Origin of the sequence: Flavobacterium sp. CF108 (genome assembly GCF_900129795.1) — a bacterium.
Taxonomy (GTDB): domain Bacteria; phylum Bacteroidota; class Bacteroidia; order Flavobacteriales; family Flavobacteriaceae; genus Flavobacterium.
This window is the reverse complement of record NZ_FQWW01000010.1, coordinates 57672-152410: the sequence shown is the minus strand read 5'-3', so window position 1 is coordinate 152410 and position 94739 is coordinate 57672. Positions and strand designations below refer to the sequence as shown.

The following is a 94739-nucleotide window of genomic DNA, read 5'->3' as shown; positions in this document are numbered from 1 at the left end:
TATTCAACAATCGCTTGTCTTTTAAATTTTCAAAATATCTAGTCTGCACTTTTTATCAAATATAATCAAAAACATATTTGTGTCCAGACGGTAGCTCTTTTCAGAGTCTTTTTAGTTTGTTCTTAGTCAAATTTTGATTTTTGTTCAACTTTTGGCCATGAATTATTTGTTACATCGATATCAGCCGTAAGTAATTTTGGATCGATCTGAATGCTTTTTACAGCTTTTGTAGTTGCATAAACTTTTTTAGCTGTATCATTACTTTTTCTCCAAATTTGTGCCGGATATTGGTAATTATTTTTTGTACCATCTTCATAAGTAATTTCAACAAGAATTGGCATAATCATTCCGCCTGGTTTGTTGAATTCAACTTCATAAAAATATTTCGGTGATTTGATGCTTGCTTTTTCCTCTGCAGTAAAAGTCTGGTCAACATAATCAGCCAATGGTTTTACATCTTCTAATTTTAATGCTTTTTTGCTTGAAGCGCTAACTTCTGGATTATCTCCTGAAACTAAGTAAACAAAAGGGCCTTTTTCAAATCCAAAACGGCCTTTTCTCACTTTTACATCTTTAATATCAGCAGTTGGAGTTTCAGAAACATAATATTGTTTTACCTCTTTAATTCCGATATCTACAAAATCAGTTGAGTAAAACCATCCTCTAAAAAACCAATCTAAATCTACCGCAGATGCATCTTCCATTGTTCTAAAGAAATCCTCTGGAGTTGGATGCTTAAATTTCCATCTGTTTGCATATGTTTTAAATGCATAGTCAAACAATTCTTTCCCCATAACTACTTCTCTTAAAATATTAAGACCCGTAGCCGGTTTTCCGTAAGCATTATTTCCAAATTGGTGAATCGTTTCAGAGTTAGACATAATTGGCTCTAAAAACTTTTGATCACCACTCATATAAGGAACAATATTTTTTGCAGGCCCGCGTCTTGAAGGGAAAGTTGGATCTAATTCCTGCTCAGCTAAATATTCTAAAAATGAATTTAAACCTTCATCCATCCAAGTCCATTGACGTTCGTCAGAGTTTACAATCATTGGGAAGAACGTATGTCCAACTTCGTGAATAATAACACCAATCATTCCGTTTTTAACCTCTTTAGTCGTAACACCGTTTTCATCCGGACGACCAAAATTCCAGCAAATCATTGGATATTCCATTCCCTGATCTTCTGCAGAAACAGAAACCGCTTTTGGATAAGGATAATCAAAAGTATGAGATGAATAGCTTTTTAAAGTATGTGCAACTGTAAGTGTAGAAGTTTCTCCCCAAAGCGGGTTTGCTTCTTTTGGATAAACAGATTCTGCCATAACAGTTTTGTTTCCAATTTTTACAGCCATTGCATCGTAAATGAATTTTCTAGAAGAAGCAATTCCGAAATCACGGACATTTTTAGCGCTGAATTTCCAAGTTTTTTTCTTTTCAGAAAAACCTTTTTCAGCCGCTTCAGCTTCAGCCTGAGTTACAACAACAACAGGTTTATCAAATGATTTTTGAGCCTGTTCGTAACGTTTAACTTGTTCTGCTGTAAAAACTTCACTCCTATTTGTTAATTCTCCTGTTGCATCAATTACGTGATCTGCAGGAACTGTAATACTTACATCAAAGTTTCCGAAAGGAAGAGCAAACTCTCCGCTTCCCCAGAACTGCATATTCTGCCATCCTTCAACATCGTTGTAAACTGCCATTCTAGGATAGAATTGTGCAATTACATATAATTTATTACCGTCTTTTTCGAAAAATTCATAACCCGAACGTCCGCCTTCTTTTCTGTAATTATTGATGTTATACCACCATTTTACCGAAAACGAGATTTTTTCTCCCGGTTTTAAAGGCGAAGCCAAATTGATACGCATCATCGTTTCGTTGATCGTATAAGACATTGGAGTTCCTTTTGCGTCTTTTACCTGCTCGATATTAAAACCACGTTCTAAATCTTTTTTCAAATATTTAGATGAAAAACCATCAAGGGCTAAAACCTGATTGATTTTTTCTCCTTCTGCTAAAGAAGTCTGTCCATTTGCTTTGGCTTGATTTTGATCTAACTGAACCCATAAATACTCTAAAGTATCTGGTGAATTGTTAGAATAGGTGATCGTTTCAGCACCCGTTAATTTTGAATTTTTATCGTCTAATTCAACATCAATTTTATAATCTGCCTGTTGTTGGTAATAAGCAGGTCCCGGCGCTCCAGACGCTGTACGAAACATGTTTGGTGTTGCCAGCAAATCGTACATCTGGCTGAATTTATTAGTGTCGTATTTGCCTTGCTGTTTAGGTGTCGCAGCTTTTTCCTGAGCAACTAACATTGCAGGAAAAATTAATAATAATGAAAGCTTTTTCATAAAAGTCTAATGGTAATTTTTGTCAGGGTGTGAAAATAACAATTAAAACATTAATTTAACATATTAATTAATACTTTAACAATTCTTTCCTTGAAGATTCTGTAAAGAGGACACTTCTTTTAGTGCCAAATGCTGAAATATGTGTAATATTCTGTTGTTCAGAACTCCAGTCCACCAATATAGTATTTGAAATTTCGATCAATTTAAATTTTTCGATATCTTTTATTCGCGAATAACAGATTAAAACATCGTCACTTTCCACTTCTTTTGACAAAAAAGTAATTGGCTTTGATTGCCCGTTTATCTTAATCGTGAAATTTTCAGCAAGATATTTTTTAAACAAATCAAGATCTGCGGGAGTTTCCTTTTCGGTTCCAACGAAAGTTTTTTTATGATATTTTTTCTCCAATGCATTATTCAAATCATCCACAAAAATGCGGGATGTAATTTGAATCATTTTTTTCTCTGTCGCATATTCAACCTGAAAAACACCCACATAAAATTTATGAAATGCAAAGGACGAAAGCGACAGAAACAATATCCCAATAAAAGGATAAATCAATATTTTTTTCATTATTGAGAGGCATTCACTTTTTTAAATTCAGCATTTTTGTTGATTAAAAAATCAATCAACTCAAATTTTTGATCTTCATTAAGATGTCTTTTAGATTCCGGATCATTAGAGCAGAACATCAAAAACAAATCGACTTCGTCTTTTTTCAAACCTAATGTTTTAGTGAAAAAATCAGGTTTAAAATTAGCCTTAGAATATTCTACAAAGGCAATATCTGTGATTTCTTCTTCTTTTACTTCATCATTTTTAGAAAGAAGTTTTTTAACATCTTTAAAAATTCGAACAAAGTCCATTCCGTATTTAATGGTTTGATCAGAATACATTACCGTGTTTTTTGCAGTTGATTGTTTATCATCTTCAAACTGCATATCAACATATTGCTGTGTATTACTGTCTAATGATTTCACTTTTAAATCTTTACGAACCACAACTTCTTTTAATTCATTGCTTACCAAATCTAAAGGCACAGAAAAAAGTATCTGCGCGCAGTCTTTCTCTGTTAAAACAATTTTTTTAGACTGAAAAGCCAAACCGGTAAAAACTAAAGTATCTTTTGGCTGTGCCAAAATATCAAACAATCCGCCCGGACCTATAAAAGTTCTGGATTTTGCATTAATATTCATAACATATCCACTTTCTATAGCAAGTGATTTGTTTGTAATCTGACCGTGCAGCGACCTTCTTGATCCATTTTGCCCAAGCATTATTTGACAAAATAAGCAAACAACGAATACTCCTAGTTTATTTTTCATTTTCGAGAATTATTAGATATTTTCGAGCTAACTCTGTTATTAAAAACATACTCATTGTTTTATTCTTTGTATTCAAAGATACGGCAAATTCGGCATCATCCACACAATATAATTGAAATCCTTTGATATCATCTGCCGGAATTTTTAATCTTTCGGTATAATAATTTTCATCAAAAAGATACTCAATTTTTCTGAAAAGCATCTCCTTTTTCTCCACTTTTACCTCTTTTTTTAACATTGCCGTACGCCCTGAAATTTTATTGAGGATTTTATCTATAGAAGTCGAAGTTGCGGTATAGACTTTTCTTTCTGCAGGTGTATATGTTTTTTGCCCATGCGGAACAATTCCCAAATTTTCAGTCGTAATTCCGTAATTATCATTTACCTTAACTTCTTTCAATTCAATTTCTTTTGCCGTCATTTTAATCACGAGCAGACTTACAGTTAAATCTTCAGCCGAAATTCTGCGTTTATAAGGCTCTAAATTTACTGCTGAAAAAACCAAAACATCGCCTTCCTTAGCCGCAATAGAAAATCTCCCGTCGGCATCAGAAATAGTCGAAACTTGTGTAGTGTTATTAATAATATTCACTCCGTCAACCGAAGTAGTTTTTTCGAAGATTTGTCCTAAAATTTCTTTAGAAGGTGCATTTTGCCCAAAACTAATTTGAACAAAAAATAGAATTAAAATTATATGTAGGGTATTATTTAACTTCACTCGCAATTATTTGTTTATACTTTTCCGCTAATTCACCTAGCAAAAATTCGGTCGAAGTTTTATTTTTAGAGTTTAAAATATTCGTAAACTGTTTATTTTCGACAGCATAATATTCAAAACCTTTTACATATTCAGCCGGAATTTTTAAGCGTTCTACAAAATGCTCCAGCGTAAACATTTTCTCTAAAAGTCTCATAAAAAATTCTTTCTGCTCTACTTCCACTTCTTTTTTCAACATAGCGGTTCGGCCCGAAAAAAAGTTCAGCAAAGGATCTGCAGAAATTGATCCGCCTACCATCCCTGTAGCACTTGCTGTGGCATCTAAAGCTGTAGCGGTACGTAATTTTCTTTCGGCTTCTGTATATGTTTTTTGTCCCGCCGGAATAATTCCTAAAGCAACTGCATTTATATTATCATATCTTTTAACAATAACTTCCTGTAATTGATGCACCACTAAATTCATTCTTACGATAAAATTCAAATCGGTAAAATTTTCGCAGGCAAGAGAAACCCTATTTTCTTTAAACTGAATTGAAGAAAAAATCAGCACATCATCTGGTTTTGCCAAAATAGAAAAGGCTCCGGATGCATCTGTAGTCGTCATAACTTCTGTTTGAGAATTGACAACATATACCCCTTCCAAATCATTTGTATTTGCCGTAATTTTCCCGTTTATAATCGTACGTTCCTGATTTTGAGACCAGGAATTCTGACTTATAACTGCAACTAAAAAAAATACAATATTCTTTGTCAAAATAAAAATATTAGGGAATTATTAAAAAGGTAAAAATATCCTAATGTCTTCCAAATTTAGTATTAATGAGTTGGTAAAAATATGTTAATTAAACTCCAATATCTCAATTATACTAGACAGACTTTTTTTAATATCTTTATCAAATAGAATTTGAGTTTAGAATTATGAAAAGCATTATCATCGCCAGCACATCTACCCTGCACGGCGGCAGTTATTTAGATTATTTACTACCTACGTTACAATTACATTTTAAAAACTGTACCACTATTTTATTTATCCCGTACGCACGTCCTGGCGGAATATCTCACGAGGAATACACCAAAAAAGCCGCAGAAGTTTTTGCTTCTATAAATATCAAACTTCAGGGAATTCATGAATTTGAAAGTCCTGAAAAAGCCATACAAAATGCTGAAGGCTTTTTTACGGGCGGCGGAAACACTTTTTTGCTTGTTGCACAGCTATATAAAAACAACATTATGCAATTACTTGCAGAAAAAGTTAAAAGCGGAACTCCTTATTTAGGAACCAGTGCGGGAAGTAATATTTGCGGTTTATCAATGCAGACCACGAACGATATGCCGATTATTTATCCGCCGAGTTTTCAAACTTTAGGATTAATTCCATTCAACTTAAATCCGCATTATTTAGATCCTGATACAAATTCGCAGCATATGGGTGAAACACGCGAAACCAGAATTAAAGAATTTCATGCTTTTAATTCAATTCCGGTTTTAGGTTTAAGAGAAGGAAGCTGGCTAGAAGTAAAAGGAGATAAAGTAACTTTGAAAGGTTCTCTAAAAGCAAGACTTTTTAAACAAAACCAAACTCCGGAAGAACTAGAACCAGAAAGCGATTTGAGTGACTTAAAATAAAGTTTTTTTACCATTAAGATATTAAGAAAATAAAGAACTGGACTTAATTCTCTTATTATAAAAAACAGTTAAGACATATTCAAACTTAACTTTCTTAATATCTTAATGGTAAAACAACAAAAAAGCCTCAAACAATGTTTGAGGCTTTTGAAGAGCGAAAGACGAGGCTCGAACTCGCGACAACCAGCTTGGAAGGCTGGAGCTCTACCAACTGAGCTACTTTCGCATTAACAGGGTGCAAATATAAATAATTAATTCATTTTAAAAAACAAAAATCAAAAATTATTTAAGTTTGATAAAAAAACCGAAACGATTAAATTTCGGTTTTTTAGAGCGAAAGACGAGGCTCGAACTCGCGACAACCAGCTTGGAAGGCTGGAGCTCTACCAACTGAGCTACTTTCGCATTGCTGGTGCAAATATAAAAATAAAGTTAAGTTCAAAACAAGCTTTTTGGCAAAAAAAATTAATTAAAACCAACATTTTCTTATAACCTATTTAAAATTAAAAAGTTATAAAATCAATTATTTTTAAAAAATCATGAATATTATTAAAGAAATCCCATCAAAAGAAACTTATATCGTTCGCCAGCCTGTTCTAAGAGAAGGCAAACCTATCGAAAGCTGCATCTTTGAGGGAGACGATCTTGACACGACACATCATTTTGGTTTATTTAATAATGAAGATTTAATAGGAATTATTTCGTTATTCAATAAAATCAATCCTATATTTGCCGAAAAAAGTCAAGCTCAAATTCGAGGGATGGCAGTTTTAGAAACGCATCAGAAAAAAGGATTGGGAGAAGCTTTAGTTAAGCATTGCGAAACCTACTGCAATGAAAACAAAGTCGATTTGATTTGGTTTAATGCTAGAACCGCCGCAGTTGGCTTTTACAGAAAAATGGGATACCAGCCCCTAGGTGAACCATTTGATATTAAAGATGTTGGCGAACATTATTTAATGTTTAAAATTTTATAAAATGAAGAAATTTTACTTTCTTTTATTGGTATTAAGCTTAATTAGCTGTAAAAAAGATGCTCCTAAACCAGCTCCTGCTGCAGTAAAAAAAGCACCGCCAATTATACTTACTGATGAACGAAAAGTAGAAGTTGATACGGCACTTTTAAGCACTTTTAAAAGTGAAACCCTAACGCAATTTTATACTTCATCTGAAAATAAAACCGTTTGGGGGAATCTAAAAAAGAGACAATATGTATTATCTCAATTAGAAAAATCGGAAGAATTAGGACTTAATCCCGAAGATTATAAAGCTACAAGATTAGAACAACTAGAAAAACGCATTGGCAAACTAAACGATGCTGATTTAGCAACGTATGATATTTTACTGACTTATAATTTTGAGAAATATCTAGAACATTTATATAAAGGAAAACTTGATCCTAAAAAATTGTATACAGATTGGGATTTAGACGAAAAAACTTTTGATGTAAACAGTGTTTTGATTAATGCTTTTAATAAAAACAAACTAGACAGCATTGTCGAAAATGTTCAGCCAAAATCTATCGTATACAAAGAATTATTGAAATCACTTGAAATTATTAATTCGTTTCCTGATGAAGATATTGCTACTATTGAATCTTTAAAGAAAATCACTTTAAATGATACAAACAATGCGGTAATCAACATTAAAAAGAAACTTTTATTCTGGAAAGACATGACTGGAAAAGATAGTCTTACGGATAAATATGATCAAAAAACTTTCGAATCAATTAAAAAATTTCAGGCAAGACATGGTTTAGCCGATGACGGCGTTATTGGTCCGGGAACTATCAGTGCTTTAAACTATTCTAAAGAAAAAAGAAAACAGCAGATTATTGCCAATTTAGAGCGCTGGAGATGGTATCCTGCCGAATTTGCCGAAAATTATTTTCTTATCAATATTCCGGATTACAGCTTAAATGTTGTTGAAAATCAGGATACAACTTTGGTACGAAATATTGTGGTGGGAACAAGTAAAAGAAAAACACCTATTATTACGTCTGTTTTAAAAACGGTTGTTTTTAATCCTACATGGACCGTTCCGCCGACAATTTTAAAAGAAGATGTTGTTCCGGCAATGAAACGCAACCGAAATTATTTAGCGAAGAAAAACATAACCATTTACGACACATCAGGAAATGTTGTTGAACCGCATGCCTGGAACGAAAACAAACCTAATAATTACAGATATGTTCAAAGTCCGGGTTATAATAATTCACTGGGATTAATGAAAATTTTGTTTCCAAATCACCACAGTGTTTATCTGCATGATACCAACCACAGAAATTATTTTGAACGTAATAATCGTTCACTAAGTTCTGGCTGTGTTCGTGTTGAAAATCCGCTGGAATTGGCTGAGCATATTTTGGATGATCCTGAAAGGTTTTCAAAAGAAAAAATTGATACCATAATTGCTTCTAAAAAAACCATGAGTTTTAAAATCACCAAAAAATATGCTCTATATCAATGGTATTGGACGGCTTGGAGCAAAAAAAATCAGCTCATTTTCAGAGCTGATATTTATAATCTTGATTCAGATTTGTATGCTAAACTAAGAGATTAGCTTCTCTTCCATCGTAAAGCTTCTTGACGGATGGTAGATATACAAACATGATTTGTTTTTAATAGTTTCGATTATTTCATCTGTCAATTCAACAGGAACAGCAGGACAGCCTTGGCTTCTGCCTAATCTTTTGTGGTCTCTGATAAATGATTCAGATACATAATCAGCTCCATGCATAACAACCCCTCTTTCACGGGCGTTGTCGTTTAAACCTCTTTCAAGACCGTCTAAACGTAATGAAGCACCATGTTTTCCTTGATAGATTTCACCTGTTGCATAAAAACCTAAACTACTTTTAAAAGAAGAATTTAAGTTTGAAAATGCTGAGGCAAATTCTTCTCCTGTATTTCTTCCGTGGGCTACCAAAGAATTAAATAACACCGTATTTGTAGTCATATCAATTACCCAAAGACGTTTGGTGTTTGACGAAAGACTAAAATCAATTACTGTTAGAATGTTTTTTTGAACAATTCCTCTTTCTTTCAAAAGATAAAATCCTTTCATTGCTTCAGTAAAAGTTCTAAGCTCAGGAAGTTTACAATTGTTTGAATTTAATGTATTATAAACATTTTCAATTCTTGCTTCAACAGAAAGGTTTGTTTCAACTTTTGCAATACTTTTTGTTGTTACAGATTTCAATTCGGGAGTGTTTTTTGAATCTTTACCAAAAGATAACAGAAAAAACACCATCAGCGGATAAATTTTGTAAATCATTGAATTTCTTTAGGTTAATAATAAATTTGGGTAAGGCAAAAGTAGAAATTTTTGAAAATACTCAAAATAAAACCCTGTAAATCAGGCTTTTTTTGTTGAAAATTTAACATTATTAACACAAATAAGATCTTTCTGTAAGATTTTTTCTCATGCAAAAAATCATAACATTTTAGCTGGTTTTCTTAAAAAAAGCTGAAAAAAGTGGAAATTTTGAAACTTAAACTGTAACAAGTGAAACAAAATGAAGTCTATTATTCTTAAATTAAAGTACTTTTACAATCATTTTTCGCTCAAATTTTCATGAAAAAACTTGTTTTTCTAACGTTTCTTTTATCTACTTTTTTGTGTTTCAGTCAAAAAAAAGCATTGCAGGCGAAGTCTATTTCGCAAAACATTTCTATTGACGGAAAACTAGAAGAAAGCGCATGGGAAAATGCTGCAATTGCCTCAGACTTTATCACATTAGAACCTGATAACGGAAAAGCTGCTCCGGAAAACAAAAAAACTACTATCAAGGTTTTATATGATAATGACGCCATTTATATTGGCGCTATGATGTATGATGATGAACCTGATAAAATTTTAAAAGAGATTTCGCAGCGTGATAATTTTGGAACTGCAGATATCTTTGGTGTCTTTATAAATGGTTTTAATGACGGTCAGCAGGATTTTATGTTTTACGTTTCTGCGGCTGATGTTCAGGCAGATTGTATTATGACAGATGCAAATGGCGAAGATTATTCGTGGGATGCCGTTTGGATCAGCAAAGCTTCGATTACCGAAAATGGATGGGTTGTTGAAATAAAAATTCCTTACTCTGCCTTACGTTTTTCACAAGAAAACAAACAAACCTGGGGAATTAATTTTTTCAGAGAAGTAAAACGTACACGTTATAAATATACTTGGAACTTTGTCGATAAAAAAATTGGAACTTTTACGCAGCAAGCCGGAACTTTAGAAGGAATTGAAAATATAAAACCTCCTACCCGATTATTTTTTATGCCTTATGCATCTTATTATTTGAATGCTGGAGAAGGACAAAAAACATACGGAACTGTAAAAGGCGGAATGGACATAAAATACGGAATCACAGATGCTTTTACTGTTGATGCTATTTTAATTCCCGATTTTGGACAGACTAAATACGACGATCAGATTTTGAATTTAGGTCCGTTTGAACAGCAGTTCAATGAAAACCGAGCTTTTTTTACCGAAGGAACTGATTTATTCAATAAAGGAAATATGTTTTATTCGAGAAGAATTGGCGGTAAACCTTCTGTTGAACCAGATTTAAAAGACAATGAAGAAGTTATTGAAACCGTACAGAACGTTAACCTTATTAATGCTTTAAAACTTTCCGGAAGAACTAAAAACGGTTTGGGAGTTGGAATTTTAAATGCGGTGACCGAAAAAACTTTTGCCACTATAAAAGATACTATTTCTGGCGAAACCAGACGTGAGGTTGTAGAACCGCTCACAAACTATAATGTTTTGGTACTGGATCAACGTTTTAGAAAAAATTCATCGGTTACTTTTATAAACACAAATGTTACCAGAAACGGTCATTATAAAGATGCGAATGTAACGGGTTTAGCATGGGATTTAAATACTAAAGCTAACACTTACAGCTTGTTTGGAAATGTAAAATATAGTACTATAAATGATACTGAAGACACAAACGGCATTTTCTCAACTGTGAGTTTTGCAGAAACAAGCGGTAAATATCGCTATAGTTTAGGTACTGATTTTGTTTCTAAAGATTTTGACCCGAATGATCTGGGAATTAATTTCTATACCAATTATTACAATATTTACGGAAATGCCAATTACAGGATTCTAAACCCAACAAAGCTTTTTAATAGTTTTAGAATTGACTATGAAATGTATTCTGAATTCAATAAAGATTCCGGAAAAGTTCAGGCAAACCGAATTGAGGCAGAAGTAAATTTAAGCACCGTAAAAAACAATTATTACGGAGCGGGACTCTCTGTTTCACCATTAGAATCCCATGATTATTACGAACCAAGAGCAGACAACAAGTATGTTATAATTCCGAGAAAATTTGATTTTTGGGGAAGTATTTCAACAAATTACAATCATAAATTTGCTATCGATATAAATCCGTCATTATCTGTTGCTGATGAACCCGGAAGAGCAGCTTACGGCACAGACATTAGTCCTAGATATCGCTTTAGTGATAAACTTTTACTGGTTTATACTTTTAGTTTTCTTAAAAGAAACAATAACAAAGGTTATATCGACGGCTACGATGACGATGATAATGAAAGTACTCCCGAAACGGTTGTTTTTGCTAATCGTGACGTTATTACATATGCCAATACCATATCGGGAAAATATGCTATTAACAGCACTATGACACTTAATTTAGCCGTTCGCCAATATTGGTCTTCGGCAGAAAATAAAGATATTTTAAAGCTTGAAGCAGATGGAACTTTAGACCCGTATCCGCAATATACCGAAAACAAAAACTCAAGTTTTTATTCCTGGAATGCAGATTTATCGTATTCATGGTGGTTTGCGCCCGGAAGTCAGCTTTCGGCTTTATACAGGAACAACGCTTCTAATTTTGAACGTATTATTGATAAGAATTTCAAAAACAACGTAACAAGCTTGTTGACAAACGATGCCCTAAAACATATTTTTTCTGTTAGTGTAAAATATTTTATAGACTATAACGCTGTCAAAAATAAGGTTAGAAAAAGAGCTTAGCGTGAATTAATTTTAAAAAATAAAGAGTTCTATAATTAATTTAGTATTTTTTGTTACACTTCATTTTATTAAACATAAATGTAATGAAGCTCTCTCTTCAAATTTTAGAAATGGCTTATCTTTGTAAAAAACAAAAATGTAATGAACAAAAAAGTTATCCTTATGATTTTAGACGGTTGGGGAAAATCTCCCGACCCTAAAGTATCTGCAATAGACAATGCAAATGTTCCATTTATAAATAGTCTTTACAAAAATTACCCAAGCGCACAATTGCGTACTGACGGATTAAACGTTGGTTTACCTGAAGGTCAAATGGGAAATAGTGAAGTTGGGCACATGAACCTTGGTGCCGGAAGAATTGTATATCAGGATTTAGCAAAAATTAATTTAGCCGTAGCGCACAAAACACTTGCTAAAGAACAAGTTTTAATTGACGCTTTTACTTATGCTAAAGACAACAATAAAAAAGTACACTTTTTAGGATTAGTTTCTGATGGAGGTGTTCACTCTCATACTTCTCACTTACGCGGATTAATCGACGCTTCGCAAGAGTATGGTTTAGATCAGGTTTATATTCACGCTTTTACAGACGGACGTGACGTTGACCCAAAATCTGGAGCAAAATACATTCATGATTTAGATGAATATATTAAAGATACTCCGGTAAAAATTGCTTCTATCGTGGGTCGTTATTATGCAATGGACCGTGATAAACGTTGGGAACGTGTAAAACTGGCTTACGATTTAGTAGTGAACGGAGTTGGAACTCCATCTACTAATGCTGTAGCAAGTGTTCTTGACAGTTATGCACACGATGTAACTGACGAATTTATCGAGCCGGTTGTAATCGTAAATGAAGAACAAAAACCTTTAGCAACAATTATTGAAGGCGATGTTGTTATCTTCTTTAACTTTAGAACAGACAGAGGACGCGAACTTACTGAAGCGCTTTCTCAGCATGATTTCCACGAGCAAAATATGCACAAGTTAAACTTGTATTATGTAACGCTTACCAACTACGACGAAACGTACCAAAACGTAAAAGTGGTTTACAATAAAGATAATATTACCGAAACTCTTGGTGAAGTTTTAGAAAAAGCGGGTAAAAAACAAATTCGTATTGCTGAAACGGAGAAATATCCACACGTAACTTTCTTCTTTTCAGGCGGTAGAGAAACTCCTTTTGAAGGTGAATCAAGAATTTTGAGAAATTCTCCAAAAGTAGCAACTTACGATTTACAGCCAGAAATGAGTGCTTACGAACTTGCCGATGCTCTTGTTCCTGAATTGAACAAAGGTGAAGTAGATTTCGTTTGTTTAAACTTTGCAAACGGAGACATGGTTGGACATACGGGAATCATGAGTGCCGCTATTCAAGCTTGTGAAGCTGTTGACGCTTGCGCGAAAAAAGTAATCGATGCTGCCCTTGCAAACGACTATACTACAATCGTAATTGCTGATCACGGAAACTGCGAAACAATGATCAATCCTGACGGAAGTCCAAATACTGCGCACACAACAAACCCAGTGCCGATTATTTTAGTTGACAAACAATTGAAAAATATTCAAGATGGTGTTCTTGGTGACATCGCTCCTACTATTTTAGAATTAATGGGAGTGCAGCAGCCAAATGCAATGACTTGTCATTCACTTTTGTAAAAAACACTTAAATTATTTTTAAACCATATAAGTGATATAAGTTCATTTAATTGAAGCGCTAAAGCTTTATTAGACTTATATTTCTTATATGGTTTTTAATTTTATATACCCGTTTTGTCACCCTGAGCGAAGTCGAAGGCTTATGGAACCAAAAAGGGCTTCGACTTCGCTCAGCCTGACATTCTTGTTTTTATCAGATAATAAAATAATGATACAATTGTTCAACACCATAAATCACAAGTCCGATTATACCGCCGACTAAAGTTCCGTTGATTCTGATGTATTGAAGATCTTTTCCTATTTCTAGTTCCAGTTTTTCAGAAACCTCTTTTCCGTCCCAGGTTTTTACGGTTGATGAAATTAAATCTCCAATTACTTTTTTATTGTTTAAAAGAACCGATAATAAATCATTTTTGATGAAATTATTGATTTTGTCGATCATAATCGTGTCTTCTTTAATACCATTCCCAAAAGTTTGAATTAAACCCGAAATACTATTTTTAATAGACGATTCGTCGCCTTTGTTTAAATCATTAGTTATTGAAAGTTTTATTTCGTCCCAAATTCCGTTGATGTAATCCTGAACTTCTTTTTTTCCGGCAAAACTTAAAATCATATCGTTGATTTTAATTCGCATTTCTTCGGAGTTTTTTACTTTTTCGAGAAAGTTATAAACGTATTCATCTATTTTAATTCTAATCTCACTTTCCGGTTTTTTAGCTTCGTTTAAAAAATCTTGCAAACCATTAAAAACACCTTCTGTAATACTTTTATCAGCCAAACCAAAACTCAAAAAAGGTGTTGAAGCTTTTACTTTTTTCCGAATCAAATCTTTGTTATTCGTCAATTCAGAACTTATAACTTCCAGAAGATTGGTCAGCAATTGATCTTTTACATTTCCTTTTTGTAAAGGTTCCAAAGCCAAAGCAACCCAGTCTCCAAAGTTTATTCCTTCCAGTTTTTCTTTAAATTGAACCTGAATAAATCTTCTGACATCTTCGTCCTTAATCGTTTTTAAAATTCCGGGAATAATATTTACTGCAACTGCATTGGCAATTTTATCGGCATTTTCTTCCTGCGAAAGCCATTCTGAAGCTTTTGTCGCAAAGTTGAATTCATCCAATTTAATTTCCAGTTTTTCCCGATTCAGGAATTCTTCCGAAACAAAATTTCCAAGGTTTTCTCCAATTTCATTTTTCTTCGTCGGAATAATAGCCGTATGCCAAATCGGAATACCAAGCGGATGACGAAACAAGGCTACAACCGCAAACCAATCGGCAATTCCGCCCACCATTGCAGCTTCGCTAAAAGCCTGCAGCATTGGAATTTTAAAATAAATAGCAATTATAAAAAGAAGCACCGCAAAACCTAAAAGCGCCAAAGCACTTCGCTGCATTCTTCGTAAAGCTTTTATTTTAACTATATCCTGATCTGTATCCATTTCCATGATTATCACATTTTACTACTAATTTATGGCTTTTTTCTGAGATATTAAATTAAAAGCACAGCTCATCGCAATGAAAGGGGTTGCCACGAATTACACAAATTTTCACGAATTACTTTGTCTTTAAAAATTATTCCAAATTTAGAATTCGTGCTAATTCGTGAAATTCGTGGCGAAAAAACCTAATTCGTGGCAAAAAAAATTACTCAAAAAATAATATTAAAAATTGTACTTTTGCGAACTGAAAATCTGAAAAATATGATTATCCAAAAAACGAGAGAGGAAATCGAATTAATGCGCGAAAGTGCTTTGATCGTATCGAAAACATTAGGAATGATTGCTTCTGAAATTAAAGAAGGAGTTACTACATTATATCTGGACAAATTAGCCGAAGAATTCATTCGTGATCACGGTGCAGTTCCTAGCTTTTTAGGATTGTACGGTTTCCCGAATTCGCTTTGTATGAGTCCGAATTCTCAGGTTGTACACGGAATTCCGAATAATACACCTTTACAAAGTGGTGATGTAATTTCTGTAGACTGCGGTGCGTTCAAAAATGGATATCATGGAGATCACGCTTATAGTTTCGAAATTGGGGAAGTTGCACCAGAAGTTAAAAAACTTTTGCAGATAACTAAAGAATCTCTTTACGTTGGAATTAGAGAATTTAAAGCCGGAAATCGCGTAGAAGATGTTGGAAATGCGATTCAAAAATATACAGAATCTCACGGTTACGGTGTGGTTCGTGAATTGGTTGGACATGGTTTAGGGCAAAAAATGCACGAAGAACCTGAAATGCCAAATTACGGAAAACGCGGCCGCGGAAAACTTTTCGTTGAAGGAATGGTGGTCGCCATTGAACCTATGATTAACATGGGAACAAGAAACATCAAACAACATAAAGACGGCTGGACAATCACAACTGCAGACGGAAAAGCAAGTGCGCATTTCGAACACGATGTGGCATTAATTGATGGTAAACCAGAATTATTATCGACTTTCCAATACATCTACAAAGCTTTAGGAATCGAAAGCAATGAAGAAGACGAATTCAGAAAAGTGCCGTTAGTTTTATAGTTATACCACAGAGATTCACAAAGATATACGCCAAGATTCACAAAAATTATTTATAAGCCTTTTAAAAATGTATTCTCAAAGTTTAGTTACTCAAGATGAACTAGATGCTATTTCATATAAAATTATTGGTTTAGCAATCGAAGTTTACAGACAATTAGGTCCGGGTTTATTAGAATCTGCTTATCAAGAATGTTTGTATTATGAAATTATGAATTCTGGTTTAATTGTTGAAAAACAAAAAGCTTTGCCCATAATTTATAAAGACATAAAATTAGATCACGGTTATAGAATTGATTTGTTGATTGAAAACAAGATTGTTATCGAATTAAAAACTGTTGAAGCTTTTACAGATGTCCATTTTGCACAAATACTAACATATCTGAAACTTGGAAATTATCCATTAGGATTACTCATTAATTTTGATTCAAAAATATTAAAAAACAACATAAAAAGATTTATAAACACTTTGTGAAACTCTGTGTCTCCTTTGTGTAACTCTGCGAAACTGCCCCATGAAGAAACTTTTTAAATTAGTACTTAACACAATCCCGCGTCCATTATTAATTCGTTTGAGTTATGTCGCGCGCCCAATTCTAGCTTTATCATTAAGAGGAAATAGATTTACTGATCCTATTGATGGGAAAAGTTTTAGATCTTTTCTACCTTACGGATACGGAAAACAACGTAATAATGTACTTTCGCCAAGTACGCTTTCTTTAGAAAGACACCGTTTACTTTGGCTGTATTTAAACGATCAGACTGATTTTTTTACAGCGCCGAAAAAAGTACTTCATTTTGCTCCGGAACAAGCTTTTTATAAAAGATTTCGCAAGCAGAAAAACCTGGATTACACGACAACCGATTTATTTTCGCCTTTAGCAGATGTAAAAGCGGATATCTGTAATTTGCCTTTTAAAGACAACGAATATGATGTGATTTTATGTAATCACGTTTTAGAACATATTCCGGATGATACAAAAGCAATGCAGGAATTATTCCGTGTTTTAAAACCGGGCGGAATGGCGATTTTGCAGATCCCACAGGATTTAAACCGTGAAGTTACTTTCGCAGATGATTCAATAACAGATCAAAAAGAACGTGCTAAAATATTTGGTCAATATGATCACGTTCGTATTTACGGACGCGATTATTTCGACAAATTAAGAAGCATTGGCTTTATTGTAATTGAAGAAGATTACACCAACAAAATTTCACCAGAATTAGTAGAAAAATACTGTTTGGCAAAAGGCGAGATTATTCCGCTTTGCTTTAAACAGGAAAACTAATTTTTTTTCACCATATAAGTGATACAAGTTCATTTTAAAAGAGTTTTCAAATTATTGATATTTTGAAAACTCTTTATTTTTTTGCCCAATAACTAATTTATAAGCCAACCAAATCCCTAAACCTTGGAACCTACAAAATCATTTCAGTTCTGTTTTGACATCAGTTTTGAAAAAAATCTGAATGTTTATATTCCAACATCCTACATCGTTGAGAATACCGATGAAATCAAATATCTGGATAAAAAAGCAACCGCCGGAATAATTCAAAGTTTCGGAATTATTTTTGACGATTTAGATTCGAATACAAAAAAAATACTGACTGCCTGCGAGTCTTTAAAACCTGAATTTATATTCAAAAAATTCAGTGCTAAAATCAAATCGGCAAAAACCATTGCTGATTTACAAAAAGATTCTAAAATTGAGTTTGCCATTCGTCAGCATTTAAAATTAAATCTGTCTTCTTTTTACAGTTTAATTGTTGAAGGACAATTTCCGTTGTCCATAAACATTGGCCCTGAAAAAGATTTTTATCGTTCGAGAGTTGATATCAGTCCGCTTTATTTTGAACCTCAAATTCAATTTGACAAACACGCGGAAGGAATTACGTATACGCTTTGTTTAAAAGAAAATGAAACGGCTTTTTCACCAATGGAAAGCAATGTTGATATCCTTTTGGATGAACCGGGCTGGTTAATTATCAATAAAAAATTAGGTCAGTTAACAGCCCTTAATGCTAAAAAATTGATGCCTTTTTTAAAGAAAAAATCAATTGAAATACCTTCAAAATTAGTTGATGATTATTTTAAGAATTTCATTCCCGAAATAGCTAAAAAAATTGATATCGAGGCAACAGGTTTTGAAATCGAACAGCGTGATGAAATCACTTCCTGCACGATTCAGCCGGTTTACGATTTCTTTAAAAACTGTTATTACCTCAACCTTTATTTTGATTATAACGGATATTCATTTGATGCCAGCAAAACAAAGAAAACACATTCGTTTGTAGATTTCAGTGTTGCAAATGAACCTAAAATAATTCAGTTTAAACGAAATGCTGATGAAAATTTGTATGTCGATAAATTAACCGAAATTGGTTTAATAAAAATCAAAAACGAGTTATTTGGATTGAATTCTGATGCTGAAACTTCTGATCCTTATATCAACATTCAATTGATAATTGACAATAAAGAAAAGCTGGAAAGTTTAGGTTTTAATATTCAAAATTTAAAGCTCGAAAGCAAAGAAATTATTACATCAAACCATACGGTTATTACGTCAAAAGACACAAATGGAGATTGGTTTGACATCAAAATTATCATTACAATTGGGCCGTATACGATTAATTTCAGCGAAATTATTCCAAATATAAAAAGTAAAGAAAGACTCTTTCCTCTGCCTGACGGAAATTATTTCCTGATTCCGTTAGAATGGTTCAGCAAATACAGTTCGCTGGCAAAACTCGGAAAAATAGAAAGCGGAACTTTACTTTTACGTAAAAGTAATTTTACAGCTCTTGATGCTATTGCCGAAATCAAAGACGATGTAACTTATAAAGCTGAATATGTGGCTTCTGATTTATTGAAAGCAACTTTAAGACCGTACCAAATTGACGGTGTAAAATGGCTTTTAGGGCATTTTAATTCGAATTTGGGCGCTTGTCTTGCCGATGATATGGGACTTGGAAAAACATTACAGACTTTAGCCGTTCTTGTTGCCGTTCAGGAACAATTAGGATTTACAACTAAAACTACCAATTTTGATTTATTCGCAAACGAAACTACTGTAGAAAGAGAACCGCTTAAAACTTTGATTGTTTTACCTTCTTCATTGGTTTTTAACTGGTACAACGAATCTGCAAAATTTACACCGCATTTTTCAAAAATGCAATATGTGGGTAACGACAGAAAGCAATTAGCCGCAAGGTTAGCAACAACTGATTTAATTTTTACCAGTTACAGCATTATTCATCGTGATATTTCAATTTTAGAAAAATATGATTTCCGCTATTTGATTTTGGACGAAAGTCAGTACATTAAAAATAAAAATTCTAAGATTTTTAAAGCCATAAACAAAATAAGTACAGGTCATAAAATAGCGTTGAGTGGTACGCCTATCGAAAACTCGCTGGACGATTTATGGTCGCAAATGCAGTTTATAAATCCGGATATTTTGGGAACTTATAATTTCTTTGCTGAGAATTTTAAAGTTCCGATTGAGAAAAAGCAGAATGAAGATGTTTTATCAGAATTAAAAAATCTGGTTCAGCCTTATATTTTGCGACGAACAAAAGAACAGGTTTTAAAAGATTTACCCGAATTATCAGAGCAGATTTATTATTGCGAAATGGATCCTGAACAGGAAAAATTATATGAGCAGGAAAAATCAAAAGCGCGTAACTTTTTATTAAAAATGGATGGTTCAAGTCCTGACAAAATCAGCATTATCAATACGTTGATGAAGTTACGACAATTGAGTAATCACCCGAAAATGGTAGATCAGGAATCTGAAATTGATTCCGGAAAATATATTGCCGTTACCAATTATCTGGAAAATTTGGTAAAAGCAAAACAGAAAGTAATCATTTTCAGTTCGTTTGTTACCAATTTGAATTTCTATACGGATTGGTGCAAAGAAAACAAAATAGCCTATTGTGAAATTACTGGTGAAACGCCTGCCAGCAAAAGAGAACAACAGGTAAAACTGTTTCAGGAAAAAGAAGAACCTTTATTATTTTTTATTTCGCTAAAAGCAGGAGGCGTTGGTTTAAATATTACAAAAGCTTCTTATGTTTTATTTTTAGATCCGTGGTGGAATCCTTTTGCAGAAAAACAAGGAGTTGGAAGAGCGCACCGAATTGGACAGTTGATTAAAGTCAACGTTATTCGTTTTATTTCGAAAAACACAGTCGAAGAAAAAATCATCAAACTGCAGGAAAATAAAAAGCTTTTATCTGATTCACTTTTAGAGGAAAGCTACATAAATGATGAGATCGAAGCTAATTTAGAATACATTTTAAATTCTTAATAAATCGCTCCGTCCAATAAATGGCATCTTATTACGTTTAATAAAATTCTTATATTTACAATCTTACAACGTAATAAGATGCCAAAATTTTTATATCAAAGTTTGCTTTTGTTTTTTGTTTTTACTTTCGCGAAAGCTCAGGAAATACAAACTGAAGTAGTTCCTCCATACAATATCAAAACCGTTACTTTTGTTCAGAATGGCAATAATGTTGTTCCGATATTTGAATTGAATTCTACTTTTGAATTTCAGTTTGATGACTTATTTGGCAACGAAGCCAATTATTATTTTGAAATCACACATTGCGATTATAACTGGAAACCAACTGATATTCCGAAAACAGATTATTTAAGAGGTTTTGACGGTCAGAGAATTACAGATTATTCGAACTCATTTAATACGCTTCAGGTTTATTCGCATTACCGACTGGCATTTCCAAATCAATTTACAACCCAGATACGCTTATCAGGAAATTATATCCTGAAAATTTTAAATGAAGATAAAGAAGTTGTTTTCTCCCGAAAATTCATTTTATATGAAGATCATTGTACGGTTGCAGCACAGGTAAAACGAACCCGAAACCTCAGCAATATTGATTACAAACAGAATTTAGATTTCTCGATTGTTTCTAACGATATTACTTTTCAAACTCCAATTCAAAATGTAAAAGTTCTTTTATTACAAAACGGAAATTTCAATACGGCTATTAAAAACATTCCACCACAATACACCATTGGTAATCAATTGGTTTATAAGTACGATGCTGAAACGCAATTTTGGGGCGGAAACGAATTTTTATATTTTGAAAATAAAGATATTCGTGCAGCAAATAATAACGTTGGTAAAGTGGGCGCTAACAGCGATATTTACAACGCCTATTTGTATACCAATGCTGCAAGAGGAAATCAAATTTATACCAATTATCAGGATGTAAACGGTAATTTTGTTGTGAAGAACATAAACGGATCAGACAACAGCATTGAAGCTGATTATGCCTGGGTTTACTTTTCACTTTCGGCCCCGGCTTTCAGGCTTAACAAAGACATTTATGTTACTGGAATGTTCAATAATTACAGCCTTTCACCAGAATATAAACTGGATTATAATACTGATAAAGCCGTTTTTGAAAAAGCTGTAATGATCAAACAGGGTTTTACGAATTTTCAATACACCGTTGCCGATAAAAAAGGCAATATAGATAATGAAAATGCCGTTGATGGTAATTTTTATCAAACAGAAAATGAATATACTATATTAGTTTATTACAGAGAAAGTACAGATCGTTATCAAAGAGTTATAGGAAAAGGTAATGCAAACTCGATAAATATCGTTAATTAAAACATTGTTAAGGTTTTAGGTTTCCTGTTTTTTTTTCGTAGCTTTGTACCTATAACTCACACAGATTTACTAGGTTAATATGGTTTCTCAAATTACACGAGGCATAAAAATATCGGTTCTAACTAGTTTTGAAGGTACTTACTTCAAGAACTACAAGATTCACTTTGCTTTTAGTTACGTGGTTACAATCGAAAATCACAGTAAAGATTCTGTTCAGTTAACTTCTCGCCACTGGGAAATCCACGATTCACTAAATGATTTAGATATTGTTGATGGTGAGGGCGTTATAGGCAAAAAACCTGTTTTAAAACCAGGTGAAAATCACACTTACAGTTCTGGTTGTTTATTATCATCTCCTTACGGTGCTATGAAAGGTCATTTTAATATGATCAATTTCACTACAACTAAAACGTTCAAAGTAATTGTGCCTACTTTTAGAATGTGTGCTCCTTTTGCATTGAATTAATCCAAGCTTTTTTTTAGAAAAAACTCAAACTTAAACATTTACATAGATAGATGTTTTACAATTTACCCCAATTAGTTTATTAAATTACAACTTTTTAATATTGTATTGTGATTTAATCAAATTATCATTTGTACTTTTGTAGAAAATTAAACAATTCGTAAATTTTAAAACAATTTATCCCATGTTAAAAGGATTCTTTCATGTACCAAAAGCGGTAAACGAACCTGTAAAAGGTTACGCACCGAACTCACCAGAAAAAGCAGCTGTTCAGGCAGCTTACACTACAATGTGGAACTCTCAAATCGATGTTCCTTTATATATTGGAAGCGAAGAAATCAAAACTGGAAACACAAGAAATATTACAGCTCCTCATGATCACAAACACATCGTTGGAAAGTATCATTTAGCTGAAAAACAACATATCGAAAAAGCGATTGCAAATGCACTTGAATCAAGAAAAGCATGGGCAAACATGGCATGGGAACAACGTGCTGCTATTTTCTTAAAAGCTGCTGAATTAATTGCTGGTCCTTACAGAGCACGTATTAATGCTGCAACTATGATTGGTCAATCTAAAAATATTCACCAGGCAGAAATTGATGCTTCTTGTGAATTAATTGACTTTTTACGTTACAATGTTGAGTTTATGACTCAAATCTACAACGATCAGCCAAAATCAGATTCTACTGTTTGGAACCGTTTAGAATACAGACCTCTTGAAGGTTTTATTTACGCTATTACTCCTTTTAACTTTACTGCTATTGCTGCAAATCTTCCTGCAAGTGCTGCTATGATGGGTAACGTTGTGGTTTGGAAACCAAGTGACAGCCAAGTATTTTCTGCAAAAGTTATTATCGATGTTTTCAAAGAAGCCGGAGTTCCAGACGGTGTTATCAACGTTGTTTTTGGAGATGCTTTAATGATTACAGATACTGTTTTAGCTAGCCGTGATTTTGCTGGTGTTCACTTTACAGGTTCAACTCACGTATTTAAAGATATCTGGGCTAAAATTGGAGCAAACATTCACCATTATAAAACGTATCCAAGAATTGTTGGAGAAACTGGTGGTAAAGATTTTATCATTGCACACCCAAGCGCAAACGTAAAACAAGTTGTTACGGGTATTACTCGTGGAGCTTTTGAATTTCAAGGTCAAAAATGTTCTGCAGCTTCAAGAGCTTATATTCCGCAAAGTTTATGGCCAGCTGTAAAAGAACAATTAATTACTGATGTAAAATCTATGAAAATGGGTTCTCCGGAAGATTTCGGAAACTTTATTACAGCAGTTATTCACGAAGGTTCTTTTGATAAATTAGCTAGCTATATCGACCAGGCTAAAAAAGATGCTGATGCTGAAATCATTATTGGAGGAAATTACGATAAATCTAAAGGTTACTTTATTGAGCCAACAGTTATTGTAACTACAAACCCAAAATATACTACAATGGAAACCGAATTATTCGGGCCAGTAATCACGATTTATGTTTACGAAGATGCTAAATGGGAAGAAGCTTTAGAATTAGTTGACACTACTTCTGAATATGCTTTAACCGGAGCAGTTTTCAGCCAGGATCGTTACGCTATTGAAGTAGCTACAACGAAACTGCAAAATGCTGCCGGTAACTTCTATATTAATGACAAACCAACCGGAGCAGTAGTTGGAATGCAGCCTTTTGGCGGAGCAAGAGCTTCTGGAACTAATGATAAAGCAGGTTCTGCATTGAACTTATTACGTTGGGCCTCTCCAAGAACTATTAAAGAAACTTTTGTAACTCCAGAAGATTACAGATACCCTTTCTTAGGTTAATTTTTTGTTTCAAGTTATAGGTTTCAAGTTTTGAGACCTGTCCTCATAAAAAGCCGAATCTTTTTCAAGATTCGGCTTTTGTTTTTTATCCCTTAGATATTAGAAGATGCTTCTGATAATAATAAAAATTAAGTTTCAAGTCTTTGTGAGTCTTACAGATAGGACAAGCTTTAAAAATGTAGTATTTTTCTTATTTAATTAAAAATCAACGAGTTAACCATCTAAAAAACCGTATTTTATTATTTTAAAAACTTCTTGTTCCGTTCTAAAAAAATACATGATTTTAAATTTGTCCTTGTAAAAAAATCACAATTTATACAAGATAAACAACTAAAGAAATATGAGAAATTTAAACAATGTACCTGCTGTAATTTCAGAAGCAAAAAGTATTGGACATCCAATTAATTTTAAATGGACGAAAAAGAAAATAGATCAGCTTTTAGATCCAATTGAAGGTAATGATGCATTAGAAAGTGTATTAATGCAAATTAATCACAAAGCTTCTGTTGGTTTAACAGCTGCTTTATTAGAATGGGTTTACTGGCGTTTTACAGGTTATACACAATTTACAGCAGATACACAAAAACGTATTGAAGCACTTTGGTGCTCAATAAACGATCGCGAGCAAACAAATCCTTTATTATTTGATTGTAATCTTGACATACCTGCTAATGGTTTAGTAAACGGGGCTTTATGGATTGCTTTAATGAATGTGAGAATGGTCGATGTAAAATACAGAAAAGGATCTTACCTGCTTCAAAGCGAGCTTGTAGGTCTAACATTACTAGCACGACACGTAACTCCAAAAAAGAAAACATTTGATAAATGGTTCGAAAAAACAATTGCCGAATTAATTCGTTTATATCCTTGTCAATACAGCTATGATAACCTTGATGAATCAGATGAAGCAATTTACGACTCATCAAACGAGCCGGTTTTATGCAGAGAATTATTTTTTGATGCTGAGTTTAAATACTCTGTTGAAGCGTCAGAAAATGCCATTCATAACTTTATTGATAATTTAGACATAAAAGCAAATCCTTTTCTGGATTTTTCCAGGAGAGCATCTTAGTAGTAGAAACTATTAATTCAAAAAATAACCCGGAAAGAAATTCTTTACGGGTTATTTACTTTTATCTATCACTTAAGGTTTAAATTTTAAAGGAAGATGAACCACTTTTTTAGTTTCAAAAAATTCATCATCAAATATTGCTGCTAAATCATACAAAGTCGCATTTGGAAAATCTTTTAATTCTTCGGCCAGGTCGCCGCCTTTTAAATATAAAATTCCATTTTTTAAAGTATGCTTATGCTGTTTTTTAATTTTATCATTTATCCACGAAACAAAATCCGGCATATTGGTTACGGCACGGCTTACGATAAAATCGAAATCGCCTTTTACCAATTCAGCACGTTTTTGTTCGGCTTTTACGTTCTTTAATTCTAATGCATCAACAACACCCTGAACTACTTTTATTTTTTTAGCAATAACATCAATTAAATAAAAACGGGTTTCCGGAAAAAGAATCGCCAGCGGAATACCGGGAAAACCGCCTCCGGTTCCAACATCCAGAACTGTGGCTCCGGGTTCGAACTTCATAATTTTAGCAATTCCTAAAGAATGCAAAATGTGTTTTGTATATAAGGAATCAATGTCTTTACGCGAAATCACATTGATTTTTTCATTCCAATCGTGGTATAAAAAGTCTAATTTTTGAAATTGTTCTATTTGAAGATCGGTCAAATCAGGAAAATATTTCAATATCTCATCCATTGCAGTAAATTTTTAACAAAAGTACTACTTTACGATTGAAATATTTAACTCAATTTTGCAAATTGAGAATTTATAATAATTACCTTTGAAAACTATTTAAAACAATTATGAATAACACTGCTCCAACTTTTGCAAGGCAAGACAATCTGAAGTTTTTCAGAACACTTAACTCACGGGTAAACAATTACTTTAAGGAGAACAACATTCAAAAAACAGGAAACTGGAAGTTACACTTAAAAGCCGTTATTCTATTCGCAGTTTTTTTAACTCCATATTTTTTAATCCTTACCTTAAATATGCCTTTTTGGGTAATGCTGCTTTTATCAATCGTCATTGGCGTTGGAATGGCAGGCGTTGGAATGAACGTAATGCACGATGGTAATCACGGTTCATACTCAAATAAAAGCTGGATTAATAAATTTATGGGCGGAACCATTTATGTTCTTGCCGGAAACGTTTACAACTGGCAGGTTCAGCACAATGTGCTTCACCATACTTATACCAATATTCCGGGACACGACGAAGATTTAGATGCCGGAAGAATTATCCGTTTTACAGAACATGCAGAATGGCATAGTTTTCACCGTTTTCAACATTATTACTCTGTTTTCTTATACGGATTATTGACTTTCAATTGGGCTATTACTACTGATTTTAAGCAAATGAGAAATTATCTTAAAAGAAAATTATCTTACGGAGAACCAAAAAGCCCAAAAATTCTTTGGACAACTTTAATTATTACAAAAGTAATCTACATTTCAATCTGGATTGTTTTACCAATACTTATTGGAATTACCTGGTGGAAAGTGCTTCTAGGATTTTTCGTAATGCACTATACAGCCGGATTGATCTTAAGTGTTGTATTTCAATTAGCACACGTTGTAGATCATACTACAAATCCGTCTCCAAATGAATTAGGAGAAATGGACAATACATGGGCAGTTCACCAATTGTATACTACAACTAATTTTGCACCAAAAAATGCAATTGTAAACTGGTACACTGGCGGATTGAATCACCAAATCGAACATCATATTTTTCCAAATATCAGTCACATTCACTATGGTAAAATTGCAAAAATCGTAAAGGAAACTGCAAAAGAATGTAATTTACCCTATTATGAATACAAAACAATGAGAAGTGCTATCGTAGCTCACTTCAAACATTTACGTGACTTAGGAATGAAACCTGAATTATCTGTTTAAACTAAAAAAAATCTATTAATAATTAACCATCCTTAGTTTAGCGCAGCAAATTAAGGACATTCAAAATTTTTATAATGAACCATATTCTTTCGGACAGAATCAACAACTTAGCAACATCACAAACTTTAGCAATGGCTGCTTTAGCACGCGAGCTAAAAGCACAAGGAAAAGACATTATCAGTTTAAGTTTAGGTGAACCAGACTTTAATACACCAGACTTTATTAAAGAAGCTGCAAAAAAAGCAATTGACGATAATTACAGCACATATTCTCCTGTTGATGGATACCAGGATTTAAAAGAAGCTATCTGCAGAAAATTCAAAAGAGACAATGATTTGGAGTACAAACCATCTCAAATCGTAGTTTCTACAGGAGCAAAACAATCTTTATACAACATTGCACAAGTAATGTTAAATGATGGTGACGAAGTTATTTTACCAGCACCATACTGGGTTTCTTATTTCGAAATCGTAAAACTTTCTGGCGGAGTTCCGGTTGAAGTTCCAACTTCTGTTGAAACAGATTTTAAAATTACTCCAGAACAATTAGAAGCTGCAATCACGCCAAAAACAAAAATGATGTGGTTCTCTTCTCCTTGTAACCCTTCTGGATCTGTTTACAGCAGAGAAGAATTAACAGCGCTTGCAAAAGTTTTAGAAAAACACCCAAATATTTACGTAGTTGCCGATGAGATTTATGAGCACATCAATTTCTCTGGAACTTTCTGCAGTATCGGTTCAATTCCGGGAATGTTAGAAAAAACAATCACTGTAAATGGAGTTGCAAAAGCATTTGCAATGACAGGATACAGAATTGGATATATTGGAGCTCCTGAATTTATCGCAAAAGCGTGTACAAAAATTCAAGGACAAGTAACATCTGGAGCAAACTCTGTAGCACAAAGAGCTACAATTACCGCAGTAGATGCTGACCCAAAAGTATTAAATGAAATGGTTCAGGCCTTCCACGGTCGCAGAGATTTAGTTGTTGGATTACTAAAAGAAATCCCAGGAGTAAAAATCAACGTTCCAGAAGGTGCATTTTATGTATTCCCAGACGTTTCTTCTTTCTTCGGAAAAACATTAAAAGGAACTGAAATCAAAGATGCAAACGACGTTTCGATGTATCTTTTGGCAGAAGCAAATGTTGCAACAGTAACCGGAGACGCTTTCGGAAATCCAAACTGTATTCGTTTCTCTTACGCAACAAGCAACGATATTTTAAAAGAAGCATTACGCAGAATCAAAGAAGCTTTGACTGTATAACAATATTCTAAGTTTTTATAAAAACGGCTTAAGGTTCAAAAGTTTCATCACTTTTATATTTTAAGCTGTTTTTTTATGGGCGTGTCCCTTCGGGTCGGGCTTTCGGCTATATCTTTTATTCCGCTCCGCTCCATAAAAGGATACCGCCTCAATCCCTCACGCAAACCGTAAACGAGAAAATTAATTTTCAAAAGAAATAAAAACAACATTTAGTTTAATTACCTCCAGCTTTAGCTGGAGGTTAAGATAAGCTTCCATACTGGCTTTAGCCAAACTACACATTTGGCTAAAGCCCAATCCTAATCCATTTAACTTCCTCCAGCTAAAGCTGGAGGCAATTAAATCTGAATAAAACAAATCAATATTTTCAAAATTCCCATTCCATAATATTATAAAATCCTAGTTATAATCCTGTAAAACATAACACTTTAGAAATTGCCAACTTTGTAATGTATTAATTTAAAAACTATTAGTCATGATACATACAGATGAAACCACAAAAGAAACAGTAAAAACTTTAGAAGGATTAATTTCAATTCTTGAAGATGGGAAACTAGGATATACAAATGCTGCAGAACATGTTGAGAATTTAGCCATTAAAGCTGATTTTCTGGAATATGCCCGCGAAAGAGCTTTATTTATTGTAAAATTACAAGACGAAATCAACAAACTTGGAAAATCAACAGACACTTCCGGCGGCGGACCATTAGGAGCTTTACACCGTACATGGATTGATATCAAATCATCTTTCACTGGCGGAGACACCGAAGCCATTATAAATGCCTGCATTACCGGAGAAGAAGCCGCTATCGAAAAGTACAAAAAAGCACTCGAAGACAATGAATTAGAACACAGTCAGGTTTTCATTGTTTCAAAACAATTAAACAGTATTCAAAATACTTTATCGCAAATTAAAATGAAAGCGAACTAATTATTATTGACACTTTTATTTTAGGAAAACTATCTGGTTTAAATAATCAGGTAGTTTTTTTGTTTTTATATATTTGACATGAATGAGCGGATTAAAATCCGCCCCTGCAATATGTTCCGAGCTTACAGCTCTTCTTAATAAAGTTCCGAAGGAACGATTCATTTTACAGCAACGGATTTTAATCCGTTGATAAGAAAATAACATTAACTCATTCCATATTAAGTTAACAATTTCAAAAAAATCCCTTCATCATTAGCAAACTCAAATAATTTATAAGACCTTTGCACACTTTTTTTCGGGAATACCACAAAAGTCTAAAGTTTTAGAAATGAAGAAGAAAATCGAAATATTAGCTCCTGCTAAAGATTTAATTGGAGGAATGGCCGCCATAAACAGTGGTGCCGATGCTGTATATATTGGTGCACCGCAATTTGGTGCACGATCTAACGCCAACAACTCTATTGAAGATGTTGCCGCTCTAGTACAATATGCGCATTTATTTAATGCTCAGGTTTTTGTTGTTATGAATACCATTTTGTACGACAACGAACTTGAAACTTGTCGTTCGATGATCTGGGAGTTATACGAGATTGGTGTCGATGCCCTGATTATTCAAGATATGGCGATTATGGAAATGGAGCTTCCTCCTATCGTACTTCACGCCAGCACACAAGCCAATAATCGTGACGCCGATAAAATTAAATTCCTTAAAGATGCCGGAATTAAACGTGTCGTTTTAGCACGTGAATTAAACCTGCATCAAATTAAAACGATTTACGACCACGCAGATGTTGAATTAGAATTTTTCGTAACTGGAGCTTTATGCGTTTCTTTTAGCGGAAACTGTTATATGAGTGTGGCAAATGGAGAACGCAGCGCTAACCGTGGTTCTTGCGCACAAAACTGCCGTTTACCCTATAACTTAATCGACGGAAACGGAGAAACTTTAATAAAAAACAGCCACTTACTTTCGATAAAAGATTTAGATATTTCAGAGCAAATTCCGAATTTAATCGAAGCCGGAATCGTTTCTTTTAAAATTGAAGGACGTTTAAAAGATGTAGTTTACGTTAAAAACAACGTGTCTTATTTACGTCAAAAACTAGACAGTTATTTAGAAGGCGAAGGAAGCGAAAAATACATGAAAGCTTCTTCCGGAACTTGTACTTATACTTTTGATTCTTCTTTAAGCAGAACTTTCAATCGTGGTTATACAGACTATTTTGTAAACGAAAGACACAGCTCGATTGGTTCTTGGGAAAGCCCAAAATCCAAAGGACAATATATTGGTAAATTAATCCGAACTGTTGGAAATGCTTACGAAATCGAAAACGGTGAGTTACTAAACAACGGTGACGGACTTTGTTTCATTAACGAAAACAACGAAGCCGACGGAATTTACGTAAACAAAGCCGAAAACGGTAAAATTTATCCGAATGTTCTAAAAGAAGTAAAAGACGGAACTTTCATCTACAGAAATAACGACGCTGCTTTCATCAAAATTGTAGAAAGAGAAGACAGTGCTGTTCGTAAATTAAGCACCACTTTATTGCTTACTGAAACTGAAAATGGTTTTGAATTAATCGCAACTGACGAAGACGGAAATGTAAGTATCGTAAATTTAGAACATGCAAAAGAGCAGACTAAAACCGGCGAATCAATCGAAGAAAACATCAAAACACAATTAGCAAAAACAGGTTTCACTCCTTATACTGCTAATGAAATCAACATTATGTTTTCTCAAAACTGGTTTCTTCCTATTTCAAAAATCAACGAAATGCGAAGAACTGTTTACGACCAGTTGACTGAAATTCGTTTAGCAAACTATAAACGTGAAGAACACCAAATGGTAAAAACGTCACATCCGTATCCTGAAACCAAATTAGATTTCATGTACAACGTTTCGAACAAAACGGCTCGTAAATTCTACGAACGCCATGGTGTAACCGAAATCGAAAAAGCATTCGAATTACAATGGGATCCAGGAAAATCTCGTGTAATGACAACGAAATATTGCATCAAATACGAATTAAAAAAATGCCCGATACACCAAAAAGACATAGTAGGTGTCAAGGTAAAAGAACCATTAGTATTGAAACAGGGAGAATTAGAATACAAACTAAAATTCAACTGCAAACCCTGCGAAATGGAAATTTGGGAAAAAGATGCCGAATTTGAAATTGAAGAAGATCATTTTCATTAGGATTTAACTACAAAGTTTTTTTTACCGCAAAGAGCGCAAAGGAATACGCAAGGTTCGCAAAGATTTTAAAATAATCTTTGTGAACCTTTTCATTTACTAAAAAAACAAATACTTTGTGTGCTTTGCGTAATCTTTGTGAACTTTGTGGTTAAATTAAAATCTCCCGAATCTCCAAAATCTGCGTGAGAATAAATTCCATTTTTTATCTTTACTCTTCAAACTAAATTTAAATGGAATCCAAAAATAACATTCAAAAACATGCAATTATTACTGGAATTTTTATTACCTCTTTTTTTCCATTATTAATATTTTCGGATAGTTATTTCATCGATTTATGTATTCAAATATGCGATTTCGGTATTTTTTGGAATCCAATTTTCTGGGGAATCTTATTTCCAATATTCATTATTTTTCTTTTTTGGAATACCGCTAAAAAATTAAGATATTCATTAAACCAAATAACATATTTCCAAGCTTGTTCTCAATTTTCTTTTGGAGTAAGTTCTAAACTTATTCTATCCCTTTTTACAATTTATATAATTGGGAAATTGATTAACGGAATCTCTTATGCATTAAGATCTCAACTTCCAGATATAATTTTATTTTCAATGCTAATGATCTTATTTCTATCATTTGTATTAATTGTTTTAGCTTTTATCGCCAGTTTAATAATTGTAAAACTAAACCAGAATACCCAATCTTGAATTGAATTGCCTTCAGCTTTAGCTGGAGGTCAAAAAGGAATCTCTCTATTAGGCTTTAGCCAAAAAACAAGAATTTTGGCTAAAGCCTCTCTTTTAATCTATTAACTTCCTCCAGCTAAAGCCGGAGGCAATTTATCCTAAAAAAAATTAAATCTGCCGAATCTGCAAGATCTGCGTGAGATACTTTGCGAACCTTCGCCTTCTTCCTTAACATCAATACTGTGCGTTCTTTGTGTAATTCTTTGCGAACTTTACGGTTAAACCTAGATTACGTAGACGCACTGCAGTGCGTCTCTACACCAATCCATGCGAATAGGCTTTGCGGTTAAAAACATTTTTCGCTACTTTTACTACTCCATTATTTACAAAATTCCAAAATGAAAATACTACTCCTAGGTTCAGGTGAATTAGGCAAAGAATTTGTCATTGCCGCCCAACGAATCGGACAAACCATAATTGCAGTTGATAGTTACGAAAATGCCCCAGCCATGCAGGTAGCACACGGCTTTGAAGTCATCAATATGCTCGACGGCGAAGCTTTAGACCGAATCGTAGCCAAACACAAACCAGATTTTATAGTCCCTGAAATAGAAGCCATTCGCACCGAACGTTTTTACGATTACGAAAAACAAGGAATTACCGTTGTTCCTTCTGCGAAAGCGGCAAACTTTACCATGAACCGTAAAGCCATTCGTGATTTAGCTTCAAAAGAATTAGGTCTAAAAACAGCCAAATATCAATATGCCACTTCAACAGAAGAACTGCAAAAAGCGGTTCAGGAAGTTGGAATTCCGTGCGTAGTGAAACCTTTAATGTCTTCATCAGGAAAAGGGCAATCAACAATCAAAACAGAAAATGATATCGAAAAAGCATGGCAATATGCCGTTGCAGGTTCTCGTGGCGATGTTATCGAAGTGATTGTAGAAGCCTTTGTCGATTTCGATTCAGAAATTACACTTTTAACGATTACCCAAAATAACAACCCGACTTTGTTTTGCGCACCAATTGGCCACAGACAAGAACGCGGCGATTATCAGGAAAGCTGGCAGCCGGCACAAGTTTCTGAAGCAGATTTATACGAAGCACAGGATATGGCCGAAAAAATTACCGAAGCACTTGGCGGAGCTGGACTTTTTGGCGTTGAATTTTTCTTAACTAAAGAAGGTGTTTATTTCTCTGAACTATCTCCACGTCCGCACGATACCGGAATGGTAACTTTAGCCGGAACTCAGAATTTTAACGAATTTGAATTGCACTTAAGAGCGATTTTAAGTCTCCCTATTTTTGAAATTACTTTAGAAAAAGCCGGAGCAAGTGCCGTAATTTTAGCATCAAAGGACTCTACAAACCCAACTTTTACCGGAATCGAAAAAGTAGCAGCTTTACCAAAAACTGATTTCAGACTTTTTGGTAAACCAACTTCAAGACCGTATCGCCGAATGGGAGTTGTTTTAGCTCAAGATTCTTTATCAACTCCAATCGAAAAAGTAACCGAACGTGCCAAAGAAACGGCAAAATTAATAACTGTAAATTCTTAAAAAATGAAAAAACTTATATTCCTGCTTTTCCTGTTTATCGGAATTGCTGCTCAGGCACAATCTAAAAAAGTAATTGACAAACCAACAATCGTTGAAGCTTCATGCGGAGAATGTCAATTTGGAATGAAAGGTAAAAGCTGTGATTTAGCCGTTCGTATTGACGGAAAAACGTATTTCGTTGACGGAACTACGATTCACGATCACGGTGACGCACATTCAGAAAAAGGTTTTTGCAATGCAATCAGCAAAGCTTTAGTTACTGGAGAAATCGTAAACAATAGATTTAAAGCGACTTCATTCACTTTAGTAAACGAAAAATAATGGCATTAATTCTTGAAAATATTGCCAAACATGTTTCTTTGACACCAGAGGAACAAGCACTTTTTTTATCTAAATTAGAAACGAATACTTACAAAGCCAAAACAATTTTATTAAACGCTGGCGAAGTATGTAAACATTCCTATTTCGTAAACTCTGGAATTTTAAGAAGTTTCAACATCAACGATAATATTGTCGAACATGTTTTATCTTTTGCCTGCGAAGGCTGGTGGATGAGTGATATGTACAGTTATTTTTCGCAAAAACCGGGACAGCTTTTTATTGAAGTTCTGGAAGAAGCCGAAGTGGTTTCTTTATCCAAAGAAAATCAGGATCAATTGTTTATTGAGATTCCAAAGCTGGAACGTTTCTTTAGAATTTTAATTGAAAATTCATTAGTAGCTAATCAACAACGATTAATGGACAATTTAAGTTTACCTGCCGAAGAACGTTTTGAAAAATTCACTAAAAAATATGGAACATTAGTTCACAAAGTTCCTCAAAAACAAATCGCTTCTTTCATTGGCGTAACACCAGAATTTTTCAGTAAAATGAAAGCTAGGCTTTTAAAGAAATAGTTTTTTTGCCACAGATTTCACAGATTAAAAGGATTAAAAAATGTTGCCACGAATTACACAAATTTCCACGAATTAATTAATTTAAAAATTAAAATAAAATTCGTGGAAATTTGTGTAATTCGTGGCTAAAAAAAATCACTTTAATCTGTGAAATCTGTGGCAAAAAACAAAACACGGCTCAAAACTGAACCGTGTTTTTTGAATTAAAATTGCTCAACCTCAGTAGAATGTTTCATTGCTGTAATTGAAGATCTTCCTATCATAACCGTATTTTGAACTGCATCAAAATAAGAAGTCCCTACAAAAGCCTGATGTTTTACCGCTCTGAATCCGTTTTTCTGTAAAGCAAATTCGCGTTCCTGCAATTCAGAGTAACCCGCCATTCCGCGTTCTTTATACGCTTTAGACAATTCAAACATACTTGTATTCAAAGCATGGAATCCTGCCAAAGTGATGAACTGGAATTTATATCCCATTGCTGCTAAATCTTCTCTAAACGTTTCCATTTCGGCAACTGTTAATTTTGCTGCCCAATTAAAAGATGGAGAACAATTGTAAGCCAGCATTTTATCCGGGAATTCTTTTTTCATAGCCGTTGCAAACTTTCTCGCAAACTCTAAATCCGGATTGCTTGTTTCCATCCAAATTAAATCAGCATAAGGCGCATAGCTCAAACCTCTTGCAATTCCCTGCTCGATTCCGTTTTTAACGTAGAAAAAGCCTTCGTCCGTTTTTTCTCCGGTTAAGAATTTCCTATCTCTTGGATCTGCGTCACTCGTTAATAAATTAGCTGCCTCCGCATCTGTTCTGGCAACGATTAAAGTTGAAACGCCCATAACATCTGCTGCCAAACGCGCTGCAATTAATTTATTGATTGCTTCCTGAGTTGGAACCAAAACCTTTCCGCCTAAGTGTCCGCACTTTTTAGCAGAACTTAATTGATCTTCAAAATGAACTCCAGAAGCTCCGGCTTCAATCATCGATTTCATTAATTCGAAAGCATTTAAGTTTCCTCCAAAACCCGCTTCAGCGTCAGCTACAATTGGAACCAAATAATCTTTTTTATCTTCAATTTTATTTACAGTTTGAATCTGATCAGCACGCAATAAAGCGTTATTGATCTTTTTTACCACCATCGGAACGCTGTTTACAGGATAAAGCGATTGATCAGGATACATTTCTCCAGCTAGGTTTGCATCAGCAGCAACCTGCCATCCGCTCAAATAAATCGCCTCTAAACCCGCATCGACTTCCTGAATTGCCTGATTTCCAGTCAACGCTCCCAAACCAGCTACATAATCCTGACTTTTTAACTTTTTCCATAATTTTTGCGCTCCCATTTTGGCAATAGAATGCTCAATATGATAAGAACCTTGAAGTTCAACTACTTCACTCGCAGTGTAAGGGCGTTCAACACCTTTCCATCTTGGGTTCGTTATCCAATCGTTAATCAATTCCTGAATTCTGTCTTCTGTTGTTTTCATAAGTATAGTTTAAGTGGTTAGTAAGTAATAGGTGTTTTTAATTTCCTGCAAGGTCTTTTTTTGACCTTGTAGGTATTTGTAATTACGATCATGATACCTACAAGGTTTTGAAAACCTTGCAGGAATTCTAATCAATTCTTTTACAAATATTTGTAACACGGAATAGTCAAAAAGTCAACGAAATCAGTATTTACTACTAATCTTTCCAGTACTTTTTCAGCCAATGGAAATTGTTGTTTTTCGTGATTTTCTTCTCCCAGTTCTTCTTTTATTTTTCTGAATTCGTCTAAAGCCAATTCATGATAATACGCCAAATCTAATTTTCGTCCATTATCCAAAAGCACTTTATTCTGAAGCCATTGCCACAATTGCGATCTCGAAATTTCGGCTGTTGCCGCATCTTCCATTAAATTATGCAATGCTGCGGCGCCTTGTCCGTTTAGCCATGAAGCCAGATATAAAACCCCAACATTGATATTTTTTCGAACACCATTTTCAGTAATGATTCCAATTGGTGGTTCAATTAAATCAGCTTCTGTAATTTTTCGATGTTCTCTTTTAATATGAATTTGATTTGGAGTCGGCATTCCTTTATCAAAAATTTCTTTTGCCAGCGCAACTAAATCAGGATGCGCAACCCAGGTTCCGTCGTGTCCATTTTTTACTTCTCGCTCTTTATCGGTTTTTACTTTTGCGAAAGCGACAGCATTGGCTTCTTCATTATTTCGAATCGGAATCTGCGCCGCCATTCCGCCAATCGCATGAATTCCTCTTTTATGACATCTCTGAATAACTAAATTTGAATACGCATTCATAAAAGGTGAAGTCATATTTACCTGATCACGATCCGGAACAATGAATTTTGGATTTTTTCTAAACTTTTTGATATAAGAGAAAATATAATCCCAACGTCCGCAATTCAAACCAACGATATGTTCTTTCAATTCGTAAATAATTTCATCCAGCTGAAAACTTGCCGTTATCGTTTCAATTAAAACCGTCACTTTTATCGTTCCTCTTTTCATTTTCAAATAGTCCTCGGTAAAATCAATAACATTATTCCACCAGCGCGCTTCCAGATAATGTTCCAATTTCGGAATGTAGAAATATGGCCCAGAATTGTTTTCTAAAAGTCGTTTATGATTATGAAAAACATACAAGCCAAAATCTACCAAAGAACCCGAAACTTCATTTCCTTCAATTAAAAGATGCTTTTCTGGCAAATGCAAACCTCTCGGGCGTACAATTAGCGTTGCAATTTTTTCATTTAAATGATAGGACTTTTGCTTCACCAAATCGGTATACGTAATTGTTTTGTTAACCGCGTCGATTAAATTCAGCTGACCTTCCATTAAATTTTGCCACGTTGGCGAAGTGCTGTCTTCAAAATCGGCCATAAAAGTTTTCGCTCCTGAGTTCAATGCATTGATAATCATTTTGCGATCAACCGGACCTGTAATCTCTACTCTTCTGTCCAATAAATCTTTTGGAGTTTCGGCAGCTGTCCAATTACCTTCTCTGATATTCTTCGTTTCCGGAATAAAAGTCGGCATGATTCCCTGATCAAAAGTGACTTGTTTTTGGTCACGCTGTAAAAGCAATAGTTTTCGCTGTGATTCGAATTTTCTATGCAATTCAGTTATAAAAACAATCGCTTCTTCTGTCCAGATCTTTGGATAACGAAGCTTCATTTCGGCTAAAAATTCCATTGCCGTTTCGGTAATTTCTAATTGGTTTTTCATAGCTGTGGTTTTTAATTTTCATTAGTAACAATTGAATCGTTTATATGTTTTTCAAAACACTAAACCATAACAATCTGATATCTAATAATTTCTACACCACAATATTAGAAAAAAGTTTTTTACAAAACAAGCGAACGTTCGCTAAATATTAAAAATAATTTTTTGGCGATTATTTTTAGAATAACTATATTTGATTCATGGATATCGAAAAAGACTATATAAAGCTGATCTTCGGACTAAAATTGAAGCAAGTCAGAACGCAAAAAAATCTGTCACTTTTTGGCCTAGCCAAATTGACAAATCTTTCAAAATCGTATTTAAACGAGATTGAAAAGGGAAAAAAATATCCAAAAACAGATAAAATTTTATTGCTCTGCGAACATTTGGACGTGACTTACGACCAAATGGTATCTTTAAAACTCGACAACAACCTCGCTCCAATTGGCGAAATCTTAAAATCTGGAATTCTAAAAGAGATTCCGCTAGAGCTTTTTGGAATTCAGGAAGCTGATTTAATTGATATTATTGCCAATGCTCCTGCAAAAGTCAATGCGTTTATTAGTACGATTATCGAAATTGCACAGCATTATAATTTAAGCCGTGAAAGCTTCTTTTTGGCCGCTTTACGCTCGTATCAGGAAGCACACAGTAATTATTTTGAAGATTTAGAAGAAAAAGTAATTGAGTTTTCGAAGTCATTTCAAATTAATCTGAATTCTAAAATAAGTACAGAAGAATTAGAAGATATTCTAAAAGAAGAATACGAATACAATATAAAAGAAATCGCTTTTACAGATCAGGAAGCTTTAGACGATTTACGTTCGATTTATGTTCCGAAAAGCAAAACGTTATTACTTTCTACAGAACTTGATGCTCCCCAGAAAGCTTTTATTTTAGCAAAAGAAATTGCTTATAATTACTTAAAAATTTCAGATCGATTATTGACTTTCAGCTGGATTAAGTTTGAAAATTTCGATCAGGTTTTGCACAACTTCTACGCTTCTTATTTTGCCGGTGCTTTATTATTGCCGAGAAAATCATTGGTAGATAGAATCAATTCCTTTTTGGAAAATGAAAACCCAAAACCGGAAGAATTTGTAGCGTTAATAGAAAGTTTTGAAGTTTCGCCCGAATCTTTTTATCAGCGATTAACCAATTTATTACCGAAAGATTTTCAGCTTAAAAACTTATTCTTTTTAAGATTATCTCACCGTGTTGGTTCGGATGTTTACCAAATCAATAAAGAATTACATATTACACATCAGCAGGAACCACACGCCAATGAAACCAATGAGCATTATTGCAGAAGATGGGTTTCGGTTAAAACGATTGACGAAGCCATCAAACAAAATAAATCTCATTTTTTTGACGCACAAATATCCAGTTACGCTAATAGCGGAAATGAATATTTAGTTTTTTCATCGGCTACAAAAGATCCTTTTGCAGAAAATTATATTAGAAGTATTTCTGTCGGCATTTTAATTAATCCGACTATGAAAAAGAAATTCAAATTCATTGAAGGAAAGCCTTTAGTGAAACGAATTGTTGGTGTTACGTGCGAAACTTGTGCTGTAAAAGATTGTCAGGAAAGATCCGCTCCTCCGATTGTTTTAGAAAGAAAGAAACGTCATGAGAATACTGACATTGTAGTACAGCAGTTTATAAATCAATTTAGTTAGAATCCTATGAAATATTTCGCTTTAATAATAATATTCCTTTCTATTAACTTCAATCAGAAAACAGATAAACTTAACGGTCGTTACAATTATTTATTAGAAGATGACAATTCCTATATTCAAAAAGATAAAATTACTTTTAAGGATAGTGTTTTCATTTTTGATAACAAGTACATGCCAAAAGGAAAAATCTCTTATGGCAATGTAATACTGTTGGATAATTTCATTAATACTGATTTAATTATAAGTATTTCAAAAGATCAAATTGAAAGAGATACTATTTCTTTTTACATGCATAATAAAAAACATCCTGCCATGAATTATCTTGATGTAGTGGTTGGAAAAGGGAAATTGATTAGAATTAAATAATTCTTTTTTTAAGGCTTAGCCACAATTTTGTCATCTCGACGAAGGAGAGATCTTCGCAAGTAGCTCGACAAAACAAAATCCACAACTAAAAATGATAAAATTATTCAATCCCATTTTACTCTTACTTTTAATGACATTTTCAAGTTGTTTCAGCCAAGTTGAATCAGACAAAGAGAAAACCAATAGTTTTAAACCGAAAGCTAATATTGAACAATTAGAAATGGAAGTAAATAATGGCGGATTTAATCAATACTTTTTAAATTGTGGTCAAAATTGTTTTGAAACATTAAAAGCATTAAAGAAAAACAACAAACCAAAAACTGCAAAAATCCTTGAATCAGCAATTTCCTTAATTAATCCAAAGAAATTATCAAATAAGATTTTAATTGAAAAATTACGAAATCAAGAAGTTGAAGAACTTTACAATGAAGAAATAAGTGCAAGCTTGAACAAATTAGATCTTGAATTTTACAAATATCCTGATGGCAATTTAACCAATAATTCCGAACATTAGAAACTCCTAACAATATTGCCAATCTTTGTAGAGTTACTTGCGAAGATTTCTCCTTCGTCGAAATGACAAACTACAAGGCTATACTTTGCGTACAAAACACAACTTCTAAAAACTAAAACTTCTAGTATAGCCCCGATAGAAGTGAAAATCCTTTTGTACCGGGGTTCGGTACAAAAGATTGAAACGGATAACGGGACGTCAGGTCTTTTGAAAACTAAAATTCCTGCTCCAAGAAAAAACCTTTGAACCTCTGCAACTCTGAACCTTTGAACCTCTCAAAAAAACTTCTTAATCTAGGTTAAGTGCGTTTCCTTGACCTCGGCAGTATCTTTGTACTATAAAATTACAAAACATACAAGATCATGGAAAATATAGTATTACATAAAGCAGAAACAAGAGGAAATGCAAATCACGGATGGCTTAATGCTTATCATAGTTTTAGTTTTGCGAGCTGGTACAACCCAGACAGAATTCAGTTTGGAGCGCTTCGTGTTTTAAACGATGATACAATTGCTGCGGGAATGGGATTTGGAACGCATCCTCACGATAATATGGAAATTATTACAATTCCGTTAGAAGGAGATTTGGCACACAAAGACAGTATGGGAAATACTGAAATTATCAAAAATGGTGATATTCAGGTAATGAGTGCCGGAACTGGAGTTCAGCATAGTGAGTTTAATCCGAATGCAGATCAACAGACTAAATTGTTACAAATTTGGTTGTTTCCAAATAAAAGAAACGTTACACCGCGTTACCAGCAAATTACTTTAGATGTTGCTGACAGACATAATAAATTGTCTCTAATTTTATCTCCAAATGCTGATGACGAGGGAGTTTGGATTCACCAAGATGCTTGGTTTCAAATGGGAAATTTTGACTCAGGTGTAACGACTGAATATAAAATTAAAAAAGAAGGAAACGGAGTTTATACTTTCGTTTTAAAAGGAAATATTACAATCAACGGCCAGGAATTAAACACTCGTGATGCGGTTGGAATTTCAGGAACTAAAATCTTAAATATAAAAGCAAATACAGATGCTGAATTTTTATTGATGGACGTTCCGATGAACTATTAATTCAATAGCAATTTTTCAAACAATAAAAACAAAACAAACTAGGAATCAAAGATTTATTTCGTCTTCATTTCTTAATCTAGGTTAAGTGCCAAATGAAGACAGCCGAAGTAACTTTGTCCTATCAAAATGAAATTAATTATTTAAAAAATAAAATTATGGCAGCTACAAAATGGTCAATTGACCCAACACATTCAGAAATTGGTTTTAAAGTTAAACACATGATGTTTACAAATGTTTCAGGTAAATTTGGAACTTACGATGCAACAATCACTACACAAGGAGATGACTTCGAAAATGCTGCAATCGAATTTTCTGGCGATATCGCTTCTATCGATACTGCAAATGCAGACAGAGACGGGCATTTAAGAAGTGCAGACTTTTTTGATGTAGAAAACAATCCGAAATTAGCTTTTAAAGCTTCTTCTTTCAAAAAAATTGATGCTGGAGATTATCAATTAACTGGAGATTTAACGATCAAAGGAATTTCAAAAGAGGTAAAATTCCCAGTAGAATATAGCGGAATCTTAACTGATCCTTGGGGAAATACAAAAGTAGGTTTAAGCATTGAAGGAAAAATCAATCGTAAAGATTGGGGTTTAAACTGGAACTCAGCTCTTGAAACTGGAGGTGTTTTAGTTGGTGAAGAAGTAAAATTAAACATTGAGTTACAATTTGTAAAACAAGCTTAATACTTTATAATTAGGTTTTAATTTGGTTGGTTAAGAAGCCTGCACCTTTTCTCGGGAGTGCAGGCTTTTTTTTTGAGGGTTTGCCACGAATTACACTAATTTTCACGAATTTTTTTCTTTCAAACTGGAAATTTTTTTTTTGCCACAGATTAAAAAGATTAAAAAAGATTTTTTTCTGTATTGTGAGAATAAATAATCTGTGAAAATCCTTTTAATCTGTGGCAAAAAATAATTCGTGGAAATTAGTGTAATTCGTGGCAAACTTAAAACTTATCGCGCTGTATTTCGAAATTCTGTTGGTGATAATCCTGTTTGTTTTTTGAAGAATCGGGAGAAATACGAGTAATCTTCGTAGCCGACTTTAAAGGCTACTTCGTTTACGGCTAATTGTTTGTCGATTAACATTCGTTTTATCTCTAGGATTACACGATCTGTGATAACTTCTGTGGCTGTTTTTTGTAGAATTTCATTGCAGATTCGGTTTAAATGTTTTAGCGTGATATTTAGTTTTTCCGCGTAGAAAGACGGTAGTTTTTCAGTTCTGAAATATTCCTCTAAAAGCGATTCAAACTTGTTGATTTTAATATTGTACGAATGCGTTTGATGCGAATACGTTTCGCCATATTTACGGGAAATTTCGATGTGAATGGAATCTAATAAATTCAGCATTTTGTCCAGCTGATATTTATTATTTTGATTGTTTTCCTGAATTAATAAATCAAAATAAGGGAGGATTTTTGGGATTTCTTTTTCTTCGAAAACCAATTCCGGTCGGTTATGAATGGAATGATAGAAATTATAATCATTGATATTTTTTTGTCCGAAATATAAATTATACAATTCCTGCGAAAAGATAATTACAAAACCTTCAACATCTTTAGACAAACTCCAATGATGCATTTGTCCGGGCTGCAGTACAAACAGACTTCCTCTTTTTATTTCGAATTGGTCAAAATCGACTTCGTGCTGTCCGGAACCTTTTGTAAAAAACACCATTAAATAGGAATCATGACGATGCGGTTCTTCCACAAAACTGTGGCTTTTTAAATGCTCTGTAAAAGTATTAACGTAAAAATCGCGATGAATATCATTGCAGCTAAAATTCTGAACGCTGTAAACAGGGTACTTTTTCATAAATAAAATATTGGTGTGCCAACTATATCGCGTTTGCCTACTGATTAAAATGAGAATCGCACGCAGATGACGCAGATTTATACCGATTCAAACTGATTTGTTTATTTGCTATTTGTAAATCTGCTTAATCCGTGTCATCTGTGCGCCATTTATAGCAGGTTTTACACAAGTCTAAAAAACAAAACGGAACAAATGTCTTTATTGTGCTATAATAAGCGAAGATACTAAAAAGACTTTTATCCTGCTCTGAATTACCTTTGTATAAATAAAAAACATCAAAGTCATGTCAAATTCATTAACTCATATTTTAAGCAACGAATGTCCTGTTTGTCATAAAGGGAAAGTATTTACAGACAGAAATATTTTTTTATCTTTCGGTCTTCCAAAAATGAACGAATACTGCAGTCATTGCAATTACAAGTTCCAAAAAGAGCCTGGTTATTTCTTTGGCGCGATGTATGTAAACTACGGATTAACAGTCGCTCAGGGAATCGCGACGTATTGTGTTGCTCAGTTTTTCTTTGAGACAAATTTCGATTTAAGAATTATTCCAATCATAGCTGTAGTTATTACTTTACTTACTTCTTTCAATCTTAGATTTTCAAGATTAGCATGGATTTACATGTTTAAGGATTATACGAAATAAAAAAATAGTACTTTTGCCTTCCAATTGAAACTAATTTTCAATTTTAAAAAAAGTAAAAATTAAATTAGACAAATGAAAGCATACGTATTTCCAGGTCAGGGCGCACAGTTTACAGGAATGGGCAAAGATCTATATGAAAACTCGGCTTTAGCCAAAGAATTATTCGAAAAAGCCAATGAAATTTTAGGTTTTAGAATTACAGATATTATGTTCGAAGGCACTGCCGAAGAGCTAAAAGAGACTAAAGTTACACAGCCGGCAGTATTTTTACATTCTGTTATTTTAGCTAAAACTTTAGGCGAAGATTTTAAACCAGAAATGGTTGCGGGACATTCTTTAGGAGAATTCTCTGCACTGGTTGCTAACGGAACTTTATCTTTTGAAGATGGTCTTAAATTAGTTTCTCAACGTGCTTTGGCAATGCAAAAAGCTTGTGAAATCACGCCATCGACAATGGCTGCGGTTTTAGGTTTAGCAGATAATATTGTGGAAGAAGTTTGTGCTTCTATCGACGGAATTGTGGTTGCAGCAAATTACAACTGCCCAGGACAATTAGTGATTTCAGGAGAAACTACTGCTGTTGAAAAAGCTTGTGAAGCAATGAAAGCTGCGGGAGCAAAACGTGCTTTAATTTTACCTGTTGGTGGTGCATTTCATTCACCAATGATGGAACCTGCAAGAGAAGAATTAGCGGCTGCAATTGAAGCAACTACATTCTCTACTCCTATTTGCCCAGTATATCAAAACGTAACTGCAAATGCAGTTTCTGATGCAAACGAGATTAAAAAGAACTTAATCATTCAATTGACTGCTCCTGTAAAATGGACGCAATCTGTACAGCAAATGATCGCTGACGGCGCTACTTTATTTACTGAAGTTGGCCCAGGAAAAGTTTTAGCTGGTTTGATTAATAAAATTGATAAAGAAGCGGTTACTGCGAATGCATAATCGTAGAGGCGCACTGCAGTGCGTCTTTCGTATCGAATATCATATAAAAAATCCTCATAAATAACATCTTATTTATGAGGATTTTATTTTTTAATTTATTTCTAAAGTTATTTTTTCCAAGGATAAGCTTTTATTCTTTTAGACATTTCAGCTTTAAACTCCTCCGGTGTTAATCCTTTTGCAAACTCAGCATCAAAATCAAAAGTTTCAGGATCTATTCCTTTAAATTTAGGCTTTTGAATTTCGTATTCTATTCTTGGCTCTTCAACCTTATCATTCTTTTTATTTTCTTTTTTTGAGCCCATAATTCCTACAATTTTATCTTACAAAATTACAAAATAAATTCAATTAAAATAAAAATCCCAAACAATCTAAAATGATTATTTGGGATTTCTTTACATACGTTAGACGCACTGCAGTGCGTCTCTACGGAATATCTTTGTGTATTTTATTTACGAACGAACCTTCTGTTCCCATTTCCAGGCACTTGCCATTGCTTCGTCTAAACTTAATTCTGCTTTCCAGCCTAAAACGTTGTTTGCTTTATCTGTGTTTGCATAAGCTTCCGTGATATCACCTTCACGGCGCGGTTTAATTACGTATGGTAATTTTTTATCACTTACTTTTTCAAAACTATGAATTACTTCTAAAACTGAACTTCCTTTTCCAGTTCCTAAATTAAACGTTTCCACTTTTTGTAAATTCTTTTTGTTCAATAAACGTTGTAAAGCAATTACGTGTGCTTTTGCTAAATCTACAACGTGAATATAATCACGAACTGCAGTTCCGTCTGGCGTTGGATAATCATTTCCGAAAACTGATAATTCCTGACGTAATCCTACTCCTGTCTGCGTAATAAAAGGAACTAAATTTTGAGGAACTCCTAATGGTAATTCTCCAATTTCAGTTGAAGGATGCGCTCCAACCGGATTAAAATAACGTAATAAAATTGCGCTGATGTTCGTTACTTTTGCTGTATCTGCAATTATTTCTTCTCCAATTTGTTTCGTGTTTCCATAAGGAGACATTGCTGTTTGAACCGGGGCATCTTCTGTAATTGGCATTTTTTCGGCTTGACCGTAAACTGTACAAGATGAACTAAAAATAAAACTTGCCTCAGGTTTTTGCTGTAATTCTTGTAAAAGATAAACCAAACTGCTAATGTTGTTTTCGTAATACAACAAAGGCTGTTCAACACTTTCACCAACTGCTTTTGAAGCAGCAAAATGAATTACCCCAGTAACATCATTATGTTTTTTAAAGAAATCCCGAACGGCACTTTTTTCTCTTAAATCAATTTTCTCGAATAAAGGCGTTTTTCCCGTTATAGCTGTAATTCCTTTTAAAACATCTTCTGAAGAATTTGAAAGGTTATCAATTATCACAACTTCAAAGCCTTCATTTTGCAATTCGACTACCGTGTGAGAACCTATAAATCCTAATCCTCCTGTTACTAATACTTTCATTTATTTGGTTGTTTATGTGGTTATTTTGGCTGTTACTTATTTATTCAAAAATTCTAAAACTGAATCTGTTATAAATTTGATTTGTTCGTCGTCAAGTTCTGTATGCATTGGCAAAGCAATTACTTCCTGCACTAATTGATTTGTAACTGGAAATTGCTCTTCTTTATAACGAGGATCTAAATATGCTTTTTGAGAGTGCAATGGAATTGGGTAATAAATTGCACATGGAATTCCTTTATCTAATAAATGCTGCATTAAAGCATTTCTATCAGCATCTAAAATTCTTAAAACATATTGATGAAAAACGTGATCGTTTTCATTTGCATCAAATTCTGGCGTAACAATATGTTTATTTCCAGCAAAAGCTGCATTGTATTTTGTTGCCGCTAAACGACGTGCTTTATTATATTCATCTAACAAAGGTAGTTTTGCATTTAAAACTCCCGCTTGGATACTATCTAAACGTGAATTTACTCCCACAACATCGTGATGGTAACGCTCGTACATTCCGTGATTTACGATTCCGCGGATAACGTGAGCCAATTTATCATCATTTGTGAAAATTGCCCCGCCGTCTCCGTAGCAGCCTAAATTTTTAGAAGGAAAAAATGAAGTTGCCGCAACGTGACCAATAACACCAACTTTGCTTTTTGTTCCAGATTTTGAAATATAATCAGCACCTATTGCTTGTGCGTTATCTTCAATTACATATAAATTATGTTCTGCCGCAATTTCCATGATGGCATCCATATTAGCAGCGCGACCGAATAAATGTACCGGAACAATTGCTTTAGTTTTTGGCGTAATTGCTTTTTTTACTGCATCAATATCGATGTTCATATTATGCAAATCAACATCAACTAAAACCGGAGTTAATTGTAGCAATGCAATAACCTCAACTGTTGCTGCAAAAGTAAAATCGGCAGTGATAACTTCATCTCCTGGTTTTAAATCCAACCCCATCATTGCAATTTGCAAAGCGTCGGTTCCATTTGCACAAGGAATCACGTGTTTTGCTCCTAAATAGTCTTCAAGATTTTTTTGAAACTGATGAACTAAAGGTCCGTTAATGTAAGTATTTGTGTCTAAAACCTCTTGAATTGAAGCATCTACAGTCGTTTTTATTTTTTCATATTGACTTTTTAAGTCAACCATTTGTATTTTTTTCATTTTCGATATTTTATTTAAAAAAGCCTTTCTACTAAACCAGAATGTCAGAAAGAAGGAACAAAAATAGTTATTAATACCTTCAAACCAATGAAAATAAACGAAAGAAATGTAATTTAGCTGCAAAAATTACTACATGCTTTTTTTATACAATTTAGCTGTTTCTTTAGCAGCGTTTTTTCTTAAAATAGTCGCACTTTTTAGTCCGAAAATTAAGCTTTTTGTTGAAGGTCGGAAAAATGTATTTTCTATTTTAGAAGAAAAAATAAAAGCCGAAGACAAAACGATTTGGTTTCACGCTGCTTCGCTTGGTGAATACGAGCAAGGACTTCCTGTAATCGAAAAAATCAAAGAAAAACATCCTTCACATAAAATTATTATAACCTTTTTTTCCCCTTCAGGATACGAAGTGCGTAAAAACAACATGGTTGCCAATGTTACCATTTATCTTCCTTTGGACACAAAAAGCAACGCCAAAAGATTTTTAAAATTGGTTCATCCTGAATTTGCTTTTTTCATTAAATATGAATTTTGGTTAAACTATTTAAAGGAATTAGAAAAAAGTAAAACTCCAACTTATTTGATTTCCGGAATTTTTAGAGACAGCCAGATGTTTTTTAAATGGTACGGCGGTTTTTACAGAAAAGCGCTAAAAGCTTTCACTTATTTCTTTGTGCAGAATGAAAGTTCTAAACAGAAAATTGAAGCAATTGGTTTTAAAAATGTAATTGTATCCGGCGATACGCGTTTTGATCGAGTTTCTGCGATTTTAGAAAGAGACAATACGCTTGATTACATCGAAAATTTCAAAAATAATCAGCAAACCATAGTTATTGGAAGTTCATGGCCAAAAGATGAAGTTTTAATTGCTGAATACATCAATCAGGCTCCTGAAAATGTAAAATTCATTATCGCGCCACATAATATAAAAACGGATCAAATCTCAAATCTTAAATCCCAAATTACAAAATCGACAGTTTTATTTTCTGAAAAAGAGAACAAAGATTTATCAAGTTATAATGTATTTATAATTGACACCATCGGGATTTTAACCAAAATATATAGCTACGGAACGGTCGCTTACGTTGGCGGCGGATTTGGAAACCCGGGAATTCATAATATTTTGGAACCAGCGACATTTGGAATCCCAATTGTAATTGGGACTAATTATTCTAATTTTGCCGAAGCGGTTTCTTTAGTTGAACTTGGCGGGTGCATGCCAATTTCTAACGTTTCTGAACTAAAAGAAATTTTAGACCGTTTACTGACTGATCCAACATTTCTTAAAGAAAAAAGTCAAATTTGCGAATCTTTTATTCAGGATAACAAAGGAGCTACAAATGCGATTATGAAAGTTGTTTCGGAGTAAGACAGGATTCAAATTAAATTTTGGGAGCGATTATTTTAAAGAAACGATTTAAAAGCAGGTAATTTTCATTATTTAAGATCAGGTAATAATTCTTAAAAAGCAATATAAACTGCAAATAAGAGAAATGAAATAGCCAATTCGACCATAGAATTTTCAACGAAAAATTATTTATACAAAATATTAGATAATTTAAGAAAATTTTATAGTTTTGGCATATTCTTTGATAAATAAGATAAACGTGAGCTAGGAAAATATTTTAAAAAAAAAGTGAAAAAATATTTTACATATTAAAAAATTTATATCTTTGCCACGAATTAATAATTAACCTTTTATAATAAAGTAAGATGAAAAAAGTATTTTTAAGTTTAGCTGTTGTTGCTGTTTTAACTGTTGTATCTTGTAAAAAAGCTGACGCTGCAGCTACTGAAACTGTAGATTCTACTGCTGTTGCTGTTGATTCTGCTGCTGCTGTAGTTGATTCTGCTGCTGCAACTGTTGACTCAGCTGCTACTAAAGTTGATTCTGCTGCTGCTAAAGTAGAAGAAGCTGCTAAAGAAGTAAAAAAATAATTAGAACCTAAATTCTAAAGATTTTAAAACCATCGAAATCGATGGTTTTTTTTTGCTCAAAAATTAACAAAGCAAAATCCCAATATTTCCTACTTAATCTTCCACTTCTTCTTCAACAGAAACCTCTTCATCTTCAAAAATCGATTCACTCGACGAGAAATCCAAAATTTCCGCTTTTGAAGCATAAGTTACAATTTCTTTTATTCCTTTTTGCAAAAGCAATTCTGTGGTGTATTTTCGACTTGTTGCAAAGTGAACACCATCTAACATCAATTTGAAAAAATACTTTCCTCCAGAGCCTTTAAATTTTAAAAATTTAGAAAGCTCAATTGTTCTTCTAAATCTTTCAATATCTTCTTCACATTCAAACCTCAATTCATAACTCAAACTTGTAAAAATCACTTTCCCTTTTCTGGAAGTAAACACAAACTTATATTCATCATTAAATCGCCTGCTAATTACAAAAGCACCCATATTTGAATTTTAGATTTTAGATTGTTGATTTTAGATTCTCCGAACCTTAGAATTTCAGCACGTTAGCACCTTTAAAGAATTCACACAATAAAAAAAGCCTCTTCAAAAGAAGAGGCTTTAGTACTCAGAGCGGGACTTGAACCCGCACGAACATTGCTGTTCACTGGATTTTAAGTCCAGCGTGTCTACCAATTTCACCATCCGAGCATTATATGGTTTTGAGCGAAAAACGGGGCTCGAACCCGCGACCTCGACCTTGGCAAGGTCGCGCTCTACCAACTGAGCTATTTTCGCGTTTCAAATTCTAGTAAAGAACTACAATACTTGACTTGTTTCGTATTGCGAGTGCAAATTTAGGACATTTATTCAATTACACAAGCCTTTTTTCAAAAAAATATTTACTTATTTTATAACTTTCTGATAACCTAAACTTTAAACTTGAAAAATTTTTTCGATTTATTTCTTAACCAGCATTCTTTTTATTTCATTCAGCTTCATCAAGGCTTCAACGGGTGTGATCGCATTAATATCGAGACTTAAGATCTCTTCTTTGATTTCTTCCAATAAAGGATCATCCAGATTAAAGAAACTCATCTGCATTTCATCATTAGCAGATTTCACTCCGTTTAAAGCATCGCTTGAATGATTTTTTTCTAATTTCTTTAAAAGTTTCTGTGCTTTCAAAATTACAATCTGCGGCATTCCGGCCATTTTTGCTACGTGAATTCCAAAACTATGTTCACTTCCGCCTTTTACAAGCTTTCTAACAAAAAGAACGGTGTCTTTTAATTCTTTTACCGCAACATTATAATTTTGAATTCTCGAAAGCGATTCTGTCATTTCATTCAATTCATGATAATGCGTCGCAAACAACGTTTTTGGTTTTGACGGATGTTCGTGCAAAAATTCAGCAATAGCCCACGCAATTGAAATTCCATCATACGTACTCGTCCCTCTTCCAATTTCATCCAGAAGCACTAAACTGCGATCTGAAATATTATTCAAAATCGAAGCCGTTTCATTCATCTCAACCATAAAAGTCGATTCTCCCATCGAGATATTATCAGAAGCTCCTACCCTTGTGAAAATTTTATCTACAACTCCCATTCTTACGCTGTCAGCCGGGACAAAACTTCCCATTTGAGCCAAAAGCACAATTAAAGCCGTTTGCCTTAAAATTGCCGACTTACCCGACATGTTGGGTCCGGTAATCATTATAATCTGCTGTGTTTCTCTATCCAGAAAAACATCGTTTGCTATATATGGAGTTCCAACTGGTAATTGTTTTTCAATTACAGGGTGTCTTCCGTTTTTAATATCCAATTCAAAAGTTTCATCAATTTCAGGGCATACATATTGGTTTTCAACCGCCATTTGTGTAAACGAACATAAACAGTCTAATTGTGCCACCAGATAAGCATTCATTTGAACTGGCTTGATATAAGTTGCAATCCAGGCAACTAATTGTTCAAAAAGCTCCGATTCAATTTTATGGATTTTTTCTTCGGCACCTAAAATTTTGGTTTCGTATTCCTTTAATTCTTCGGTAATATAACGTTCTGCATTTACTAAAGTTTGTTTACGAATCCATTCTTCCGGAACTTTATCTTTATGCGTGTTTCGAACTTCAATATAGTAACCAAAAACATTATTGAATGATATTTTTAAAGATGAAATTCCTGTGCGTTCTGATTCTCTTCTTTCTATTCCTTCTAAAAATTCTTTTCCAGATGTAGAAATTGCTCTCAATTCATCTAATTCTTCATTAATTCCTGTTGCGATTGCATTTCCTTTTGAAATAGCAACCGGCGCATCCTGATTTAATGTAGTTTTAATTTTCTCACGCAATAAATCACACGAATGCAAACTGTCTCCAATAACTTTTACTGCTTCCTGCGGACTTTCTAGTGCTAATGTTTTTATCGGAATAATAGCATCCAGAGATTCTTTCAAATAAACAATTTCGCGAGGAGAAACTTTTCCTGCCGCAATTTTAGAAATCAAACGCTCTAAATCTGAAATTTGTTTAATTTGATATTGAATATTTTGTAAAACATCCTGATTGGATTCCAAATAGGCAACCACATCATGACGACCTTTTATTTTATTACCGTCTTTTAGCGGAAGCGCCAGCCAGCGTTTCAACAAACGTCCGCCCATTGGCGAAAGCGTTTTGTCAATTACATCTAAAAGCGTTACTGCATTTGGATTATAGCTGTGATACAATTCTAAGTTTCTAATCGTAAAGCGGTCCATCCACACATAAGCATCTTCGGCAATTCGCTGAATCGCTGTAATATGCTGCACTCTGTTATGCTGCGTTTCTGATAAATAATAAAGGATTGCTCCCGCAGAAATAATTCCTTCTTTTAATTCTTCTACACCAAAACCTTTTAATGAATTGGTTTGAAAATGTTTCGTCAACGTTTCTAAAGCATAATCTTCTTTATAAATCCAGTCTTCCAGATAAAAACTATGAAAATCTTCTCCAAAAGCGTTTTTAAAATCACTTTTGCAGTTTTTAGGAACAAGAACTTCACTCGGATTAAAATTCTGCAATAATTTATCTATGTATTCTGCATTTCCCTGAGCGGTAAGAAATTCTCCTGTCGAAACATCTAAAAATGAAATCCCAATATTTTTGTTAGCAAAATAAACAGATGCTAAAAAGTTGTTTGTTTTTGATTGTAAAACTTCATCGTTTAAAGAAACTCCCGGAGTTACCAATTCTGTAACACCTCGTTTTACAATTGTTTTAGTCATTTTAGGATCTTCAAGCTGATCGCAGATTGCAACACGAAGTCCGGCTTTAACCAATTTTGGTAAATAGGTATTGATAGAATGGTGCGGAAAGCCCGCAAGAGCAGTCTCTGTATCAGATCCTGCGCCTCTTTTTGTTAAGGTAATCCCAAGAATTTTAGAAGCTCTGATGGCATCTTCTCCAAAAGTTTCATAAAAATCCCCTACTCTGAAAAGCAGACAGGCATCAGGATATTTTCTCTTGATCTCGTTGTACTGTTTCATTAAAGGTGTTTCCTTCACCACTTTCTCTTTAGCTGCCAAAATTGATATGTTTTTAAATGAAAATTAAGACAGCGAATTTATAATTTTTTAGCGGCATATCAGGCACTTCAAAAATTAAAATATTTTAAGAATTTTTTATGTTCAGATATAAGAATTTTATATAGCTTTGTTCATCATTAAAAAAGACCCTTAAAAATGAAAAAAATAATTTTATTCGCTATGTTAGCTGTAGCTGGTATTACGGCTGCTAATGCACAAACAACTAAAAAAGCTAAAGCTGCTAAGGTTGCAAAAGTTGAAGGAGCTGGAATGCTTTTCGAAACAGAAACTATTGATTACGGAACTATCGCTCACAATGCTGATGGTAAACGTGAATTCGTTTTTGTTAACAACGGAACAAAACCATTAATCATTACAAACACTCAAGGTTCTTGTGGTTGTACAGTGCCTACAACACCAAAAGAGCCAATCGCTCCGGGTGCTAAAGGTATTATTGGTGTAAAATATGCTACTGACAGAGTTGGTGCTTTTACAAAAACTGTAACTGTTACTTCAAATGCTGAAGGACAACCAACAAAAGTACTTACAATTAAAGGTACTGTTTTACCAGATCCAGTAAAAAGCTAATCTGAGAAACAACAAAATAATTGAAAAAGCTTCCTTATCTTTGGAAGCTTTTTTTATGACCTGAATTTAAACCAATGAGAAAACTCGAAAATAGCGAATTAGACAGAAAATCAATCGAAGATTTTAAAAAATCAGACAAAACTCCTTTAATATTGGTTTTGGATGATATTCGCAGTTTGCACAATATTGGGTCTGTTTTTAGAACTGCCGATGCTTTTTTAATCGAAAAAATAATTCTTTGCGGTATTACAGCAACTCCTCCCAATAAAGAAATTCATAAAACTGCTCTTGGCGCTACAGAAACTGTTGCGTGGGAACATCACGAAAATGTATTGGAAGTGATCGAAAACCTGAAAAAAGAAAATGTGTTGACGCTTGCCATTGAGCAGGTTGAAAGCGCCATTTTTCTTCAGGATTTTAAGGTGGAGAAAAACCAAAAATATGCTTTAGTTTTTGGAAATGAAGTTTATGGTGTATCTCAGGAAGCAGTTGCTATTTGCGACGGCTGTATTGAAATTCCGCAGTTAGGAACAAAACATTCTTTAAACATTTCTGTAAGTGCCGGAATTGTAGTTTGGGATTTATTTCAAAAATTAAACTGGCCGAACTAACAATTAAAGAATATTTTTACCAAAAAAATGTGATTTTTAAATTAGTTTAAGCTTTTAAATGTTAGAAATATAAATATATTTTTTTATTATTAAGAAATTGATACTTTTATAAAATGAAAACTATCAATTTCCTAAAACCACTACGTTTATTCTTTTTATTGCTATTTCCTTTTGCAGGATTTGCACAATATACATCTATTCCAGATGCTAATTTCGAAAGAGTACTCATTACCTTGGGAATTGACAATGGCGCTATTGATGGTCAGGTTTTAACAGCAAATATAAATAGCATTAAAAGTTTAGAAATTCGGTTCGAAAATGTTTCTAGTTTATCTGGTATTGAGGATTTTTCGAACTTAGAAACTTTGATATGCAATAACAATAATTTAACGGCATTAGATATTTCTAAAAACACAAAATTAACCTATTTAGACTGTCATGAAAATCACCTAACAAGTCTGGATGTTTCAATGAATTACAATTTAAAAGATTTCAGTTGTAATCAAAATAATTTAACCGTTTTAGATATTTCTAAAAATCTGGCTTTAGAAAATTTGGGTTGTAGTTACAACCAATTACAAAACTTAGATATTTCTAAAAATGCAGCCTTAAAAACATTTTATTGTACCAATAATCAAATAACAAATTTAGACACTTCTAATAATGTAAATTTAAACTTGTTTGTTTGCTATAATAATCAATTGACTAGCTTAGATATTTCAAAAAATCTAAACATAAATATGTTTTCGTGCAGCAATAACAAATTAACCAGTTTAGATATATCTGCAAATAAAAGTTTAAATTCATTTCAATGTGCCAACAACGATCTGACAACATTAAACTTAAAAAACGGAATTAATAATTTTATGCTTGTTGTAGATGCTACTTCCAACCCTAATTTAAAGTGCATAGAAGTAGATAATGCCGTTTATTCTAATGCAAACTGGTTATCGTTCAAAGATGCGACAGCTAATTTTTCTAATAATTGTAATAAACCTGCAGCAACAACCGCCCCTATTGTTAAAGCTACCGGAGATCAATTATACTGCCCACAAAATACAATAAAAATTGTAACAAGTTTTACCATTACGCACGATCCTGCAGAAACAGCAACTGAAGGTGTTTATATTCAAATTTCATCTGGTTATTCAAGCGGTTTAGATCAGCTTGCGCTTTCAAATCCGGCAGCACACCCTAATGTAACAACAAGCTGGGATGCAACAGCAGGAAAATTAAGCATAACAAGCCCAACAGGTGCAAATGTTTTATATTCTGACTTAGTTGACGCTGTAAAAGATGTTGTTTACTCAAATTCTTCTGCTTCAGCTTCTGGAACAAGAACTTTTTCAATAACAATTGGTAATGCCAATTATTTACCTTCAACACAGCACTTTTATTTATTTGTTCCAAGTATTGGTATTACATGGACAAGTGCCAAAGCCGCTGCAGAAGCAAGTACATATTACGGACTTAAAGGATATTTAGCTACCATTTTATCTGCAGATGAAGCCCAATTAATTGGTGAACAAGCCTCAGGAACCGGATGGATTGGCGGAAGCGATGCTGAAACCGAAGGCTTATGGAAATGGGTTACCGGCCCTGAAACAGGAACCATAATGAATTATACTTTCTGGAACTCTGGAGAACCGAATAATTTAGGCGAAGAAGATTATGCTCATATTACACAGCCCGGAATTGGAATTAGAGGTTCGTGGAACGATCTTTCTAATACCGGATCGTTAACGTCCGGCGACCCTTATCAGCCAAAAGGTTATGTTGTCGAATATGGCGGAATGCCGGGAGAAGCTCCGCTTGAAATTGCGGCAAGTACTAAAATTACAATTCCGGTTGCAACACCTTCAGCAAATCCAAATCCGGTTTGTGATTCAGGAAGTTTTACTTTTACTGCGACAGCAACTGCCGGAGCAACAATTAGCTGGTATGATGCCGCTGTGGGAGGAAATTTATTAGGAACAGGAAACACGTATACTACTCCAACAATAAATACAACAACAACTTATTATGTAGATGCCGGCTGTGAATCAAACAGAAAATCGGTTACGGCTACGGTAAACATGACTCCAACAACTCCTGTTGCGGGTCAGCCTTCTTATTCAAACTGCGGGCCAGGATCTGTAACTATTTCTGCTGCTTCAAATATTGGAACTATTAATTGGTTTACAACCTCAGTTGGAGGAACAAGTGTTTTTAACGGAAGCAGTTTCACAACACCAATAATTTCAGCAAATACAACCTATTATGCAGAGGCTTCAAATTCCAGCTGTATTAACCCAACTCGTACGCCTGTAAATATTGAAATTTACACGCCACCCGTTGTTCATGACGAAAGCTTTCCGTTATGTCAATCTCAAACTATAATACTAGATGCGGGAGTTTCGGGAATGGGTTATGCATGGTCAAATGGAGATTCAACACAAACAACACCCGTTTCAAAAGGCGGTACTTATACTGTAATTGTAACAAGTCCGGAAGGTTGCCCAAGTACAAAAACAATAATAGTTGAAGAGCGTCCGGTTCCAGAAATAGACCGAATTGATGTAAGCGGAACAAGAGTTGTAATTTACATTAAAAAGCAGGCTCCGTATTTTGAGTTTTCTGTAGATGGTGTTAACTTTCAGGATTCGAATGTTTTTTATGATGTTCCGGGCGGATTGCAAACGGCGTATGTTCGCGAGAAAAGCGGCTGCGGCGGAGATACGCAAAACTTTGTTGTTCTTGTTTTTCCAGCATTTTTCACTCCAAATGGTGATACTCATAATGATTTATGGGAAGTAACCGGAATGGAAAATTATCCACAGGCAGAAGTCACTATTTTTGACCGTTACGGCAAACTCATAGCACAGCTAAACGCTTCAAATATGAGTTGGGACGGAACTTTTGAGAGAACACCGCTTCCATCATCAGATTATTGGTATGCTTTAAAAATAGACAATACAAAACCTATTTTACGAGGACACTTTTCATTAATGAGATAATTTCTTAATTAGAGAATGTGTCAATTAGAAAATGAGATAATTAAAAAACATCTTAAATAAAATTATCTAATTGACACATTCCCTAATTATCTAATTAATTCAGCTTTTTCTGAATTTCACTTAAAACAAAAAGATAATCTTCCTGTTTTTTCACAAAATCACGATCAGAAACGTCGATAATTAAAACATTCAAATCGGTTTGCGATTTAATATATTCCAAATAACCGTTGTTGATTTTATCTAAATAATCAGCCTGAATGTTTTGTTCGTAAGTACGTCCGCGTTTTTTTATGTTTTGAAGAAGACGTTCTGTATTTTGATACAAATAAATATACAAATCCGGTTTTGGCATTTCTTTGTAAATGATGTCGAATAAATTTCGGTACAAACGATATTCATCTTCCTGAAGCGTAATTTTAGCAAAAATCAACGATTTAAAAATATGATAATCGGCTACGATAGAATCTTTAAATAAATCAAACTGTGCCAAATCATCAGATAATTGCTGATAACGATCGGCCAAAAAAGACATTTCAAGCGGAAAAGCATATCGGTTTTGATCTTTGTAAAACTTAGGCAGAAACGGATTATCTGCAAAACGTTCTAAAACCGTTTTGGCATTAAAATCGTCTGCAAATTTGTGAACCAAAGTAGTTTTTCCAGCACCAATATTTCCTTCAAAAGCAATATAATTATATTTCTCTAACAGAATTTCACTCAGCGGACATTTCAAATCCTGAACAACAGTACAAACGCTGTCATCTGGAGAAATGGCAATTAATTCTGAAATAGATTTCTGCAAAACAGGATGTTTCCAGTTTAACTTTAAATCCTGCATGGGCAATAAAACAAAATTTCGATTTTGCATTAAAAGATGCGGAATATGAAGTTTTTCGGTCTCAATAATTTCATCATCAAAAACAATTACATCAACATCAATAATTCGGGATTGGTATCCTTCCTGATTTAATCTGATTCTTCCTAACTGTTTTTCGACTTTTAAAACCTGATTTAATATTTTTTGTGCCGATGAAGTAGTGTGTAAAAGTAACGCGCAATTATAAAATGCATCACTCTCAAAACCCCAGGCAGGCGTTTCATAAAGCTTAGAAACCCTAATTACAGTTCCCACTTCCTGATGTATTAAAGCGATACAGCTTTCAATGTTTTCTAACCTGTTTCCCTGGTTGCTGCCTATAGATAAAACGACTTGGTGCTGTGATTTCATAATTAATGCAAATTAACTAAAACTATTTTAGAATTAACCAATATATTTGTGAAACGGCACATTGAAACCGATTAAAATTTATGTGCGAAATTTGTAACAAATAGCCCTTTATCGCTACTTATTAAAAAAAATATACTTATGAAGTTTTTAGGAAATGTAATTGCCACAGTTATTGGTATTTTTGTATTCATTATGCTCTTCTTTTTTGGAGTGATCCTAATTGGGGCCATTTTTGGCGGAGAAGACAAAGTTTCGGTTAAAAATGATTCAGTTATCGAATTAGATTTAAAGCAGATCAATAATGATTATGCCGGAAAATATAAAGATCCGTGGGTAACTGTTTTTTCAGATAAAAAAAGTGTTGGTTTAACAGATGTTATCAATGCAATTGAAGCGGCAGAAACAGACGATAATATTAAAGGAATTTCGATCTTAAACGATGAGTCTTCTTTAGGGCTTGCGCAATACAAAGATTTGAGAAACGCACTTGAAAATTTCAAAAAATCAGGGAAATTTGTCTGGGCTTACGCCAATACATATTCACAGAAAGAATATTATTTAAATTCTGTTGCCAACGTTGTGTATTTGAATCCGGCTGGAGATTTAGATTTTAAAGGACTTTCGTCAGAAGTGATGTTCTTTAAAGATTTTCAGGAAAAATCAGGAATTCACATGGAAGTGATTCGTCACGGAAAATACAAAAGTGCCGTTGAGCCATTTTTAGAAAACAAAATGAGCGATGCCAACAGAGAACAAGTTACAGCACTTTTAAATTCGATTTGGTCAACAGTTTGCAGCGATATCTCAAAAAGCCGAAATATTCCGGTTGATAAATTAAATGAAATTGCAAACGGATTATTAGCCAGAACTCCACAAATGGCAAAAACACAGCATTTAGTTGATATTGTAGCTTATGAAGATGTTTATCACAATGCCATTAAGAAAGCGTTGAAAGTTAAAGACGATGAAGATTATAATAAAATCTCAATTTTAGATTATACTCAAAATAATGTAACAACAGCATTAACCAATGTTGCTAATGATCAAATTGCGATTATTTACGCTCAAGGCGAAATTGCCGGCGGCGAAGGCGACGTAAATGTTATTGGCGAAGGTTCAATGCGTCGTTCGCTGCAGGAAGCCAGAAAAAATGAAGATGTAAAAGCGATCGTTTTAAGAATTGACAGCCCAGGCGGAAGCGCACTGACTTCTGATTTAATCTGGAGAGAAATTGAAGTAACTAAAAAAGTAAAACCGGTAATTGTTTCAATGGGAAATTATGCCGCTTCCGGAGGTTATTATATTGCTTGTAATGCCAATAAAATTTTTGCAGAAAGCAACACCATTACAGGTTCTATCGGGGTTTTTGGAGTATTACCAAACTTTACTCCGCTTGCCAACAAATTAGGAATTAATACCGAACAGGTAAAAACACACGAAAACTCAGCAAATTACAGTCCGTTTGTGCCAGTTGATGAAAAATTCAAAGCCTTTACACTTGAAGGCGTTGAACAGATTTACAAAACTTTTGTAACGCATGTTGCCGAAGGAAGAAAAATGACTTTTGCACAAGTAGATTCTATTGCACAAGGAAGAGTTTGGTCTGGATCTGAAGCCGTAAAAATTGGATTAGTTGACAAAATTGGAGGTTTGAACGATGCCATTGCAGAAGCTGCAAAAATTGCTAAAATCAAAGATTACGGCACGCAAAACTATCCTGAATACGAAAAAACATTTGGCGATTTAATGGCTAATTTACCTTTTGCTCAATCTAAAGAAGCTTTTATAAAAGAAGAAATTGGGGAAGAAAACTATATGCTTATTGAGCAGGTAAAAAGGTTTCAGAGACAAAAAGGAGTTCAGGCCATGATGCCTTTCGGAATAAACATTAAATAATTCCACTTAAAGATGAAAAACATAATTCTGTTTTTAACCGTTTTGTTTCTAACATACGTAAATGCACAAAGCCCGAAACAAGATACTTTTAAAGAAACACCCGCAATTTTAAAAATCAATAATGATCAGATTTTTGGTACGCTTACCGTTCCCGACGGAGTAAAAAAATGTCCGGTTGCGTTGATTATTGCTGGTTCTGGCCCAACAGACCGAGACGGAAATAATTCGATGATGAAAAACAATTCCCTGAAAATGCTGGCTGAAGAATTAGCCAAAAACGGAATTGCCTCTTTACGTTTTGATAAACGCGGCATTGGCGAAAGCAAAAAATCGGCAGTAGCAGAATCTAGCTTGGTTTTTGAAAATTATACCGAAGATGTAAAAAGCTGGATTAACTATTTGAAACAAGACAAACGTTTTACACAACTAACAGTTATTGGTCACAGCGAAGGTTCTTTAATAGGAATGATTGCGAGTGCAAAAGCTAATAAATTTGTTTCGATTGCCGGAGCCGGAGAATCTGCCGATAAATTGATAAAGACGCAAATTGCTTCTAAATCAAACAAGCAGATAGAAGATATGACGTTTCCTATTATTGATAGTTTAAAAGCTGGCAATAAAGTAAACAAAGTCGATCCGCTTTTAAATTCGCTTTTCAGGGCAAGTATTCAGCCGTATTTGATTTCGTGGTTTAAATACGATCCGCAGGCAGAAATTAAAAAACTGACGATTCCTGTTTTAATCATTCAGGGAAATAATGATTTACAAATTTCGGTTAAAGATGCTGAAAACTTATCGAAGGCTAAACCGAATTCAGAATTGGTAATTGTAGATAAAATGAACCATATCATGAAAATAATCGACGGTGACCAAAAGGCGAATATCGAAAGTTATAATAATGAAACTCTTCCCATTTCTGAAACCCTGGTTCATAAAATTGTTTCCTTTATTAAAAAATAATTACAATAATAAAAAAGCAAAATCCGTTTGAAAAGTATCAAGCGGATTTTTTTTATTTAATACTAACATAATTTTCTTACGTTATTAAGAAAATTTTATCGCCGTACTTGAATAAAAAAACTATTTTTGCAAGAGTCAATTTTCAAAAATAAACCTCAAATCTATAAATATGTTAAAGAAAATTTTAAAAGTAACTGCCATTGTTCTAGTGGTTTTTGTGGCCGCCCTATTTGCCATTCCGTATTTCTTTAAAGACCAGATCAAAGCAAAAATTGCCGAAGCCATCAACGAAAGTGTTGATGCAAAAGTCAGCTTTGCCGATGCTGATTTAAGCTTGTTTAAGAATTTCCCGAATGCTGCAGTAGGAATCGAAAAATTGGTGATTATCAACAAAGCGCCTTTTGAAGGAGATACTTTGGTATCATTAGGAGAATTAAATCTTAAAATGAGTATTAAAGAGCTTTTTAAAGGAAAAGACGAACCTTTAAACATTCAGGGAATTACATCTGAAAACGGTTTAATCAACATTATCTTCAATAAAGATGGCGTTGGGAATTTTGATATTGCTTTAAAAGACAAAAAAGAAGAGAAAACAGATGAAAAAAGCAGTCCGCTTTCTTTAAAAATTCAAAACTATAAAATCGAGAACTTTACCTTTAGATATATCGATCAGGGTTCAAAAATTAAAATGGTTATTGATAGTTTAAATCACGAAGGAACTGGGGATTTTACCAATTCAAAACTAGATTTAAATACAAAAACTACAGCAAACGTATCTTTAGATATGGATAAAGTTAATTATATGAAAAATATAAAATTGACTTTAGATGCTGTTTTAGGAATTGATTTAGAACAAAGTAAATACACTTTTAAAGAAAATAAAGCTTTAATTAACCAATTGCCGTTAGAATTTGACGGATTTATTCAAATGGTTAAAGAAGGTCAGATTTATGACTTGAAATTTAAAACGCCAACTTCGTCGTTTACCAATTTCTTAGGATTAATTCCTTCTGCTTATGCATCAAGTCTTGATGGTGTAAAAACAACCGGAGATTTTACTGTTGTTGGTTTTGCAAAAGGAAAATTAACAGACACAACAGTTCCTGCATTTAACATTGCCATTGCTTCAAACAATGCTTCGTTTCAATATCCGAACTTACCAAAATCAGTTCAGAATATTGTAATTGATACTAAAATTATCAACGAAACCGGAATTTTAAACGATACTTATGTAAACTTAGATAAACTGTCTTTCAGAATCGATCAGGATGTTTTTAGCGCTAAAGCAAATGTTAGAAACATTACCGTTAATCCGCTTGTAAATGCGGCTTTAAAAGGAACTATCAATTTAGCTAATCTTTCAAAAGCATATCCAATTAAAATGGATAAACCGCTTGCAGGTATTTTAAAAGCTGATGTTACTACAAATTTTGATATGGCATCTGTAGAGAAAAGCCAATATCAAAACATTAAGAATGCCGGAACTATGAGTTTATCAGGATTTAAATATACTGATGAAAACAATAAATCAATGAATATCAGCACGGCTTTGGTTGAATTTAATCCAAGCACAATCAACTTGAAACAGTTTAATGCTACAACCGGAAAAAGTGATATTGCTATAAACGGAGTTTTAGAAAATTTCTACGGTTTTATGTTTAAGAAACAAGAACTTAAAGGAAACTTCAACATGAGTTCAAATCAACTGGCTGTTGATGATTTTATGACTTCTGGAGAACCTGCAAAAACAGAAGAAAAAACGCCTGCTAAACCAGCTGAAGCAATGAAAATTCCAGCGTTCTTAAACTGTACTTTGAATGCAAAAGCTACGACTGTTTTATATGACAATTTAAAACTAAAAGATGTTTCTGGAAAATTGATTATCAAAGATGAAAAAGCACTTTTAGAAAACTTTAAAACGTCAATTTTTGGAGGAACAATTGGTTTGACAGGATCAGTTTCGACAAAAGCAAAAGTGCCAACGTTTGATGTGAATTTAGGTTTCAATCAGGTTGATATTGCGCAGACTTTTACGCAGTTAGACATGATGAAAAAAATTGCACCAATTGCCGGAATTATCAATGGTAAATTGAATTCGACTATTAAATTAAACGGAAATTTAGATGATAAGAAATTAACTCCTGATTTAAAATCTATTTCTGGAGATTTAATTGGCCAATTACTTTCTACAACTATAAATGCTAAAAATTCTACGGTATTAAATTCTTTAACTTCAAACATTAAATTCCTTGATATGAATAAAGTGAATTTGAATGATATTAAAGCTGCCTTGACTTTTGAAAACGGAAAAGTAAACGTAAAACCTTTCGATATTAAATATCAGGATATTAAAGTAACGGTTGGCGGAACGCACGGTTTTGACCAAACGATGAATTACAATTTAAAATTTGATGTTCCTGCTAAATATTTAGGAAGCGAAGCAAATGCTTTTCTTTCTAAATTGTCTCCGGCAGATGCTGCGAAACTGGAAAACATTCCAATCAATGCTGTTATTGGAGGAAACTTTTCAAATCCAAAAGTTACTACGGATATGAAAAGTGCTGTTACTAGTTTAGCATCGCAAGTGGCAAATCAGCAAAAAGAAAAACTGACTCAAAAAGGCGCTTCTGCTTTGACTGATTTACTTAATAAAAACACAAAAGCAAAAGATACAACACAGGCTGCAAAAACGGAGAAAGAACAAAAAACTCAGGAAACTACTAAAAAAGCAACGGACTTAATCAACGGGCTTTTCAAAAAGAAGAAATAAGTTTTAGTCAAAATAAAAAACTGCTCTCGAAAGTAATTTCGGGAGCAGTTTCTTTTTATAGCAATCTGATTTGAATTTATTTATTCAATATCTTATTTATGGCATTAATATAATCCGGAATCGCTAATTGATTGGTATCAATTCCTACGCTGTTATTTCCGTATGGCTGATATTTTTTTAGAATTGAAATTGAAAATAAACCAACAGTTGGCGCTTTTGAAGCACTTGACAAATGCATAATTCCACTGTCTGCACCAATAAAAACATCTACATTTGCTAATACAGATCCTATTTCGCGAATATCCTTGCTGTAGAATGAAGGCGCCTGAAAATCAATTTGAGATACATTTTCAACAGGCAAAACTTCGAAGATATTATAATTATAATCCGGATATTCCTTTTTTAAAGCTGTATAGAACTCTTCCCACCACGAAACGCAATAACATTTTTCTCCTGTTGCAAACGTAAAAATTGCGATTGTTCTTTTCTGCTCGTCAACAATATTGTGGAGAATTTCTTTTCCTTTTGATATTTCTTCCTGAGTTAATTTTAAATCAAGAAGCGGAACTGGTTCTTTTTTATCTTCTATACCCAATTGGCTTAGAAAATATCTTAAATTATAAACAGGATATTTTGCAATATGTTCATGATCTTCATAATTGGACTGCACGTTTTCAGGAAGGTCTCCAAAAAATTTATATTTTGCACTTGAGAATTGAACGGCTAATCTGCCCGAAGAAGAATTTTGATCAACATTAATTACAAGATCGTAATTCTGTTTTTTTATTAAAGTCCAGACTTTAAAATATTTGACTAAATCTTTGAAAGGTTTTTTAGGGAGATCGATTATTTTATCGACATTATCATACTTTTCAAAAACAATTGGAGCCAGAGTTCCTTTTACAAACAAATCGATTTTTACACCCGGAAATACAGCAGAGACTTCCTGAATAAGTGGTGTAACTAAAAGCATATTTCCGAGTCTGCCGTTGGGTCTGCAGATTAGTACTTTCTTAATTTTGCTTTTATCAATCGTTCCGCCTTTACTAATGTTCGCATTACCAATATTCTTGGTTAAAATACGCATTAGGTTACGCCTGACTTTGTTAATGCTAACTTTTTTTAAGCTACTCATTGTGGTATTTATTTCGAGATTATTTTGGGGAACAACAAAAACATTTTAGCTAAAAAATAAAGCCTAAATTATTTAAAACACACTTTTTTAAATGTTTCCAAATTTAGCCTCTTTTTTTGCTCAAAAATAAATTCTAATAATAAGCAATTATTACAAAATTGTAATAAAATCAATAATTATTCACATTTTTGTGCCTTCCAATGAAATAAAATTACAACAATTAACAAAACAAATGACAAAGAATAGACCATTTGTCGTTAAGAATCGACAGAGAATAGAAAATACTAGACGTTGATATTTACGACATAACCTTCTGAACCACGGATATTAAATACTGTCCCATTTTCAAAAATTAAATACTGGCCTTTGATTCCTACAAGTTTTCCCTGAAAAATTGGCGTTTTATCTAAATTCAAACTCGCCACTTTTGCCGGATAATTTAAAACCGGATAATTTAATTCGTATAAATCATTTTTCTGGCTGAAAAAGTATTCCTTAACTTCTGCCGGAATTAAGTTCTCTACTTTTGACTTTTCAAAAACCAAGTCGCAGGATTCTGTTGTATACTGCAGCATTTTTCGCCAGTTTGTTTTATCTGCATAATGATCTTTTAACGCTACCTCAGTAATTCCCGCCAAATAACGGTTAGGAACCTCAACAATTGCAATGGCCTGCGTCGCTCCCTGATCGATCCAGCGTGTTGGGACCTGGCTTTTACGAGTTACTCCCACTTTTATTTCGCTCGATAAAGCTAAATAAACAACATGTGGCTGCAATTGTGCCTTTTGTTCGTATTCTAAATCACGGTCTGCAATTCCTAAATGTGCAGTACTCAATTCAGGTCTCATAATCCAGTCGCCTACAGCCGGACTTGAGTAGAAACAGTCATAACAAAAACCTTGTCTAAAGATCTTTTTCTTCTTTTGACAATTTAAACATTGAAAACCTGCAAAACTAATTTCAATTTCTTTATCTAATAATTGATTAACATTCAGGAAACTATCTTCGAAAACTAAATAATATTGAATTGGGTTACCAAATTCAGTCTGCATTTTTGTAAGTACGCCTTGATATGTCATTAGGATTTAATTGTAGATTTTAGATATTAAATTTTAGATTGCTCTTTTTTTTGAGTTAATCTTTAGTTTACAAGTAGTGGTTTTTATTACAAAAAACACTATTTTTGATACAATGACAAAGTTAATATTTGCTGCTTGATATTCAAATTTTAAGTTTCGATTTATATGAATCGTAAAGCTTAAATTTAAAATCAGCAATCTAAAACCTAAAAACCACTCATGCCTTTATCAATAATAAATTCTTTCGCTTCCTGGGTCCTTAAACAAAGGATACATCAAATCGAACTTTTTTTAAAATACCCAAATGAAGTTCAGGAAGAGCTTTTGCATAATTTATTATTGGCATCTGAAAATACGGTTGTTGGGAAAAAATATGATTTTGAATCGATAAATTCTTATCAGACTTTTACTGAAAGAGTTCCGATTGCGAGTTATGAAGAATTACAGCCTTTGATTGAGCGTACGCGTCAGGGCGAGCAGGGTGTTTTTTGGGAATCGCCTATTAAATGGTTTGCAAAATCAAGCGGCACTACAAATGCTAAAAGTAAATTTATTCCCGTAAGTAATGAAGCTCTTGAAGATTGTCATTATAAAGGAAGCAAGGATTTACTTTGTTTGTATTTAAATAATAATGAAGATTCTGAATTGTTTTTGGGTAAGAGTTTACGCTTGGGCGGAAGTTCTCAGATTTACGAAAACAACAATACTTTTTTTGGTGATTTATCGGCAATTTTGATTGAAAATATGCCTATTTGGGCCGAATTCAGCAGTACGCCAAGCAGTAAAACTTCGTTAATGAGCGAATGGGAAACTAAAATCGCTGCAATTATTAATGAAACCAAAAATGAAAATGTAACGAGTTTTGCCGGAGTTCCTTCATGGATGCTGGTTTTGATGAATAAAGTACTGGAAAATACGGGCAAACAAAGTTTATTAGAACTTTGGCCAAACCTTGAAGTTTATTTTCACGGCGGCGTGAGTTTTTCTCCTTATAAAGAACAATACAAGAAAATTTTACCAAGTAAAGATTTTAAATACTACGAAATCTATAATGCATCTGAAGGTTTTTTTGCGATTCAGGATTTAAATAATTCAAGTGATTTATTGCTGATGCTGGATTACGGAATTTTCTATGAATTTATTCCGATGGAAACTTTTGGAGCTTCAGATCAAAAAGTGATTCGTTTAGCCGATGTTGAATTGAATAAAAACTACGCAATTGTCATTACTACAAACTCTGGTTTATGGCGTTATTTAATTGGTGATACGGTTCGTTTTACTTCGTTAAATCCGTATAGAATTAGAGTTACGGGAAGAACTAAACATCATATTAATGTTTTTGGTGAAGAATTAATGGTTGAAAACACAGATCAGGCCATTGCCAAAGCTTGCCAAATTACTCAAACCGAAGTGATTGATTATACCGTTGCTCCTATTTTTATGCAGGACAAAGAAAAAGGTGCTCACGAATGGATGATTGAATTCAAACAAAAACCTGCCGACGTTGGTCTTTTCCAAAAAGTTCTGGACGAAACTTTACAGACTTTAAATTCTGATTACGAAGCGAAACGCTACAACAATATGACATTGAATCCTTTGGTGATTAATGTGGCGCGCGAGAATTTGTTTTATGATTGGCTGAAAGAAAGAGATAAACTGGGCGGACAGCATAAGATTCCGAGACTTTCTAATCAAAGAGATTATTTGGAACAGTTGAAGGAGATGTAGATTTTAAAAAATTGGCACGCAGATGACGCGGATTCACTTTGTGAAAACACGGATTAGAACGAATTTCAATATAGATTCTATACAAATTTTCAATAGCCCCTAGCTTTAGCTAGGGGTTTATAATATAATAATACTAGGCTTTAGCCGAATTCTACGTTGCAAATAATTTGGCTAAAGCCTTAATCTTATCAATTATTATTCCTCCAGCTAAAGCTGGAGGCAATTGATCTCGTATCCTTTTAATTTATTTTCTCTTTAAAAATGTTTCTTCCGCTGAGTTGCATGAGGGATAGAAGTGGAAATCCTTTTTGTTTTTTCATTAAAAACAAAAAGATTGGAACGGAAAGCCCGACCCAGAGGGACATGCCATTATTAAGATTCTAAGGTTTTCCCAATATTGTCACTATAGACGAAGTGTAAAAGCACGCAGCTTACACGGATTCGCTTTGCGAAAACGCAGATTTACACAGATTTTTTCTCATTTTGTCAGGCTGAGCGAAGTCGAAGCTCTTTTCAACATAAAAGCCTTCGACTTCGCTCAGGGTGACAATAGTATTACATCATATCAATATATCTGTCGTGATATCCTAGAAGATATAAAACACCATCAAGTCCTAAACTTGAAATTGAGGTTGATGCACTTTCTTTTACTTTTGGTTTTGCGTGGAAAGCGATTCCTAGACCTGCTAAGTTTAGCATTGGCAAATCGTTTGCACCGTCGCCAACTGCAATAGTTTGATTGATGTGAATTCCTTCTTTTTCGGCAATTGCTTTTAGGTATTCTGCTTTCTTTTGTCCGTCTACGATATCGCCTAGATATTTTCCGGTTAGTTTACCGTCTTTAATTTCTAATTGATTGGCGTGAACATAATCTATGCCCAGTTCTTTTTGAAGATAATCTCCAAAATAGGTAAATCCTCCAGAAAGAATTGCGGTTTTATATCCGTAATATTTTAAGGCTTTCATTAAACGATGCGCACCTTGTGTAATTGGTAAATTCTTGGCAACATTTTGTAAAACGTCTTCGCTCAAACCTTCAAGCAAAGCCATACGCTGTTTGAAGCTTTCGTTGAAATCAATTTCACCATTCATCGCCGATTCTGTAATGGCTCTTACCTGCGGTCCTACTCCGTTTAGTTCTGCCAATTCGTCGATAACTTCGGTTTGGATTAAAGTAGAATCCATATCGAAGCAAACCAAACGACGGTTTCTTCTGTAAATATTATCTTCCTGAAAAGAAATATCAACGTCTAAGGTTCTTGAAATCTCCATAAAACTTGCTGTCATAACAATTTTATTTACAATTTCGCCTGTTACAGATAACTGAATACATGAGCGAGGATATTCTTCTTTTTCTACAATCGAAGTTCTCCCTGTTAAACGTATAATAGAATCGATATTTAAATTTTGGTCTGACATTATTTTAGTAACCGCTGCTAATTGTGACGCTGCTAGTTTTTCGCCTAAAATATTGATGATGTAACGCTGCTTAGATTGAGATTTTACCCATTTCTCATAATCTTCGATAGAGATTGGAATAAACTTTACCTTAATTTCTAATTCATAAGCTTTAAACAGCAAATCTTTTAAAACTGGCCCTGAAGATGAACCCGCTTCGATTTCGAATAAAATACCTAAAGATAATGTATCATGAATGTCGGCCTGGCCAATATCTAAAATATTAGCATCATATCCCGCCAATACAGCTGTTAAACCTGCTGTCACCCCTATTTTATCGTGTCCTGAAACTTTTAATAAAATAATCTCTTTATCTTCTATTGCCATTTTATCTAAATTGATTTTGAAGCGACAAAAATCGGCAATCTCTTGGTGATAAAAAAGAATAATCATTGTTTTTTTTGCAAAGAAAAAGCGCATATTCATGCGCTTTCCTGAGTAATTTAACAATAATATGTTACTATTGAAATAACGTAACAAGTGAATTTGTTTTTTTAGCCACTAATTCACGAATTATATAAAAATATACTGTTTAAAAAAATTCGTGAATTAGTGGCTAAAAAAAAATTATTGTGGATTTTGGTCAAAATTTACCATCCAGTTGATGCCAAATTTATCGGTGAACATTCCAAAATAAGCGCCCCAAAATGTTTTATCCATCGGCATAAAAACGTTTCCGCCTTCTGAAAGTCCGTTGAAGATTCGGTCTGCTTCTTCTGTACTTTCCACATTAACCGAAACAGAAAAATTTCCTCCAAATTTCACATCGCCTGATTGTTCGCTGCTGTCACTTCCCATTAAAATGGTATTTCCAATTGGCAGTGAAACGTGCATGATGCGGTTGGCATCTTTTTCTGAAACTTCAGTACAGCCTCCATCTTCAGCGGCAGGCATGTCTTTAAATTTTCCGATATATGGAAATTCTCCACCAAATACGGATTTGTAATGTAGAAATGCCTCTTCGCAATTTCCATTAAAAACTAAATAAGGATTTACTGTTGTCATGATATTTTGTTTTTTGTTTGTTTGTTTCTATTTTCTTTACTCTATAATCTTTCTTCTATTTCCCTTCTTCTGAAAGTTCTTTTACCACTTCCAGACCTCTAGGAAAAACGTCTTTAAAATAATCGACGTATTTTTCGACCGAATCGTTACGAGCAATCAAATCTGTAAATTCATCATCTGGAATTAATCTGTAGGTTTCCATTGCGCCGCTCCATTTTTTTGTTTCTTCATCGAGAGGCAGTTCTTTAAAATCTTTTATTTCGCCTATATGCTTAAAAGCCATATATTCGTTTGGAGTTTTTGTTTCAATTATACTATACATTCCTTCTCCGCTTGGTGTCATAAAATGTATTTTATCACCTTCGTTCCAAGTACTTATGGTATGAGATCCTTCGCAAAAAACACTTGTCCATTTTCTATAGGTTTCATCATTCCATAAAACATCCCAAATCTTTTGAGCCGGGGCTTTAATTCTTATTTTAAATTCTAACGTTTCCATAATTAAGATAGTTTAGTAAAATCCATAAATAAAACATTCCAGCGATGTCCGTCTACATCAGCAAAACCAAAACCGTACATCCATCCCTGACTTTCGGCTGGAGGAGAAAAAATAGTTCCTCCCGCATCCTGAACTTTTTGAGCCAGTTCATCAACTTCTTCTTTACTTTCGGCATCGATCGAAATCAAAATTTCAGAACTTGCTTTTGTATCGGTAATGTTGTTTTGCGAAAAACCTTCAAAAAGTGATTCTTCAAACAGCATTACTACAAAATGTGATTCACCCACAACCATGCAGGTTGAACTTGGCGTATCGTGCTGCTCATTAAAAGAGAAGCCTATTTTCCAGAAAAAATCTTTTGCTTTTGCCACGCTTTTCACAGGCAGATTTAACCATATTTGTTTCGTCATTTTTTGATATTTTTCATTAAACATTTTTTTTAAACCATATAAGTGATGTAAGCTAATTTAAGATTGGGGAAAAACCTTTGAGCCATTGCTGCTTTGAACCTTTGTACCTAACAAAAACTAATTTGCCTCGACATAACTTTTAAAGTTATCCAAAATTGCCTGCCAGCCTCCGCGCTGCATTTCTTCTGGATTTTGAGTTTCTGGATCGAAACTTTCTGTTACTTCTACGCCGTCTAAAGTTTCTTTGAAGGTAATTTCAACTTTTCTTCCGTCGGCCATAACGTATTTTATTGTTTTGTTTGGTTCTACGAAAGTATATTCTCCTTCAAAATCAAAACTCATGCTTCCGTCTTTTGCGGCCATTGTTGATTTGAATTTTCCGCCTTGCTTTACATCATTTTCAGCATAAGGCGTATGCCAGTCTGGAGCAGCAAAACTCCATTTTGTAATATGTTCTGGTAATGTCCAGAAATCCCAAATTTTGTTTATTGACGCATTAATCGTATTCTGTACTGTTATCATTATTTATATATTTAAAAAATTATACTTTATTCAATACCCCATTTTAATTACATCTGATCTGGTATCTGACTTTCATCCATATAGAAAACTTCCCAATGATGTCCGTCTAGGTCCAGAAAAGTTCTCTGGTACATCCATCCATAATCATTGTCTCTTTTATAATCAGTTCCACCGGCTTTAACTGCTTTCTCAATCATTTCATCAACTTCCTTTCTTGATCCTAAAGAAATAGAAATAAGAGCTTCGCTGGTTGTATGAGAATCGCAAATCTTCTTATCTGTAAAAGTTTGATAAAACTCTTCTACCAAAATCATGAGATAGATATTTTTACCAATAACTATACAAGCTCCTTTATCATTTGTAAATTTCGGATTCGTAGGAAAACCTAATTCATTATAAAATTTTATCACTTTATCTAGCTCTTTTACAGCCAGATTTAAATACATTTTCGTTTCCATAATATATAAAGTTACAATTTATTTAAAACAAATTTAGAATTTTAGAATGGCCTTTATGATACATTAAAAGTCAACTTTAGGGGCATTTAAGACATTTTTATTACTTTTGTTGTAAAGCCAATCCTCTAAAAAACCACAAGATCATGAGCAAGAAAGTAGGTTTAATCGTTCCTCACGACTATAAATTACTAAGTATAGCCGCAATTTTAGAAGTTTTTGAAACTGCAAATAAATTGAGTCCGGCAATTGACAAGCCATTTGAAATTATGGTTTTTCAATTGGCAGAACAAATCAGTCAGGAACACTTGTTTGGATATGAAATTAATTTGATCGAGGATTCTGATAAACTTTTAGAGCTCATTTTGATACCGGCTTTTACTACCGATAATATGAGTGAAATGATTGCGAAAAACAAAAAATTTATTCCGTGGCTGCAAAAACAACATCGGGCTGGAGCTGAATTGGCAAGTTTTTGCACGGGGGCATTTTTGTTTGCTGCTTCGGGATTATTAAATGAAAAGCTGGCTACCACTCATGTTGACGCCTGCAGCGCTTTTACCAAAGCTTTCCCAATGGTGAAATTGAAACCTGAAGAAACTTTAACGGCAGATGGAAGTTTGTATACCAGCGGCGGATCGACCTCAACGTTTCATTTATTGATTCTTTTGGTTCAAAAATATTGCGGAAATGAAATTGCAGTACAAATTGCCAAGATTTTCTCGATTGATTTAAACCGATATAAACAGAGTTATTTCAGCACTTTTAGACCGAATCATTTGCACAATGATACTTTGGTTGCGATGTTACAACAAAAAATAGAAAGCCAGTATCACAGCATCGAAAAACTGGAAGAAATCACCAAAGATATTCCAACGAGTGCCAGAAACATGACACGCCGTTTTAAACAAGTTACCGGAATTCCTCCAATTGAATATTTACAGAATATTAGAGTTGAGAGTTCAAAAAAATATTTGGAACAAACGCAGCTTTCAATTTCAGAGATTATCGAAAAAACCGGATACAACGATCCGAAAGCTTTTAGAAAGGTATTTTATAAAATGGTAGGTATGAAACCTATTGAATATCGAGAGAAGTTTAGGGTTCAGTAGTTTATTTAGGAGCAGAAATTTCGTTTTTTATAAGAACCTTCAGTCCTGCTCTACACTATATCTTTTGCTGTGAACCCCACAGCAAAAGGATGCCGTTTCGATCAGGGCTATTTTAAGACATTTTATTTTCATTAGAAAAAATCTTTCAAACGCTTACGATTTAATAATCCACATCAGGACTTTTTTATTTGTTTTTAAAAGTTCGTCAATTTCTTTCATGCTTTCGTTTGAAACTGCCGGGCAGCCCCAGCCTTCCGGCGTTCCTTCTGGATAAACTTCATTTTCAGGAACTGCTTCCCAGGAATGCAAAACTATGGCGCGGTTTCTTGCATTTGAATTTGTTTTGTCTTTTCCTTGTAAAATATAATTCACTTTAATTCCCCATTGACTTACACCTCTGTCTAAAATGACATATTTACCGAGCGAGGAACAATGCGAATCAAATTCATTACTAATCTGCGGTTTTTCTTTAGTTACTGTTGCGCCCCATCTATTGTCGCCACAACCGTGGCTTACCATAGATGATTTTACAACTAGATTTTTCTTGAAATCATAAATAAAAAATCTCTTTAAACCAGAATGCAATCCTAGATCGATTAAAATAAATTTATCCTTATTCAAATTATTTTGAAGGCAGTATTGTTTCGCTTCTTTATAAAATTTGCTGTAATCAACTTCAACACGAGGTTTCTCTTTTTCAATTACTTCTATTTTGTTTTCATTTTTAGAAACCATTGTTTCTTTTTTATCTTTTTGATTACAAGATAAAATCAAAGCTAAACCAATTACAAAAATCATATTTTTCATGCTTACAATTTACGCAAAATCCGAAACGGAAATCTTACTTTAAAAGTATAAAAAAAACCTGCTCAAATAAATGAACAGGTTTGATAATGAAATTTATTAAAGTTTAAAACTTTGACAAAGTGATATGAAATTTACGAAGCAATTTCCATTCGCTTCAATAAGTTTTTACTTAAAGTATGTTCTGCATAATCTTTATCGATTAATAAAACTTTATCGTCAGAACTTGGCAATTCGTACATTGCATCTGTCAAGATTGCTTCACAAAGCGAACGTAATCCACGCGCGCCTAATTTGTATTCTAATGCTTTGTCGACAATAAAATCTAAAGCTTCATCGGTAATTGTAAATTCAACTTCATCCATTAAAAATAATTTCTGATATTGTTTTACCAATGCATTTTTAGGCTGTGTCAAAATAGCACGAAGTGTTTCTTTATCTAAAGGATCCATGTGTGTCAATACCGGTAAACGACCAATGATCTCCGGAATCAAACCAAAATCTTTAATGTCTTTTGGGATAATATATTGAAGCAGATTATTTTTATCGATATTGTCTACATTTTTAGAAGTAGAATATCCAACTGCCTGACGGTTTAAACGTTTAGAAATAATACGTTCTACTCCATCAAAAGCTCCACCTGCAATAAACAGGATATTTTGAGTATTTACCTCAACAAATTTTTGGTCTGGGTGTTTACGTCCTCCTTTTGGCGGTACGTTTACAACTGTTCCTTCTAATAGTTTCAATAAAGCTTGTTGTACACCTTCACCAGAAACGTCACGTGTTATCGATGGATTATCGCTCTTACGGGCAATTTTATCAATTTCATCAATAAATACGATTCCTCTTTCTGCTTTGGTTACATCATAATCGGCAGCTTGTAAAAGACGAGTTAAAATACTTTCAACATCTTCTCCAACATAACCAGCTTCTGTTAATACCGTTGCATCAACAATAGCCAACGGAACATCTAACATTTTTGCAATTGTTTTAGCAACCAATGTTTTTCCTGTTCCGGTTTGCCCCACCATAATGATGTTACTTTTTTCAATCTCTACTTCATCGTCTAATTGCTGCTGCATTAAACGTTTGTAGTGATTATAAACCGCAACCGACATTACTTTTTTTGTCTGGTCCTGACCAATAACGTATTGATCCAGGAAAGCTCTGATTTCTTTTGGTTTCTTTAAAATTAAGTCGCCAACAAGTTTCGCGCTTCCACTTGATTTTAATTCTTCTAAAACAATTCCGTGTGCCTGTTCAATACACTTATCACAAATATGTGCATTAATACCGGCAATTAATAAATTAGTTTCTGGCTTTTTTCTTCCACAAAACGAACATTCTAATACTACTTTAGCCATTCTTTTTTAGTTACTAAGCTGCAAAGTTACTAAGTTTCTGAGATTTATCACTAAAACCTCAAAAACTTAGTAACTTATTAACTTATTTATTTTTGTTTCAAGTTTAAGATGTTTCAAGTTTCAAGTTAACTACAGCAACTTAAAACTTGAAACCCGAAACTAATTTTTAGCTTCTTCTCAATACTTCATCAATCATTCCGTATTCTTTTGCTTCTTCAGCAATCATCCAGTAATCACGCTCACTGTCTTTGTGAACTTTATCAAAAGTTTGTCCTGAATGCTGAGAAATGATGTTGTATAATTCATCTTTTAATTTCAACATTTCGCGTAAGTTGATTTCCATATCTGTTGCAACACCTTGTGCTCCTCCAGATGGCTGGTGAATCATTACACGTGAATGTGGCAGAGCCGAACGTTTTCCTGCTGCTCCTGCACATAATAAAACTGCTCCCATAGAAGCTGCCATTCCTGTACAAATTGTAGCTACGTCTGGTTTAATAAATTGCATTGTGTCATAAATTCCCAATCCTGCGTAAACGCTTCCTCCTGGAGAATTTAAATAAATCTGAATATCTTTTGATGCATCAGCACTTTCTAAAAATAATAACTGAGCCTGAACGATATTAGCGATTTGGTCGTCGATACCTGTTCCTAAAAAGATAATTCTGTCCATCATTAATCTTGAAAAAACGTCTAATTGAGAAATATTCAACTGACGTTCTTCAATGATATATGGAGTCATATTCGTTGGGTTCATCGCTGCTATGATTTTGTCATAGTACATAGCGTTCACTCCTTGGTGCTTTGTAGCAAATTTTTTGAATTCTTTACCGTAGTTCATATTTTTAGTTTAAAGTTTGAAAGTCTAAAGTCTGAAAGTGACTTAAACGAATTAAACAAAGTTCATACCTTTTTATAAAGGATGCCAATTTGTCTTCTTTTTTATTTTTAAAGTTTTATACTTGGAAATTTAAGAAATAATAATTCAAAATTACAAGATTATATAATAAAAAAAAGAGCGTCAAAAATATCTTTTGACGCTCAAATATAACTTTTTTTATCTTTCAGTTTCTGTAATAAAATCTTAAATTTTGAAATAGAGCTTTTACAGTATTCTCGTCAACTTTTGACTTTATAACTTTCGACTTTAGACTAAAATTTATTCTCCGTAAGAAGCTGCAATAAATTCTTCGTAAGTAACTTCTTTAGTTGTTGGATTTGCTTTCTCTTTGAATAAATCTAACAATTTAGCTGCTACAACTTGCTCAGAAAGTCTTTTCACTTCTTCTTGGTTAGATAAAACTCTAGCCACGATTCCCTGAACTTCTTCGTCAGTTGGATTTGTTTGTCCAAATTGAGCCATTTGCTGTCTGATTGCGTTTGATGTAAACTCTTTCAAATCTTCAAATGTAATTTGGATATTACTTTGAGCCATTGCTTTTCCTTCGATTAATTGAAAACGTAAACCTTTTTCAGATCTTGCGTATTCAACTTCAGCTTCTTCTGCAGAAAGTTTTTTCTCTCCAACAGTTTGTAACCATTTTTTAAGGAATTCAGCTGGTAAATCAAATTTTGTGTTTTCGATTAAGAAATCCTGAACGTCTAATAATAATTTTTGGTCAGCTTGCTGTGCAAATTGTGATTCAGCATCTTCTTTAATCTTAGCTTTTAAATCTTCAAGAGAAGCTACTTTTCCTTCACCAAAAAGTTTATCAAATAAATCTTGGTTTAATTCTGCCAATTCAGCACCGTTGATCGCTTCGATTGTAAAGTTTACTTCAATATCTAAACCGTGAACGTCATCATGAGATACTTTTAAGTAATCCATTAATTGGTGATCGTCTTCAAATAAACCTTTTGTGCTTACTTTAACAACATCTCCAACTTTTTTACCAATGAATTTATCCCCAGCTTTTTTGTTGAATGTAGAAACAGAAATTGTAGTTGTATTGCTGATACCTTTTTCTTCGTTTGTAAAAGTTCCCGTTAAATCTGAATCAGCATCTACTTTATCCTGAGGAATTGCTTTTCCAAATTGTTTTTGGATACGCTCTACTTGTCCGTCGATTAATTTATCATCAGCAGTAACGATATATTTAACGATATTGTTTTTAGCTTCTAAATTAATTTCGAAGTTTGGCACCAAACCAATTTCATATTCAAAAGTTAGTTCTTCAGCATCCCAGTCAAAGTTTTCATTTTCTTTAGCAAGAGGAGTTCCTAAAAGGTTTAATCTTTCAGATTGAACAAAACGCTCTAAAGCCAAATCAACTACTTTTTTAATTTCTTCCTGCTTAATTGCTTTTCCGTATTGTTTTTCAACAAGATCTTTAGGAACTTGTCCTTTTCTAAAACCTTTTACGGTAGCCAATGGCATTTTTTCGTTTATTCTTTTTGCTACCTGACCTTTATAATCCATGTGAACAACTGTCAATACAATTGTTTCATTCACAGCGTCTGTTGCTACTCTTTTAATATCCATCTTCTTCTTTAATTTACATAATAAAATTGGGTTGCAAAATTATAAAATTTTTGCAACCCAACCAAGTTTTTAATCTATTGTATTTGAAGCAGTTTTATGTGCTTTTAATTTTGATTTATTTATCGTCTCCCAATATTTTGTAAGTAATTGACTGAAGAATAGATAAAATAATGCTGAAAAATAATGCTGTCCAGAATGATTCAACCGCAAAACCTCCCACAATATAAGTACAAAGTATAATAATTATGGCATTGATGACCAATAAAAATAGCCCCAGCGTAATTACTGTAACAGGCAAAGTTAATATCACCAAAATTGGTTTTATAAAAAGATTTAATAATCCTAGAACCACTGCTACTATTATTGCTGTTCCAAAACTGGTAACAACAACGCCCGGTAATAAGTTAGAGATTAATAAAACCAAAGCAGCAGTAACAAGAAGTCTAAGTAATAATTTCATAACTTTTTCTTTTAAAATTTTAATAAAAGTAATGATTTTTTATCTAAATATTTACTCAGAAATGGTTTCTTGAATTAAATTTTCAGGTTACTGCAGCATATTATTTTGATTCAATTTATATTCTCTTTGATAATCTTTTACTGTTTTTCCTTGTCCGTTTGGTTTCCAGCCAGGAGCATAAAACACATACTTCAATCGGTTTTGCCAGCCGATGTTAGGCTGTTTTATATCTTTCCACATTTTTTTCCATTCGTAAAACAAATTCTCAAAAGCACTATCATCTTTTGGCTTTGGGTAAATTCCAAATTTTACAGGTATTTCTGGTTCTTCTTTCTGAAAAGTTCCAAACATTCTATCCCAAATTATTAATGCCATACCCATGTTTTTGTCTAGATATTTGATATTTCTGGCATGATGCACCCGATGATGCGATGGCGTCACTAAAACCCATTCTAAAACACCCATGCTTTTTATACTTTGTGTATGTACCAAAGTTCCATAAACCTGAAACAATGCATAAGCCGCCATAATATGCCAAGGATTAAAACCTAAAAAAGCCAAAGGAGAAAAATACAAATAACGGTAAAGCGGCTGAAAAACAGGCGATCTGAATCCTGTAGAAATATTATAGTATTCTGAACTGTGATGTGTAATATGTACTGACCAAAAAAAACGCGATTTATGATCTACAACATGCAATACATAATAAGCGAAATCCTGCAGTAAAAAAACAGCAGCCCAGTAATACCAAATGTGTGTATTCCAAGAAAAAATGCGGTGTTGAAAAAAGAAAAACATAACCCCAAAAGCAAATGATTTCATTATAAAATCTAATGCAAAATTAAGCACCGCAAATGTGACATTTACAAAAACATCATTTTTAGTATACAGGTTCTTTTTACCAAAATGACTAAAGAGCATTTCGACAAAAATCAAAAGTGCAAAAAATGGAGAGGAATACAAATAAATCAACCCTAAACCACTTTCGTCAAATAAATTATAAAAATTGAAATCCATTAAATTATAAACATTAAAATTCAAAAGGCAAATTTATGAATTTTAATGTTTATATGTAGGTAAATTCTTATTTTTAAGATTTCTTTAATTAATAGCACACTATCAATTTACCTATATTACTAAAGGCTAAAGCATTATAAAAATTACTCTTTCAAAAACTCGGTTGTCAGTTCAAAAAACATTTTAGGGTTTTCGGCATGAAGCCAATGTCCTGCACCTGGAATAGTTTCTAATTTAAAACTCGGAAACTGCTTTCTTATTTCATCTAAATCTGCATCTAAAATATATCCAGATTCCCCTCCTCTAATAAATAAAGCAGGTTTATTAAAAACTAAATTTTCTGCCAAAGGTTTCCCGATAGCATCGAGATTGTTATTAAAAACTTCCAAATTAAAACGGAAAGCAAGTTGTCCCGGTTCTTTCCAATATAAATTTTTCAATAAAAACTGGCGTGTTCCAAAATCAGAAACATATTGGGCAACGATTGCTTCAACGTCATTTCGGCTTGGTTTTACAGAAAAATCAACTGCATTTAAACCTGCCAAAATATCCTGATGATGCTGTTTGTAAAATTTCGGACCAATATCTGCCACAATTAATTTATCTACAAGATCTGAATGGGTTGCTGCAAAAAGCATAGCCACTTTTCCGCCCATCGAATGTCCAAGAATATCAATTCTAGTTAACTGGTTTGCCTGACAGTATTCAAAAACATCCTGAACCATCGCTTCATAACTCCATTCGTCAGAATGAAAACTGCGTCCGTGGTTTCTTAAATCTAAAATATGAACCTGAAATCCAGCTTCGACATACTGTCCTGCCAAGGTTTTCCAATTATCAGACATTCCAAGAAATCCATGCATGATGATAAATGGTTTTCCTTCGCCTTCTATTTTTGAGTATAACATTTATAATTGATTTTTATCTTATAACAAAGGTAAAAAGTTCTACTAATCTGTAATAGAATTTAATTATATATTTTTTTAAAGCATTTATATATTTATACATAAAAAACTTACTTTTTAACAATTAAATTGTAGGTAAAATACTTATTTTTATTATATTGCCTGTTCAAATCAGAACTCGTTTGATTTGAATTAATTTAATAACTATAAACCATGATTAAAAAATCTTTATTCTTAGCCGCGATTATTTCTCAGCTTACAATTTCATGCTCAAGTGATGATCATTCAGAAACAACTGAGCAACCTTTAAACGAAGAAATGTACCTATGTTCCTTTGATCTTCGAAATCAAATTCCAGATGTTCATGCACAAAACAATAAAACTGCGAAATCAGGAAGTACCATCGAGTCTTGGACCGGTTGGAAAACAGGTCAAACAATTCGAATTAAGTTTTTAGATGGAGACGTTACAGATCATGACATAGTTAAAAGAATTGCTGTTGAATGGACTAAGTATGCTAATCTTAAGTTTGAATTTGTTCCAGCTACGGAAAATGCAGACATTAGAATTGCTATTATACAGGGAGCAGGTGCATGGTCATATATGGGAAAATACACTAATACCCCGCAACAACAAAAACTACCTACAATGAGGTTAGGACAAGTTTCGAAAAGCTTTAATGAAGAAGCAGCCAGAAGAACAATATTACATGAATTTGGACATGCTTTAGGGTTATATCATGAAATGAAAAACCCCACTTCAACTATAGCATGGAATAGAGCAAAAGCCTATAAATATTTCGATCAGTATAGTCAAGAAGAAGTAGATCGCCAGATAATAGAAAAAACCGATATTAATCGTACAAACTATAGCAAATATGACCCATTATCAATAATGCATTATTACATCCCAAGTTCTATAACATTAGACGGAATAGGTGTAACTGCTCAAAATGATCTATCAGAAATTGATAAGAGATTTATTGAAAAACAATATCCTCGTGACTTAAAATTAAGTTTATATCCCGGCGAACGATTAGACAGAAATAATAAATTAAGTTCACCAAATGACAATTATTCACTTTTTGTAGAAGTAAATAAGTTAAAATTATACAATTATAAGGATTGTAAACAAGAGGGGGAATTTTTAGCAAATATTAAATTTAATAATTTCACATCTACTAAAGAATACTTAGAAATAATTGGAAACAAATTATTGTTATATAAAGGAAGTGTTCCTAGAACATTATTCGAACACCCTAACCCATTATTTAAAATTGACTACATCACTCTAAGTGATTCTGGAAAAATTAACTTAATATCACAAGGAATTTTACAAAGCTCAATTGAAATGCCTAAATAATTTTTCAAATAAAACAACCTCTTAACTTACTGTTTTGAGGTTGTTTTTATTTGAAGGATTTGACACATTCCGAACTAAATTTGAAGATTTTATTCAAGCTTTCGAAAAATAATATTTTCTAAAACTACTACTAGCACCGATTTGAAATATTTCAAATCGGTGTTTTTTTTTGTAAAAAATTTGACAATCAATACAATAAGTTTAATATTTTGATAAAAACATTTTATTAAAATAAAACTTACCAATTTACGGTTTCCCGTAAGGATTAGATAAATCGAAAGTGTATATTCGCATTTTAAAAATCAAAACCAAAAACTTGATTTAAATCCAATTAATTAATACCACCTTTATGATTAAAAAATTCCTTTTATTATCATTAGTTGCTTCGCAGCTTATGGTTTCATGTTCAAGCGACGAAAGCAATGATGAAGAAACTAAACCTGAAACAGAATTATCATTAGAAGAGCAAATTGCTGCATTATTAAAGCAACCGTACTCTAGCCTTACTCCTTCTCTTCAAAAAACAAAATTAGAAGCTGAAGCTAATCAAATGCTTGTTGAGCTTGATAAAACCAAAAGCTCTGGAGCTATCGAAGCATTGGCAAATTTATCAAGACTTTTAGGTGTCGATGAGATTGATGTTTTTGGTGGAAAACGCAGCAACAAAGTAGAAGATATATTAAATGTTTCTGGTGTTTACGGTATTTATACATGGAACAATGCAGAACAAGTTTGGGTTAAAACAGCTTCAACTACAGAATTAAAATTTGTTTTTCCTGCTAAAGAATCTCAAACTGCTAACAATGCTGTTTTATCTGCAAAAGGTATTTCTTCTGATGTAAAAGTGAAATCTTATGACAGCTGGGTAAGCGGAACTGAAATATATGATTCCCTTTTCCTTCCTAGTTCTGCAGACGCAGTTTTAACAATCGATAATGGTCAATCTGCTACTTTTGCATTAACTGCAAAGTATTCTAATGGGAAAGAAGTTCCTAATGAATTCTCATACAAAATGGTGTTAAACGATGGTTACACTTGGGAAATGAGCAGTATTAAAGCAGCACAAAACACTGCAAAAGCATCTCTTATTTACAATGGAAAAACTCTAATTGATTTTACCGCTGGAAGTAATGCAAATATTGACAATTTGCTTGACAACAAGGAACTAGTTCAATATAGAGGTAAAGCAAATGGTTTATTCCAGTTAATGGACAACTTTGTTATTGTTGCTGATATGGATTTAGCTACAGCTGCTGCAGATGATATTGCTTTAGAAAAAACTTTACCTAATGTAAATTACAACAGCAAAACTTATTATACTGATCACAATGCTTATAATCTAAAATTAGCAGAAGGAGAAGCAGCTAACTTTAATAAAAACATGAAGTTAATCTTAGTTTCTAAAAAAGATGGAACTAAAATTGCTGATATTGTACAGCATGCTGAAAAAGAATACAGCTATGACAGATACAATAAATGGGTAACTGCAGACAATGAATATGGCGGATACTGGGAATATGATCAAAATACGCCACAAATATTAAACTACTATTATGTAGTAAACTATTTAAGATTCAATGATAAAACTGAGGTAGAAATGGGAGCTTATTTCTCTGAAGGATTTGATACATTCGAAAGTAAATTTGAAGATTTCATTAGTGCTTTTAATAAAGAAGAAAAATAGTTTTAAAAAAATATAATTTAAAGCCGATTTGAAATATTCAAATCGGCTTTATTTTTTTGGAGGTGTTCTGACTATGATGGTACTTTGTCCATATCCTGCCCAAATACCAATTCCTCCTTTTATATTCGATTTTAAACTTGTGTTTGAGGGATAAATAGGATTTTTGCTGTTTACGATTTCGTTTTGCCAGCTGTTCCAGAAATCTAATGCTTCTTTCGTTTGTGTTCTTAGTTTTACATAAATAACGTCTCCATCAGCAAAATAAGGTGTGAATTTTGTTTTAGGAAATAACAAAACTCCTCTGTTTATCTGCACAGAAACCGAAGAACTTTTAAAGTTTTTATCGTCTAAATTGCCATAAAATGAAGGAACAAAAATAGGTTCTTCACCATCAATTTTTGTAGCGATTTGATAATAGTTTTTTTCGGCTGACGGATCATCAAATTTTACAAAAATATAGCCGGTTGTATCTGCAGCATTCTTCTTTATATATTCCGCACTTTTAAGCGGCACTGATTTCGGAATTGAGGTTACAGCTTCAACAACACGATTTAAGTATTCAATTTTAATAGAATATTCTTTTCCGGCTTCACCTTTTAAAGTTGACCCAAAATACACAAATGGAGGAATTCTGTTTTTATCGTTTTTCACTCTTAAAACTTCTGAATTCTGACCGTCAGAAATTGTGATTTTTGCAGATCGAATTACATGATTTAAAACATTTGTAGAGTCAATAACATCTGTAACAGGAATACTGCTCGACAGCAAAACATTGGCAAAATCACCTTCTTCAATCCAGCCTTCAACAACTATTTTTGATTCCAGGCTTTTTTGTTCACTAAAGTCATCTTTTGAACAACTTGTTAGCACTAAAGCAAAAAGAAATAATATATATTTTTTCATCTCTTAAAATTTAAATCTCCAGCTAACAGAAGGAAGAATTCGGTATAATACTTTTTTTTCCTGCTTTACCACAACTTTGCTTTTATCCTCATTTACTTCTACATCTAAAACAACATAAACTGGGTTTGATACATTGAATGCATTGTAAATAGAAAAGTTTAAAGCACTTTCTTTCTTCAGCGTTTTTATAAAATAATAATTCGCAGAAATATCTGTTCTAATATAATCTGGCATTTGTGCATTATTATATCCTGAATATTCTTTAACAGGATTATTATTTATGAAATACCAGGAAGTTGGCATTGTGAATCGATTTCCGGAACCAAATATTTGAGTAACTCCAAAATTCCATTTTGAGTTTAAATCATACATTCCAACAACAGAAAGATTATGGCGTCTGTCGTATTTTGCGAAATACGTTTTCCCATTATTCAATTCATCAAAATTTCGATCAGACCAGCTTAAGGTATAACTCAGCCAGCCAGTAAATTTTCCGTTACTTTTTTTCAACATCATTTCAAATCCGTACGCTTTTCCTTCTCCCACATACAAATCATTTTTAAGCGTTGTAATTTCATTAAACTGCGTTATTCCATACGGATATTCCAGCAGGTTTTTCATCGAACGATAAAATCCGCCAAAAGAAGAAGAAAAATTTCTGGTAATATTTTGATTAGAACCAACAGCAAATTCATTAGACGACTGCGGCTTTATTCCATCAGAACTTGCAATCCAAAAATCCGTTGGAATTCCTACGCTTGAAGTTGTAATCAAACTCAAATATTGGTATTGTCTGTTATAAGAAGCATAAAACGAATATTTTTCATTCGCATAATAATTCAGCACAGCACGCGGTTGAAAATGTAAATAAGAGTCTGGCCCAGAAGTATAATAATTAATTCGAAGTCCTAAATCGGCTGTTACATTTTCAAATAACTTAGGTTTTGCGTTTACAAAAATTGCTGCTTCATTGGCATTAATTATTCTTTGGGAATAATTATCAAGCGTTGTCAGGTTTTCTACATTCACTTTTTGAGGCTGTAAATTGTGATAAACATATTGCAATCCTGTCTCAAATGGAATATTGTTAATTAAAAATCGTACGGTATTTGTAAACCCAAAATCTTTTACAAAAGAAGAAACTCCAAATTGAATTGTTGCCTGTTCCATACTTAAATCATTAGAATAATGACTAAAATAAACAGAATTAGACATGCTTACTTTTGGAGAAAATGTTGTGGTTAAAGATGGTGAAACTGTAAAATTGCTCCATTTTAAATTCGTTCGCAGCGCCAGATTCTCATCTTTTATTTTCAATTCGTCTCCGCTAAAAAAAGCATCTAATGAAAATAGATTCTTTTTAGAAATTTGGGATAAAAAGGTGAAATTCGCATCAGAAAAATCATATTTCATATCCTGAACATCATTACTTTCTGAACCTGATTTTAATATTGGGCCTACAACTTCATCAATATAGGTTTTTCTTCCGGACACATAAAATCCTGTTTTATCATTAAGCGGAACTGCCAATGTTACTTGCGAAGCTAAAATTCCTGCATTTCCCTGAATCGAAAATTCTGACGGTAATTTTTTATTGGTGCTTAAAACTGTTGTTGAACTCAATCGGCCGCCATATTTTGCATTCGAACTTGATTTATCAAATTCTACATCCTTAATATGATCTGCGTTGTAAAAAGGAAAAATCCCGAGTAAATGAGACATTCCATAAATGGGAGCTTCGTTATATAAAATTGCATTATGTCCGGGATCACCGCCACGAACGTATAAATAACCATTTGCATCTCCGGAATTTTGTACTCCGGGGGTAAGCTGCAAAAGTTTAATAATATCTGTAGTTCCTAAAAGTGTTGGAACAGCGTTTAATTCTTTTAAATTAAAAGAAAGTTTTCCGCCGGATAAAGTTTTGATGCCGCTTTTTTTATCATTTGAAATAATTACTTCTTTTAAAAGTGAAATATCTTTTTCTAAAACAATAGAAAGTATGGTGTCTTTTTGCAGATTGCAATAAATAGTTTTTGGCGTAAAATTTAAATGATCAATTTTTATAACCAAATTACCTCCAGGAATACTTTGTGAAAAGTTACCCAGAGTATCTGTAATGGCATGCAGCTGTTTTTTGTTTATCTCAAAAGAGACATTTGCACCAATTAGGTTTTGGCTTTCAGAAGATTTTACATTTCCCTTTATTCGGACATTTGACTGTGCAAAAAGGTTGGAAAAGGAAAACAATAAAAAAAGAATAATAAATTTTGACACTTAATTTTAATAAGAAAAGTGCGAAAGTAAACAATTATAACCCAATTATGTCAGGTTATAATTGTTTAATTTTAATCTTACTTCAATTTATTCAAATACATATTCACAACATTATCCAAACCAAGATAAAGTGCTTCTGAAATTAAAGCGTGACCAATAGAAACCTCTAATAATCCCGGAATATTTTGTTTGAAAAACTGGATATTATCTAAACTCAAATCATGTCCGGCGTTAATTCCCAAACCTAATTCGTTTGCTAATTCTGCAGCTTTCACATACGGATCGATAGCATTTTTGTTTCCTAAATCGTATTGATGCGCAAAGGCTTCAGTATACAATTCGATTCTGTCTGTTCCTGTTTTTTTTGCTCCTTCGATAATTTCTAAAACCGGATCAACAAAAATCGATGTTCTAATTCCGTTTCTTTGAAATTCCTGAATAACTTCAGTTAAATAATCTTGATTTTTAATGGTATCCCAGCCTGCAGAAGAGGTAATGGCACCAATTGCATCTGGAACTAAAGTAACCTGATCTGGTTTGCATTCTAAAACCAAATCAATAAAATTATGCTGCGGATTTCCTTCAATATTATATTCTGTAGTAACAATTGCTTTTAAATCGCGCGCATCCTGATAGCGAATATGACGCTCATCCGGACGTGGATGAATGGTAATTCCCTGCCCTCCAAAACGCTGAATATCGACAACAACTTTTAATAAATCAGGTACATTTCCGCCTCGTGCATTTCGCAGCGTTGCAATTTTATTGATATTAACACTTAACTTTGTCATATAAATAGATAATTAATTCAAGTAACACTATATTTGTTACGACAAAAATACAAAGTAAAACGCAGCAGTTTTTGGTATTTTTTGATTATTTTGCATCAAATATCTTCGATTGATTTATGACAGAAATTACAAACTATATCACAAATGATTTCAGAGCGATTGATAGTCAGGAAACGATAGCATCGATTCAGGACTTTTTTATCGATGTAAATTTTTCTCATTTTCCGATTTTAGAAGATGGGATTTTCATTGGAAGTATTTCTTCTGATGATGTTGAAACGTTTGATACCGATAAAAAAGCTATTGACTACAAATATACTTTAGAACGTTTTTTTGCCAGAAAATCAATGATCTGGCTGGATGTTCTGGAAGTCTTCGCAAAAAATCACACTAATATTATTCCAATTCTTGATGAGAATAATAGCTACATAGGCTATTATGAAATGGAAGATATTATGAAGTTTTTTCAGGAAACGCCATTTTTAAAGGAACAAGGAGGAATTATCATTGTTCAAAAAGGGCTGCTGGATTATTCGATGAGCGAAGTAACCCAAATTGTAGAAAGCAATAATGGTAAAATTTTAGGTTGTTTTGTTTCTGAAGCCGATCTAGAAAATGTTCAGATTACTATAAAAATAGGTTTGGGAGCGATGAATGAAATTATTCAGACGTATAGAAGATACGGTTATGAAATTATTTCAGAACATCAGGAAGATACCTATATTAATAGCTTAAAAGAGCGCTCTGATTATTTAGACAAATACCTTAATATATAATATTGTTTGTTGAATCGGTTAATTGTTTAATCGTTTTAACGAAGAAAATTAACGATTAAACAATTAAATAAAAATCGATTAAACACCAGATGAAAATAGCCATTTACGGACAATATTATCAAAACAGTACCGAACCTATTATAAAAGACATTTTCTCGTTTTTCAATTCTAATAATGTAGAAATGGTAATTGAAGAAAATTTTCTGGACATGCTTTACGATAAGCAGCTTGTAAAAAAGGAATATAAAACTTTTTCTCCAAGTACTACTTTAGATAATAGTTTTGAAATGCTGATTAGTATTGGCGGTGATGGAACAATTTTGAGAGCTGCGGCTTTTGTTCGTAATTCAGGCATTCCTTTATTAGGTATAAACGCAGGAAGATTAGGATTTCTTGCAAAAGTTCAAAAGGAAAACATTGACAGTTTACTGCAATATGTTATCGATCAAAACTATACAACATCCGAAAGAACTTTGCTTGGCATAACCTGCGAACCTAAAAATGATGCATTCGCAGAGCTTAATTTTGCTATGAACGAGGTTACTGTAAGCAGAAAAGATACGACTTCGATGATTACTGTTGATACCTATTTAAACAATGAATATTTAAATTCTTACTGGGCAGATGGATTAATTATTTCAACTCCAACGGGTTCTACAGGATATTCATTAAGCTGCGGCGGGCCTATTTTAACACCAGATGTAAAAAGTTTAGTAATTACGCCAATTGCACCACATAATTTAACCGCCAGACCACTTGTTATACCAGACGATACTGAAATCACTTTGCGCGTAACAGGAAGAGAAGACCAATATTTGGTTTCATTAGATTCCCGAATTTCTTCGGTAAAAAACGAATCAGTTCTTAAGATTAAAAAAACTGATTATAAAATAAAAATGATTGAAATCCCGGGCGAAACTTTCTTAAAAACCTTAAGAAACAAACTGCTCTGGGGAGAAGACAAGAGAAATTAAACTCTTTTCTCCTTCATCACTATACGATAATACCACATTTTCTCGTTCTGCATATAGCGAATCATCATTAAATTGCTCAAAATCATAATGTAAATTGAAAAAAAAGCACATTTATCTAAAGGAACTTTGATTCGTATTGATAATTATTATATTTGCACGCAATTTTGAATTAAATGAAGAAAATTTTTAATTTATTGTTATGTTTTTTCCCTTTTATTACACTTAATGCTCAAATCAATGAGCTTGGTGTTTTTATTGGCGGAAGCAACTTTGTTGGTGATGTTGGAAGCACAACTTACGTTAATCCAAATAAACTGGCTTTAGGTATTTTGTACAAATGGAACAAAAGCCCAAGACATTCTTATCGTTTCTCTTATACACAATCTAGTATCACCGGAAACGATTTAGATTCTGACGAAACAGGACGCAACAGAAGGGGATATCGTTTTGATAATGATGTAAAAGAATTTTCTGCTGGTTTAGAATTTAATTTTTTTGATTTCAATCTTCATGATTATCATACAAAAGTTACTCCTTATATATATTCAGGTTTAAGCTTTTTTCTTTATGATGGTTTATATCGTTATGAAACCAGCCCAAATATTACGCAAAAAATCAACTCAAATTCATTTGCAATACCCATAACACTTGGAATTAAATCAAATGTAACTCCTCATTTTGTTATAGGTGCTGAAGTTGGGGCACGATATACTTTTACCGACAATATTGATGGCAGTAATCCTGATACCAGCAATGCAAACATTCTAAAATTCGGAAATTTAAATAATAATGACTGGTATGTCTTTTCAGGTATTACTTTAACTTATACCTTTGGACAAAAACCTTGCTACTGCGCAGAATAATAAAAATGAATTTACTAGACTCTATAGATCAATCAAACTTACCAAAACATCTGGCCATTATTATGGACGGAAACGGGCGCTGGGCTAAACAACAAGGCTTTTTAAGAGCTTTTGGACACGAAAACGGCACCAAATCTGTTAAAAAAACAATTACAACTTGTGCCAAACTAGGTATTGAGTACCTAACCTTGTATGCTTTTTCTACAGAAAACTGGAATCGTCCTAAACTGGAAGTTGAGGCGTTAATGAAAATATTGATTAATTCCTTAAAAAAAGAGCTAGTTACACTTCAGGAAAACAATATCAGACTTAATGCTATTGGAAATCTTGACAAATTACCAAAATCGGCACAAAAAGAACTTTTAGACGTTATTGAGAAGACTAAAAACAACACCAGACTAACGTTAACCCTTGCTTTAAGCTATGGTTCCAGAGAGGAATTGGTAAATGCTGTTAGAGTGATTAGTGATAAAGTTAAAAATAATATAATTTCAATAGACACTATTGACGATTCAATTATAAATGAGCATCTTTACACGCAAAATTTACCTGACGTAGATTTATTAATACGAACAAGTGGAGAACATAGAATAAGTAATTTTCTGTTGTGGCAGATTGCCTATGCTGAATTATATTTTACTAATGTCTTGTGGCCAGACTTTAAAGATCAAGATTTATATGAGGCTATTATTAGTTATCAAAAAAGAGAACGTAGATTTGGAAAAACCAGTGAACAAATTAAATAATTTTTTAGTGTTACAAAAAAGAATACCACAAATAATCTGTACCCTTTTATTATTGGGTAGTTTTTCACAAGTTAAAGCTCAAGATAGAGTTCCTTTTGACCAAGGAAAAAAATATATTCTGGCTAAAGTTTCTGTTGTTGGTAAAATAAGCTTCAATGAGCAGACTGTTGTTACTTTCTCAGGTCTTCAGGTAGGTCACGAAATAACAGTTCCAGGTGAAGAAATCACTGGTGCTATCAAAAAATTAGGTAAACTAGGTCTTTTCGACGAAATCTCTTTTTATATTAATAAGGTACAAAATGACAGTATTTATTTAGATTTAAATATTGTTGAGCTTCCAAAATTAAATGAAGTTAAAATCACCGGTGTTAAGAAGAGTAAAATCGAAGGATTAATTAAGGATAACAATTTAACTAAAAATAAAATTGTAAACGAAAACTTAATTACGACTACTAAAAATTATATCGAAAATAAGTATAAAAAAGACGGCTTTTACAATACAAAAGTTACCATTACTACTACTCCGGACAGTACTGCTGGAAATCAGGTAAACATGCTTGTTAGAGTAGATAAAGGAGATAAAGTTAAAATTAAAAGTATTGATTTCATAGGAAATCAGCAGCTTAGCGACACAAAATTAAGAGCCGCAATGAAGGACACGAAACAGAAAAACTTTCTTCGTGTTTTTAAAGCCTCTAAATTTATTCCTGAAAAATACAAAACTGACTTAGAAAAAGTTATCGCTGCTTACAAAGAAAAAGGGTATCGTGATGCACGTATTATTTATGACTCTGTTAATTACATCAAAGACAAAAATATGCTTGCGATAAAAATTAATGTAGAAGAAGGAAATAAATATTACTTCGGAAATATTAAGTTTTTAGGTAATACCGTTTATTCAGATCAACAGTTAAACCGTTATTTAGGGATCAAAAAAGGAGAAACTTATAATGGTGTTTTACTAGAAAAAAGAATCGCTGATAATTCAAAACCTGACGGAGAAGATATCACGAATTTATACCAAAACAATGGTTATTTATTCTCAAAAATTAATGCTGTAGAGGTAAAAACTGTAAACGATACAATTGATTTCGAGATTAGAATTACTGAAGGCCCTATCGCCTATTTCAATAAAATCTATGTTACTGGAAATGACAAAACAAATGACCACGTTATTTACCGTGAGTTAAGAACTAAGCCCGGAAATAAATACAGTAAAGAAGAATTAGTTAGAACAATTCGTGAAATTGGTCAATTAGGTTTCTTTGATCCGGAGGCTATTAAACCAGAATTTAGAAACGTTGATCCTTCTGCAGGAACAGTTGATATTGAATACCAATTAGTAGAAAAAGGATCTAGCCAGGTTGAGCTTCAAGGTGGTTATGGCGGAGGAGGTTTCATTGGAACTTTAGGTTTGTCATTCAACAACTTCTCGGCTAGAAAATTATTTGATAAAGATGCATATAAACCACTTCCAATGGGAGACGGACAAAAAGTAGCACTTCGTTTACAAGGAAGTACTTATTTCCAAACGTATAGTTTATCATTCTCTGAACCATGGTTTGGAGGTAAAAAACCAGTACAGTTTAGTTCTTCTATATCTTACAGTAAACAGTTCAATAACAATTATGTAACCAGAACTGTGGATAAAAGCCAAAGTTTTAATATTTTTACAGTACAAGTTGGTTTAGCGAAACGTTTAACTGTGCCGGATGATTATTTCGTTCTTTCACAATCTGTGAGTTATCAGCATTATGACTTAAACAATTACTATACAGGGTTGTTTACATTTGGTAACGGAGCATCAAGAAACCTTGCTTATACTATAGGACTTTCAAGAAGTAATAAAGGGGTAAACCCAATATTCCCAACTTATGGTTCTGAATTTAGTATCTCTGCAAAAGTTACGCCTCCTTACTCATTATTTAATGGTGTTAATTACGGCGACTTAGGAAATCAAAAAGAATATAAAGTACAATATACCGGAGAGGCAAAAACTGGTCCAGACGGTCAGCCTATAAATCCTGGTGATTATATGAAAGCTGAAACTATAAACGGATCTTCTCAATATGTGAGTGTAGGATCTGACTATAAGAGCGCTGACACAGATGCTGCGAAGGTCGATCAAAAGAAATATAACTGGTTAGAATACTATAAAGTAAAATTTAAAGCAGACTGGTATACTAAAGTGTATGGAAAATTAGTTTTAAGAACATTAACAGAATTTGGTTTCTTAGGAGCTTATGATCAATCAAGAGGTGTTGTTCCGTTTGAGCGTTTCTATTTAGGAGGAGATGGAATGGCAAACTATTCTATGGATGGTAGAGAAACAATACAATTAAGAGGTTATCCGAACAATTCGCTTACACCTGTTAATTCATTGGGACAACAGATTGGAGCAACTGTGTATAACAAATTCTCGATGGAATTACGTTATCCTATTACATTAAAATCGTCTGCATCAATTTATGCATTGACGTTTTTAGAAGCAGGTTCGTCTTATCCAACGTTTAGAGATTATAACCCGTTTGACTTAAATCGTTCTGCTGGTGCTGGTTTACGTGTATTCATGCCTGCATTTGGATTATTAGGAATTGATTTCGGTTACGGTTTTGATGCTCTTCCTGGGTCAGTTACAAACAAGGCAAATGGCTGGGAAACACATTTTATTATTGGTCAACAGTTTTAGTGCGGGTTTTAGTACAAATTTTAATACCTTTGGCTAAAAATTCAAAATAAAGTAATGTTATGAAACAACGGTTTTTATTTATATTTTTAGTTTTGATTGCGGTAAATACAAGTCAGGCTCAAGGTAAGACGACTAGAATCGGTTACATTGATATGGAATATATTTTGGAAAATGTTTCTGATTACAAAGAAGCAAAAGCACAATTAGAGCTAAAAGCTCAAAAGTGGAAACAAGAAATAGAAGCCAAAAAATTAAACATCAATACTCTTAAAGAAAATCTTAAGGCAGAAAAAGCTTTATTGACTAAAGAATTAATTGATGAAAGAGAAACAGAAATTAAATTTCAGGAAAACGAAATGCTGGAGTATCAACAAAAGCAATTTGGTGCTGACGGAAATTTAATGAGACAGAAATCAGCTTTAGCAAAGCCAATTCAGGATCAGGTTTTTACAGCCGTTCAAGATATTGCCGAAGCTAAAAATTATGATTTCATTTTTGATAAGTCATCAGATCTGACAATGCTTTTCAGCAATAAAAGATTCGATATCAGTGATCAGGTACTGCGTGTTTTAAACAGAACTGAGAAAAGAGAGCAATTGACTAAAAAACAATTGAAAGATCAGGAAGCTAAAGAGAGCAAGGAAAATGCAATTGATGAAAATCCGGCAATGGCAGATCGTCAAAAAGCATTAGATGAAAAGAGAACTGCGAGAGAAAAACTGATTGAAGACAGAAGACTGGAGCAGGAAGCTAAGAAAAAAGAATACGACGACAGAAGAAAAGCAATTCAGGCAGAGAGAGAAGCTAAAAAAAATGGCACGGTTTCTGAACCAGCAAAAACAACCGAGGCAGCAAAAACAACTGAAACGGCTAAACCTGCTACAACAACTACTGAACCTGCAGTAGATAAAGCAGCAGAGAGACAAAAGCTTTACGAACAGCGTAAAAAAGAATTAGAAGAGAGAAGAAAAAAAATACTCGAGGAACGAGAAGCGGCTAAAAAAGCAAAAGAGGCCGAAACACAAAAAACAAATACGACCAATAATTAATTAATTTTTTAAAATGATGAAACAAATCAAAACTTTACTAATTGCTGCAATACTTATTTTAGGAGCAAGTAATACAATGAACGCACAGGCGAAGGT

80 protein-coding genes, 4 tRNA genes and 1 pseudogene (1 of these 85 only partly in view) are annotated in these 94739 nt (G+C 33.4%); 46 read left to right on the top strand and 39 right to left on the bottom strand.

The features are described 5' to 3' along the window. Positions 1-122 precede the first annotated feature (122 nt). From BUE10_RS22370 to BUE10_RS22350, 5 genes are all read right to left on the bottom strand, one after another. Positions 123-2360 (bottom strand): M1 family metallopeptidase, encoded by a 2238-nt coding sequence (locus tag BUE10_RS22370; protein ID WP_073489174.1) that lies wholly within the window; start codon positions 2358-2360, stop codon positions 123-125. A 67-nt stretch (positions 2361-2427) separates the two neighbouring features. Then, positions 2428-2934, bottom strand: a complete 507-nt coding sequence (locus BUE10_RS22365) for a DUF6702 family protein (RefSeq protein WP_073489172.1) — start codon at positions 2932-2934, stop codon at positions 2428-2430. Continuing rightward, positions 2934-3686 (bottom strand): hypothetical protein, encoded by a 753-nt coding sequence (locus tag BUE10_RS22360; protein ID WP_073489170.1) that lies wholly within the window; start codon positions 3684-3686, stop codon positions 2934-2936. Before BUE10_RS22360 ends, BUE10_RS22365 begins: the two co-directional genes overlap by 1 nt. Continuing rightward, on the bottom strand, positions 3676-4404 hold the full coding sequence (locus BUE10_RS22355) for a carboxypeptidase-like regulatory domain-containing protein (RefSeq protein ID WP_073489168.1): 729 nt from the start codon (positions 4402-4404) through the stop codon (positions 3676-3678). The genes BUE10_RS22360 and BUE10_RS22355 overlap by 11 nt, the downstream gene beginning before the upstream one ends. Beyond that, positions 4391-5158, bottom strand: coding sequence for a carboxypeptidase-like regulatory domain-containing protein (locus tag BUE10_RS22350; RefSeq protein ID WP_073489166.1), 768 nt, complete (start codon positions 5156-5158; stop codon positions 4391-4393). Before BUE10_RS22350 ends, BUE10_RS22355 begins: the two co-directional genes overlap by 14 nt. 164 nt (positions 5159-5322) lie before the next feature. On the opposite strand from BUE10_RS22350, the gene pepE reads away from it, so the two are divergent. After that, positions 5323-6030, top strand: a complete 708-nt coding sequence (gene pepE, locus BUE10_RS22345; protein WP_073489164.1) for a dipeptidase PepE — start codon at positions 5323-5325, stop codon at positions 6028-6030. A gap of 153 nt (positions 6031-6183) precedes the next feature. Here the strand turns inward: pepE and BUE10_RS22340 are convergent. Together BUE10_RS22340 and BUE10_RS22335 are read right to left on the bottom strand one after the other, a co-directional pair. Further along, a tRNA-Gly gene (locus BUE10_RS22340) sits at positions 6184-6256 on the bottom strand. A gap of 106 nt (positions 6257-6362) precedes the next feature. Beyond that, positions 6363-6435, bottom strand: a tRNA-Gly gene (locus BUE10_RS22335). A gap of 134 nt (positions 6436-6569) precedes the next feature. Here BUE10_RS22335 and BUE10_RS22330 point away from each other — a divergent pair. Further along, a complete protein-coding gene (locus BUE10_RS22330; protein ID WP_073489162.1) occupies positions 6570-7007 on the top strand; it encodes a GNAT family N-acetyltransferase in 438 nt (145 codons plus the stop codon). A gap of 1 nt (position 7008) precedes the next feature. Next, the gene (locus BUE10_RS22325) at positions 7009-8592 is read left to right on the top strand and encodes a L,D-transpeptidase family protein (protein ID WP_073489160.1); all 1584 of its coding nucleotides are present in this window, start codon (positions 7009-7011) and stop codon (positions 8590-8592) included. Here BUE10_RS22325 and BUE10_RS22320 read toward each other — a convergent pair. Then, positions 8581-9306 carry a murein L,D-transpeptidase catalytic domain family protein gene (locus BUE10_RS22320; protein ID WP_073489158.1) on the bottom strand — a complete coding sequence of 242 codons (726 nt, stop codon included), beginning with the start codon at positions 9304-9306 and terminating at the stop codon, positions 8581-8583. The genes BUE10_RS22325 and BUE10_RS22320 overlap by 12 nt on opposite strands. Positions 9307-9606: 300 nt before the next feature. Here BUE10_RS22320 and BUE10_RS22315 point away from each other — a divergent pair, with 300 nt between their 5' ends. Both BUE10_RS22315 and gpmI read left to right on the top strand, forming a co-directional pair. After that, the gene (locus BUE10_RS22315; RefSeq protein ID WP_073489156.1) at positions 9607-12036 is read left to right on the top strand and encodes a DUF5916 domain-containing protein; all 2430 of its coding nucleotides are present in this window, start codon (positions 9607-9609) and stop codon (positions 12034-12036) included. A 141-nt stretch (positions 12037-12177) separates the two neighbouring features. Next, complete coding sequence (gene gpmI, locus BUE10_RS22310) at positions 12178-13695, top strand: 2,3-bisphosphoglycerate-independent phosphoglycerate mutase (RefSeq protein WP_073489154.1); 1518 nt, start codon at positions 12178-12180, stop codon at positions 13693-13695. A 193-nt stretch (positions 13696-13888) separates the two neighbouring features. On the opposite strand, the gene BUE10_RS22305 is transcribed toward gpmI, so the two are convergent. Further along, positions 13889-15142, bottom strand: a complete 1254-nt coding sequence (locus BUE10_RS22305) for a DUF445 domain-containing protein (RefSeq protein WP_073489152.1) — start codon at positions 15140-15142, stop codon at positions 13889-13891. Positions 15143-15397: 255 nt separating this feature from the next. On the opposite strand from BUE10_RS22305, the gene map reads away from it, so the two are divergent. The 8 genes from map (at position 15398) to BUE10_RS22265 (ending at position 25209) form a co-directional block, all read left to right on the top strand. Next, positions 15398-16216, top strand: a complete 819-nt coding sequence (gene map, locus BUE10_RS22300; protein ID WP_053472055.1) for a type I methionyl aminopeptidase — start codon at positions 15398-15400, stop codon at positions 16214-16216. Positions 16217-16283: 67 nt separating this feature from the next. After that, the gene (locus BUE10_RS22295) at positions 16284-16688 is read left to right on the top strand and encodes a GxxExxY protein (protein WP_073489150.1); all 405 of its coding nucleotides are present in this window, start codon (positions 16284-16286) and stop codon (positions 16686-16688) included. A 40-nt stretch (positions 16689-16728) separates the two neighbouring features. Then, positions 16729-17502 (top strand): class I SAM-dependent methyltransferase, encoded by a 774-nt coding sequence (locus tag BUE10_RS22290; RefSeq protein ID WP_073489148.1) that lies wholly within the window; start codon positions 16729-16731, stop codon positions 17500-17502. Positions 17503-17625: 123 nt separating this feature from the next. Then, complete coding sequence (locus BUE10_RS22285; protein WP_073489146.1) at positions 17626-20526, top strand: DEAD/DEAH box helicase; 2901 nt, start codon at positions 17626-17628, stop codon at positions 20524-20526. Positions 20527-20604: 78 nt separating this feature from the next. Next, entirely contained in the window at positions 20605-21864 is a 1260-nt protein-coding gene (locus BUE10_RS22280) for a type IX secretion system plug protein (protein ID WP_073489144.1), read from the top strand. A 79-nt stretch (positions 21865-21943) separates the two neighbouring features. Next, the gene (gene apaG / locus BUE10_RS22275; protein WP_073489142.1) at positions 21944-22330 is read left to right on the top strand and encodes a Co2+/Mg2+ efflux protein ApaG; all 387 of its coding nucleotides are present in this window, start codon (positions 21944-21946) and stop codon (positions 22328-22330) included. Between the two features lie 181 nt (positions 22331-22511). Next, positions 22512-24137 carry an L-glutamate gamma-semialdehyde dehydrogenase gene (gene pruA / locus BUE10_RS22270; RefSeq protein WP_073489140.1) on the top strand — a complete coding sequence of 542 codons (1626 nt, stop codon included), beginning with the start codon at positions 22512-22514 and terminating at the stop codon, positions 24135-24137. Between the two features lie 340 nt (positions 24138-24477). After that, positions 24478-25209 carry a hypothetical protein gene (locus BUE10_RS22265; RefSeq protein WP_073489138.1) on the top strand — a complete coding sequence of 244 codons (732 nt, stop codon included), beginning with the start codon at positions 24478-24480 and terminating at the stop codon, positions 25207-25209. A 72-nt stretch (positions 25210-25281) separates the two neighbouring features. Here BUE10_RS22265 and rsmG read toward each other — a convergent pair whose 3' ends face one another. After that, complete coding sequence (gene rsmG, locus BUE10_RS22260; RefSeq protein WP_073489137.1) at positions 25282-25911, bottom strand: 16S rRNA (guanine(527)-N(7))-methyltransferase RsmG; 630 nt, start codon at positions 25909-25911, stop codon at positions 25282-25284. Positions 25912-26018: 107 nt separating this feature from the next. Between rsmG and BUE10_RS22255 the strand changes: the two genes are divergently transcribed. The 7 genes and pseudogenes from BUE10_RS22255 to BUE10_RS22220 all read left to right on the top strand — a co-directional run bounded on the left by BUE10_RS22255 (position 26019) and on the right by BUE10_RS22220 (position 34653). Beyond that, positions 26019-27116: a fatty acid desaturase family protein gene (locus tag BUE10_RS22255; protein WP_073489135.1), complete on the top strand. Its 1098-nt coding sequence runs from the start codon at positions 26019-26021 to the stop codon at positions 27114-27116. Between the two features lie 74 nt (positions 27117-27190). Beyond that, a complete protein-coding gene (locus tag BUE10_RS22250; RefSeq protein WP_073489133.1) occupies positions 27191-28381 on the top strand; it encodes a pyridoxal phosphate-dependent aminotransferase in 1191 nt (396 codons plus the stop codon). Between the two features lie 475 nt (positions 28382-28856). Then, positions 28857-29312 carry a ferritin-like domain-containing protein gene (locus BUE10_RS22245; RefSeq protein ID WP_073489131.1) on the top strand — a complete coding sequence of 152 codons (456 nt, stop codon included), beginning with the start codon at positions 28857-28859 and terminating at the stop codon, positions 29310-29312. A 328-nt stretch (positions 29313-29640) separates the two neighbouring features. After that, entirely contained in the window at positions 29641-31515 is a 1875-nt protein-coding gene (locus BUE10_RS22240; protein WP_073489129.1) for a peptidase U32 family protein, read from the top strand. 1078 nt (positions 31516-32593) lie between these two features. Then, positions 32594-33757, top strand: a pseudogene (gene purT / locus BUE10_RS22230) (formate-dependent phosphoribosylglycinamide formyltransferase); the annotation flags it as partial. Positions 33758-33760: 3 nt separating this feature from the next. Continuing rightward, a complete protein-coding gene (locus BUE10_RS22225; RefSeq protein ID WP_073489123.1) occupies positions 33761-34078 on the top strand; it encodes a DUF6370 family protein in 318 nt (105 codons plus the stop codon). Beyond that, complete coding sequence (locus BUE10_RS22220; protein WP_073489122.1) at positions 34078-34653, top strand: Crp/Fnr family transcriptional regulator; 576 nt, start codon at positions 34078-34080, stop codon at positions 34651-34653. The genes BUE10_RS22225 and BUE10_RS22220 overlap by 1 nt, the downstream gene beginning before the upstream one ends. A 203-nt stretch (positions 34654-34856) precedes the next feature. On the opposite strand, the gene aceA is transcribed toward BUE10_RS22220, so the two are convergent. Further along, complete coding sequence (gene aceA / locus BUE10_RS22215) at positions 34857-36137, bottom strand: isocitrate lyase (protein WP_073489120.1); 1281 nt, start codon at positions 36135-36137, stop codon at positions 34857-34859. Positions 36138-36277: 140 nt separating this feature from the next. Continuing rightward, positions 36278-37879 (bottom strand): malate synthase A, encoded by a 1602-nt coding sequence (aceB, locus tag BUE10_RS22210; RefSeq protein ID WP_073489119.1) that lies wholly within the window; start codon positions 37877-37879, stop codon positions 36278-36280. A 197-nt stretch (positions 37880-38076) separates the two neighbouring features. On the opposite strand from aceB, the gene BUE10_RS22205 reads away from it, so the two are divergent. From BUE10_RS22205 to BUE10_RS22185, 5 genes are all read left to right on the top strand, one after another. Beyond that, the gene (locus BUE10_RS22205) at positions 38077-39558 is read left to right on the top strand and encodes a helix-turn-helix domain-containing protein (protein ID WP_073489117.1); all 1482 of its coding nucleotides are present in this window, start codon (positions 38077-38079) and stop codon (positions 39556-39558) included. A gap of 6 nt (positions 39559-39564) precedes the next feature. Next, on the top strand, positions 39565-39924 hold the full coding sequence (locus BUE10_RS22200; RefSeq protein WP_073489115.1) for a hypothetical protein: 360 nt from the start codon (positions 39565-39567) through the stop codon (positions 39922-39924). A 91-nt stretch (positions 39925-40015) separates the two neighbouring features. Continuing rightward, on the top strand, positions 40016-40438 hold the full coding sequence (locus BUE10_RS22195) for a DMP19 family protein (protein WP_083598256.1): 423 nt from the start codon (positions 40016-40018) through the stop codon (positions 40436-40438). Positions 40439-40800: 362 nt separating this feature from the next. After that, positions 40801-41517, top strand: coding sequence for a pirin family protein (locus BUE10_RS22190; RefSeq protein WP_073489112.1), 717 nt, complete (start codon positions 40801-40803; stop codon positions 41515-41517). Positions 41518-41672: 155 nt separating this feature from the next. Then, entirely contained in the window at positions 41673-42206 is a 534-nt protein-coding gene (locus tag BUE10_RS22185) for a YceI family protein (protein ID WP_073489187.1), read from the top strand. A 270-nt stretch (positions 42207-42476) separates the two neighbouring features. Here the strand turns inward: BUE10_RS22185 and BUE10_RS22180 are convergent, their stop codons facing one another. Further along, complete coding sequence (locus BUE10_RS22180; protein WP_073489110.1) at positions 42477-43340, bottom strand: helix-turn-helix domain-containing protein; 864 nt, start codon at positions 43338-43340, stop codon at positions 42477-42479. A gap of 283 nt (positions 43341-43623) precedes the next feature. Here BUE10_RS22180 and BUE10_RS22175 point away from each other — a divergent pair, with 283 nt between their 5' ends. Together BUE10_RS22175 and fabD are read left to right on the top strand one after the other, a co-directional pair. Beyond that, positions 43624-43986: a DUF983 domain-containing protein gene (locus BUE10_RS22175; protein ID WP_073489108.1), complete on the top strand. Its 363-nt coding sequence runs from the start codon at positions 43624-43626 to the stop codon at positions 43984-43986. Between the two features lie 72 nt (positions 43987-44058). After that, positions 44059-44934: an ACP S-malonyltransferase gene (gene fabD / locus BUE10_RS22170; protein WP_073489107.1), complete on the top strand. Its 876-nt coding sequence runs from the start codon at positions 44059-44061 to the stop codon at positions 44932-44934. A 107-nt stretch (positions 44935-45041) separates the two neighbouring features. On the opposite strand, the gene BUE10_RS22165 is transcribed toward fabD, so the two are convergent. From BUE10_RS22165 to BUE10_RS22155, 3 genes are all read right to left on the bottom strand, one after another. Further along, entirely contained in the window at positions 45042-45239 is a 198-nt protein-coding gene (locus tag BUE10_RS22165) for a hypothetical protein (protein WP_073489105.1), read from the bottom strand. A 147-nt stretch (positions 45240-45386) separates the two neighbouring features. Beyond that, positions 45387-46400 (bottom strand): UDP-glucose 4-epimerase GalE, encoded by a 1014-nt coding sequence (galE, locus tag BUE10_RS22160; RefSeq protein ID WP_073489103.1) that lies wholly within the window; start codon positions 46398-46400, stop codon positions 45387-45389. A 36-nt stretch (positions 46401-46436) separates the two neighbouring features. Continuing rightward, positions 46437-47570 carry a DegT/DnrJ/EryC1/StrS family aminotransferase gene (locus tag BUE10_RS22155; RefSeq protein ID WP_073489101.1) on the bottom strand — a complete coding sequence of 378 codons (1134 nt, stop codon included), beginning with the start codon at positions 47568-47570 and terminating at the stop codon, positions 46437-46439. A 133-nt stretch (positions 47571-47703) separates the two neighbouring features. Here BUE10_RS22155 and BUE10_RS22150 point away from each other — a divergent pair, with 133 nt between their 5' ends. Together BUE10_RS22150 and BUE10_RS22145 are read left to right on the top strand one after the other, a co-directional pair. Beyond that, entirely contained in the window at positions 47704-48936 is a 1233-nt protein-coding gene (locus tag BUE10_RS22150) for a 3-deoxy-D-manno-octulosonic acid transferase (protein ID WP_073489099.1), read from the top strand. A 344-nt stretch (positions 48937-49280) separates the two neighbouring features. Beyond that, positions 49281-49505 carry a PG1828 family lipoprotein gene (locus BUE10_RS22145; RefSeq protein ID WP_053471595.1) on the top strand — a complete coding sequence of 75 codons (225 nt, stop codon included), beginning with the start codon at positions 49281-49283 and terminating at the stop codon, positions 49503-49505. Positions 49506-49598: 93 nt separating this feature from the next. On the opposite strand, the gene BUE10_RS22140 is transcribed toward BUE10_RS22145, so the two are convergent. The 4 genes from BUE10_RS22140 to mutS form a co-directional block, all read right to left on the bottom strand. Further along, positions 49599-49979: a DUF1508 domain-containing protein gene (locus tag BUE10_RS22140; protein WP_073489097.1), complete on the bottom strand. Its 381-nt coding sequence runs from the start codon at positions 49977-49979 to the stop codon at positions 49599-49601. Positions 49980-50100: 121 nt separating this feature from the next. Next, a tRNA-Leu gene (locus BUE10_RS22135) sits at positions 50101-50186 on the bottom strand. Between the two features lie 14 nt (positions 50187-50200). Next, positions 50201-50273: transfer RNA gene (locus tag BUE10_RS22130), tRNA-Gly, on the bottom strand. A 162-nt stretch (positions 50274-50435) separates the two neighbouring features. Then, positions 50436-53042, bottom strand: a complete 2607-nt coding sequence (gene mutS / locus BUE10_RS22125) for a DNA mismatch repair protein MutS (protein WP_073489095.1) — start codon at positions 53040-53042, stop codon at positions 50436-50438. A 156-nt stretch (positions 53043-53198) separates the two neighbouring features. On the opposite strand from mutS, the gene BUE10_RS22120 reads away from it, so the two are divergent. The 3 genes from BUE10_RS22120 to BUE10_RS22110 all read left to right on the top strand — a co-directional run bounded on the left by BUE10_RS22120 (position 53199) and on the right by BUE10_RS22110 (position 57237). Further along, positions 53199-53630 carry a DUF1573 domain-containing protein gene (locus BUE10_RS22120; protein WP_073489093.1) on the top strand — a complete coding sequence of 144 codons (432 nt, stop codon included), beginning with the start codon at positions 53199-53201 and terminating at the stop codon, positions 53628-53630. Positions 53631-53704: 74 nt separating this feature from the next. Beyond that, a complete protein-coding gene (locus BUE10_RS22115) occupies positions 53705-54241 on the top strand; it encodes an RNA methyltransferase (protein WP_053471599.1) in 537 nt (178 codons plus the stop codon). Between the two features lie 113 nt (positions 54242-54354). Next, complete coding sequence (locus BUE10_RS22110; RefSeq protein WP_234984791.1) at positions 54355-57237, top strand: Ig-like domain-containing protein; 2883 nt, start codon at positions 54355-54357, stop codon at positions 57235-57237. A 94-nt stretch (positions 57238-57331) separates the two neighbouring features. Here the strand turns inward: BUE10_RS22110 and folK are convergent, their stop codons facing one another. Further along, positions 57332-58465 carry a 2-amino-4-hydroxy-6-hydroxymethyldihydropteridine diphosphokinase gene (folK, locus tag BUE10_RS22105; RefSeq protein WP_073489091.1) on the bottom strand — a complete coding sequence of 378 codons (1134 nt, stop codon included), beginning with the start codon at positions 58463-58465 and terminating at the stop codon, positions 57332-57334. Between the two features lie 138 nt (positions 58466-58603). Here folK and sppA point away from each other — a divergent pair, with 138 nt between their 5' ends. The 3 genes from sppA to BUE10_RS22090 all read left to right on the top strand — a co-directional run bounded on the left by sppA (position 58604) and on the right by BUE10_RS22090 (position 64091). Further along, positions 58604-60361 (top strand): signal peptide peptidase SppA, encoded by a 1758-nt coding sequence (gene sppA / locus BUE10_RS22100; protein ID WP_073489089.1) that lies wholly within the window; start codon positions 58604-58606, stop codon positions 60359-60361. Positions 60362-60373: 12 nt separating this feature from the next. After that, complete coding sequence (locus BUE10_RS22095) at positions 60374-61321, top strand: alpha/beta hydrolase (protein ID WP_073489087.1); 948 nt, start codon at positions 60374-60376, stop codon at positions 61319-61321. A 169-nt stretch (positions 61322-61490) separates the two neighbouring features. Then, positions 61491-64091, top strand: a complete 2601-nt coding sequence (locus tag BUE10_RS22090; protein WP_073489085.1) for an AsmA-like C-terminal region-containing protein — start codon at positions 61491-61493, stop codon at positions 64089-64091. Positions 64092-64167: 76 nt separating this feature from the next. Here the strand turns inward: BUE10_RS22090 and BUE10_RS22085 are convergent, their stop codons facing one another. Both BUE10_RS22085 and BUE10_RS22080 read right to left on the bottom strand, forming a co-directional pair. Beyond that, positions 64168-65226, bottom strand: a complete 1059-nt coding sequence (locus BUE10_RS22085; protein ID WP_073489083.1) for a glycosyltransferase family 9 protein — start codon at positions 65224-65226, stop codon at positions 64168-64170. A gap of 284 nt (positions 65227-65510) precedes the next feature. Continuing rightward, complete coding sequence (locus BUE10_RS22080) at positions 65511-66305, bottom strand: DUF2797 domain-containing protein (RefSeq protein WP_073489081.1); 795 nt, start codon at positions 66303-66305, stop codon at positions 65511-65513. Between the two features lie 219 nt (positions 66306-66524). On the opposite strand from BUE10_RS22080, the gene BUE10_RS22075 reads away from it, so the two are divergent. Continuing rightward, complete coding sequence (locus tag BUE10_RS22075) at positions 66525-68033, top strand: GH3 auxin-responsive promoter family protein (RefSeq protein WP_073489079.1); 1509 nt, start codon at positions 66525-66527, stop codon at positions 68031-68033. A gap of 555 nt (positions 68034-68588) precedes the next feature. On the opposite strand, the gene serB is transcribed toward BUE10_RS22075, so the two are convergent. The 6 genes from serB to BUE10_RS22045 all read right to left on the bottom strand — a co-directional run bounded on the left by serB (position 68589) and on the right by BUE10_RS22045 (position 72385). Then, the gene (gene serB / locus BUE10_RS22070) at positions 68589-69818 is read right to left on the bottom strand and encodes a phosphoserine phosphatase SerB (RefSeq protein WP_073489185.1); all 1230 of its coding nucleotides are present in this window, start codon (positions 69816-69818) and stop codon (positions 68589-68591) included. Positions 69819-70058: 240 nt separating this feature from the next. After that, complete coding sequence (locus BUE10_RS22065) at positions 70059-70496, bottom strand: VOC family protein (protein WP_073489077.1); 438 nt, start codon at positions 70494-70496, stop codon at positions 70059-70061. Between the two features lie 55 nt (positions 70497-70551). Then, on the bottom strand, positions 70552-70995 hold the full coding sequence (locus BUE10_RS22060) for an SRPBCC family protein (RefSeq protein WP_073489075.1): 444 nt from the start codon (positions 70993-70995) through the stop codon (positions 70552-70554). A gap of 2 nt (positions 70996-70997) precedes the next feature. Next, positions 70998-71405, bottom strand: coding sequence for a VOC family protein (locus BUE10_RS22055; RefSeq protein WP_073489184.1), 408 nt, complete (start codon positions 71403-71405; stop codon positions 70998-71000). A gap of 117 nt (positions 71406-71522) precedes the next feature. After that, positions 71523-71927 (bottom strand): SRPBCC family protein, encoded by a 405-nt coding sequence (locus tag BUE10_RS22050; protein WP_073489073.1) that lies wholly within the window; start codon positions 71925-71927, stop codon positions 71523-71525. Positions 71928-71974: 47 nt separating this feature from the next. Next, positions 71975-72385: a VOC family protein gene (locus tag BUE10_RS22045; RefSeq protein ID WP_073489071.1), complete on the bottom strand. Its 411-nt coding sequence runs from the start codon at positions 72383-72385 to the stop codon at positions 71975-71977. Positions 72386-72528: 143 nt separating this feature from the next. On the opposite strand from BUE10_RS22045, the gene BUE10_RS22040 reads away from it, so the two are divergent. After that, positions 72529-73494 carry a GlxA family transcriptional regulator gene (locus tag BUE10_RS22040; RefSeq protein WP_073489070.1) on the top strand — a complete coding sequence of 322 codons (966 nt, stop codon included), beginning with the start codon at positions 72529-72531 and terminating at the stop codon, positions 73492-73494. A gap of 153 nt (positions 73495-73647) precedes the next feature. On the opposite strand, the gene BUE10_RS22035 is transcribed toward BUE10_RS22040, so the two are convergent. The 7 genes from BUE10_RS22035 to BUE10_RS22005 all read right to left on the bottom strand — a co-directional run bounded on the left by BUE10_RS22035 (position 73648) and on the right by BUE10_RS22005 (position 80532). Beyond that, positions 73648-74301 (bottom strand): murein L,D-transpeptidase catalytic domain-containing protein, encoded by a 654-nt coding sequence (locus BUE10_RS22035; RefSeq protein WP_073489068.1) that lies wholly within the window; start codon positions 74299-74301, stop codon positions 73648-73650. 131 nt (positions 74302-74432) lie between these two features. Beyond that, the gene (clpX, locus tag BUE10_RS22030; RefSeq protein WP_073489066.1) at positions 74433-75665 is read right to left on the bottom strand and encodes an ATP-dependent Clp protease ATP-binding subunit ClpX; all 1233 of its coding nucleotides are present in this window, start codon (positions 75663-75665) and stop codon (positions 74433-74435) included. A 166-nt stretch (positions 75666-75831) separates the two neighbouring features. After that, positions 75832-76506 (bottom strand): ATP-dependent Clp endopeptidase proteolytic subunit ClpP, encoded by a 675-nt coding sequence (gene clpP, locus BUE10_RS22025; protein ID WP_073489064.1) that lies wholly within the window; start codon positions 76504-76506, stop codon positions 75832-75834. 318 nt (positions 76507-76824) lie between these two features. After that, a complete protein-coding gene (locus tag BUE10_RS22020; RefSeq protein ID WP_073489062.1) occupies positions 76825-78147 on the bottom strand; it encodes a trigger factor in 1323 nt (440 codons plus the stop codon). 115 nt (positions 78148-78262) lie between these two features. Further along, entirely contained in the window at positions 78263-78607 is a 345-nt protein-coding gene (locus BUE10_RS22015; RefSeq protein WP_073489060.1) for a phage holin family protein, read from the bottom strand. Between the two features lie 87 nt (positions 78608-78694). Next, on the bottom strand, positions 78695-79624 hold the full coding sequence (locus BUE10_RS22010) for a sterol desaturase family protein (protein WP_073489058.1): 930 nt from the start codon (positions 79622-79624) through the stop codon (positions 78695-78697). 143 nt (positions 79625-79767) lie between these two features. Further along, a complete protein-coding gene (locus BUE10_RS22005; protein ID WP_073489056.1) occupies positions 79768-80532 on the bottom strand; it encodes an alpha/beta fold hydrolase in 765 nt (254 codons plus the stop codon). A 210-nt stretch (positions 80533-80742) separates the two neighbouring features. Between BUE10_RS22005 and BUE10_RS22000 the strand changes: the two genes are divergently transcribed. Beyond that, positions 80743-81891, top strand: coding sequence for a M12 family metallopeptidase (locus BUE10_RS22000; protein ID WP_073489054.1), 1149 nt, complete (start codon positions 80743-80745; stop codon positions 81889-81891). Positions 81892-82240: 349 nt separating this feature from the next. Beyond that, positions 82241-83575, top strand: a complete 1335-nt coding sequence (locus BUE10_RS21995) for a hypothetical protein (RefSeq protein ID WP_073489052.1) — start codon at positions 82241-82243, stop codon at positions 83573-83575. A gap of 48 nt (positions 83576-83623) precedes the next feature. Here BUE10_RS21995 and BUE10_RS21990 read toward each other — a convergent pair whose 3' ends face one another. The 3 genes from BUE10_RS21990 to BUE10_RS21980 all read right to left on the bottom strand — a co-directional run bounded on the left by BUE10_RS21990 (position 83624) and on the right by BUE10_RS21980 (position 87546). Further along, on the bottom strand, positions 83624-84478 hold the full coding sequence (locus BUE10_RS21990; protein ID WP_073489050.1) for a DUF4249 domain-containing protein: 855 nt from the start codon (positions 84476-84478) through the stop codon (positions 83624-83626). A gap of 3 nt (positions 84479-84481) precedes the next feature. Further along, positions 84482-86755 (bottom strand): TonB-dependent receptor, encoded by a 2274-nt coding sequence (locus tag BUE10_RS21985; protein WP_073489049.1) that lies wholly within the window; start codon positions 86753-86755, stop codon positions 84482-84484. A 77-nt stretch (positions 86756-86832) separates the two neighbouring features. Beyond that, the gene (locus BUE10_RS21980) at positions 86833-87546 is read right to left on the bottom strand and encodes a pyridoxine 5'-phosphate synthase (RefSeq protein WP_073489047.1); all 714 of its coding nucleotides are present in this window, start codon (positions 87544-87546) and stop codon (positions 86833-86835) included. Positions 87547-87662: 116 nt separating this feature from the next. Here BUE10_RS21980 and BUE10_RS21975 point away from each other — a divergent pair, with 116 nt between their 5' ends. From BUE10_RS21975 to BUE10_RS21945, 7 genes are all read left to right on the top strand, one after another. Next, positions 87663-88322, top strand: coding sequence for a CBS domain-containing protein (locus BUE10_RS21975; RefSeq protein ID WP_073489045.1), 660 nt, complete (start codon positions 87663-87665; stop codon positions 88320-88322). Positions 88323-88411: 89 nt separating this feature from the next. Then, positions 88412-89296 carry an NAD kinase gene (locus tag BUE10_RS21970; RefSeq protein ID WP_073489043.1) on the top strand — a complete coding sequence of 295 codons (885 nt, stop codon included), beginning with the start codon at positions 88412-88414 and terminating at the stop codon, positions 89294-89296. Between the two features lie 173 nt (positions 89297-89469). Further along, complete coding sequence (locus tag BUE10_RS21965; RefSeq protein WP_073489041.1) at positions 89470-90159, top strand: type IX secretion system protein PorG; 690 nt, start codon at positions 89470-89472, stop codon at positions 90157-90159. Between the two features lie 5 nt (positions 90160-90164). Continuing rightward, the gene (locus tag BUE10_RS21960; protein WP_053471628.1) at positions 90165-90905 is read left to right on the top strand and encodes an isoprenyl transferase; all 741 of its coding nucleotides are present in this window, start codon (positions 90165-90167) and stop codon (positions 90903-90905) included. Then, the gene (locus tag BUE10_RS21955; protein ID WP_073489039.1) at positions 90838-93594 is read left to right on the top strand and encodes a BamA/OMP85 family outer membrane protein; all 2757 of its coding nucleotides are present in this window, start codon (positions 90838-90840) and stop codon (positions 93592-93594) included. Before BUE10_RS21960 ends, BUE10_RS21955 begins: the two co-directional genes overlap by 68 nt. A gap of 59 nt (positions 93595-93653) precedes the next feature. Next, on the top strand, positions 93654-94643 hold the full coding sequence (locus tag BUE10_RS21950; RefSeq protein WP_073489037.1) for an OmpH/Skp family outer membrane protein: 990 nt from the start codon (positions 93654-93656) through the stop codon (positions 94641-94643). A 13-nt stretch (positions 94644-94656) separates the two neighbouring features. Then, positions 94657-94739: the 5' end (the start) of an OmpH/Skp family outer membrane protein gene (locus BUE10_RS21945; RefSeq protein ID WP_177178064.1), read on the top strand. 421 nt of this gene lie beyond the right edge of the window; the window shows 83 of its 504 coding nt (coding positions 1-83); it begins with the start codon at positions 94657-94659; its stop codon lies beyond the right edge, outside the window.

What these genes read in the sequence shown, in the direction of transcription:
- BUE10_RS22370 (WP_073489174.1), bottom strand. Translation starts at nt 2,360, where the DNA reads ATGAAAAAGCTTTCATTATTATTAATTTTTCCTGCAATGTTAGTTGCT.
- BUE10_RS22365 (WP_073489172.1), bottom strand. Translation starts at nt 2,934, where the DNA reads ATGAAAAAAATATTGATTTATCCTTTTATTGGGATATTGTTTCTGTCG.
- BUE10_RS22360 (WP_073489170.1), bottom strand. Translation starts at nt 3,686, where the DNA reads ATGAAAAATAAACTAGGAGTATTCGTTGTTTGCTTATTTTGTCAAATA.
- pepE (WP_073489164.1), top strand. Translation starts at nt 5,323, where the DNA reads ATGAAAAGCATTATCATCGCCAGCACATCTACCCTGCACGGCGGCAGT.
- BUE10_RS22330 (WP_073489162.1), top strand. Translation starts at nt 6,570, where the DNA reads ATGAATATTATTAAAGAAATCCCATCAAAAGAAACTTATATCGTTCGC.
- BUE10_RS22325 (WP_073489160.1), top strand. Translation starts at nt 7,009, where the DNA reads ATGAAGAAATTTTACTTTCTTTTATTGGTATTAAGCTTAATTAGCTGT.
- BUE10_RS22320 (WP_073489158.1), bottom strand. Translation starts at nt 9,306, where the DNA reads ATGATTTACAAAATTTATCCGCTGATGGTGTTTTTTCTGTTATCTTTT.
- BUE10_RS22315 (WP_073489156.1), top strand. Translation starts at nt 9,607, where the DNA reads ATGAAAAAACTTGTTTTTCTAACGTTTCTTTTATCTACTTTTTTGTGT.
- gpmI (WP_073489154.1), top strand. Translation starts at nt 12,178, where the DNA reads ATGAACAAAAAAGTTATCCTTATGATTTTAGACGGTTGGGGAAAATCT.
- BUE10_RS22305 (WP_073489152.1), bottom strand. Translation starts at nt 15,142, where the DNA reads ATGGAAATGGATACAGATCAGGATATAGTTAAAATAAAAGCTTTACGA.
- map (WP_053472055.1), top strand. Translation starts at nt 15,398, where the DNA reads ATGATTATCCAAAAAACGAGAGAGGAAATCGAATTAATGCGCGAAAGT.
- BUE10_RS22295 (WP_073489150.1), top strand. Translation starts at nt 16,284, where the DNA reads ATGTATTCTCAAAGTTTAGTTACTCAAGATGAACTAGATGCTATTTCA.
- BUE10_RS22290 (WP_073489148.1), top strand. Translation starts at nt 16,729, where the DNA reads ATGAAGAAACTTTTTAAATTAGTACTTAACACAATCCCGCGTCCATTA.
- BUE10_RS22280 (WP_073489144.1), top strand. Translation starts at nt 20,605, where the DNA reads ATGCCAAAATTTTTATATCAAAGTTTGCTTTTGTTTTTTGTTTTTACT.
- apaG (WP_073489142.1), top strand. Translation starts at nt 21,944, where the DNA reads ATGGTTTCTCAAATTACACGAGGCATAAAAATATCGGTTCTAACTAGT.
- pruA (WP_073489140.1), top strand. Translation starts at nt 22,512, where the DNA reads ATGTTAAAAGGATTCTTTCATGTACCAAAAGCGGTAAACGAACCTGTA.
- BUE10_RS22265 (WP_073489138.1), top strand. Translation starts at nt 24,478, where the DNA reads ATGAGAAATTTAAACAATGTACCTGCTGTAATTTCAGAAGCAAAAAGT.
- rsmG (WP_073489137.1), bottom strand. Translation starts at nt 25,911, where the DNA reads ATGGATGAGATATTGAAATATTTTCCTGATTTGACCGATCTTCAAATA.
- BUE10_RS22255 (WP_073489135.1), top strand. Translation starts at nt 26,019, where the DNA reads ATGAATAACACTGCTCCAACTTTTGCAAGGCAAGACAATCTGAAGTTT.
- BUE10_RS22250 (WP_073489133.1), top strand. Translation starts at nt 27,191, where the DNA reads ATGAACCATATTCTTTCGGACAGAATCAACAACTTAGCAACATCACAA.
- BUE10_RS22245 (WP_073489131.1), top strand. Translation starts at nt 28,857, where the DNA reads ATGATACATACAGATGAAACCACAAAAGAAACAGTAAAAACTTTAGAA.
- BUE10_RS22240 (WP_073489129.1), top strand. Translation starts at nt 29,641, where the DNA reads ATGAAGAAGAAAATCGAAATATTAGCTCCTGCTAAAGATTTAATTGGA.
- BUE10_RS22225 (WP_073489123.1), top strand. Translation starts at nt 33,761, where the DNA reads ATGAAAAAACTTATATTCCTGCTTTTCCTGTTTATCGGAATTGCTGCT.
- BUE10_RS22220 (WP_073489122.1), top strand. Translation starts at nt 34,078, where the DNA reads ATGGCATTAATTCTTGAAAATATTGCCAAACATGTTTCTTTGACACCA.
- aceA (WP_073489120.1), bottom strand. Translation starts at nt 36,137, where the DNA reads ATGAAAACAACAGAAGACAGAATTCAGGAATTGATTAACGATTGGATA.
- aceB (WP_073489119.1), bottom strand. Translation starts at nt 37,879, where the DNA reads ATGAAAAACCAATTAGAAATTACCGAAACGGCAATGGAATTTTTAGCC.
- BUE10_RS22205 (WP_073489117.1), top strand. Translation starts at nt 38,077, where the DNA reads ATGGATATCGAAAAAGACTATATAAAGCTGATCTTCGGACTAAAATTG.
- BUE10_RS22200 (WP_073489115.1), top strand. Translation starts at nt 39,565, where the DNA reads ATGAAATATTTCGCTTTAATAATAATATTCCTTTCTATTAACTTCAAT.
- BUE10_RS22195 (WP_083598256.1), top strand. Translation starts at nt 40,016, where the DNA reads ATGATAAAATTATTCAATCCCATTTTACTCTTACTTTTAATGACATTT.
- BUE10_RS22190 (WP_073489112.1), top strand. Translation starts at nt 40,801, where the DNA reads ATGGAAAATATAGTATTACATAAAGCAGAAACAAGAGGAAATGCAAAT.
- BUE10_RS22185 (WP_073489187.1), top strand. Translation starts at nt 41,673, where the DNA reads ATGGCAGCTACAAAATGGTCAATTGACCCAACACATTCAGAAATTGGT.
- BUE10_RS22180 (WP_073489110.1), bottom strand. Translation starts at nt 43,340, where the DNA reads ATGAAAAAGTACCCTGTTTACAGCGTTCAGAATTTTAGCTGCAATGAT.
- BUE10_RS22175 (WP_073489108.1), top strand. Translation starts at nt 43,624, where the DNA reads ATGTCAAATTCATTAACTCATATTTTAAGCAACGAATGTCCTGTTTGT.
- fabD (WP_073489107.1), top strand. Translation starts at nt 44,059, where the DNA reads ATGAAAGCATACGTATTTCCAGGTCAGGGCGCACAGTTTACAGGAATG.
- BUE10_RS22165 (WP_073489105.1), bottom strand. Translation starts at nt 45,239, where the DNA reads ATGGGCTCAAAAAAAGAAAATAAAAAGAATGATAAGGTTGAAGAGCCA.
- galE (WP_073489103.1), bottom strand. Translation starts at nt 46,400, where the DNA reads ATGAAAGTATTAGTAACAGGAGGATTAGGATTTATAGGTTCTCACACG.
- BUE10_RS22155 (WP_073489101.1), bottom strand. Translation starts at nt 47,570, where the DNA reads ATGAAAAAAATACAAATGGTTGACTTAAAAAGTCAATATGAAAAAATA.
- BUE10_RS22150 (WP_073489099.1), top strand. Translation starts at nt 47,704, where the DNA reads ATGCTTTTTTTATACAATTTAGCTGTTTCTTTAGCAGCGTTTTTTCTT.
- BUE10_RS22145 (WP_053471595.1), top strand. Translation starts at nt 49,281, where the DNA reads ATGAAAAAAGTATTTTTAAGTTTAGCTGTTGTTGCTGTTTTAACTGTT.
- BUE10_RS22140 (WP_073489097.1), bottom strand. Translation starts at nt 49,979, where the DNA reads ATGGGTGCTTTTGTAATTAGCAGGCGATTTAATGATGAATATAAGTTT.
- BUE10_RS22120 (WP_073489093.1), top strand. Translation starts at nt 53,199, where the DNA reads ATGAAAAAAATAATTTTATTCGCTATGTTAGCTGTAGCTGGTATTACG.
- BUE10_RS22115 (WP_053471599.1), top strand. Translation starts at nt 53,705, where the DNA reads ATGAGAAAACTCGAAAATAGCGAATTAGACAGAAAATCAATCGAAGAT.
- BUE10_RS22110 (WP_234984791.1), top strand. Translation starts at nt 54,355, where the DNA reads ATGAAAACTATCAATTTCCTAAAACCACTACGTTTATTCTTTTTATTG.
- folK (WP_073489091.1), bottom strand. Translation starts at nt 58,465, where the DNA reads ATGAAATCACAGCACCAAGTCGTTTTATCTATAGGCAGCAACCAGGGA.
- sppA (WP_073489089.1), top strand. Translation starts at nt 58,604, where the DNA reads ATGAAGTTTTTAGGAAATGTAATTGCCACAGTTATTGGTATTTTTGTA.
- BUE10_RS22095 (WP_073489087.1), top strand. Translation starts at nt 60,374, where the DNA reads ATGAAAAACATAATTCTGTTTTTAACCGTTTTGTTTCTAACATACGTA.
- BUE10_RS22090 (WP_073489085.1), top strand. Translation starts at nt 61,491, where the DNA reads ATGTTAAAGAAAATTTTAAAAGTAACTGCCATTGTTCTAGTGGTTTTT.
- BUE10_RS22085 (WP_073489083.1), bottom strand. Translation starts at nt 65,226, where the DNA reads ATGAGTAGCTTAAAAAAAGTTAGCATTAACAAAGTCAGGCGTAACCTA.
- BUE10_RS22080 (WP_073489081.1), bottom strand. Translation starts at nt 66,305, where the DNA reads ATGACATATCAAGGCGTACTTACAAAAATGCAGACTGAATTTGGTAAC.
- BUE10_RS22075 (WP_073489079.1), top strand. Translation starts at nt 66,525, where the DNA reads ATGCCTTTATCAATAATAAATTCTTTCGCTTCCTGGGTCCTTAAACAA.
- serB (WP_073489185.1), bottom strand. Translation starts at nt 69,818, where the DNA reads ATGGCAATAGAAGATAAAGAGATTATTTTATTAAAAGTTTCAGGACAC.
- BUE10_RS22065 (WP_073489077.1), bottom strand. Translation starts at nt 70,496, where the DNA reads ATGACAACAGTAAATCCTTATTTAGTTTTTAATGGAAATTGCGAAGAG.
- BUE10_RS22060 (WP_073489075.1), bottom strand. Translation starts at nt 70,995, where the DNA reads ATGGAAACGTTAGAATTTAAAATAAGAATTAAAGCCCCGGCTCAAAAG.
- BUE10_RS22055 (WP_073489184.1), bottom strand. Translation starts at nt 71,405, where the DNA reads ATGACGAAACAAATATGGTTAAATCTGCCTGTGAAAAGCGTGGCAAAA.
- BUE10_RS22050 (WP_073489073.1), bottom strand. Translation starts at nt 71,927, where the DNA reads ATGATAACAGTACAGAATACGATTAATGCGTCAATAAACAAAATTTGG.
- BUE10_RS22045 (WP_073489071.1), bottom strand. Translation starts at nt 72,385, where the DNA reads ATGGAAACGAAAATGTATTTAAATCTGGCTGTAAAAGAGCTAGATAAA.
- BUE10_RS22040 (WP_073489070.1), top strand. Translation starts at nt 72,529, where the DNA reads ATGAGCAAGAAAGTAGGTTTAATCGTTCCTCACGACTATAAATTACTA.
- BUE10_RS22035 (WP_073489068.1), bottom strand. Translation starts at nt 74,301, where the DNA reads ATGAAAAATATGATTTTTGTAATTGGTTTAGCTTTGATTTTATCTTGT.
- clpX (WP_073489066.1), bottom strand. Translation starts at nt 75,665, where the DNA reads ATGGCTAAAGTAGTATTAGAATGTTCGTTTTGTGGAAGAAAAAAGCCA.
- clpP (WP_073489064.1), bottom strand. Translation starts at nt 76,506, where the DNA reads ATGAACTACGGTAAAGAATTCAAAAAATTTGCTACAAAGCACCAAGGA.
- BUE10_RS22020 (WP_073489062.1), bottom strand. Translation starts at nt 78,147, where the DNA reads ATGGATATTAAAAGAGTAGCAACAGACGCTGTGAATGAAACAATTGTA.
- BUE10_RS22015 (WP_073489060.1), bottom strand. Translation starts at nt 78,607, where the DNA reads ATGAAATTATTACTTAGACTTCTTGTTACTGCTGCTTTGGTTTTATTA.
- BUE10_RS22010 (WP_073489058.1), bottom strand. Translation starts at nt 79,624, where the DNA reads ATGGATTTCAATTTTTATAATTTATTTGACGAAAGTGGTTTAGGGTTG.
- BUE10_RS22005 (WP_073489056.1), bottom strand. Translation starts at nt 80,532, where the DNA reads ATGTTATACTCAAAAATAGAAGGCGAAGGAAAACCATTTATCATCATG.
- BUE10_RS22000 (WP_073489054.1), top strand. Translation starts at nt 80,743, where the DNA reads ATGATTAAAAAATCTTTATTCTTAGCCGCGATTATTTCTCAGCTTACA.
- BUE10_RS21995 (WP_073489052.1), top strand. Translation starts at nt 82,241, where the DNA reads ATGATTAAAAAATTCCTTTTATTATCATTAGTTGCTTCGCAGCTTATG.
- BUE10_RS21990 (WP_073489050.1), bottom strand. Translation starts at nt 84,478, where the DNA reads ATGAAAAAATATATATTATTTCTTTTTGCTTTAGTGCTAACAAGTTGT.
- BUE10_RS21980 (WP_073489047.1), bottom strand. Translation starts at nt 87,546, where the DNA reads ATGACAAAGTTAAGTGTTAATATCAATAAAATTGCAACGCTGCGAAAT.
- BUE10_RS21975 (WP_073489045.1), top strand. Translation starts at nt 87,663, where the DNA reads ATGACAGAAATTACAAACTATATCACAAATGATTTCAGAGCGATTGAT.
- BUE10_RS21970 (WP_073489043.1), top strand. Translation starts at nt 88,412, where the DNA reads ATGAAAATAGCCATTTACGGACAATATTATCAAAACAGTACCGAACCT.
- BUE10_RS21965 (WP_073489041.1), top strand. Translation starts at nt 89,470, where the DNA reads ATGAAGAAAATTTTTAATTTATTGTTATGTTTTTTCCCTTTTATTACA.
- BUE10_RS21960 (WP_053471628.1), top strand. Translation starts at nt 90,165, where the DNA reads ATGAATTTACTAGACTCTATAGATCAATCAAACTTACCAAAACATCTG.
- BUE10_RS21955 (WP_073489039.1), top strand. Translation starts at nt 90,838, where the DNA reads ATGAGGCTATTATTAGTTATCAAAAAAGAGAACGTAGATTTGGAAAAA.
- BUE10_RS21950 (WP_073489037.1), top strand. Translation starts at nt 93,654, where the DNA reads ATGAAACAACGGTTTTTATTTATATTTTTAGTTTTGATTGCGGTAAAT.